Origin of the sequence: Saprospira grandis str. Lewin, from assembly GCF_000250635.1 — a bacterium.
In the GTDB taxonomy this organism is placed as follows: domain Bacteria; phylum Bacteroidota; class Bacteroidia; order Chitinophagales; family Saprospiraceae; genus Saprospira; species Saprospira grandis.
On record NC_016940.1, the window covers coordinates 2546715 to 2662057 of the forward strand.

93 protein-coding genes (2 of these 93 cut by a window edge) are annotated in these 115343 nt (G+C 47.7%); 35 read left to right on the forward strand and 58 right to left on the reverse strand.

Annotated elements, in window-relative coordinates:
* On the reverse strand, window positions 1–2450 hold the 5' portion of the coding sequence (locus tag SGRA_RS11370) for a T9SS type A sorting domain-containing protein (RefSeq protein ID WP_015692842.1). It extends 715 nt beyond the left edge of the window; 2450 of the gene's 3165 nt are visible here — the first part of the coding sequence; the start codon lies at window positions 2448–2450; the stop codon falls past the left edge of the window.
* Window positions 2451–2897: 447 nt separating this feature from the next.
* Between SGRA_RS11370 and SGRA_RS11380 the strand changes: the two genes are divergently transcribed.
* Together SGRA_RS11380 and SGRA_RS11385 are read left to right on the forward strand one after the other, a co-directional pair.
* On the forward strand, window positions 2898–3770 hold the full coding sequence (locus tag SGRA_RS11380; RefSeq protein WP_148268333.1) for a T9SS type A sorting domain-containing protein: 873 nt from the start codon (window positions 2898–2900) through the stop codon (window positions 3768–3770).
* 251 nt (window positions 3771–4021) lie between these two features.
* Window positions 4022–4507 (forward strand): hypothetical protein, encoded by a 486-nt coding sequence (locus SGRA_RS11385; protein ID WP_015692845.1) that lies wholly within the window; start codon window positions 4022–4024, stop codon window positions 4505–4507.
* 39 nt (window positions 4508–4546) lie between these two features.
* Here SGRA_RS11385 and SGRA_RS11390 read toward each other — a convergent pair whose 3' ends face one another.
* The 14 genes from SGRA_RS11390 to SGRA_RS11460 form a co-directional block, all read right to left on the reverse strand.
* Window positions 4547–4906 carry a hypothetical protein gene (locus SGRA_RS11390; protein ID WP_015692846.1) on the reverse strand — a complete coding sequence of 120 codons (360 nt, stop codon included), beginning with the start codon at window positions 4904–4906 and terminating at the stop codon, window positions 4547–4549.
* A gap of 65 nt (window positions 4907–4971) precedes the next feature.
* On the reverse strand, window positions 4972–6072 hold the full coding sequence (gene mtnA / locus SGRA_RS11395; RefSeq protein WP_015692847.1) for an S-methyl-5-thioribose-1-phosphate isomerase: 1101 nt from the start codon (window positions 6070–6072) through the stop codon (window positions 4972–4974).
* Between the two features lie 3 nt (window positions 6073–6075).
* Window positions 6076–6756 carry an acireductone synthase gene (gene mtnC, locus SGRA_RS11400; RefSeq protein WP_015692848.1) on the reverse strand — a complete coding sequence of 227 codons (681 nt, stop codon included), beginning with the start codon at window positions 6754–6756 and terminating at the stop codon, window positions 6076–6078.
* A gap of 280 nt (window positions 6757–7036) precedes the next feature.
* Window positions 7037–7795, reverse strand: coding sequence for a ribonuclease III (rnc, locus tag SGRA_RS11405; protein ID WP_015692849.1), 759 nt, complete (start codon window positions 7793–7795; stop codon window positions 7037–7039).
* Window positions 7796–7883: 88 nt separating this feature from the next.
* A complete protein-coding gene (gene fabF, locus SGRA_RS11410) occupies window positions 7884–9134 on the reverse strand; it encodes a beta-ketoacyl-ACP synthase II (protein WP_015692850.1) in 1251 nt (416 codons plus the stop codon).
* 149 nt (window positions 9135–9283) lie between these two features.
* Window positions 9284–9523, reverse strand: coding sequence for an acyl carrier protein (locus SGRA_RS11415; RefSeq protein WP_015692851.1), 240 nt, complete (start codon window positions 9521–9523; stop codon window positions 9284–9286).
* 154 nt (window positions 9524–9677) lie between these two features.
* On the reverse strand, window positions 9678–10283 hold the full coding sequence (locus SGRA_RS11420) for a rhomboid family intramembrane serine protease (RefSeq protein ID WP_015692852.1): 606 nt from the start codon (window positions 10281–10283) through the stop codon (window positions 9678–9680).
* Window positions 10284–10474: 191 nt separating this feature from the next.
* On the reverse strand, window positions 10475–11866 hold the full coding sequence (locus SGRA_RS11425; protein ID WP_015692853.1) for an AI-2E family transporter: 1392 nt from the start codon (window positions 11864–11866) through the stop codon (window positions 10475–10477).
* A gap of 13 nt (window positions 11867–11879) precedes the next feature.
* Complete coding sequence (locus SGRA_RS11430) at window positions 11880–12860, reverse strand: GSCFA domain-containing protein (RefSeq protein WP_015692854.1); 981 nt, start codon at window positions 12858–12860, stop codon at window positions 11880–11882.
* Between the two features lie 192 nt (window positions 12861–13052).
* Window positions 13053–14123 (reverse strand): DUF3078 domain-containing protein, encoded by a 1071-nt coding sequence (locus SGRA_RS11435; RefSeq protein WP_015692855.1) that lies wholly within the window; start codon window positions 14121–14123, stop codon window positions 13053–13055.
* Window positions 14124–14189: 66 nt separating this feature from the next.
* Window positions 14190–14732 carry a TlpA family protein disulfide reductase gene (locus SGRA_RS11440; protein ID WP_015692856.1) on the reverse strand — a complete coding sequence of 181 codons (543 nt, stop codon included), beginning with the start codon at window positions 14730–14732 and terminating at the stop codon, window positions 14190–14192.
* Between the two features lie 498 nt (window positions 14733–15230).
* Entirely contained in the window at window positions 15231–17330 is a 2100-nt protein-coding gene (locus SGRA_RS11445; RefSeq protein WP_015692857.1) for an ABC transporter permease subunit, read from the reverse strand.
* An 18-nt stretch (window positions 17331–17348) separates the two neighbouring features.
* Window positions 17349–19463 (reverse strand): 3-hydroxyacyl-CoA dehydrogenase NAD-binding domain-containing protein, encoded by a 2115-nt coding sequence (locus tag SGRA_RS11450; RefSeq protein WP_015692858.1) that lies wholly within the window; start codon window positions 19461–19463, stop codon window positions 17349–17351.
* A gap of 1120 nt (window positions 19464–20583) precedes the next feature.
* On the reverse strand, window positions 20584–20901 hold the full coding sequence (locus SGRA_RS11460; RefSeq protein WP_015692862.1) for a WYL domain-containing protein: 318 nt from the start codon (window positions 20899–20901) through the stop codon (window positions 20584–20586).
* Between the two features lie 485 nt (window positions 20902–21386).
* Between SGRA_RS11460 and trhO the strand changes: the two genes are divergently transcribed.
* From trhO to SGRA_RS11475, 3 genes are all read left to right on the forward strand, one after another.
* Complete coding sequence (trhO, locus tag SGRA_RS11465) at window positions 21387–22298, forward strand: oxygen-dependent tRNA uridine(34) hydroxylase TrhO (RefSeq protein WP_041329910.1); 912 nt, start codon at window positions 21387–21389, stop codon at window positions 22296–22298.
* Window positions 22299–22386: 88 nt separating this feature from the next.
* Window positions 22387–22887, forward strand: coding sequence for a hypothetical protein (locus SGRA_RS11470; protein WP_015692864.1), 501 nt, complete (start codon window positions 22387–22389; stop codon window positions 22885–22887).
* A 30-nt stretch (window positions 22888–22917) separates the two neighbouring features.
* Window positions 22918–23367: an FKBP-type peptidyl-prolyl cis-trans isomerase gene (locus SGRA_RS11475; RefSeq protein ID WP_015692865.1), complete on the forward strand. Its 450-nt coding sequence runs from the start codon at window positions 22918–22920 to the stop codon at window positions 23365–23367.
* 84 nt (window positions 23368–23451) lie between these two features.
* Here the strand turns inward: SGRA_RS11475 and pyk are convergent, their stop codons facing one another.
* Both pyk and upp read right to left on the reverse strand, forming a co-directional pair.
* Window positions 23452–24885 carry a pyruvate kinase gene (gene pyk / locus SGRA_RS11480; RefSeq protein ID WP_015692866.1) on the reverse strand — a complete coding sequence of 478 codons (1434 nt, stop codon included), beginning with the start codon at window positions 24883–24885 and terminating at the stop codon, window positions 23452–23454.
* Between the two features lie 191 nt (window positions 24886–25076).
* On the reverse strand, window positions 25077–25736 hold the full coding sequence (upp, locus tag SGRA_RS11485) for a uracil phosphoribosyltransferase (RefSeq protein WP_015692867.1): 660 nt from the start codon (window positions 25734–25736) through the stop codon (window positions 25077–25079).
* A 93-nt stretch (window positions 25737–25829) separates the two neighbouring features.
* Here upp and SGRA_RS11490 point away from each other — a divergent pair, with 93 nt between their 5' ends.
* Complete coding sequence (locus SGRA_RS11490; RefSeq protein ID WP_015692868.1) at window positions 25830–26621, forward strand: SMI1/KNR4 family protein; 792 nt, start codon at window positions 25830–25832, stop codon at window positions 26619–26621.
* 185 nt (window positions 26622–26806) lie between these two features.
* Here the strand turns inward: SGRA_RS11490 and SGRA_RS11495 are convergent, their stop codons facing one another.
* Both SGRA_RS11495 and SGRA_RS11500 read right to left on the reverse strand, forming a co-directional pair.
* Window positions 26807–27703 (reverse strand): OmpA family protein, encoded by an 897-nt coding sequence (locus SGRA_RS11495; RefSeq protein ID WP_245538547.1) that lies wholly within the window; start codon window positions 27701–27703, stop codon window positions 26807–26809.
* Between the two features lie 130 nt (window positions 27704–27833).
* A complete protein-coding gene (locus tag SGRA_RS11500; protein WP_015692870.1) occupies window positions 27834–29336 on the reverse strand; it encodes a hypothetical protein in 1503 nt (500 codons plus the stop codon).
* Window positions 29337–29546: 210 nt separating this feature from the next.
* On the opposite strand from SGRA_RS11500, the gene rpsO reads away from it, so the two are divergent.
* Both rpsO and pnp read left to right on the forward strand, forming a co-directional pair.
* Window positions 29547–29840 carry a 30S ribosomal protein S15 gene (gene rpsO / locus SGRA_RS11505; RefSeq protein ID WP_002658042.1) on the forward strand — a complete coding sequence of 98 codons (294 nt, stop codon included), beginning with the start codon at window positions 29547–29549 and terminating at the stop codon, window positions 29838–29840.
* A 327-nt stretch (window positions 29841–30167) separates the two neighbouring features.
* Entirely contained in the window at window positions 30168–32411 is a 2244-nt protein-coding gene (gene pnp, locus SGRA_RS11510; protein WP_015692871.1) for a polyribonucleotide nucleotidyltransferase, read from the forward strand.
* A gap of 217 nt (window positions 32412–32628) precedes the next feature.
* Here pnp and SGRA_RS11515 read toward each other — a convergent pair whose 3' ends face one another.
* The gene (locus SGRA_RS11515) at window positions 32629–34275 is read right to left on the reverse strand and encodes a M1 family metallopeptidase (RefSeq protein WP_015692873.1); all 1647 of its coding nucleotides are present in this window, start codon (window positions 34273–34275) and stop codon (window positions 32629–32631) included.
* Window positions 34276–34578: 303 nt separating this feature from the next.
* On the opposite strand from SGRA_RS11515, the gene SGRA_RS11520 reads away from it, so the two are divergent.
* Window positions 34579–36633 (forward strand): T9SS type A sorting domain-containing protein, encoded by a 2055-nt coding sequence (locus tag SGRA_RS11520; protein ID WP_015692874.1) that lies wholly within the window; start codon window positions 34579–34581, stop codon window positions 36631–36633.
* Between the two features lie 225 nt (window positions 36634–36858).
* Here SGRA_RS11520 and SGRA_RS11530 read toward each other — a convergent pair whose 3' ends face one another.
* Window positions 36859–37314, reverse strand: a complete 456-nt coding sequence (locus SGRA_RS11530; protein ID WP_081477716.1) for an Hsp20/alpha crystallin family protein — start codon at window positions 37312–37314, stop codon at window positions 36859–36861.
* A gap of 168 nt (window positions 37315–37482) precedes the next feature.
* Here SGRA_RS11530 and SGRA_RS11535 point away from each other — a divergent pair, with 168 nt between their 5' ends.
* The gene (locus tag SGRA_RS11535; RefSeq protein ID WP_015692877.1) at window positions 37483–41088 is read left to right on the forward strand and encodes a VPS10 domain-containing protein; all 3606 of its coding nucleotides are present in this window, start codon (window positions 37483–37485) and stop codon (window positions 41086–41088) included.
* Between the two features lie 12 nt (window positions 41089–41100).
* Here the strand turns inward: SGRA_RS11535 and SGRA_RS11540 are convergent, their stop codons facing one another.
* The gene (locus SGRA_RS11540) at window positions 41101–41649 is read right to left on the reverse strand and encodes a hypothetical protein (protein ID WP_015692878.1); all 549 of its coding nucleotides are present in this window, start codon (window positions 41647–41649) and stop codon (window positions 41101–41103) included.
* 592 nt (window positions 41650–42241) lie between these two features.
* Entirely contained in the window at window positions 42242–44182 is a 1941-nt protein-coding gene (locus SGRA_RS11545; RefSeq protein ID WP_015692879.1) for a hypothetical protein, read from the reverse strand.
* A 109-nt stretch (window positions 44183–44291) separates the two neighbouring features.
* Here SGRA_RS11545 and SGRA_RS11550 point away from each other — a divergent pair, with 109 nt between their 5' ends.
* The 3 genes from SGRA_RS11550 (at window position 44292) to SGRA_RS11565 (ending at window position 46706) form a co-directional block, all read left to right on the forward strand.
* On the forward strand, window positions 44292–44657 hold the full coding sequence (locus tag SGRA_RS11550) for a DUF3127 domain-containing protein (protein WP_015692880.1): 366 nt from the start codon (window positions 44292–44294) through the stop codon (window positions 44655–44657).
* Between the two features lie 559 nt (window positions 44658–45216).
* On the forward strand, window positions 45217–46203 hold the full coding sequence (locus SGRA_RS11560; protein WP_015692882.1) for a pyruvate dehydrogenase complex E1 component subunit beta: 987 nt from the start codon (window positions 45217–45219) through the stop codon (window positions 46201–46203).
* 113 nt (window positions 46204–46316) lie between these two features.
* On the forward strand, window positions 46317–46706 hold the full coding sequence (locus SGRA_RS11565; protein WP_015692883.1) for a hypothetical protein: 390 nt from the start codon (window positions 46317–46319) through the stop codon (window positions 46704–46706).
* 52 nt (window positions 46707–46758) lie between these two features.
* Here SGRA_RS11565 and porD read toward each other — a convergent pair whose 3' ends face one another.
* From porD to SGRA_RS11590, 5 genes are all read right to left on the reverse strand, one after another.
* Window positions 46759–47664 (reverse strand): type IX secretion system protein PorD, encoded by a 906-nt coding sequence (porD, locus tag SGRA_RS11570; RefSeq protein WP_015692884.1) that lies wholly within the window; start codon window positions 47662–47664, stop codon window positions 46759–46761.
* 6 nt (window positions 47665–47670) lie between these two features.
* Complete coding sequence (coaBC, locus tag SGRA_RS11575; RefSeq protein WP_015692885.1) at window positions 47671–48912, reverse strand: bifunctional phosphopantothenoylcysteine decarboxylase/phosphopantothenate--cysteine ligase CoaBC; 1242 nt, start codon at window positions 48910–48912, stop codon at window positions 47671–47673.
* A 375-nt stretch (window positions 48913–49287) separates the two neighbouring features.
* Window positions 49288–49629 carry a DNA-directed RNA polymerase subunit omega gene (locus tag SGRA_RS11580; protein WP_015692886.1) on the reverse strand — a complete coding sequence of 114 codons (342 nt, stop codon included), beginning with the start codon at window positions 49627–49629 and terminating at the stop codon, window positions 49288–49290.
* Window positions 49622–50434, reverse strand: a complete 813-nt coding sequence (locus SGRA_RS11585; RefSeq protein WP_015692887.1) for an outer membrane protein assembly factor BamD — start codon at window positions 50432–50434, stop codon at window positions 49622–49624. The genes SGRA_RS11580 and SGRA_RS11585 overlap by 8 nt, the downstream gene beginning before the upstream one ends.
* 102 nt (window positions 50435–50536) lie before the next feature.
* The gene (locus SGRA_RS11590) at window positions 50537–50857 is read right to left on the reverse strand and encodes a hypothetical protein (protein ID WP_015692888.1); all 321 of its coding nucleotides are present in this window, start codon (window positions 50855–50857) and stop codon (window positions 50537–50539) included.
* Between the two features lie 337 nt (window positions 50858–51194).
* On the opposite strand from SGRA_RS11590, the gene SGRA_RS11600 reads away from it, so the two are divergent.
* Window positions 51195–52562, forward strand: coding sequence for a pyridoxal-phosphate dependent enzyme (locus tag SGRA_RS11600; protein WP_015692890.1), 1368 nt, complete (start codon window positions 51195–51197; stop codon window positions 52560–52562).
* Between the two features lie 61 nt (window positions 52563–52623).
* Here SGRA_RS11600 and SGRA_RS11605 read toward each other — a convergent pair whose 3' ends face one another.
* From SGRA_RS11605 to SGRA_RS11640, 7 genes are all read right to left on the reverse strand, one after another.
* A complete protein-coding gene (locus SGRA_RS11605) occupies window positions 52624–54042 on the reverse strand; it encodes a sugar transferase (protein ID WP_015692891.1) in 1419 nt (472 codons plus the stop codon).
* Between the two features lie 30 nt (window positions 54043–54072).
* Entirely contained in the window at window positions 54073–54954 is an 882-nt protein-coding gene (locus SGRA_RS11610; protein WP_041329637.1) for a hypothetical protein, read from the reverse strand.
* Between the two features lie 4 nt (window positions 54955–54958).
* The gene (locus SGRA_RS11615; RefSeq protein ID WP_015692893.1) at window positions 54959–55963 is read right to left on the reverse strand and encodes a Gfo/Idh/MocA family protein; all 1005 of its coding nucleotides are present in this window, start codon (window positions 55961–55963) and stop codon (window positions 54959–54961) included.
* 578 nt (window positions 55964–56541) lie between these two features.
* Entirely contained in the window at window positions 56542–57528 is a 987-nt protein-coding gene (locus SGRA_RS11620; protein ID WP_015692894.1) for a PorP/SprF family type IX secretion system membrane protein, read from the reverse strand.
* A gap of 50 nt (window positions 57529–57578) precedes the next feature.
* Complete coding sequence (locus tag SGRA_RS11625; protein ID WP_015692895.1) at window positions 57579–62261, reverse strand: T9SS type B sorting domain-containing protein; 4683 nt, start codon at window positions 62259–62261, stop codon at window positions 57579–57581.
* A gap of 939 nt (window positions 62262–63200) precedes the next feature.
* On the reverse strand, window positions 63201–63605 hold the full coding sequence (locus SGRA_RS11635; protein WP_015692898.1) for a hypothetical protein: 405 nt from the start codon (window positions 63603–63605) through the stop codon (window positions 63201–63203).
* Complete coding sequence (locus SGRA_RS11640) at window positions 63593–63922, reverse strand: hypothetical protein (RefSeq protein ID WP_015692899.1); 330 nt, start codon at window positions 63920–63922, stop codon at window positions 63593–63595. Before SGRA_RS11640 ends, SGRA_RS11635 begins: the two co-directional genes overlap by 13 nt.
* A 320-nt stretch (window positions 63923–64242) precedes the next feature.
* Here SGRA_RS11640 and SGRA_RS11650 point away from each other — a divergent pair, with 320 nt between their 5' ends.
* Genes SGRA_RS11650 through SGRA_RS11660 form a run of 3 tightly spaced genes read left to right on the forward strand, consistent with a single transcriptional unit; the run spans window position 64243 to window position 66779 of the window.
* The gene (locus tag SGRA_RS11650; protein ID WP_015692901.1) at window positions 64243–65130 is read left to right on the forward strand and encodes a porin family protein; all 888 of its coding nucleotides are present in this window, start codon (window positions 64243–64245) and stop codon (window positions 65128–65130) included.
* Between the two features lie 21 nt (window positions 65131–65151).
* The gene (locus SGRA_RS11655) at window positions 65152–65616 is read left to right on the forward strand and encodes a helix-hairpin-helix domain-containing protein (protein ID WP_015692902.1); all 465 of its coding nucleotides are present in this window, start codon (window positions 65152–65154) and stop codon (window positions 65614–65616) included.
* 2 nt (window positions 65617–65618) lie between these two features.
* A complete protein-coding gene (locus tag SGRA_RS11660) occupies window positions 65619–66779 on the forward strand; it encodes a glycosyltransferase (RefSeq protein WP_015692903.1) in 1161 nt (386 codons plus the stop codon).
* A gap of 209 nt (window positions 66780–66988) precedes the next feature.
* Here the strand turns inward: SGRA_RS11660 and SGRA_RS11665 are convergent, their stop codons facing one another.
* From SGRA_RS11665 to SGRA_RS11705, 9 genes are all read right to left on the reverse strand, one after another.
* The gene (locus SGRA_RS11665) at window positions 66989–68551 is read right to left on the reverse strand and encodes an Rne/Rng family ribonuclease (RefSeq protein WP_015692904.1); all 1563 of its coding nucleotides are present in this window, start codon (window positions 68549–68551) and stop codon (window positions 66989–66991) included.
* A 620-nt stretch (window positions 68552–69171) separates the two neighbouring features.
* Window positions 69172–70065: a tetratricopeptide repeat protein gene (locus SGRA_RS11670; protein ID WP_015692907.1), complete on the reverse strand. Its 894-nt coding sequence runs from the start codon at window positions 70063–70065 to the stop codon at window positions 69172–69174.
* A 121-nt stretch (window positions 70066–70186) separates the two neighbouring features.
* A complete protein-coding gene (locus tag SGRA_RS11675; protein ID WP_015692908.1) occupies window positions 70187–70507 on the reverse strand; it encodes an HU family DNA-binding protein in 321 nt (106 codons plus the stop codon).
* Window positions 70508–70706: 199 nt separating this feature from the next.
* Window positions 70707–71324, reverse strand: coding sequence for a ribonuclease HII (locus tag SGRA_RS11680; RefSeq protein WP_015692909.1), 618 nt, complete (start codon window positions 71322–71324; stop codon window positions 70707–70709).
* Window positions 71325–71500: 176 nt separating this feature from the next.
* Window positions 71501–72526, reverse strand: coding sequence for a Holliday junction branch migration DNA helicase RuvB (gene ruvB, locus SGRA_RS11685; protein ID WP_015692910.1), 1026 nt, complete (start codon window positions 72524–72526; stop codon window positions 71501–71503).
* Window positions 72527–72532: 6 nt separating this feature from the next.
* On the reverse strand, window positions 72533–73186 hold the full coding sequence (locus tag SGRA_RS11690) for a DUF4276 family protein (protein ID WP_015692911.1): 654 nt from the start codon (window positions 73184–73186) through the stop codon (window positions 72533–72535).
* A 2-nt stretch (window positions 73187–73188) separates the two neighbouring features.
* Window positions 73189–74553 (reverse strand): AAA family ATPase, encoded by a 1365-nt coding sequence (locus tag SGRA_RS11695; protein WP_015692912.1) that lies wholly within the window; start codon window positions 74551–74553, stop codon window positions 73189–73191.
* Between the two features lie 31 nt (window positions 74554–74584).
* Entirely contained in the window at window positions 74585–75358 is a 774-nt protein-coding gene (locus SGRA_RS11700) for an exodeoxyribonuclease III (RefSeq protein ID WP_015692913.1), read from the reverse strand.
* Between the two features lie 191 nt (window positions 75359–75549).
* The gene (locus SGRA_RS11705; RefSeq protein ID WP_015692914.1) at window positions 75550–76542 is read right to left on the reverse strand and encodes an aspartate-semialdehyde dehydrogenase; all 993 of its coding nucleotides are present in this window, start codon (window positions 76540–76542) and stop codon (window positions 75550–75552) included.
* 429 nt (window positions 76543–76971) lie between these two features.
* On the opposite strand from SGRA_RS11705, the gene SGRA_RS11715 reads away from it, so the two are divergent.
* Window positions 76972–78057 (forward strand): methylmalonyl-CoA mutase family protein, encoded by a 1086-nt coding sequence (locus tag SGRA_RS11715; RefSeq protein ID WP_015692916.1) that lies wholly within the window; start codon window positions 76972–76974, stop codon window positions 78055–78057.
* A 225-nt stretch (window positions 78058–78282) separates the two neighbouring features.
* Complete coding sequence (locus SGRA_RS11720) at window positions 78283–79935, forward strand: VWA domain-containing protein (RefSeq protein WP_015692918.1); 1653 nt, start codon at window positions 78283–78285, stop codon at window positions 79933–79935.
* A 352-nt stretch (window positions 79936–80287) separates the two neighbouring features.
* Here the strand turns inward: SGRA_RS11720 and SGRA_RS11725 are convergent, their stop codons facing one another.
* From SGRA_RS11725 to SGRA_RS11735, 3 genes are all read right to left on the reverse strand, one after another.
* Window positions 80288–81073 (reverse strand): CIS tube protein, encoded by a 786-nt coding sequence (locus SGRA_RS11725; protein WP_015692919.1) that lies wholly within the window; start codon window positions 81071–81073, stop codon window positions 80288–80290.
* Between the two features lie 121 nt (window positions 81074–81194).
* Complete coding sequence (locus tag SGRA_RS11730) at window positions 81195–82109, reverse strand: mechanosensitive ion channel family protein (protein WP_015692920.1); 915 nt, start codon at window positions 82107–82109, stop codon at window positions 81195–81197.
* 60 nt (window positions 82110–82169) lie between these two features.
* A complete protein-coding gene (locus SGRA_RS11735; protein ID WP_015692921.1) occupies window positions 82170–83000 on the reverse strand; it encodes a septal ring lytic transglycosylase RlpA family protein in 831 nt (276 codons plus the stop codon).
* A 767-nt stretch (window positions 83001–83767) separates the two neighbouring features.
* Here SGRA_RS11735 and SGRA_RS11745 point away from each other — a divergent pair.
* The 3 genes from SGRA_RS11745 to porN all read left to right on the forward strand — a co-directional run bounded on the left by SGRA_RS11745 (window position 83768) and on the right by porN (window position 86526).
* A complete protein-coding gene (locus SGRA_RS11745) occupies window positions 83768–84256 on the forward strand; it encodes a hypothetical protein (protein ID WP_002657974.1) in 489 nt (162 codons plus the stop codon).
* 409 nt (window positions 84257–84665) lie between these two features.
* Window positions 84666–85229: a hypothetical protein gene (locus SGRA_RS11750; protein ID WP_015692924.1), complete on the forward strand. Its 564-nt coding sequence runs from the start codon at window positions 84666–84668 to the stop codon at window positions 85227–85229.
* 478 nt (window positions 85230–85707) lie between these two features.
* A complete protein-coding gene (gene porN, locus SGRA_RS11760; protein WP_015692926.1) occupies window positions 85708–86526 on the forward strand; it encodes a type IX secretion system ring subunit PorN/GldN in 819 nt (272 codons plus the stop codon).
* Window positions 86527–86572: 46 nt separating this feature from the next.
* Here the strand turns inward: porN and SGRA_RS11765 are convergent, their stop codons facing one another.
* Complete coding sequence (locus tag SGRA_RS11765; RefSeq protein ID WP_015692927.1) at window positions 86573–88939, reverse strand: TonB-dependent receptor; 2367 nt, start codon at window positions 88937–88939, stop codon at window positions 86573–86575.
* Window positions 88940–89049: 110 nt separating this feature from the next.
* Between SGRA_RS11765 and SGRA_RS11770 the strand changes: the two genes are divergently transcribed.
* Together SGRA_RS11770 and SGRA_RS11775 are read left to right on the forward strand one after the other, a co-directional pair.
* On the forward strand, window positions 89050–89844 hold the full coding sequence (locus tag SGRA_RS11770) for a DUF4625 domain-containing protein (RefSeq protein ID WP_015692928.1): 795 nt from the start codon (window positions 89050–89052) through the stop codon (window positions 89842–89844).
* Window positions 89845–90085: 241 nt separating this feature from the next.
* Window positions 90086–90739, forward strand: coding sequence for an SMI1/KNR4 family protein (locus tag SGRA_RS11775; protein ID WP_015692930.1), 654 nt, complete (start codon window positions 90086–90088; stop codon window positions 90737–90739).
* A 354-nt stretch (window positions 90740–91093) separates the two neighbouring features.
* On the opposite strand, the gene SGRA_RS11780 is transcribed toward SGRA_RS11775, so the two are convergent.
* Both SGRA_RS11780 and SGRA_RS11785 read right to left on the reverse strand, forming a co-directional pair.
* On the reverse strand, window positions 91094–93496 hold the full coding sequence (locus SGRA_RS11780) for an endonuclease MutS2 (protein ID WP_015692931.1): 2403 nt from the start codon (window positions 93494–93496) through the stop codon (window positions 91094–91096).
* 115 nt (window positions 93497–93611) lie between these two features.
* Window positions 93612–94778: a hypothetical protein gene (locus tag SGRA_RS11785; RefSeq protein ID WP_015692932.1), complete on the reverse strand. Its 1167-nt coding sequence runs from the start codon at window positions 94776–94778 to the stop codon at window positions 93612–93614.
* A 38-nt stretch (window positions 94779–94816) separates the two neighbouring features.
* On the opposite strand from SGRA_RS11785, the gene SGRA_RS11790 reads away from it, so the two are divergent.
* Entirely contained in the window at window positions 94817–95326 is a 510-nt protein-coding gene (locus SGRA_RS11790) for a GAF domain-containing protein (protein ID WP_041329640.1), read from the forward strand.
* Window positions 95327–95585: 259 nt separating this feature from the next.
* Here SGRA_RS11790 and SGRA_RS24115 read toward each other — a convergent pair whose 3' ends face one another.
* Both SGRA_RS24115 and SGRA_RS11800 read right to left on the reverse strand, forming a co-directional pair.
* Window positions 95586–96212: a hypothetical protein gene (locus tag SGRA_RS24115; protein ID WP_015692935.1), complete on the reverse strand. Its 627-nt coding sequence runs from the start codon at window positions 96210–96212 to the stop codon at window positions 95586–95588.
* A 96-nt stretch (window positions 96213–96308) separates the two neighbouring features.
* Window positions 96309–97835: an OmpP1/FadL family transporter gene (locus SGRA_RS11800; RefSeq protein WP_015692936.1), complete on the reverse strand. Its 1527-nt coding sequence runs from the start codon at window positions 97833–97835 to the stop codon at window positions 96309–96311.
* 318 nt (window positions 97836–98153) lie between these two features.
* On the opposite strand from SGRA_RS11800, the gene folD reads away from it, so the two are divergent.
* From folD to SGRA_RS11840, 6 genes are all read left to right on the forward strand, one after another.
* Window positions 98154–99050, forward strand: coding sequence for a bifunctional methylenetetrahydrofolate dehydrogenase/methenyltetrahydrofolate cyclohydrolase FolD (folD, locus tag SGRA_RS11810; protein WP_015692938.1), 897 nt, complete (start codon window positions 98154–98156; stop codon window positions 99048–99050).
* Between the two features lie 3 nt (window positions 99051–99053).
* Entirely contained in the window at window positions 99054–101576 is a 2523-nt protein-coding gene (locus SGRA_RS11815; protein WP_015692939.1) for a penicillin acylase family protein, read from the forward strand.
* 15 nt (window positions 101577–101591) lie between these two features.
* Window positions 101592–102020, forward strand: coding sequence for a hypothetical protein (locus SGRA_RS11820; RefSeq protein ID WP_015692940.1), 429 nt, complete (start codon window positions 101592–101594; stop codon window positions 102018–102020).
* 233 nt (window positions 102021–102253) lie between these two features.
* Window positions 102254–103153 carry a GTPase Era gene (gene era / locus SGRA_RS11830; protein ID WP_015692942.1) on the forward strand — a complete coding sequence of 300 codons (900 nt, stop codon included), beginning with the start codon at window positions 102254–102256 and terminating at the stop codon, window positions 103151–103153.
* A 188-nt stretch (window positions 103154–103341) separates the two neighbouring features.
* On the forward strand, window positions 103342–103914 hold the full coding sequence (locus tag SGRA_RS11835; protein WP_015692943.1) for a hypothetical protein: 573 nt from the start codon (window positions 103342–103344) through the stop codon (window positions 103912–103914).
* 23 nt (window positions 103915–103937) lie between these two features.
* Window positions 103938–104378 carry a YbjN domain-containing protein gene (locus SGRA_RS11840; protein WP_015692944.1) on the forward strand — a complete coding sequence of 147 codons (441 nt, stop codon included), beginning with the start codon at window positions 103938–103940 and terminating at the stop codon, window positions 104376–104378.
* Between the two features lie 222 nt (window positions 104379–104600).
* Here the strand turns inward: SGRA_RS11840 and SGRA_RS11845 are convergent, their stop codons facing one another.
* Both SGRA_RS11845 and SGRA_RS11850 read right to left on the reverse strand, forming a co-directional pair.
* Window positions 104601–104876, reverse strand: a complete 276-nt coding sequence (locus tag SGRA_RS11845) for a DUF4834 family protein (protein ID WP_015692946.1) — start codon at window positions 104874–104876, stop codon at window positions 104601–104603.
* 42 nt (window positions 104877–104918) lie between these two features.
* Window positions 104919–106217 (reverse strand): PP2C family protein-serine/threonine phosphatase, encoded by a 1299-nt coding sequence (locus SGRA_RS11850; RefSeq protein ID WP_015692947.1) that lies wholly within the window; start codon window positions 106215–106217, stop codon window positions 104919–104921.
* Window positions 106218–106358: 141 nt separating this feature from the next.
* Between SGRA_RS11850 and SGRA_RS11855 the strand changes: the two genes are divergently transcribed.
* Together SGRA_RS11855 and SGRA_RS11860 are read left to right on the forward strand one after the other, a co-directional pair.
* Entirely contained in the window at window positions 106359–107555 is a 1197-nt protein-coding gene (locus SGRA_RS11855; RefSeq protein ID WP_015692948.1) for a metal-dependent hydrolase, read from the forward strand.
* A 257-nt stretch (window positions 107556–107812) separates the two neighbouring features.
* Window positions 107813–108928 carry an alkene reductase gene (locus SGRA_RS11860; RefSeq protein WP_041329641.1) on the forward strand — a complete coding sequence of 372 codons (1116 nt, stop codon included), beginning with the start codon at window positions 107813–107815 and terminating at the stop codon, window positions 108926–108928.
* 55 nt (window positions 108929–108983) lie between these two features.
* On the opposite strand, the gene SGRA_RS11865 is transcribed toward SGRA_RS11860, so the two are convergent.
* Window positions 108984–110600 (reverse strand): FMN-binding glutamate synthase family protein, encoded by a 1617-nt coding sequence (locus tag SGRA_RS11865; RefSeq protein WP_015692950.1) that lies wholly within the window; start codon window positions 110598–110600, stop codon window positions 108984–108986.
* Window positions 110601–110626: 26 nt separating this feature from the next.
* Window positions 110627–111151 carry a TlpA family protein disulfide reductase gene (locus SGRA_RS11870; RefSeq protein WP_015692951.1) on the reverse strand — a complete coding sequence of 175 codons (525 nt, stop codon included), beginning with the start codon at window positions 111149–111151 and terminating at the stop codon, window positions 110627–110629.
* A 429-nt stretch (window positions 111152–111580) separates the two neighbouring features.
* Here SGRA_RS11870 and SGRA_RS11875 point away from each other — a divergent pair, with 429 nt between their 5' ends.
* Complete coding sequence (locus SGRA_RS11875; protein ID WP_148268340.1) at window positions 111581–112294, forward strand: tetratricopeptide repeat protein; 714 nt, start codon at window positions 111581–111583, stop codon at window positions 112292–112294.
* A gap of 72 nt (window positions 112295–112366) precedes the next feature.
* Here the strand turns inward: SGRA_RS11875 and SGRA_RS11880 are convergent, their stop codons facing one another.
* Both SGRA_RS11880 and SGRA_RS11885 read right to left on the reverse strand, forming a co-directional pair.
* The gene (locus SGRA_RS11880; RefSeq protein ID WP_245538548.1) at window positions 112367–112903 is read right to left on the reverse strand and encodes a hypothetical protein; all 537 of its coding nucleotides are present in this window, start codon (window positions 112901–112903) and stop codon (window positions 112367–112369) included.
* A gap of 5 nt (window positions 112904–112908) precedes the next feature.
* Entirely contained in the window at window positions 112909–114822 is a 1914-nt protein-coding gene (locus SGRA_RS11885; protein WP_015692954.1) for a CBS domain-containing protein, read from the reverse strand.
* A 347-nt stretch (window positions 114823–115169) separates the two neighbouring features.
* On the opposite strand from SGRA_RS11885, the gene SGRA_RS11895 reads away from it, so the two are divergent.
* On the forward strand, window positions 115170–115343 hold the start of the coding sequence (locus tag SGRA_RS11895; RefSeq protein WP_015692956.1) for a hypothetical protein. 312 nt of this gene lie beyond the right edge of the window; 174 of the gene's 486 nt are visible here — the first part of the coding sequence; it begins with the start codon at window positions 115170–115172; its stop codon lies off the right edge, out of view.

Consider the following 115343-nt stretch of genomic DNA (forward strand, 5'->3'; position numbering starts at 1 on the left):
CAATGCTCGGCCCCAAAAACTGTAGCCGGCAAATTGGCCAGTTGCTGAATATAGCCTAAGTGCATCTGCCCCAAACTATCCAAACCACAGCCTTCTATGGCATCAGAAATGACCGGAGCGGACCAATTTCCGCTAGCCTGCTCCAGTAGCGCACGATAACTTAAGCCCGGCTGTACCGGAATACGGACCTCCGTTACTCCTGCTCCATAAATGGTGACCGGAAAAGGAGGCTGCATCAAATCATCTTCAATAACAATTAACTGCGTCCGCACAGGGACCAAACTGGCCAAGCCTATATTTTGCAGATAAAAAACAATGGAATCCCCCTCGCATTCAGCAGATACCGCCAAAACAGTCTCCTCATAAATAGGACGGCAAAGACTGTCGGGATAAACATGGGCCTCTAGGCAGAACGCCTGCCCCGCCAAGACCGAATCGCAAGTCAAGGAGCTCCAAAGATCTAGCTGCCCCGAAGCCTGAGGGGCCAAATCGCCCAAATCTATCCGATAGCTCTGGCTATCGATTTGGCTAAATGGCAAGCTGGCCGAATCTAAATGTAGCTGTCTGGGCCAAAATAGTTCTACATAAGCCTGATAGGCCGTATCGCTTCCTCTGTTTTCATAGTTTAACCATTGCTGCTGCTCACTACAAGCATCCAGATTGGCCCCATCCAATTGAATTTGCAGAAAGGGACAATGATCTAGGGCCTGCAAGGCTATATTCTGCTGCTGCCCCTGTGGATGCTGCAATTGGACCGTATATTGGCCCTGCAACTGACAGGCGTCCTGCCAATAGTGGCTAGGCCGTACCGCCCAAAGCTGGTATTCTCCAAAGGGTAGCGCATTGAACTGATAAAAACCAAGGCTATCTGTTGTGGCATAATAACGCTGCCCTTGCCTTTCGGCACAAATAAATTGCTGAACAAAAAGACGTTCATGGCTGTCCTTTTGGCAATTTGCATTTTGGTCCTCATACAAATAACCCGAAATCGAAGCGCTAAAGTCTTGCGGCTGATAACAAGCGCCACGCCCAATTCCCTGCGCCCAAGCTTGCTGCAAACTGGGGATATTCTGAGGCAATAACCGCAACATCTGATAGAGGCCCATCAAGCTATCGGCATAATGATAACTGAGCATTAAGTCGATCTCCAAACTTTCTCCAGCCAATAAATCCCCCTTAAAATGCGAGGCCATGACCCTAAAGTCTTGTCCCTGTGCCCAACTATAGCCATCTCCAGCCCACCAAGCCCCAGCCGAACTATCAAAGGGATAATGGGGAAAAACATAGGCAGATTGCCCCTGCCCCAGACTGTCATAACCACTGGCATAGGGCCGAATAGGCTGCCCATTGCTCCAACGTCCTGCTAATAAATGATAAAATTCTTGGTCCATATTGGGCCCCGAAGGATGCCCAAAAGGCGGCAAATTGCTATTCAGATTATAAATGCTGCGGTCCAAAGAGCAATTCAGAAAGCTAAGGGCCACCACTGGCGGCTGACTCCCGTAGTTGTCGCTCTGACAAAGCTGGGTCTGGTCCAGATAATCTGCATTATAGGTATAGACGGTCCGCAAACTACTGTCGGTCCCAATGTAGTCATCGGCCGGACAGCCCAAGTCAAAATCCGTATAAAAACCCGCCCAAAATTGCTGATAATCCTGGTTCGAGCGGTTGATGATTTTATAATTCAAAAAGAGGCTTTCTCGCAGACTTTGCTCCAAGGCCAAGCAACCAAAAGCATAGGCCGTTAGCTGCACTTCTAGGCCCATAGAATTCCCCTGCGTAAACTGATGCCCGCCAGAAAGATCATTCAATACGGTCCAAAATATCTGATCGGCCAAGGCGGTAGAATCGCCCATGCGGTAAGTCGGAAAATCCCCCTCATAGGGCTCATAACGCCCATCTCCATCCCGATCAAAGAAGGGCGCAAGCGATTGATCGGGCAGGGCAAAGCCCAAATTTTGCGGATAATAAGCATTTCCCCTAGCGGGCCAAATCAATAAACTACTGGGCAATGGCCCATCTATCTGCCCATTATCCCGATAATCTTCCAGGGCCGTCCAAATATCCAGCAGTTCTACGGTCCAAATATAATTAAAGCGCCTAGAGAGCAAGGAGTCGGCCTGCTGGCTGAGGCTATCGATTGGGCCTGGCCAAAAGTCAGGAGCGCCCTGCCCATAGGTTTGGGCCGCCAGATATAAATCGCCAGCCGCATTTTGGCCACCCAAACTTAGGCCCAAGAGCCCAATAGCGGCAAGCTGTTCACTGCTATCCGCCTTTTTGGGAGTTAAAAAAGCGGCATTTTGACCGTCGTTAAATAAATCGCCTCCGTTTTTTATAAGGGCAGAAAGGCGGTTGGCCTGCATCCAAACTTGGGCAGAAGGTGGATCTTGCGCCCACAAAAGAAGCGGAAAACTTAAAAAGGCAATAATTAAGGGCTGGATATATTTCATATTGGGGGTGGTTTTAGATCAAGGAAGGGCTTATTTTTATTTTGGGGCCCGCGGCCGGCTCGGCTTCGCCTCGCTCGGCCGCCGCTATGCTGCGCCGCTCGCAGGTCTGCTCGGCCCTGCAGCCGCCTGCGGCGGCTTTGGTCTGGCCCTGCGGGCCACGGCTGCGCAGCGCTGGGCCAAATAGCGCTTGGCCCAACTACAAATACGGAAAGGTTGACCCTGCGCTTTGCCTGATCAACTTTTCCGAACCGAACCTTGAAGATTTTCTTCACTTAACTTAAGAACTTTCTCTGTACTCGCTTTGAGCACATTACAAAGATGCAAATTGATGGCTAGTAGTTGAAATACAAAAATCTTTTTTCCTCTAGCTATAATTTGCTTTTAATACCTATAAATAGGGCCTTAGCGCCCAAATTCCTCATTATTTTAAATAAAAGCATGATGCAAATGAATCGATTTCCCCTCCTTTTTTTTGGCCTATTTCTCTCTTTTTCGGCCCTGCAGGCACAATATGCCTCTGTTTTTGGCCAAGATTCTACCCAATGGATTTTTGAATGGAGCAATTTGCCCGGTACGCAGCAAGACACGCTCTATAGCCGCTACGATAGTAGCTTTGCGGGCCGTCAATGGACCAAAATTGAGATCCCCAATAACTTGAATTACAATGGCGGCTGGCTATCCGAAGATAGCAGTACGGGCCAGCTTTGGTATCGCCCTATAGCCAGCCCCCAATACCCTAATGATACCGCCAGCCGCCTCATCATGGACCTCAGCCTGCAAGTTGGTGATACCTTTGATATTTCTCCTGCCTGGGGCGCCATTCCCGATAGCCTACAGGTTGTAGATAGCATTTATACTGAATTGGGCCGCAAGCATATCCGATTTAAGGCCAATGCTAGAGGCAGTGAAAAGATTACATTTATAGAAGGTGTTGGGCCAAATTTGGGCATCCTCTATAAGCAATCAGGGGTAATGATGTTTCAGTATTTGCTCTGTGCCTATCAGGATGCTCAGCAAAGCTACCTCAATAAAACTCATGGCTACTGTAATGTCTATAGTGGTGGACCGCATGGGCTGGCCAATTTGGTCCAACAGCAGTTTGCGCTTTATCCCAATCCCGTAAAAGAACAACTACAAATTGAGAAGGAGGCCAGCCTCTCTGTGGATCGGCTGCAGCTATATAATGCCTTGGGGCAGTTAGTTTGGGAAAAGGAGTTTAGTCCCCAACTATCGCTAGAAGGCTTGCCCACTGGCCACTATATTTTGCAGTTTTGGCAGGGGGGGAAACTCCTAGAAAGCCAAAAGTTGATAAAACAGTAAGGGCTATAAATTGGTCCAAAAAGGCCCGAAGGGCCGTCGGCTGAGGGATGGATAGCAGTGGCCCGAAGGGCCAGACCTAGTTTTTGAGCGTAGCGAAAAAACGCAGGGCCGAGCAGACCTGCGAGCTGCGACACAGCCCGACCCGCCCGCAAGGGCGGGGCAGCCCCAAAAAATAAAAAATATTTGTCCAGTTAGAGTAGACAGTTGCTAGCTTTCTTTGTTTTATTCAATAATATTAAAGCAAATTAGTTATGAAGATGCAGCTTATTCTACCTACCTTTTTGGCCATGTTCTTTTTTGTATTGCAAGGGCAGGCGCAGAGCTATAGTTATAGCGGTTATTTTGGAACGCATGAATATGATATTACTGAGGCTCAAGATATTGGCACTTTAAAGAGCCCTTTTGGAGATAAAACAATTGTAGCTCGTTTGGGAAAAAACAGCAGTCGGGGCTATTTTTTACTGACAATTCAAAATGCGGGTTCTGAAGAAGTAATTACGGGTGATATTATGATTATGACTCATGCTGGTCAGCGAATTAAATGCCGGGACAGGAAGATTAGAAATAACCAAAATAGGGATGGGGTACAAGTGACCTCAACACTTTATTTCTTAACTTTTTCGGAGCTCAAGTTATTGGAGAAGCATGGAATTAGCCGGATCATCTTTCAGACGAAGCTACATTATTATGAAGATGAGCAGCGCTATAGTTATGGAACATCTACTTATTTTTATTAGCAAAAAAAGCCTTCTCTATGCTTAGAGAAGGCTTTTTGTTTAGCGGTTGCACCAGGGGTTGGGGCAGCGGAAATCATGGCCCGCTGGGGGCTCTGGGTGCACTGCTCGTTTGTTGAGTTGGCTAACGGCCGTATGAAAGTTTTTACATTCTAGCTCATAGGCCTGTTTTAAGGTATAGGCATATTGGTAAGAAAAGTGAGTGTATTGTGGAAAGTGAGCCCAGCGCAATAACTCTGCTTGCAAATCTGTATCGGAGCGGCCAACTTTGAGCGGATGAAAGCGGTCTGCAGCATCCAGTTTTCCAAGGGCAAAGTTGCCCATTTGCCCAGCCTCTACCTCATTTTTTACCGTTTCCGGATTAAATTCAAAAGGGCCCTTATGGCTCAATTCAAAAATCATAATGTCAGTGCTTTGTAGGGCCAAGGCCCGGTGGTATAATTTTGCTACTTTGGGGGGAGGGTTGGCTATTTTTTTTCAGGGAAAAGGCCTTCTAGTCCTTCTCGACTAGCTGCACAAAATCCTCTTTCGGTAATTAGTCCAGTCACTAGGCGGGCGGGGGTTACATCAAAACCATAGTTGCGAGCGGGGGTGTTTTCTGGGCAGATGCGTACTTTTTCATACTGTCCATTTTCTGTTAGGCCGTCTACAAAGCGGACCTCTTCGCTATCTCTTTCTTCAATGGGAATTTCTTTCAGCCCATCATTGATGCTCCAGTCTATAGTGGTAGAGGGCAGGGCCACATAAAAGGGGATGTTATTATCCTTGGCGGCTAGGGCCTTGAGGTAGGTTCCGATCTTATTGGCCACATCTCCTTCTCTTGTGGTCCGGTCGGTGCCTACAAGGACCATATCGACCAGTTGGTGTTGCATGAGGTGGCCTCCAGCATTATCTACAATGAGGCTATGCGGAACCCCATGTTGTTCAAATTCCCAGGCAGTGAGTTTAGAGCCCTGGTTTCTGGGGCGGGTTTCATCTACCCAAACATGCAATTTGATGCCTTTGGCTAGGGCCTGATAAATGGGCGAACTAATGGTGCCCCAGCGGATGCAGCCCATCATGCCCGCATTGCAATGCGTTAGGATTTGGACCGGCTGGCCATTTTTGCGAGCAGCAATTTCTTCTATAATCTTGAGCCCATGCTGGCCAATCTGAAAGCAGATCTCAATATCTTCTTTTACAATGGCGTCGGCTTGGTAGCGGCAGGCTTGTATGGCTTCGGCTCGGCTATAGCATGCTTGCCAGGCTGCTCTCATACGATCTAGGCAAGTAGAGAGATTGACAGCTGTAGGTCTAGCATCTCTTAAGTAAGCATGGGCGAGTGCTAGGCTGTTTTTCCAATCATTTTCGGGGGCGGCTTTGGCGGCTAGCCAAATGCCATAGGCCGCGGTAGCCCCGATAAGGGGAGCCCCACGGACCAGCATATTTCTGATGGCCCAATAAACTTCTTGGGTAGTGCTTAGGGTTTCTACCTGCACTTTATGAGGCAGAACGATTTGGTTAATGACTTGCAGTTCCTCCTGAGCATTAAGCCAGAGCGTGCGCAAGGGCTGAGGTAAAACAGACATAGTTTAGTCGATTTGAATCTGGTTAAAATTAGCATAGCCCTTAAACTGGCTAGGAGCAGTTCCGGGCCGGAGCAAATGCCCTGTTTGCAAGCCTGCGGCCCTAGCGGCGGCTAGCTCTTCGGGCACATCAGAGAGGAAGAGAATTTCATAGGCGGGCAGGCCAATGGCTTGCTGGATATTCTGGTAAGACTGGCTTTCTCTTTTGTGGCCCACTTTGGTGTCAAAGTAGTGGCTGAAGAGAGGCGTTAAATCGCCTGCTTCCGAATAGCCAAAAAGGAGTTTTTGAGCGGCTACAGAGCCAGAAGAATAGATGCCGAGCTCCAGGCCTTTTTCTTTCCAGTTTTTTAGGCAATCGGCTACTTCTGGGTAGAGATGTCCTTTGATTTGGCCATTGAGGTAGGCGGCTTTCCAGACAATACCTTGTAGGGCCTTAAGGGGCCCTGCTTTACGGTCGGCCTTGCACCAAGCTTCTAAATAATCAAAGGCCTGTTCGGCATCAATTGTCTTTCCTTCTTCGGCTAAGACAAGGGCTTGAGTGGCTTCAATTTGCGCTTTGACCTCTGGAAGGTCCATTTTTTGGCGCCAAAGAGGAAGCTGCTCTAGAAAATAGGGAAAGAGCGTATCGACCACAAAGGAAATAGAGGTCGTGGTCCCTTCAATGTCAGAAAGAATGTATTTAATCAAAATGAGAGGTTTAGACGCTTAACTTAAGCGAGCAAAAATAAATAAAAAAGTCCATATATAAGCTATATGGACTTTTTTCCTTTTACGTTTTGCAGGGGGCGAAGCCCCCGCAGGCTGAGGGATGGATAGCAGTGGCCCGAAGGGCCAGACCAAAGCGCTTTAGCGCTGAAGGGCCGAGCAGCCCTGCGAGCTGCGACAACCAGCCCCGAAGGGGCGCCAGTTCGACGACCAACGGGAGTACCCAGCCCGACCCGCCTGCAGGGCGGGGCAGCCCCAAATCCTATTCTTTTTTATGGCCATTTTTATCGACCACCCCTAATTTGATCAGGGCTTGTTTGGAGGCATTTTGCTCGGCTGTTTTTTTATTGGGGCCCGTAGCTTCTGCCAGGGCTTTTTCATCAATCAGGACGGCTACTTTGAAGCGGTGTTGGCGGTGATGCTTGTTTTTGCCATCATTTTTTTGCTGTTCGATGAGTTCATAGCTGAGGCTTTTTTGGTCCTTTTGGCAGAACTCTAGCAAGATACTTTTGAAGTTATTATCGATGCGTTCGAGCAGGTGGACATCCACATGATTTTGCAGCATTTTGTAGATAATAAATTTTCGGGCGGCTTTATAGCCTTTATCTAGGTAGATGGCACCGACAAAAGCCTCGAAGCAATTGCCCATCACGGTGGGGCTAATGCGTTGGAGTCCTCGGGCCTTGAGAAAGTCATCTAGGCCCATTTCGGCACCGACTCTATTGAGTGTTTTTCGGCTAACGATTTTAGAGCGCATTTGGGTTAGAAAGCCTTCATCTTCTGTGGGGTATTTTCGGAAGAGGTACTCGGCAATGACGGCATCTAGGATGGCATCGCCCAGATATTCTAGGCGTTCGTTATCAAAGCTGTGTTTGCTTTCGTCTTTATTGGCCGTAGATTTATGTGTAAAGGCTCTATCATAGAAAGGGAGATGCTTGGGCAGAAAACCAAGGATTGTTTTCAGTTCGCGAGCAAATGCTTTTTGCTTAGAGAAATAGAGATTATAATAGGACTTCAGCACAGTAAAGAGGTATAAGGGCCTGAGGAAGATTAAAAATGAGCTAAAAAAAAAGGGCCAATGAAGGCCCTTTGCTGCTCAAATATACTAACTATTCTGTTATTTTCTTGAAAATCACGGCAGAATTATGTCCACCAAAGCCGTAGTTCATGTTCATGGCAATTTGCAGATCTGCAGACTGTTTGACATTGGGGGTAATTTGTAGGCGGCTATCAATTTGGGGATCAAACTCCTCAAAGTTGATGGTGGGGGCAATCTCTCCGGTTTGGAGGGTTTTGATACAGATGAGCGACTCCATAGCGCCGGCGGCAGAAATCATATGGCCGGTCATGGATTTTGTGGCGCTCATTTTCACCTTAAAGGCCGCATCGCCCAAAGCCTTAATAATGGCATTAGATTCTGCAATATCGCCTAGGTCGGTAGAGGTACTATGTGGGTTGAGGTAATCGAGATCTTCTGCTTTGATATTGGCATCTTCTAGGGCCAGCTGGATCACATCGATAACGCCATGTCCCTCGGGATCTGGTGCCGTAATATGGTAGGCATCGGCATTTTGGGCCACGCCAATAATTTCGGCATAGATTTTTGCGCCACGGGCTTTTGCATGCTCATAATCTTCTAGAATAAGGGAGGCGGCGCCTTCTCCAATTACAAAACCATCCCGATCCTTATCAAATGGGCGAGAGGCAACGCTAGGATCTTCATTGCGGGTAGAAAGGGCCTTGAGGGCATTAAATGCACCCACCCCAACGGCGTTAATGGCTGCTTCGGCGCCACCCACCACCATCACATCGGCTCGGCTGAGGCGAATTTGGTCGTAGGCTAGGCTAATACAGTGCGTAGAAGAAGCACAGGCCGTAACAAAGGCTCCAGTTGGGCCACGGAAGCCATGGCGGATAGAAATATTACCCGCAGAGGCGTCTACAATCATTTTGGGCACCAAAAAAGGATTAAAGCGAGGTGTCCCGCTGCCTCTCTCATAGTTTTGTACCTCCTGCTGTAGGGTGGTAATTCCCCCAATACCAGAGGCCCAAAATACACCAATTCGCTTTTTGTTTTCTACCTCTTCCAGTTTGGCATCGGCAATGGCCTCGTCGCTAGCCACTAGCGCATACTGCATAACGGGATCTAGGCGACGAACATCTTTGCGGCCAAATACATCTGCGCCATTAAAGTCTTTAACTTCGCAGGCAAATTGGGTTTTAAATAAGCTGGCATCAAACTGTTGGATAGTAGCGGCCCCACTTTTTCCGGCAAGGAGGTTGGCCCAGCTCTCTTCCGTGTTATGCCCTAAGGGGTTTAAGGTTCCAAGACCAGTAACAACAACACGTCTTTGACTCATAACTAATATTTATTTAGAGAAAGATGCCCAAGTTAGCCCAAGCCCCCCAAGCACTTTCCATGGTTCGTATTAAAAAGATGGCGCCGAAGCCCAATAAATTAGCTCGACGCCCTTTTGGCTGCTCCGAATATAGATCGAAACAAATAAGTCTAACCTAGGTTCTCACTCAAGAAAGAGATCGCATCACCTACGGTTTTGATTTCTTCTGCTTTCTCATCAGGAATAGAGAGGTCAAATTCACGCTCTAGTTCCATAATCAACTCTACAAGGTCAATTGAGTCAGCACCCAGATCTTTCTGGAAGTTGGCATCTTCAGTAACGTCATTTAGTTCAACAACTAGCTTGTCAGCGATGATGGCGACTACACGCTCTTTGATTTCAGTGGCCATAATGGTCAATTTTGCATTTGAATAAAAGGGTCCCTTATAGCACAAAGGGCTTTGATCGCTGCAAAGATGTTCATTTAATCCAGATTCACAAAGTTTTTAATTGGCTTTTTTGTTTGTACAACCACTGAATCAAAACAACCCTTAGGCCCCGTTTTTATAGAATTTGCTCCCGACTCGGGTCTTTGCTTCCATTCAGATTGAAGCCAAAAAAGGCCCCCATAATTCCCCCCGCAATATGAGCGTACTCCGAAATATTATTGTTATCTAAACTGTTGAGCACCTCTTTGCCCAAAAAGAAAATAAGGACCAAAATAAAGGTCAAGGGAATCCCCTTTCCCCCCGTATTGGCAAAGGATACTAGAATGATAAACATAAAGACAATCCCACTAGCCCCCAATAAACCTCCACCAATCAAAAAGACCTGAAAGATAGCGGTAATCAGGGCCGTGAGCAACATCATGATCAAAATGTTCCGACTGCCGTATTTCTCTTCCATAATAGGAGCAATCAATAAAAAGATCGACATATTCCCCACCAAATGACCCCGATTGGCATGCCCAATAGTATAGCTAAACAAACGAAAATAATCTAGAGGATTGGCAAAATCAAAGCCTCTAAGCACAAAGTAGTTGTTAATTATCCCCCCCGATCGACTCACAGCATCCCCTCCCGTAATGTAGTTGATCATATAAATAGCCGTGCACAAAATGGCAAAAGTAACCACCACCGGGGCATTGTACTGAATCCGAAGTCCTTTCATTTTATTTGTTGTTTATATATACTGATTGAATATTTTGGGGCCTCCCGCAGCAAGCTGCGGGCGCTACGTTTCAGGGCTCGCAAGGCTGCTCGGCCCTTCGGCGGCTTTGCCGCCTCGGTCTGGCCTGACGGCCCCCCTTCCACATCGCTAGGCCAGTCGCTTCGCTCCTTCTAGACCCATTGGCCCAAATCCTAATCCCAATTGGCATCCATGCTGTCATCATGCTTTTCCCGATCGTCCTGCTCCGGCCGGGCTACCTCTTGCTCACCACCCCAGGTATTGCGAATGCCCAGCTGCTGCGTAAGACCCTGCACCAAGCGAAACTCCGATAAGAAAATCGAGGCAATCACCCGAATCACGGTATAGGCCGGAATCGCGATGACCATGCCCAGTATTCCCCCCAGTTTAGAGCCCACAATAATGACCAAAAAGATCTCTAGCGGATGCGCTTTCACACTTTTAGAGAAAATAAGCGGCTGCAATAACATATTGTCTAGGGCCTGCATAGAGGCAAACACTAAGGCCACCTTGATGAGCAAAGGTACCGTCTCAGCATAAAAATCAGCATTCAGACTGGAGCAAATGCAAACCAATAGGCCAAAAATTAAACCCAGAAAAGGACCCAAATAAGGCACCACATTGATAATGGCCGCAAAAAAGGCAATCAGAAAGGCATTGGGCGCCCCCACTAGCCAAAGCAAAAGCCAAACATAGACCGAAACCGCAGTGACCTGCCCCAAAATTCCCTCGAAATAGCGAATTAGCATTTTCTTAGTGAGCTGTAAGGTCTTATCTAGCTGAGCATCATACTTTTCTGGAAATGGCCCCTTGATCAAATTGGCAAATAATCCCTCTTCCTGCAAAAAGAAAAAGGCAATAAAACTAACCGAGGTAATCAATACAAAGATGTTCCCTAGCCAAGCCAACATGGTCGAAAAGGTGGTTTTGAGCAAGGAGGCGGGATTGATGTACTGCAAGGCCTGCTGCTCCAATTGGAGCAAACGACTGCTAGGCGCCGCAGGAGCTACTGAATCTAAGAGGGGAAGAGGAGCCTTATTTATTCCCTCGCCCTGTATGGTAATATGCAGCTCAATATTGGGGCCGTTCAAACTATCACTAAGCTGCTGCACCATAGAATCTACAGAAACAATAGGGGGCAAAGGCCCCGGCTCTTGCTGTAATTGGGTGCTGTCTTCAACAAAAAAATCGTTTTCAGCCACTAAACCCCATTCTTCCAACTGCTCAAAACTATGGTTGATGGGCTCTTCTAAGCTCTCCAATAACTGCTTGTAATCCACACTAGCCAAATTGCGGCCCTGCTGCACAATCACCGGAACAAATAAGGCCACAAATAAACCCAAAACGGTCAGAAATAACGAAAGCGTAATCAAGGCCCTAGCCGAAGCCGGCAAACGAAACTTGCCTATCCGCAAACGACCCAAAAGGTCCATAACTGGCGAGCCCAGCAAGGAGACAATCCAAGCAATCACCAACCAACTAATGATGTCACTAAAGTAATAGAAGATGGCGGCTACAGCCAAAATGCCAAGACCAAAACCAATATAGGAGCGTATTTTTGCCATACTGTTGGAGGGGTTAACGGCCCAATAGCTGCTCCCATTGGGACCATGAAATTGCCGGATGAGCCTGTTTCAAAGCAGCGAGCTTTGCTTCTTGCCGCTGCAAAAAATCTTGATGTGCCTGACTGTCGGGCCAGTTGGGCCGATGCCGAAAAGCAGCATACAATTTAGTAATTTTTTCTCTTAGCCCCCGCTCTTCTTGGGCCAAAAGACTTTGCCCAAAGCCCTGATAGATGTAATCTACAGCCCCTTGATTAGGATGCGCCCCATCATTAGCATAAAAACGATAGTCCCGAAGTTCATCCAATAAAATTTCATAGGCCGGAAAATAATGCAGCTGCGCAAATTCTTCCTCCAAAGCTTCAGCCAATAGTAATAAACGAGCTTTGCTCCTTTGGTTGCCCTGGGCCCCATCTTTCAAATGCCGAATCGGACTGACCGTGAGGATGATTCTACAAGCCGGATTGATTTCCCATAAAACCCCCAAAACTCGCCTTAAAGCCGCCAAACCCTCCGCTATACTCATTTGCTGCCGCTCAAATTGCTTTTGAGGCAATTTATGACAGTTATTGACAATCTGCCCCTCATAGCTATAATAGTAGGCCGTCCCTAAGGTCAAAAACAGATAATCCGCTCCCAAAAGCTGCGCCCTAGCCGCCTCAAAACGCCGCCGCATCAAGCCCAAAGCTACCTCTTTCTGAGGATGCGCAAAGTCTGTATGATAGGCAAAATGACGATAGAGCCCCTGATGCAAAAATAGTTCTTCGGCCTTGGGCCAAGCCCCGCTTAGTAAACGCTCCAAATTATGAGCTAGGGACAATGGATTGTAAATCTGGCCAAAGGGCTGTAAGTCAATGTTGTAGGCTAGACGAGCCAAACGCAAACCCATTTCTTGGGCAAAACAAGAGCCCAAAGCCATTAAACGATGACTGTATTTTAAGGAAAAAGGCCATTGCGGTAGGGCTAGGGGAGCAGGCCAGGGACTGTAGGGCTTCATCTTTTAACTTAAGATAGTGTTTTTTAGTAAACTTTTGCTTTAGGCTAAGCTTCCGTCCTTTTTAATCTTTTAAATTAGCTGATTTAGAGCCGTTTAGATATGAAAAAAGGCCACATTGCCATAGCAATGCGACCTTAAAGTCACCCCAATTAAAGCCCAAATATATACAGCTTTTTAAGAAGATGCAAACATTTAGAATAAAAAGTTATACTTGATTAGTAAACTTTCTGTAACAGAAACACGGCGGCCCGTGCTTTCATAACCGTTTACTCCTGTATCGGGGTCATTGTCCCGATCTAGCTGTACTTGAACGTCATGGTCATAAAAGACAATTGTATTCAGGCTAATGGATAGTCCTTTGAAGATGTAGAGGTCGGTGGTGGTCAACCATTCTACATCTATATTTTGTGGATTGTGCAGATAGTCCGAGAATAAGGTCAAGGAGGTCTTCACGCCCAAACGAGGCTTTTTCTCGGCATTGAGGAAGAACTTATTTTTATACAAAATCTTCATGGTGGCCCCCAATTGCATGCTGTGGTTGGCATAAAGTACACTATCGGCAGTCATGCCTGTGGGCCGAACGCCCCAGCGGTCAATAAAGGCCGCCCGATCTGTTCCCCCATAAGGCGTACCATGCACCCCCGCACTAGCATCGGCATTGGCTATGGCCGCAATAGAGTCATCGGCAACGATGATGCTTTTTAGAGAGGCAGGAGAAATCAAAACCGACAGATGGTCGTCGGGCTTATAAGAGATACTCGGCGAGATGGTTACTGTGGCCGGAGAGAAAAACTTAGAACGAGGGCTACGGCTAGCCATGCCTTCTTGATAAGACAAGGTATTGCCCTCATAGTTGGGGGTGAGTTGGCTCAAAAAGGTAAGGTCTAGGGCATAGCCCCAGGGTTTGTCCTTCACAATTTTATAATCGGCAAAAGAGCTAAGCCGTAGCTCATCTATGGCTTTCTGAAAGGGGTTGGAGCTGGCCCCTAGCCGCTGTACCCCAAAGTTTAAACTAAAGTTGTTTTCCCATTTTAGGCGGCCCTTTTTATAGTCGGCGCCCATAGTGGTACTTCCACCAAAAGCTATTTTGTTTTCTCCAGCCCCCACTTTGGGGTTAATCAAGAGCAGTTGGGCAAAGTCCAAACCGATACCGGCATCATAGGTCCAACCTTCTTTTTTTTCTTCCGGTTTTTTGTCATCTTGCGCAAAAAGCTGAGGCCCAAAGGCGAATAGCCCAAGGAGGAGTAAAAATTTAGTTTTCATGCTTGTTTTTATTGGTCTACTAAAAGCGTTATTCTTCCTATAGAGTCCATTTTGTAATTTTGGTCACTACTGTGCCTCTTCTTTTAGCAAAAAACGAGAGAGCTGGGCATTCACATTGTCGTAGTCCATATTGATCCCCAAGATGTGGCCATCGGGATTGACCAAAATGGTGGTGGGCACTTCCTTGATACCATAAAGGGCGGCCACATGGTCATTAAATCGACTGAGGTCCGACACATGATGGGGCCAAATTAAACCATCTTTTTCTATGGCGGCCAACCAAGCTTCTTTGCTGGTTTCAATCCCCACGCTCAAAATCGTAAAGTCCTCGCCTTTGGTAAATTTGGCCCCATGGTATCTGTCATAAAGGCGGCGCAATTGCGGATTAGATTGGCGGCAAGGCGCACACCAGCTTCCCCAAAAGTCTAATAAGACCCATTGGCCCCGCAAATCCGATAAACGCAGGCTGTCGCCATTGGCCAATTGGCCCGCAAACTCTGGGGCGGGCGTTCCGGAGGTCACTCCCGGCTGACGATACCAACGAAAGCCCACCCAAACGAGGGCAATAACAATGGGAATGATAATGAGCTCTGATAATTTAATATTCATGGCAATCTATTTTGATGAGGGGCAAAATTAAGCTTTCCCAACTGAATAAAGCGTGATTTAGGTTGTTCTCTTTTCCTTTCTGATTGCTTTTTTGGGGCTGCCCCGGCCTTTGGCCGGGTCGGGCTATGCGGGGGCTCGCTGTTCGCTCGGCCCTGCGGCCTAAAGGCCTTGGTCTGGCCTTCGGCCACCCCCTACTATCCCTCAGCCAGCTCGCTGCGCTCGCTTCTTGGTCCAAAATAATAAAACAACGCTCGCGAAGCGAGACCGCTTTGCGCTGGGCGCAGCCCAGCGCATCGGCTGAGGGATGGATAGTGGTGCGGCGCAGCCGCAGACCCAGCAGGCGAAGCCTGCGCAGGGCCGAGCAGACCTGCGAGCCACGACACAGCCCGACCCGACCGATAATTCATGAGGGTTTCAACCCTCATTTTGTGTAGCTTCGCAAAGCGACACCGCTTTGCGCTGGGTTTCAACCTAGCGGAAGGGGCAGCCCCAAAAAAACTAATACTTCACCCGAGGATCTACCCAAGCATAAAGTAGGTCGGCCACCAAATTGCCCAAAATAGTGAGCAGGGCCGCCATTAAGGTCACCCCAAAAACCAAAGGCCAATCATAGGCCCGAATGGCCTCAATGACCAACAGTCCCATCCCATTGATGTCAAAAATCAATTCTATGGCAATGGCCCCCGCCAAAGCCCTGGGAAAGACCGCACTAAATAAGGTGATCAAGGGAAATAAAGCATTGCGGAAGGCATGCCCCCAGTATACCTCCTGCCGACGCAAGCCCTTGGCCCTAGCCGTCCGAATGTAATCCTGCGCCAATACCTGCAACATGGCCGAACGCATCTGCCGAGAAAGGTAGGCAAAGGAGCCGTAGGTGATGGCAAAAATGGGCAAGAATAAATGATAGAGGTAGTCGCCCACTAGCCCCCAAGAAAAGGCCTGACTATCGGGCAAGCCTTGGGTGGGAAACCAATCGTAATGCGCGCCATAGGTGGCGGTGGTCAGAAAGACCACCAGCAAGCTGGCCAGCCAAAAAGAAGGTAAAGAATACAGCAAAAAGAGAAAATTACTACTCAGCTTGTCTCTCTGGTCTCCAACCAGCTCTAGCCCTTTTTGTTTAGACAAACGCCATTGTCCCCGCCAAGGCCCCAAGAAAAAGAAGAGGGGCAAAACCAAAAAGCCAAGCTTGAGCCAAAGGGGCTGTAGACCCCAGCTTAAAAATAAAAGGACCCAAAACCAAAGGTAGACGATCTGCAGAAAGAGCAGACTATATTCGCTAATATCCAACATCCGCCCCCGAAGAAGGGCCTTGGCAAAACGCCGAATTTCTGGACCAAAAGAACGGCCCCATTGCTTTAAAAATGCCCGATAATTTAAGCCAATAAAGATGAGTTGCAAGGGAATGACCGCCCAAAGCGCCCCCGAAACCAGCTCCATCAATTGCAAAAAGAAGCAAAGGGCCAAAAGCGCCCCAAAAATGAGCTGCAAAGGCGATAAAAAGGAGTAATAAGCCCTGGGCCGATAGCGCCAACTGGCCATTTCTACCCCCAAAGGCACCGAAACCCCATAAGAGATCAAGATGGCCAATAAGTTCATGAGCAGGGTCCAGCGCAAGGCCGCCCAAATCTTCTGCAAAACGGGCTGCTGGTCCTGATAAGAAATGCCCAAATCTCCCCGAATCAAACCCCGACTCGCATAGACCTCCCGCAAAGGCAACAAACGGTCTCGCTCTGCCGCCAATTGTCTGTACCTTTCGTTAAACCCTTCTTGCTGCTGCTCCAATTGCCCAATTTGGGCCAATAAAGGGGCCTGATCTAGGCTATCGAGCTGCTCCAACTGAAAGGCTAGCCTTCGCCCTAAACGCGCCAAACTATCCTGGACCAAATTGAGCCGCCCCAACTGCGCATAACAGCTATCCAAACGATGGTGAATGCTGCTGTCAGGGGCCGAGAAGTAGGGATAATCCCCAAACATCCAGACATGATACTGATTGTTGAGCCCATAAAAATAAAGCTGGGGAATCAGGGTTTCATAGGGCCGAGCTTCTCTACGCAACTGATGCAAAGCATAGCGAATACTATCGAGGCCCAAGGCCAAGGGCGCTACTTTGGCTGTTTTGGCCGCTAGGCTGTCGAGCAAAATATCTAAAGGCCTTTCTTCATAACGCTGCCAGAGCTCCTCCTTGAGCTGATCCAATTGGCCCTTTTCCTCATAACTAAAGGCCGCCTTTTGTTCATAATATAAGCGCTCCCAATTTTTTAATTGTTGGTAGTAGGCCATACAATGCTCTGCCGCCCCATATTGGTCCATCAAGCGAGACAATAGGGTTCTATGCTGCTGCGGTTGCAACTGATACAAATCTTTAGGATAAGCCTGTGAGCTCAATCTAAAATAAAAGGCGGGCCGATCTAAGCCCAGCTCCCTGGCTTTCTGCCGATAGGCTTGGGCCGAGGCAAAGGGACTCTCTTCTCCGCCCTTATTGAGGACCATATCTACCGGGTCTCCCTCCACTAATCGACTTAGGCCAAAGACCAATAAAGAGACCAGGAAAAAGCTGGGAATAAACAGCAAGAGCCGCTTAATCGTGTATAAGAACATGCTGTAAAGAACTAGAGCTTAGAGAAAATTAGTATCCTGTTCGGCCATCTCTAATAAGCTGGCAGAAGGCTTGAAGCGGGGACCAAAACGCTGGGCCAACACCTCTGCCCGAGCCACAAATTCCCGCAAACCATAATCATTGATAAACTGAATCACGCCCCCCTTAAAAGGAGCAAAGCCCCAGCCGTAAATACTTCCTAAGTTGGCATCATAGCTATTCTGAATGACGCCCTCCTCTAGACAGCGAACCGCCTCTAGGCACTGAATAAAAAGCAGACGGTCTTGCAAATCTTTGGGCAACAATTGCTCTTGGGCCAAGGGAAAGTTCTCTTTGAGCTGCCCCCACAAACGGACGGGCTCTTCCTTGTAGTTATAAAAGCCCCCATTCCGAGCTTTGCCATAGCGCTCTTGGGCCAGCATTTCTTGCAATACAGCAATAGCGGGCGAGGCCTGATAGCGGCCATCTAGCTGCTGGGCAGCCTGCTCTTCTGCCGAAATAATGTACTTAAATCCCAAATTATCGGCAAAGGCTAGGGGCCCCATGGGCATACCCGCCTGCAAACCCGCATTTTCTATGGCCGCAGGCCCCTGCCCCTCTTTGAGCAGTAAAATGCCCTCCATAAAGTAGGTGCTGGCCACTCTAGAGACAAAAAAGGCGGGACGGTCCTGCACAATAATGGGCGTTTTACGCAATTGCAATACAAAGTCGAAGGCCCGAGCTACGGTTTCATCTGCGGTCTTCTTGCCCACAATAATTTCGACTAAGGGAATGCGGTTAATGGGCGTAAAAAAGTGCATTCCAATATAGTTTTCAGGCTGTATGCTGGCCTGGGCCAAATCAGATACCTGCAAAGAAGCCGTATTGGTGGCCAAAAAGCTATGTTGCTGCATCTCTAGCTCCACTTCTTTAATGATGCGCTGCTTTAAGGCCATATTTTCAAAGACGGCCTCAATGACCAAATCGCAATCTTCCATCTCCCGCAAATCACTGGTGGTTTGTATGCGGTTCAGAATCTCCTCGGCCTGCTCTGTGGTCATTTTCCCACTTTTCTCTAAGCGGCTAAGCTTCTCTCTGGCGTTGTTTTTTCCTTGCTCGGCTAGGCGTTTGCTCACATCTCGAAGCAATACTTCTATGCCTTGCATGGCCGCCACATAGGCAATGCCCGATCCCATTTGCCCAGCCCCAATAACGCCGATCTTTCGGGCCCTAAAGCGGCCAAAGCCCTTAGGGCGACTCATCCCTTGCTTGATTTTATTCAAATCATACCAAAAGGCTTTAGTCTGGTTACGGCAATTTTTACTCATAATCATGGCCGTAAAGTAGCGGGCATTGATTCGGGTGGCCGCATCAAAATCAACAGAGGCCCCTTCGGCCATGCAGTTGAGTAGAGAGAGCAGGGCGGGGTAGTTGTTTCGGGTTTTGGCAATTAGCTCTGTGCTTAGTTTGGCAATGCGCTGGGCCGTTTTTGGATGTTTAGGGTTACTTTCCTTGGCAATGCGATCTTCGGCATCCCAGGGTTTTTCGATACAAGGCGAAGAGAGGATCCAGCGCTTAGCGTTGCGGATAAGCTCCTCGGGACGCTCTACGGCCTCATCAATAATGCCTTTTTGCAAGGCCTCTTTAACGTGTATTTGGCGGCTGCTACTAATAAATTTATAGGCTTCTTCTAGGCCCAGCATCCACATCAGGCGAATAATGCCTCCGCCGCCGGGAATCATCCCCAGCGATAGTTCGGGCAAGCCCAATAAGGTCCTGGGGTGGTCTAGCGCAATGCGATAATGACAGGCCAGCACCAATTCAAAACCACTGCCCAAAGCCGCGCCGTTAATGGCCGCCACTACGGGCACTTTCAAGCGTTCAAAACGTCTGTAAATCTCCCCCAAGAGAGCCGTATGTTCAAAAATCTTAGCGGGTTCCTCGGCTCGGTGCAAAAAATCAAGGTCGCCACCCGCCAAAAAAGAGCGTTTGGCCGATAGGATAATGACGCCCTTCAAGCTTTTGTCCGCTTCCAGATGGTCCAATACAGGCAAAAAAGCCTTAGCAATCTGTGGGTTAATCGTATTGACTCGCTCGCCGCTTTTATCTAAGGTGAGGCTAACAATTCCCTCACTATCTTTCTTATAATATATCATAGCCTAGTTTCTGAATTGAATAGGCAAACTAGCAAAAAAAGCCTTGAATGCTCCTATCTACTGGATACTTTCTTTAAGGGCTTTTCTTTTTTGGGGCTGCCCCGCCCTGCGGGCGGGTCGGGCTGTGCCGCAGCTCGCAGGCCTGCTCGGCCCTGCGCTTTTTCGCTTCGCTCAAAAGCTGGGTCTGGCCTTCGGCCACTGCTATCCATCCCTCAGCCAAGAAAGGCGGCCAAAGGCCGCAAAAAAAGGCCAGGGCGCAAAAGCGCCCTGGCCAAGCTGCCGTCAAGGAGCTCTATTTTTAGAAGAATAGGGCTTTGTCATTAGCAGAGCGCAGTTCTGGAAGACGGATAGCTTCTTGTCGGTAGCAGGACCCAGTTCTTTAAAACAGATAGCTCCTTGTCGGTAGCAGGACCCAGTTTTTTAAAACAGATTGCTTCTTGTCGTGAGCAGGGGCCAGTTCTTTAAAACAGATTGCTTCTTGTCATGAGCAGGACCTACTTTTTTAAAACAGACAGCTGCTTATCTACTCTTAAGGACCTATAGCGCTAAAGAAATGCTTAAAAAAGGCTGCTTTAGTTCTTTTCTTTTGGGGCCCAATAGTAGCGAGCAGCAGTATTTGGCCCTTTCTTGCAGAGAGAAAGCCGCAAAAAAGGCCAGAAGGCAGAAACTCTGGCTGGCCAAGATTTAAAATTTGGGCCTTTAGCTTAGTGCTTAAAAGCAGTATTCAGCTAATCATCGCCTAGGGACAAGCCCCTAGGCTAATCAAATGGAGTCAGCCCTAAAGGGCTTCAAAGGCTGATATAAACGGCCTTACTAAGTAGTTATTGCAGAGAGGGGCCTTATCCAAAGGCCCTCTTTAGAGGGCTGTCTGAAAAAGCTAGCCTAGGGGCTTGTCCCTAGGCGCAGGAAAGGGCATACACAAAATTTTAAACAGTCTCTTATCTACTCTCAAGGACCTATAGCGCTAAAGAAATGCTTAAAAAAGGCTGCTTTAGTTCCTTTCTTTTGGGGCCCAATAGTAGGGAGCAGCAGTATTTGGCCCATTCTTGCCGCAGCAAGGCCGCAAAAAAGGCCAGGGCGCAAAAGCGCCCTGGCCAAGTTGGATAATCTATAAAAAATCTTAGTAAAGCTGTCGGAAAATGGTTTGCATATGCTTATCGCCAATGCGGTATTTTTTGCGCAAATCGGCAGTGAATTGCTGGCTAAGTACCCGAAGATCCTGGGCCTTATCCAAGTTGAAAAGTTTCCAGTCGGTTTTGGAGCCAGAGGGTCCCGAGCGCTGAAAAGCTCTTAGGCTCCAATTATTGGCCGAGCTAAGGCCCAAACAAAAAGGTTCGACCACCCGCCAATCATCCTGATCGTTGTAACGAAAAGCCACTAGAAGTTGCTGAGAAATAGCATGGTGTAGATTGAGATGCAATGCGCTGTTCGATTTCATAAGATTAGCCTGTTTTGTTGTGAACAATGTATAATTATTATACGTACAGAATTGCATTTTGTTACTTTTTTGCTTAAATTACTTGCATTTTATTCGCTTGTTTATCAGGGAGTTGTAAATTATTTTTAATTTTTTTTGCGGCCATTTTTTGGCCATTTTCAAGCCTGCTTTTGCTGCATTTATACGACTTTTTGGCGGTCCAGCCCCTTTCTCGAGAAGAGCAAAAGGCCCTAGTCTACAGCCAGGCCGCAGCCTCGGCTGAGGGATGGATAAGGGGGCGGCGAAGCCGCAGACCAAAGGCTTTTGCAGCAAAGCGAAAAAGCCTGCAGGGCCGAGCAGACCTGCGAGCCCTGACACAGCCCGACCCGACCAAAGGGAGGGGCAGCCCCAAAAACAGCAGAAGAAAAACAGCAGCAATAAAAAAAGACAAAAAAATCCTTTATCTTTGCAGCCTTATATTTTTGCATAATATAACACTGACTATCATGTATCAAACTTTGTTGTACTACAAGTACGCCCATCTAGAAGATGCGGAAGAAATGGCGCCTAAACATCTGGAATTTTGTAAGGATTTAGGCATTTTGGGCCGCATTATTATTGCCAATGAGGGATTGAATGGAACGATCTCGGGAACGCCCGAGCAATGCCAGGCTTATATGGATTATGTAGAATCTGATCCTCGCCTAAAGGGCATTCATTGGAAAATTGACGAGGTGGAGGAGCTCTCTTTTGTTAAGATGCACGTTCGCTATAAGGCAGAAATTGTAAACTCTGGCCTTTATGATAGCGTAGACCCGACAAAAGAGACCGGCAAGCACTTGCAGCCAGCAGAGTTTAAGGCCCTAAAGGACCAAGAAGATGTGGTCGTGATTGATATGCGATCTAATTATGAGCATAAGCTGGGCCGCTTTAAGGGGGCTATTACGATGGATATTGACAACTTTCGGGAGTTTCCAGAGAAGATCAAGGAAATGGACCATCTGAAAGATAAAAAAGTATTGACCTATTGCACGGGCGGCATCAAATGCGAAAAAGCCTCGGCTTATTTGATCCAACAGGGCTTTCAGGACGTTTACCAGCTACATGGGGGCATCATTAACTATGGCAAAGAGGTTGGCGGAGAAGACTTTGAGGGCGATTGCTATGTTTTTGATGGCCGAGTGCATGTGCCTGTTAATACGGTAAATCCTTCGGTCATTAGCCGCTGTTACAACTGTGGCAAAAAGACCACGAGAATGGTCAATTGCTGCAACTCCCATTGCAATGATCATATTGTACAGTGCGAGAGTTGTAGCCAAGAAATGGCGGGAGCCTGTTCGGTCCAATGTAAAGCATCTGACTTTGCCCGCCCCTACAACGAAAAGGGCTTTTATAGAAAGCAACTTTGTGAGGATTAGCAGAAAAGCGGTCCGTATAAAATAGTCGCAAGCGTTTTGTCGTTTTGCGACTATTGCTTTTTTTGGGAAACACCATCAAACTCTACTTATGTCAGTTGCTCGATTTTTATCTATCTGTTTTTGTTTATTCATGGGCTTCTCTAGCTTGTCGGCCCAGCATTATGATCAGGCTATTGGTTTGCGTGGAGGGACCTCTTTTCAGCTTTCGTATAAAGAATTCTTTTCCTATTATCCCTCCCCTCAAATGGCTTGGGAGGTTTTAGTGGGCGTGCATATCGATGAGCGTCGCCGCTCTTTTACCAATGGTTATGTGGTAGAAGGGATGTGGTATTATCATCGAGATATTGGTTTTAACACCAACTTCTCGGCTTATGGGGCCGCGGGCCTGCATATGGGGGTCTATACCCCAGTGGGCGAAAAAAGACGCTTTGGGGCGGGTTTGGCCATTGCCTTGGGGGCCGAGTATACCTTTAATTTTACGCCCGTTAATATTGGCTTGGATTGGAAACCCGTTTTGGGGAGTCCCCGCAGCTCTTTATTGCGTGGCGCCCTGACCATCCGCTATGTTTTGCCCACCACTTGGCAGTAATTTGCATCTTTTTAAAAAATAGAATGACTTATGAACTACAAATTTTTTATCCTCTGCCTTTTGGCCCTCCCTTTTTTGACCTCCTGCGAAAAGCAATCGGAAAAAGACCGGGAGAAGATCCTCAACTACATTGAAGATAATAATCTGAATGCCCAGGAAGGGGAGGATGGCCTCTTTTATGTCATTGAGGTAGAGGGGACTGGAGATACCGCCAGCATTGCCGACGAAGTTGAGGTGCATTATGAGGGCTTTTTGCTCAATGGAGACAAATTTGACTCTTCTATTGATCGGGGTACTCCCGCTACTTTTCCCCTAGCCAATGTAATCAAGGGCTGGCAGCTGGGGATTCCCAAATTTAAGGAAGGGGGCAGCGGCAAATTGCTGATTCCCTCGGCTTTGGGCTATGGAGCTACGGGCACAAGTAGCATTCCCGCCAATAGCGTCCTCATTTTTGATGTGGAAGTGATTGAGGTGTTGTAGGGAAGCTTAGAGCAGGAAAAGAAAACGGCCAGCACGCAAATTGCGTGCTGGCCGTTGGTGTTGCTTAGCGCTTGGGCGGGGAAATTACTGCACCAAAGTCACTTTCAACATATTGGTCTTTTTCCGCTCATGCAGCGGCATAGAGCCCGTATTGATAATCACATCTCCCGCCTCGAGCAGGCCTTTTTCCTTGAGGATATTCACCACATCTCGAATGGTGTCATCGGTGCTGGTAAACTTATCATAATAGTAGCAGCGGGTGCCCCAAACCAAATTCAGGGTCTTAATCAAATGCTCATCCGAAGAGAAGACCACCACATCGGCTTCTGGCCGATAGCTAGAGACCATAAAGCCCGTATAACCCGATTTGGTCATCCCAATAATCATTTTGGCCTTGACCTGCTTGGCAATTCTACAAGCATTATAGCAAATTGCATCGGATAAAAAAGACTCCGAATCATCGGAAGGGGTGAGTTCTCGGTTATAAACGGTGGGCATTTGTTCGGCCTCCGCAATAATGCTGTTCATGGCCTCTACTACCTTGGCGGGATGTAGGCCCATGGCGGTTTCATTACTCAACATCACGGTGTCGGCCCCATCCAAAACGGCATTGGCCACATCAATAATTTCGGCCCGAGTAGGAGTGGGGCTCTTGATCATGCTGTCCATCATCTGGGTGGCCACAATAACGGGACAAGCCTGCTCAATACATTTGCGAATGATCATTTTTTGCAGCATAGGCAGGCGCTCCATGGGCACTTCTACGCCTAGATCGCCTCGCGCCACCATGACCCCATCCGAGGCCGCAATGATTTCGTCAATATTGGTGATCGCCTCGGGCTTTTCAATTTTGGCAATGATCCGCGCAGGGTGATTGGCCTTTTTGAGCCGCTTGCGCAGGTCCTCAATATCTTTGGCCTTACGCACAAAGGAAAGGGCAATCCAGTTAAAAGGTAGGCCCAAAATAAAGTCCAAATCACGCAGGTCTTTTTCGGTCAAAGAGGGCTGCGAGATATTGGTATCGGGCAAATTTACCCCCTTACGAGAAGAGAGAAAGTCGCCATATAAAACCTCCAATTGGACCTCATCTTTGCCATTGCTGCTCTTCACCAACAGCTCCACTTTTCCATCATCTACCAGCACTTTTTCGCCCACTTTCACATCCTTGGCAAAGTCGGTATAGCTCATATACACCTTTTCGGCAGTGCCTAGGCATTCCTCGGCCGTAAAGGTCAAGATCTGCCCCTTGGTCAAGGGAATTTTACCGTTTTCCATCTGGCCCACACGCAGTTTTGGCCCCTGCAAATCGGCCAAAATGCTAATGTTGGTCCCGTATTTTTTGTTAATATATTGCACATAGTCAAAGACCTTTTTATGGTCCTCATGCTGCCCATGCGAAAAATTTAGCCGAATGGCATCCACACCCGCTTTCACCAAACCCAATAGGCTCTGATAATCATTGGATGCAGGGCCAATAGTGGCCAAAATCTTGGTCTTCTGAAACTTAGAAATTTCCATAAAATGGTTTTTTGTTGTTCTGCTGTTTGATTTTGGGGCCTCCGCCTCGCTTCGCTCGTCGGCGCTACGTTTTGGGGCTCGCTATTCGCTCGGCCCTGCGGCCTGACGGCCTTGGTCTGCGGCTGCGCCGCACCCCTGCACATCGCTAGGCCAGCTGACTTCGCCAGCTTCTAGACGCAAAAAATCTTCTCCTAATCCTGAATTTTAGAGCCGTAGGCTAGGTCTCCCGCATCGCCCAAACCAGGAACAATATAGGATTTGGCCGTTAGTTCATCATCAATGGCGCCGGTCCAAATATGAACTCTGGGGTGCATCCGCTGAATATGCTCAATGCCATCTGCGGCAGCAATAGCCACCACCACATGAATATCTCTAGCCTGCCCATAAACCGAAAGGGCTTCTATGGTCATGGCCATAGAGGCGCCGGTGGCCAACATGGGGTCGGCAATAATAAGGGTGCGGTCTTCTAGTTCTGGACAAGAAACGTACTCTAGGTTGATCTCAAAACTGCCATCCTTATGATGACGACGATAGGCCGAAACAAAGGCATTATCTGCCCGATCAAAGATATGTAACAAGCCTTGGTGCATGGGCAAACCCGCCCGCAGAATGGTGGCCAAAACGGGCTGCTCAATAGGCAGGGCCACTTCAGCTTCGCCCAAGGGCGTTTCTACGGTTTTCGCCTGATAGGCCATGGTCTTGCTAATCTCATAGGCCATCACCTCGCCCAAACGTTGTAGGTTTTGGCGAAAGCGCATGGGGTCTTGCTGAATATCAACGGAGCGCAATTCGGCTACATATTGATTGGCAATAGAGTTTTCTAAGGACAAATTATGAATAGGAGCAGGCATAAATTAAGGCTTTTTTAGATGGAAGAAGCATTGGCAAAATAGGAATTTTGTATCTTCAACCCAAGACTTTGACCACTTAAATCCCTTTATATTATGCTTTGGGCCTTTGGCGAAAACTATGCTTATGAACTTCAAGAAGCTTTTCGGCCGCAGCGCTTCGAATGGCGCATTTGGCCCATTCTCCTGCCCGAACAGCAGTTGCGGGTAGAACAGGCCAAGGGCAGCGATAAACTCGATCCCAAAGCCCTATCTGCTGCCTTGGAGTTGGCCCTCAAATCGGGCTGGCGACAGCTCTATCCGCAGTTTCGCCTGGCTTGGCAAGCAGGGGGCTGGCGCCCCCAAACCGAGCTCTGGAGCGATTGGCGCAAATTGGCCCAATTGCTTCCGCAACGGCCCAATTTTGGGGTTTGGGAGTTGCAGCAGCATTGGCAGGATATTCAAGCAGCAGAAGAGGCCTTGCCCTTTGCCTTGCCTCCTTTGCTCCAACAACTCTATTTATATAATGGCTTGGCTGGGGGCTGGGGGCCAGATAGTGGGCTCTTGGCCTTATTGCCCAATTTGGGCCGCCCCGCTTTGTTGGCTGCTCGCCAACAGCTGGAAACGGACCCCCAACAAGGGGGCTTTTGGCGGCATTACCCCCATCTTATTCCTTTTTTGCATTGGGGCACTGGGGTCTACTCTCTCTTTGATAGCCGAACCCCCGAGGCCCCCGTCTGGGCCTTTGATCCTGAATTATTAGGGCCAGATGAAGATTGGGAGGCGGCCTGCTGGTGGCATAGCCCCTCCTTGCTCAATTGGTTTCAGTATTGGCTAGAGACCGACCGCTATGGGATTAAGCTCTGGCAACAGATGTATGAGCGCAAAGGAATGGAGTTTAGAAAGTAATTGGTCCAAACTGGATGTAGGCGCAATTATTCTATTGCTCATCAGCGCAATCGCTGGCCTAGCGATGCGAAAGGGAGGCCGAAGGCCAGACCGAGCCGCTGAAAGCGGCGAAGGGCCGAGCGAGTAGCGAGCCCTGTAGCGTAGCGCCGACGAGCGCAGCGAGGCGGAGGCCCCAAAACATCCTCTTAAGGAACCTCTTCCACTAAAATTTCTACACGGCGGTTTTGGGCCGCCTTATACAAAGCACGGCTGCCATCGGCTAAGGTATCTATTTGCAAGAGCTCTTGATTGGAGCGGCTTTGGGTCTGGATCGGGCAGTTGATGCCCTTATGTTCTAGATAGGCCTTAGTTTGTAGGGCAAAGCTGAGGGCCTCCTCCTGGGCGGCTTGGCCTTGCAGCTTAGAATCTGTATGGCCAATAATGATGAGTTGGGCCTTGGGATTTTGGGCCAAATAATTTTGCAAGCTATCGAGATATTCGCCAAAAACGGGGGGCGCTAACTTAAAGCGTTGATCGGGCGATCGGAAAAAAGCCATCCGGCCATCATAAGTCAGGCGCTTAATATCTTGCAGATAAGCTTGTCGGAAGCGTTCGGCCTCCTTTTTTTCTTGTTCGGGGCCGCTAGGCAGATAGCCAATAATCTCTAAATCGATATAAAAAGCCTTTTTATTTAGGGGCATGGTATCGCCTAGAATATAGATTTGTTGGCTGGGCAACTGGTATTCGGCCATCAATTTATCGGCGATGCTCAGGGCGCGGGCTCGGCCCAAATTGCCGTAGCGTTTGGCTTGTTCGGGCAGGGTTTCCTCCTTCTTATAGCGGCCAATAATCTTCAGTTTGGCTTGGGGTTGGCTTTTGAGCAGCAGGGCCATCTCTTCCAGTAGGGCCAATTGTTTGGGCAGATAGAGCGGGGCGGTACTGCCATAATCAAACTCAAATTCTGGATAATTTTCCCAGAGCGGAAAACCTTCTGCCGAGACCGTAAGATCGTTGGGAATATGGGCCAATTGGCTACTATCGACAGGGGGCGGAGGGGGTTCACATTGCTCTAAGATGACACAATAGTAATACTTCTGGGCCATAGACAGCCAGACAGCAAAAAACAGCATTGCCAGAATGAGGATGAGTATATTTTTGCGGCTCATAGTGCAAGAAAAGAAAAAGGCTGTTAGTTCAATTGTCTAACAGCCTTTGGGTATAGGTACTATAAAATTAGTCTTTAAAAGGAGGCGGATCGAGGGGAATATCCTGATCGATCTCATTGAGGCCCTCGGGATCATCTAGGTCCTTAAATTCCTCATCTTGATCTAGATCTAGGGGAGGAAGTTCCTCGCCAAAGTTCTCGGGATATTCGGGAATCTCGGGTAGCTCTTCGGGATATTCGGGAATCTCGGGCAATTCTTCGGGCATGGGCGGAAACTCATCTCTGCTTTCCTCCATCTCCACAGGAACGGGAATATCGCCAGGCATCACATCTAAATCTGCGGGCATATCTTCTGGATTGAAGTTATACTCTTCATTGGTTGTGGGCATGTTTGCAAATTCATTTTCTGTAGGAGCCACAAAGCTATTGGGAATATTGGCGCCAGTAGCTGATTGTACATTGGCCAGCTCATCGTTAATCATGGCTTGCAGTTGGCTATTCACCTGTTGGGCATCTTCAGTTTTTTCCAGTTTGCGCTGTAGTTCTAGCAGCTTGAGGGCCGCCTCAAAGCGCTGGCTAGCCTGATTGACCGAATTTTCTCTTTTGACATTGGCTAGGCGCTCTTCCATTTGCAACTTGGCGGCTTCTTCGCGGGCGCGGACCATATCGCGGGCAGAGCCGCTAATAAAGGTCTCCAAACTTTCAATCAAAGAAGTAAGGATTTTGTGCACCACTCTAGCCGAGAAACCACCTAAAAAGGCCAAAATAGGCTTATAGGTAATAAAGCCGCCTAGGCTTTGGGCGGAATTGGCCACCTCAGAGGCATCGCCACCATAAACGGTAGGATCAATAAAGATAAACTGGGCCAAAATGACTCCAGAAACGATACCGAGAATAAAGCGAATCCAATACATAGATTCGTATTTGGCATCAAAAGAGGCATTAGAAATATACTTATAGGCCTCAAAGAGGGCATAAAAAGAGGCGCCAGCTGCTGCAATAGCCAAAATAAATAGCTGGTTGAGCAGAAACTTCATGGGGGTCTCATAATCCAGGATATTCCCATTGACAGAGCGAGCATCTACCTCCTCAAACATAAAGAGCCCCAAGAAAGTCAGTAAGGCAATAATGGCCACAAAGGTCATTCGTTGAATGAGGGGAATAGGCCCCAAAAAGCGAAAAGCACTCTTCTTTTGTTCTTCCAACAACACAATAGAGCTCGGCTGAGCGGGATAAACCGCAGCGGTTAAATCCTCATGCACCATGCTCAACTGGTTAATCATATCTTCCTGAGAGGGAACATGCAGCTCCTCGGCTTGGGCCGAGCGATGGGCCATGCCGCCCAAAGTTTGGCGGCGGCTATACTCCAGAAAAGGGTGGCTGCCATTGGCATTTCTGCTGCCATCCGAAACAGGCCCATTTTCTAGATAATCTTGATAGAGCTTAAATTTTTTGAGGCTGGCCAAGAGACCAGGGGGGAGCTTCTTACCTTCGGCCAAAGCGTGGTCAATCATCGCTTCGCACTCGAGCAAGGTCTTATCTACGGAGTTTTGATACTTTTTTTTGCCCATGACTGGCTTTAATTTTCGTTTTTTGGTGCAGGGATAGGGTCTTTAGCGGCCAATATTGGCCCAAAGACAAAGGAAGATAGTCGAAAATGCCTGAAAAATTGAAAAAGGCCTAAAAAAAAATTCCTTATCCCCCTATTTATCGTATTTTTGCCCCAGCTAAGATATGATTCTCAGCAATCTTGATTAGTAAACCATTTAAAATTTTAAACAATGGCAACTTACCTCTCTAAAGAGACCAAAAACGAAATTTTTGAAACTTACGCAGGCAGCGCCAGCAACACAGGTTCTGTAGAAGGCCAGGTAGCATTGCTATCTTTCCGCATCAAAAACTTGTCTGAGCACCTAAAAGCTAACCACAAAGATCACGCAACTCGTCGTTCTTTGCTCAAAATGGTTGGTCACCGTAAGTCTTTGCTCAAGTACTTGGCAAAGAAAGATATTCTCAAATATCGTGAGTTGATCGCTAAACTAGGTATCCGCGATACTTTGGGCCGCAATCAATAAGAAACCATTGGGGCTTCTGCTATTTTTAGTAGAGGCCCTTTTGTTTTTTAGGGGCCTCCCGCAGCAAGCTGCGGGCGCTACGCTTCAGGGCTCGCAGGTCTGCTCGGCCCTTCGGCGGCTTTGCCGCCTCGGTCTGGCCCTAAGGGCCACCCCTCCACATCGCTAGGCCAGGCGCTTCGCGCCTTCTACACGCAAATAAATAAAACAGAAAGCCCGCAAGCCTTTCTGTTTTTAGCCACACTTCTTGTCCGCAATACAACAAATTGCATTTTTAGCAGCAGGCTAAGGAGGTCTGCTGTCAGACGTTATCTTAAACAATTATTAGAAATGGGTAAACAAATCCCTTTGAGCACCTCTGCAGTTATTGCAGGCAAGGAGTTCACACTAGAAACTGGCAAACTTGCCGCCCTTACCGATGGTTCAGTTGTACTGCGCTACGGTGACACTATGCTTTTGGCTACTGCCGTAGCTGCTGAAGAAGCCCGACCTGATCAGAGCTTTTTTCCACTTTCAGTAGATTATCGCGAAAAATTTGCTTCTGCTGGTCGTATTCCTGGCAACTTCTTCCGTAGAGAGGCCCGCCCTTCAGAATATGAAATTCTTACTTCTCGTTTGGTAGACCGTGCTATCCGCCCGCTCTTCCCCGACCACTTCCTCAACGAGACGCAAATCTTTATCTTCCTCATCTCTGCCGATGGAGAAACCCTACCCGACGCTTTTGCGGCCTTTGCTGCTTCTGCTGCCCTTATGGTTTCTGATATTCCCTTTGCTGGACCTATCTCAGAGGTGCGCATTGCTCGTATCAATGGCGAGTTTATCGTGAACCCTTCTCGCACAGAGCTAGAAACTGCCGATATGGAGTTTATCATTGCGGGTAGCATGGATAATATTGTTATGGTAGAAGGGGAAGCCGATGAATGCCAAGAAGAGGACCTCATCGAGGCGATCAAAGTGGCCCATGAAGCCATCAAAGAGCAATGTAAAATGCAGCTCGAGCTTCGCCAGCTAAAAGGCGTAACTGAAAACCGCCCCGTAGCGGAAAAAGAAGAAAATGAAGAGCTTAAAGCTGCTGTAGATAGCGCTTGCCGTGAAAAACTCATGGATATTGCTGGCAATCCTTCTGATAAGAAGGCCCGCAAAAATGCGTTCAAAGCACTAAAAGAGGAAACCAAAGCCGCCCTAACAGAACAGTTTGGCGAAGAGGCTTGGGGCGAAATGTCTCATCTCTTCAGTGGCTACTTTGATGCCCTTAAGAAAGAATGCGCTCGTGAGGTGGTCTTGAGCAAGCAACAACGCTTGGATGGCCGTACTCCCACAGAGGTGCGTAACATCTGGTGTGAAGTAGATTATCTACCTGCTCCTCACGGTTCTGCCCTTTTCACTCGTGGAGAAACTCAATCATTGACCACTGTAACTTTGGGGTCTAAAATGGATGAGGCCTTGATTGATACTGCCCTTTCTTTGCATAATGACAACTTCTTGTTGCACTACAACTTTCCTCCTTTCTCTGTAAATGAGGTGGGACGTCCAAGAGGAACTAGCCGCCGCGAAGTAGGCCACGGTCACTTGGCTCGCCGCTCTTTGGCCCGTGTAATGCCCAAAGATTATCCTTATACTGTACGTATTGTATCAGACATTCTAGAGTCTAACGGTTCTTCTTCTATGGCCACCGTTTGCGCAGGTTCTTTGGGCCTTATGGATGCTGGTGTACCTATCCGCAAACCTGTTTCAGGTATTGCTATGGGCTTGATTACCGACGGTAAAGGCCGCTCTGTTGTTCTTACCGACATCCTTGGCGATGAGGACCACTTAGGGGATATGGACTTTAAAGTAACGGGTACTGAAGATGGTATCTGTGCCGTACAAATGGATATCAAAATTGACGGTTTGGATTATGAGTTGCTTCGCACGGCTTTGCTACAAGCTCGTGAGGGACGACTACACATCCTTGGCGTAATGAATGAGACTATGTCTGAAGCTCGTGAAGACCTCAAGCCTCAAACGCCTCGTATGGAGTTGATCATCATCGATGCCGATTATATTGGTGCCGTGATTGGTTCTGGTGGTAAGGTTATCCAAGGGCTACAGAAAGAGACCAACACTGTAGTGACCGTGAACGAAGAAGACGGTAAAGGCTATGTACACATTTCTGGCGATAAGCCCAATGTAGAGAAAGCTGCTGCCTTCATTAACGGAATTACGACCGAGCCCGAAGTAGGAGAAATCTATGATGCAAAAATCGTTAAATTGATGCCTTATGGTGCCTTTATCGAGTTTTTGCCTGGTCGTGAGGGACTCCTTCACGTTTCTGAATTGGCTTGGGAGCGCATTGAAAATGTAGAAGAAGTATTGACAGAAGGAGAGGAGATCCAAGTGAAACTACTCGAGATCGATCCTCGTACTGGAAAATTCCGCTTGTCTCGCAAGGTATTGCTCGAAAAGCCCGAAGGCTATGTAGAGCGTCCTCCTCGCGAAAAGCGTGATCGCAATGATGATCGTCGTGGCGGAGGCCGTGGAGGTGATCGTGGTGGTCGCGGTGGAGACCGCGGTGGCCGAAATAATCGCCGCTAGTGATTAGTTAGCCAATAAAGTGAGCGCCCTGTTTCTATGGAAACAGGGCGCTTTTTTATGGGGCAGCGCTATAAGCGCAAGACTTGCATTTGGCCTAGCGATGTGCAGCAGTGCGGCGCAGCCGCAGACCAAGGCCGTCAGGCCGCAGGGCCGAGCGAATAGCGAGCTGCGAAACGTAGCGCCGACGACCGAAGGGAGGCGGAGGCCCCAAAATACCTTAGTTATCTTGATCACTAAGTTCTTGAACTAAGAAAAGGGCATAGGCAAACTGGATATTTTTAGCCATCTTTTTGCTGATGACTTGGCTCTGCCATTCTTGGGTATTGGGATAAAGCGCTAGGCGTTCATGCTGTTCATTGATCAGGAAAACGGGCATTTTAAAATCTGGGCGGCAGTTGGTCCAGCGGTAGCGGATAAAGCGTTTTCGGCCTTTTTTATAGATCTCATATTCGAGTTGAGGGATTTGGGTCTCCTCCAAATACTGCTTAAAAAAATAGCCATAATCTTGGCCCGTAAACTCCTGCACAAACTGAATATAATCTTGGGTATTGACCGAATTGATTTTGTATTTCTGGTAAAACCCTTTGAGGCTGGCCCACCAAAGGCTATCATTTTGGAAACATTGGCGGAGGCTGTGGAGCATTTGGGCGCCCTTATAATAAATATCGGAATCATTGCCGAGGAAATTGACATTTAGGGGGCCGAGCAGAGGTTGTTTGTTCTCAATATAATTGTATTGGAATTTTAGGTAGCGTTCGGCGGCTTGGGGACCATATTTTTCCTCCATAAAAACGGCTTCCATATAAGTACAAAAGCTTTCGTGCAGCCACATCTCTCCATGGTCTCGGCAGCTGACGCTATTGCCCCACCATTCGTGCCCTGTTTCATGAAGAATAATAAAATCCTCGGGCATGCCCTCGGGGTGGCGGCCAAGATAGCCCGCTTTAAACTGGTTGCCATAGGCAATAGCCGACTGATGTTCCATACCCAAATAGGGGGTTTCGACCAAAGCGTAGCCATCATTCCAGAACGGATATTTGCCGAGGTACTTCTCAAAAGTACGGAGGACCTCATGGGCCTGTTTAAATTGGGTTTTGGCCTGCTCCAGATGTTCGGGCAGCACATAATAATCCATGGCGAGCTGGCTGCTGTCGGTAGGGGAGGTATAGCGGTCCTCGAAATGGGTATAATTGCCCACATTGAGTGTCACATTATAATTATTGATAGGGTAAGTGACCACCCAAGTATAATTGGCCACATATTGATTTTTGAAGACCGAGCGGAGTTGGCCATTAGAGACCGACATCAGGTTGGGAGGCACAATCGTCCGAATTCGCATACTATCGGGCTCATCGGATAAATGGTCCTTATTGGGCCACCAAAGGCTAGCTCCGATGCCCTCGCAAGAAACGGCTAGCCAAGGATTGCCCGCCTCGTCTTTTCTCCAAATAAAGCCCCCATCCCAAGGTGGATTTTGGGCCTCAATAGGGTGACCATGATAATAGACCGTGATGACATCGGTGATGCCTGCGGGTTGCATGCGGCCAAAATCAACAAAAAAGGCATTGCCCTTCCGGTGAAAATCAAGTTTTTGACTCCCATGCAGAATGCTATCAATCTTCATGTTCTCAAAAAGGTCTAGCTGAATCATATTGAAGCCTTGCAAAACCTTATAACGAATGCTATTGAGGCCCCGAATCGACTTTTGATTAAAATCTATCTGCAAATAGAGATCATAAAACTCTACATCATAACAAGAACGTAGCGGACTGAGCCCACCGCGCAGACTATCTGCTGCAGAAAATTGACCTTTTGCAAAAAAGATAGTCACAAATAAAAATAATATTGAGAGAACGTTTTTCATGGATCGGGAGAATTAGCTGCTTTTGCAAAATTATTGTAAAGAAGAAGGCTGTCTAGGGCTGTTGGAATTTGTTTGTTTTTGTGCTAGAATGCTGGATATCAGTTGTATATAGGGCTTTCTATGTCTAAGTTTTTGTTAAAAAATAGACGAACTATTCAAGAAAAGACTAAATTTGTTCTACTAGTTTAAATGATTTGAATTTTTTTTTAGCTAAAATGAGCTATCAAGATCAACCATAATTTACCAAAGTTAGGCTTTCCTCCTCTATATAATGTATCGCCTAACTTAAAAATAAACAAGCTTATGAATTGGACAAATACATTATCTTTATTAGGGGCCTTTTGCCTCTTTTTTTCGCCGCTAATGGCCCAGAAAACGGTGCAGTTTCGCATCTCGCAGGTCTACTCTAATGTAGATGATATGGATGGCTGGGGTTCTGGCGACTCTGACCCGCAATGGGATTTTGAAATTACTGACGCTTTTGGAACTAGCGATGATGATGACCGAGAGTTTAGCGGAACCAACTGCCCAGGCTGGAGAACCATCAACAATACGTTCTTTTCAGAAACCTATGATTGCGAAATTCCCTCTTTTACTTTCGTTTGGCGAGGCTTTGAAAATGATGGCTTTGGCTCTGATGCCAATACCGGCTATAGAACGATTAGTATCCCCGTTGCTAGCCTGAACCTCAACCAAACTAGTTTCACCACAATCAATACCTATACGGCAACCGCTAGTGGCGACCCCTGTGGTAGCGGAAGTACGGTCACTTGGCGCATTACTCTCCAATACCGAATTACGGGCGGCGATTTATGTAAGGACGAATGTAGCGATCCTTATGTCTTGCCCACCGCCCCCGAATATGAATGCAATGGTACACAATCTACCATGTCTCTAAATGTGCCTATCCGTGCCCGCGAACCCGCCGACGCTTCTCAAAATAGCTATAGCACCGCTGGAATTTCTTGCGATATTGATGGTAGCTCTCCCGAAGATGTTTGGGTTCGTACAACTATCCCCGATTCTTCTGGAGGAGTGATTATCCAGTTTGAAAATAATGGGGGCTGCTCTGGCTTTGCCTGTTATACCAATATTGCCTACGCTTGGTATACCAGCTCTAACGGAAGCTGCTCGGGCCTACAGTATAGAGGTTGCGATGCCGTTTCTTGCTTTATTGGCTGTAGCGATGGCGAAATCCGTGTGGATGGCCGCGCCAATGAAGATGTTTGGGTCCGTATCTGGGAAGAAGATGACCAAGGTTTTGATATTACCATTAACCAAATTCAACCGATCGCTCCCGCAGATCGCTGCTATACCGCTATGCCACTCTCTACTCTAGGCTGCAATTATCAGGCAACCTCAGATGCTTCTGGCCCCTATGCCGAACCGGATATCAGCTCTTGGACCGCAGGCGCCCACCCCGGCGGCATTTGCCAAGATGGCGATAGCGATCCCGGAACCAATACGGTCTGGTCTTCTAACGAAAATATGGTTTGGTATACTTTTGACCATACGGGCGGCCCCTTCAATATTGCTGTAGATAATATGCTCTGTACCGGTGGTGCCGCCGCTGCTCAAATTGCTGTGTTCTCTAATTCTGGTACCGCAGCTTCTCCTAGCTGCGACCTCGCCAGCGAAACAGGCTATGGCTGCTCGGTAGGTGTTGGTGCCGTCCAATTGAATATCGCTTCCTTGCCCCCAGGCAACTTTGTCTTGGTGGTAGATGGCAATGCCGGAGCCCAATGCGATTGGGTCTTTCGTGAAGCCATCAATGGCCCTCTACTCCCTATCCAACTCAAGGAGTTTGATCTGGAGTATAAAGAGGCAAGCAATAGCGCAAAACTGAACTGGGAACTAGAGTATGAGGAAGATCAAGAAGGCTTCCTTGTCCAACGCTCTTTTGATGCTATCGACTTTGAAGATATCGATTTTATCCCCGCCTATGGCACTGCCGAATTAGATAGCCAATATGAGTATATCGACCAAGACCTCCCCCAAGCTCAGGTGCTTTATTATCGCTTCCGCCAAGAAATGACCGATGGAAGCTACCGACATACCAACATTAAGTCTATTACACCCGTCCAAGAGTCTGGCGTCTCTATGGTCCAAGAACTCTACCCCAACCCCGCCCAAGATGCTATCAATATCCCTTTCCATACCGTCTCTTCCGACAAAATTACAATCCAACTCTATGATATGAATGGCCGCCTAGTTAAGGATGTTTTGCAAAGCCAACAGTTCGAGGCCGGCTACCACCTCAAACAAGTCGATATTAACGATTTGCCCAATGGCGTTTATGTGCTGCGCTTCTCCGCTGGCCAAAATACGGTCATGAAACGCTTTGTGGTCCAAAAATAGAATATAAAACTAGCCATCATAATGAAGCCCTAACTGCTATCGAGCAATTAGGGCTTTTCTTTTTGATAAGCTGCTTTGGGGCCTCCGCTTCGGCCTGCGGCCTTGCGGCGCTACGTTTCGCAGCTCGCAGGTCTGCTCGGCCCTTCGGCGGCTTTGCCGCCTCGGTCTGCGGCTTCGCCGCACTGCTGCACATCGCTAGGCCAGTTTGGCCTTCGGCCATTTGGCCTACTCTTTCCAGTCTACCGATTGAGGCAGTTCTGGGGGACTCGGCTTTTGCTTGGGCAAATAGATACGCAGTACCCCCGCCTCATAACTAGCCGATAGCTGGCTCGCTACAATGTCTTGCATGGGCAAGGCAAATACCCGCTCAAATTGATCATAAGCAAATTCCCGATGCAAAAATTGCGCTTCCCGAGAACGTAGGGCCTGCTGGGCGGATTGCCGGGCCGCTACCCGCAAGGCCCCCGATTTCCACTCTATCACAAAGTCTTCCTGAGCAAAACCCGGCGCCGCCAATTCTAAAATATACTGATCCGATTGGACCAAAAAATTGACCGCAGGCACCGACTGCGCCTGCTTGGCCTGAAATACAGACCACTCAAATAGTTTTCGAGTATAAGGATCGTCAAAGTACATGGGAAAAGCAGGAAGCTTCCTCCCTGATGATGATGGTAGTTGCATAAGTATTTTGCTGTTTGTTTTTTATCTACAGACGAAAAAAATACCAAGCCTAAAAAGCTGACGCTCTGTCAGTTTAAGCTTATGTATATACGTCTTTTTGGCAGTTATCTAGCGCTTATTGCTCCTTTTCAGTTATTTTAGAGCATTCTTTCCGCCAAAACAAAGCTTATGAATCAAGCCGTCAAAACAACCCTACTGCTGCTCTGCCTAACGAGCTGGGGCAGCTCCCTCTTTGCCCAAACTTGGGTCGAATTATTAGAGGACCCCGAAGTGAATTTTAATCAGGTCCAACAAGCCTTTGAAAGCCAATGGGGAAACCGCCCCTACGAAAGAGGAAAAGGCTGGAAACAGTACAAACGCTGGGAGTTCTTTATGGAGGACCGCTCTTTCCCGCATGGCAAACGCCCCCGACCCAATAAGGCTTGGGAGGAACATCTCGCCTTTAAAAATAAATACCGCCAAGGCCAAAATTGGGGCAGCCGCTCCGCCAATTGGCAGCCCCTTGGCCCAAATAATTGGAGCAATCAAACGGGCTGGAACCCCGGCAATGGCCGTATCAATTGTACCGCTACCGACCCCAATAATTCAAATGTCCTTTATGCAGGCGCCCCCTCTGGTGGCCTCTGGAAAAGCACAAATGGCGGCCAGTCTTGGAGCTGCCTAACGGACCATCTGCCCGTACTGGGCGTTTCGGCTATCCTTATCGATCCCAATAATTCTAATCATCTCTATATCGGCACTGGCGATGGCGATGGCTCCGATACCTATAGTATTGGCGTCCTAGAGTCAGTAGACGGCGGAGCCAATTGGTCCACAACAGGCCTGAGCTTTACAGGCCGCAACCGCCTTATCCGTAGAATGATTATGCACCCCACAAATAATCAAATTATTTTTGCCGCGACCAATAATGGAATCTATCGCACAACAGATGGGGGGACCAACTGGAGCCGAACCCAAACGGGCAGCATGCGAGATGTGGAGTTTAAACCCGGAGACCCCAATACCGTTTATGCCTGTACCGACGAGTTTTATAAGTCTACCGATGGTGGCCAAACTTTTACTAAGATTACGGTGGGCCTACCCGCCGCCGCCGATGTCAATAGAGCCTCTATTGCCGTTTCTCCCGCCAACCCCAATTATCTCTATATCCTTTTTGGCGCAAGTAGCGATGCCGGTTATTATGGTATTTATCGCTCTACCAATAGCGGCCAAAGTTTTAGCCTGCAATCTAATTCGCCCAATATTTTTACCTATGAAACCGACGGTAGCGGAACAGGTGGCCAAAGCTGGTACGATATGGCCCTAGCAGTATCGCCCACTGATGCCAATGAGGTCTATGCTGGCGGGATCAATGTCTGGAAATCTAATGATGGGGGAGCCAACTGGCGCTGCCAAACGCATTGGGTCCACCCCAATAACCTCGGCTATGTACATGCCGATATCCATACCCTAGATTTCTTTGGTTCTGTTTTGCACTGCGGGAGCGATGGCGGCTTCTCTACTTCTGCCGATACGGGGGCTACCTGGACCTTCCGCTCGGCAGGGATGGAAATTACACAGTTTTACCGCATTGGTGTTTCGGCCCAAAGTGCCTACCGCATGATTGGCGGGGCCCAAGATAATGGCACCAATTATCTAGAAAACGGAACTTGGCTGCACGCCCTTGGTGGCGATGGCATGGAGGCCGCTATTGATCCCTCCAATAGCCAGATTATGTACGGTTGTATCCAAAATGGAGCCCTCAGAAGAAGCACCAATGGCGGCCAAAACTGGTCCAATATCAAACCCGCTAATGCCAATGGCGGCGCCTGGATTACCCCCTACCAAATTAACGCCCTCGCCCCCAACGAACTCTTTGCCGGCTATGAGGAGGTCTGGAAAACTACAGACCGTGGCGATAACTGGACCCAAATATCAAATTTTGGAACGGGCTCCAATCTTCGCTATCTACATATTGCCCCCTCTAATGCAAATTATATTTATACCGGGACCTATAGCAGGCTCTACCGCACAAGCGATGGGGGCCAAAACTGGTCTACGATTACCCCCAACTTGCCCAATAATTCAGCAATTAAGTATGTGGCGATCCACCCCAATAACCCCGACCAAATTTGGCTGGCCCTCTCTGGCTATAATGCTGGCGAAAAAGTAGTGAGCACTAGCGATGGGGGACAAACTTGGTCCAATGTGTCTGGGAATTTACCCAATCTGCCCATCAATTGTATTGTCTACCAAAATAACTCGCATAATGGTATTTATGTGGGGACCGACGTAGGGGTTTATTATACCGATTCTACCCTCAGCAGTTGGCAGTCTTATATGACGGGCCTTCCCAATGTTCCTGTCTATGAACTGGAAATCCATGATGGGATTGATAAAATTAGAGCCGCAACTTATGGCCGTGGCGTTTGGGAGTCCGATTTATTTGGGAGTGTCCCCATACCTCCCACAGCAAGCTTTATGTATAATAGTCAGTTGCTTTGTGCTTCAGATTCGCTACAGTTTACCGACCTCTCTAGTAATGCTAGCCCTGGCTGGCAATGGAGCTTCCCCGGCGGTAGTCCCGCTAGCTCTACTTTGGCCAACCCCAAGGTGCATTATCCCGCCTCGGGCAGCTATACCGCTAGCCTGATTGTCCAAAACCAACATGGAGCCGATACCATACAGCAACAGCTTCAGCTTAATTATGCGCTAAATGAACTAAACCTCGTCCTCGATTTTGATAATTATGCTTCAGAAACCTCTTGGGAGGTCTTGGACCAAAATGGCCAAGTCTTGGCCAGCGGCGGAGGCTATGCCAATGGAGCCAATAGCCAAATTGAAAATGTCTGCTTAGGAGACGGTTGCTTTACCCTAAATGTCTATGATAGCTATGGCGATGGGATCTGCTGTAACTACGGCAGCGGAAGCTACCAACTTCTAGATGCCCAAGGCAATATTTTGGTCAATAGCACAGGACAGTTTACTAGCCAAGAAAGTAATGCTTTTTGCCTCAACCAAAGCGCTCCTTTGGTAGCCGGAACCCCACAGGCTACGGTGGCGGGCTGCGGCCAAACTAATGCTAGCCTGACCGCTTCGGCTTCTGGTGGAGACGGAAACTATAGCTATAGCTTAGATGGCAACTCTTTTCAAGCTAATGCGGTCTTTAATAATTTGGCGGCAGGCAATTATACGGTCTATGTACAAGATGGGCAAGGCCAACAAAGTAGCACGACCATCCAAATTACAGAGCAGCAAGCTCCTAGGGCCCAAATTAGTAGCAGTAGTACACAGTTGTATTTGGACCAAGGGGCTACCATCAATTTACAGTCGGTGCTTTCTACAAATGCCGCTAACTACCAATGGAACCTAGGCGATGGTACTACTAGTGGCTTGGCTAGCCTCAGCCATAGCTATAGCCAAGCGGGGCAGTTTTGGGTGGTCCTTAGCGCTCTTCGCGATAATTGTAGTGATCAAGATAGCCTTTTGGTCACCGTAGACCTCACTAATGCCGTTAGCCAATCGGCTAAGCCCGAACTAGCTCTAGCGTTGTTCCCGCATCCCGTTCAAACTAGCTTGCAGTTTACACTCGAGCTACCCCAACCACAAGATAAGATGGAAATCTTTATCCATAATGCTTTGGGGCAGTTGATGTATTGGGAGGAAGTGGAACAACCCCAAGCTGAGCTCCAACGCCAAATTCATCTGGGCAATCAAGCTAATGGGGCCTATATTCTAAGTATCAAAACAGATGACTTTAGTTATTCTAAGCCCTTTATTAAGGCCGCCCCTTAATCTAGTCAATAACTAAATTTTATGGGCCAAGTACTGGCCCTGCCTAGCGGCAGTCGATTTAAATCGACTGCCGCTTTTTGTTTCTGCAGAATAGCTTCCTCCAACTGGAATATGCCGTTTTGCAACTGCAGAATAGGGCATAAAGGTTTTGATGAGCTGTTTGATCTCTGTCAAATAGGGCGTAAAGGTTTTGATGAGGTATTTTGCAACTGCAGAATAGGGCATAAAGGTTTTGATGTGGTGTTCTGCAACTGCAGAATAGGACATAAAGGTTTTGATGAGGTGTTCTGCAACTGCAGAATAGGGCAAAAAGGTTTTGATGGGGTGTTTTGCAACTGCAGAATAGGGCGTAAAGGTTTTGATGGGGTATTTGATCTCTGTCAAATAGGGCAAAAAGGTTTTGATGTGGTGTTCTGCAACTGCAGAATAGGACATAAAGGTTTTGATGAGGTGTTCTGCAACTGCAGAATAGGGCAAAAAGGTTTTGATGGGGTGTTTTGCAACTGCAGAATAGGGCATAAAGGTTTTGATGAGGTGTTTTGCAACTGCAGAATAGGGCATAAAGGTTTTGATGGGCTGTTTGTCCTTCGGCCATGGCGGCTTTGCCGCTATCTGCAGCCCTAAAGGCCGTAGATCCTAGAGCTGTAGGTTGAAACCTACAGCCAATTAACGAATGCATTTTAATATAAAATGGAGGGTTGAAACCCTCCATGAATAAACATCTTCTGGGCAGTTTAAATCATAAAAACGGCTGTTATGAGGGCCGTTAAAAGCTGTGGAGATTATAGATTAGGCGGGGAAAGAGTTAATTGTATGAGGGGTTCAACCCTCATACGCATATCATTGCGGAGCAATACCAACTGTTGCCTGGCTGTAGGTTTCAACCTACAGGCCCATATAGCAGGCCCGAAGGGCCGCAGGCCTAGCGATGCGGTGGGGTGGCCGTCAGGCCAGACCAAGGCGGCGCAGCCGCCGCAGGGCCGAGCAGACCTGCGAGCCCCAAAGCGTAGCGCCGCAAGGCGAAGCCGCAGCGGAGGCCCCAAAACAGCAGCGAGCTGCGGAACGACAACAAGGACTTTAGTCCGCAGTTCGACGACCAAAGGGAGTAACCGCCGCAAGGCGAAGCCGCAGCGGAGGCCCCAAAACAGCAGTATTATCGCCAATTTTTCTTAATAAACTGCCTTAATCGTTTGGCTTGGGCGGCAGCGCCAAATTCTCCAGCTTTCTTTTGTTGTTTGCGCCATTTATTCATATTTCGGAGCAATTTGCGTTTGATTTTCCGTTGATAGGGTTGTTGAACAATAGTAGAAATGGCGGCTTCTAGGTGTTCGCTATGGTCTTCTTTGTAGTATTGCCATTCTAGGGCATAGCTTTGGCTGGCGGCCTTCCAGATGGCCAAAACATCTTGGCTAGCGCGGCTTTGGCCCAGCCAATAATAGCATTGTTGGATCACTGCAGCCGTATCGCCTAGGGCGGCTAATTCATTTACATTTTGTTCGTAATAGGCGAGCCCCTGGGCAAAATTTCCTGCTCGGCAGGCGAGGCCAGCACGGCTCAGGCGGCACCAATTGCGGAGCTTTTGAAAGCCGTATTGGTCGGCCAATTGGACCCATCGACTGGCCCAGCGATCATAGTCTTGATCTTGAGCAAGGGCATAGTAGTAGGGCGCTTGATGGTACCAAGGAATATAGCTGTCGTAGAGCAGTTCATCGGCTGGATTTTGGAGGTAGGGGGGGAGGTAGCGGCAATAATAATCCTCAAAATACTGATCGGCTTTTTCCCATTGGCCCATATTGCGGTACTTGCCCGAGAGGCTGAGGCCCATGTTTTGGATGGTGGCCGTATCTTTTGTGCGTAGAGCCTGCTCGGTCCAGCGGTCCAAAACGAGCAGGGAATCCGCTTGGCTGGGGGCATATTTGAGCTGATAGGCATAGGGCAGATAGTGCTCCCACTTAAAGTAAAACTCATCTTGGCCCCAGCTCTCTAGATGCGTAAAGACCAGCTCTTCAAAGCAAGTTTGCATAAAGTCGCGGGCATCGGCCTCGCCTTGGTAGAGGCGGCAAGTACGGAGCAAATAGCTACTGGCTTCTCTCCAGCGGGGTTTGGGGCAATATTTTTTGAGATTTTTGTACCAGCGAACCGCATAGGGCTTGGCCTGGGCCCAAGAATGTGACTCCATCATGGCCCAGCGGTAGGGCGAGCGGCTAGCATCCTCCCAAAGTTGGGGTAAATCGGCATTGGGCAGATAAATTTCCTCATAAAAAGCCAGGGCGGGTTCGGGCTCCTCCAATTGGATCAGGGTTTCCATGGCCCGCCAAAGCTGCACAGGCTGCAGGCGGTCCAAATCGCTTCGGCCAACCTCCAAAATGCGTTTATAAAACTGCGCCAGCTGAAAATCCTCCTCTAGGCTGTCGTAAACATCGGCTAGTCGCCACTCTACATAATACAGTGGGTCCTTGCGCTGCATCCTGATCTCAAAACAACGCTCAAAATGATGCACGGCCTCCTCCAGATAATCGGCATCGTAGAGGGCAAGGCCCCAATGCGCTCGAATACTCGCCTCATAATCTAGGGCATCGAGTTCAGGGACCTCCTTGGCCCAAATAAGCAGGCTGTCGCCATAATGGTTAAAGTTTTGGATGCTCGGAAAGCGTTGTAGATAGGCCTCCCAATGCCACAAAAGCGTTTTTTTATCCCATTGCAACATCCGCAAAAGCTCCGCATCCAAATCGTCTTGTTCTTCTTTGCTCAACCATTGTTTGAGGTATTTTGCATAGGTTTTGGGCCGATGATAACAGACCGAAGACTCAAAATCAGAAAGCAGGCGAATCGATAAAGCCGCCGAGCTCAACAGCTTTTTATCGCTCAGCTCAATGCGCTCTAGCTCGAGCATAGAAGCGGCAGCATGAATCAGGGCCTCCCAAACAATTTCGCTGCAATAAACGGGGCTTTGCCCCATCCGAACAGATTGCAAAGGGCTGGCCTCGGCTGTTAATAGGAGCCGTTTGGGGTCCTCTCTGGGAAACTGATCTATTTTTTGGGCCATCAAGGGCAAAAAAAGAAGAAAAAAAAGAGACAAAAATAAGTAACGCATAGATTAATTGTTTTTATGGGCGTATCTTTGGGGCAGCGGCTTGCCCAAATTACGGAAAATGCCGTTATTGAGCACTTACTTTTTAGCGTAACAATTGAATTGAAATACTATGGATGCCAATCTGATCTATGAAGGGAAGATTATCAAAATTGAAGATACTCAACAGGTCACTGACCGCTTTAAGAAGCGTGCCTTTGTTGTAGAAACCGACGAGAACTACTCGCAGCTCATTCAGGCCGAACTCACTCAAGATAAATGTAGCCTGATCGATGACTACAAAGTAGGCGATAAGGTGCGTGTACACTTTAATATCCGTGGCCGCGAGTGGAATGGCCGCTATTTTACCAACCTCAATGCCTGGCGCCTAGAGCGTGTCGGCGCTCCCGCTGCCAATAACGCCCCCGTTGGCGACCTTCCCCCTCCCCCCGAAGAGGATGCCGTAGGCAATGATTATGAAGATGATTTGCCCTTTTAATATAAGAAGAGACCTAGCTGATTGGCTGGGTCTTTTTTTTGGGGCTGCCCCGCCCTGCGGGCGGGTCGGGCTGGGTACTCCCGTTGGTCGTCGAACTGGCGCCCCTTCGGGGCTGGTTGTCGCAGCTCGCTGTTAGTTGCTTCGCTGCGTCGGCTCCCGTTGGTGGGGTCGCTCGGCCCTGCAGCGCTTTCAGCGCTTTGGTCTGGCCCTGCGGGCCACTGCTATCCATCCCTCAGCCAGATTTAATTGCGCTGCTTTGGCTATAGTTTGCTATGAATTTTTGGCTAGACTAGCTATTTTTTAAGGGCATAGCCTTCGCTATGGCCGAGAAAAATAGGGCCGACTAGCGGAAAATTGCTGCAAACTATAAAAGTGAGTGCATTTAAATTTGGCTATGGCCTGCGGCGGCTTTGCCGCCTGCTAGACGCAGAAGGGCCAAAAACTACAAAAAGATGAATAGTAGCGATAAAAAAATTGTACAATCAAATAGAGCTTTGTATTTTGAGCCCAGTTTTTAACGCAGCCCAACAGAGTTAGGCTATAAACAGAAACAGCAACTATGGCAACAAGACAGATTCGTTTGCGCGAAGCCTTGCGAGAAGCAATGGTAGAAGAAATGCGCCGAGATGAAAATGTATTCTTGATGGGCGAGGAAGTCGCTCAATATAATGGAGCCTATAAGGTCAGCCAAGGCATGCTCGATGAATTTGGGGCAAAGCGAGTTATTGATACCCCCATTGCCGAACTCGGCTTTGCGGCTATTGGTACTGGTGCAGCTATGGCGGGCTTGCGTCCAATTGTAGAATTTATGACTTGGAACTTTGCGGTTTTGGCTTTTGACCAAATCGTCAACCATGCCGCCAAGATTTTGCATATGTCTGGCGGACAAATTAAGTGTCCTATTGTTTTCCGTGGCCCTTCTGGTGCAGCTGGACAATTGGCGCAGCAGCACTCTCAAACCTTTGAGAGCTGGATGGGCCAAGTTCCTGGCCTCAAGGTGATCTCTACGGTAGATCCCTATGATGCCAAAGGCCTTCTAAAAGCCGCTATCCGCGATGAGGACCCCGTTTGTTTTATGGAGTCGGAATTGGCTTATTCTAATATGGGCGAAGTACCCGAGGAGGAGTATATTCTCCCCATCGGTAAGGCGGCCGTCAAGCGAGAAGGAACCGATGTAACTATTGTCTCTTATAACAAAATGATGTTGGTGGCTCAAACCGCTGCCGATGAATTGGCCAAAGAGGGCATTTCTGCGGAGGTGATTGACCTGAGAACCATTCGTCCTTTGGATATTGATACCATTGTCGCTTCGGTTAAAAAGACTAACCGCCTGCTGGTGGTCGATGAGTCTTGGCCCTATGCTTCTGTATCTTCAGAAATTGCTTATGTCATCCAGCGCCATGCTTTTGACTACCTAGATGCGCCCGTTATGCGCGTCAATTCTGCCGATACTTCTTTGGGCTATTCTTCTGTATATGTAGATGAGTATATGCCCAATCCCGCCAGAGTAGTAAAAGCGGCCAAAGCCGTTATGTACAAGCTCTAAAAGGCGTAGATCAGTGGACAAAAGATAGAAAGGCTCCTTCGTGGAGCCTTTTTTTTGCTGAAGTTTTCGCTTTCATCAAAAGCTTCCCTAACTTTCTAGAAAATACACTAGCTATGAACTACCTCAAATCAAGTCTATTGCTCTTGGCCCTTGCTCTTTTTGTGGCCTGTAGTGGCGATAGCATCAATTATGCAGAAAAACTAGAAGGAAAATGGGAATTGAGCAATGTGAGTGCTATTCTCAAAGCAGGCTATGGCGGCAACTACGATTTTGAGGCCCTCAATGCGGGCTACCTCAAGTTTAATGCAAATGGCAGCTATGAGAGCAAAATTGATCAGTTGGAGAATAAGGGCCAATGGGAGGTTGCCCAAGATGGCAGCTTTATCCAGCTCAAAGCCGATAGCCTCCCCTTTGATGATAAATTAAAGCTTCGTTTTGAAAACGAACGGAGTATTTTTATCTACAATAACGGTAAAGAGTATCAGTTTAAGAAGCTGAACTAATTTGGACCAAAAAAAAGGGCTGCCGAATCTTCGGCAGCCCTTTTTGCATGCTTTAGGGTTGGGTCAGCACTTGATAATCGGAGGCATGCGTACCATCTAATTTGACCATACAGTCGTAGATTTTTCGCTTGGTCCGAAAATCGGCCACCTCAAAGACATTGAGAATCTCTTCTCTTTTGCTATTCGTAAAAATTTGCATCAGCAGCATACTGGGATAAGCAGCATTGACGGCTTTGATGCTTACTAGGGCTTCTTCCATGGCTTTAATGCCTTCTGCTCGGCTATCTTCTTGGCTTAGGCGATCTAGGCCCAAAAGATAATATTTGTACATCGCTCGGCGCATCGGTTTTACCCGCACATTGAGCAAGTTTTCAATCAGCCAATAGCGGCTTTGGTTCCCATCGTTTACGGTCCAGCCCTTGGCGGTACCTCTAGGCACGGCATTCAGGATATCTTGGGCCTTATTGAGGTACTTCTCTCCGCCCAACTCCTCAAAAGAGTCATGGTCCATACCCAAAACAATATAGGCATAAAAAGCAATGGTAGAGGTCAGGTTGGAGGTGAAGCTCCCCTCGGTAAAATCAAGCACCTCAAACTCTCCATAATTAAAGTAGAAGTCCTTATCGAGGTATTGAAAAAGCACCGAATTATAGCCACTCTTATAAACTGGGCGGCTGGCCTGCACCGTTAGTTGGGCCTTAAAACTAGTTTGCGAGATTTCCTCATCTACGGTTAAGATGATATTCATCTCAATTCGTTCTTCGGGCTCGTATTCTTGGTCGGTCCACTTTCGGTTATTGACAAATTCCTCCAAGGCGGTTTTCAAACTCTTAAAGACCTTGGGGTCGGCAGTTTGTAGCTTGGGGGTGTTAATGGTCACCGAGCTTCGGATTTCTTGGCTCCAGGCTTGTGTCAGCCCAAAAACCAAGGCCAAAGAAAGCAATAATTTTCGCATCATATCAGACTAAAGTTGGGCAGTTAGCTCCTGGGCATTTTCAGCTTTTTTTTGGAGCATCTTGCAGATTTTTGCCGCAATATCCTCAGCGACTTCCAGCTTAGATTTTAGTTCATGCTCTTCAATCTCTAGCTGTCGGTCAATAAAGGTGACCTTATTGGTGTCATGGCCAAAACCAGCACCTTTGTCACGGAGGCTATTGAGGACGATAAAGTCAAAGTTCTTTTTCTCCAGTTTTTTGCTGGCATTTTTTCTAAAGTTCTGGGTTTCTAGGGCAAAACCAACCATACATTGCTGCTCGGTCTTGATTTTTCCTAGTTCTTGGGCAATGTCTTTGGTTCGACAAAGATCAATGCGCATGGGGTCCCCATCTTTTTTCTTGATCTTTTCACAGGCTACATTTTCTGGGGTGTAGTCGGCTACGGCTGCTGCCAAAACGGCAATATGGGCCTGCGGAAAAGCCGAAATGGCTGCCTCATACATCTCTTGGGCCGATTTTACATCAATGATTTTAACGGCGGGATGCTTGGGCTTTACCTTAACTGGACCAGAAATCAGGGTCACTTCTGCACCCAATTTGGCCAAGGTATCGGCAATGGCGGTGCCCATTTTCCCGGTAGAATGGTTCGTAATATAACGAACGGGATCAATGGCTTCAACGGTGGGGCCAGAGGTCAAAATTGCTTTTAATCCCTTGAGTGGCTGTGGTCCTTGCTGCATAAAATGCAGCTCCAAGGCCTCTACAATATGCTCGGGCTCGGCCATGCGGCCTTTGCCTACCAAACCACTGGCTAGTTCGCCTTCTTCGGCATCAATCAAAATGTTGCCATAGCTCTTGAGCTTATCAATATTGGCTAGGGTAGCCGGATGGGTAAACATATCGAGGTCCATGGCGGGAGCAAAGAAAACGGGGCAGCGGCTAGAGAGGTAGGTGGCTAGCACCATATTATTACAAAAACCGTTGGCCATGGCCGCTAGGGTATTGGCGGTAGCGGGAGCCACCAGCATGGCATCGGCCCAAAGCCCTAGTTCCACATGGTTGTTCCAACCTTCTTCAGAGGTCACCGAACTATAGACAGAACGTTTCGATAGGGTCGAAAGTGTAAGAGGAGTAATAAATTTGGTGGCGGCATCGGTCATGACAATCTGTACCTCGGCACCAGCCTTAATGAGTAATCTTGTTAGGCTTGCCGTTTTGTAGGCGGCAATGCTACCGGTTACGGCCAAAAGTATTTTTTTCCCTTTTAACATAAAAAAGCATTTTGTAGCGCAGGGGGCTGTCTGTATGCGCTCAGTCGAAAATTAAGGAATAAATAGGGGCAAAGGGGAGCTTTTTTTGGGGCTGCCCCTACGGCCCTTTGGGCCTTCGGGTCGGGCTGTGTCAGGGCTCGCAGGTCTGCTCGGCCCTTCGCTTTTTCGCTATGCTCAAAAGCTCGGTCTGCGGCTTCGCCGCCCCCTTAACCATCCCTCAGCCTGCGGCGGCTTCGCCGCCTGCTAGGTCCAAAAAGGCTTGCCCTAGGGGCATAAAAAAACAGTTGAAAAAGTCTAAGCCATAGGCTAATCAAAATAATAGACTTTTCCAACTGCTGTTGCCCCTATCTTAGGGCCAAGAAATCAGGCATATAATTATGCTTCTTCTTCATCTTCACGCATGCGATACTCCAATTCGTCATTCATAAACTCATTAAGAGCAATGATAGCGGGATTGGGCAGACGCTCATAAAACTTAGAGATTTCAATCTGCTCCTTGTTTTCGTGCACCTCTTCCAAGGTATCTGTAGCAGAAGCAAACTCCTCTAGTTTAGAGTGGAGCTCTCTTTTGAGTTCTACAGAAATTTGGCGCGAACGGCTACCAATTACATTTAGAGACTCATAAATGTTGCCGCCACCTTTTGCGGACATCGCAAAAACGTTACGGGCTTCGATGTAAGGGTTGATTCCTTGTGCGCGCTCTTTAATTTCACTCATTTTGCAATCTTTTTATTCGCTGCTTACTAATGTTAATCATGTTTTTCACCTCTGAGGCATAGCGGCTATCGCTATGTTTGCGCTCAAAGATTTTTGCTTTTTCGATCACCTCTTCAAAGCGTTCTACTTGTTTAGATAAGATACTTTTTTCGGCATAGCCAAAAGAAGACTTAATAATCATGTAGCGGATATAAGGGGCCTCCTGGGTATCTGGAAAATCCAGCAAGAGGTTGTCAAAACTATGCACGGCCGCTTGGTAGTGGCTGCGCTTGTAGTAGCCTTTGGCGGCTTCTAGGGCTTTGGTTTCTAATTTGGCCCGAAGCAAATCAATTTGTTCGTTACACAAACTGACTCTATCGCTAAGGGGGTACATATTGACAAAGAACTGATAGCCTTCTATGGCTTCTTCGGTATCCTCCTGAGTAAGTCGAAAATTAGGCGATAACTTTCGGCTAGATTCTGCGGCCAAAAAGAGGGCTTCTTCTGCAAATTCAGAATTGGGGAAGGTATTGTAAAATTGGCGGAAATAGTAAGAAGAGAAGCTGTAATTTCTCATTCGGTGGTGTGTACTAGCATAGTAGTAATACACTTTTTCCGATTTCTCACTTCCGCGCACCAGCCCCATCAGGTCCTCTAAGAGGTATTGCGCTTTTTGGTAATCTCCGGCTTCGTAAAAGGCTAGGGCTTTCTCATAGCGATAGTCGAGGTCGGGGTTCATCCGAATCTTATCAATGTTTTCCCTTTGGCAGGCAAAACTGAGGAGGATGAAGAGGAGGCTATAAAGGCCTACTTTTAGTTTTAACATAACTGCAAATATAAGCTTTTTCTAAGATTATCAAGGCCCTAGGATTATTTATTTTGGGCAACTACAGCCTAAAGAACGAGTCTAAAGGCCAAAAGGCAGGGTTTAGAGGCCCATTTCTAGGTTGGTCTTGGCATTTTTGAGTTCGGAGAGGCTGTGGGCGTCTCCAGTTTTTTGGGCCAGAGCGATTCCTTCTTCATAGATGCGCATGGCCATTTCTTCCTCTTCATTTTCTATCAGCAGGGCGGCATAATGGTAATAGAGGCCCATATATTGGGGGCTATCTTTATATAGGGCCGCATATTGTTGCAGGGCCAATTCTATTTCTTCTTGTTTTTCATATTCTTTGGCAAGGGCAAATCGGAGGAAGGCATCCTGGGGTTTTTGGCCCAGCAGCTGTTGAAGTTGTTCTAGTCGTTTTGACATGGCAAATCCTAATTTTTGCGCAAAGATAGTTTTTTATCAGGCTAGGCCCAAAGCTTTTGCCTTTGGAGCTAGACTTTCTTCTTTGTCGAGCGCAAGGCCCAAGGGGCCTTTTTTTTGGCCTAGCGATGTGGAGGGGGGCGGCGCAGCCGCAGACCAAGGCCGTCAGGCCGCAGGGCCGAGCGAACAGCGAGCCCCGCAACGTAGCGCCGAGGAGCGCAGCGAGGCGGAGGCCCCAAAGGAAAGAGAAAAGAATTCTAAGGCCTTAAAAGTCTGCATTCTGCATATAAAAGCCTAATTTTGCGCCCTTAAAGCGTTCATTTTAATCAAAAAAAAGAAAATGGCAGGCTACTATAACAACATTCTAGAAACCATTGGCAATACGCCATTGGTCAAGCTCAACAAAATTGTCAAAGAGGTTCCCGCCACAGTTCTGGCGAAGGTAGAAACCACCAATCCCGGTAACTCGGTAAAGGACCGCATGGCCCTAAAAATGGTGGAAGATGCGGAAAAAGCGGGTTTGCTCAAGCCAGGAGGGACCATTATTGAATGTACCTCTGGAAATACCGGGATGGGCATTGCCATTGCGGCAGTTGTAAAAGGGTACAAATGTATTTTTACCACAACAGATAAGCAATCTAAGGAGAAGGTAGATATTTTGCGGGCCGTAGGGGCCGAGGTGATTGTTTGCCCGACCAATGTGGGTCCAGAAGACCCCCGCTCTTACTACTCTGTAGCCGAGCGATTGAGTAAGGAAATTCCCAACTCTTTTTGGTGCAACCAATATGACAACCTCTCTAACCGTCTAGCGCATTATGAGAGTACGGGTCCTGAAATTTGGGAACAAACGGAAGGAAAAATTACGCACTTTGTAGTAGGTGTAGGGACCGGCGGAACGATTTCTGGCGTTGGTCGCTACCTCAAGGAGCAAAATCCCAATATCAAAATCTGGGGAATCGATCCCTATGGTTCTGTCTTTAAGAAGTACCATGAAACAGGCGAATTTGATGAAAAAGAGATTTACCCTTATGTAACGGAAGGGATTGGCGAGGATATTTTGCCTAAAAATGTAGACTTTGAGATCATTGACCACTTTGAGAAAGTGACCGATAAAGATGCTGCGATTGGGACCAGAGAATTGGCTCGCCAAGAAGGTATTATGGTAGGCAACTCTGCCGGTTCGGCCATTATGGGCGTTAAGCAATTGGCTAGCGAGCTCAAAGAAGATGATCTGGTGGTGGTGCTTTTCCATGACCACGGTAGCCGTTATGTGGGCAAAATGTTTAACGATGAGTGGATGCGCGAGCGCGGCTTTTTGGAAGATGAGCTCAAGGTGAAAGACCTCATTGCTAAAAAAGACAACTCTGATTTCTTTACCCTCAAGAGCAGCCAAACCGTTAAGGAAGCTTTGCAATTTATGAAAGAGCACGATCTTTCTCAATTGCCTTTGGTCGATGAGGCGGGCAAAATTGTAGGCGCCATTACCGAAACTTTGGTCCTTAGCTGCTTGCTTGAAAACCCAATGAGCAACAGTGAGCGCCCCTTGAGCGAAATCATGTGTGCGCCTTTCCCCCTTGTTGATTTGGAACTATCGGTAAAGAAGGTAGGTGGTTATTTTAACCATAAAACGCCTGCAGTTATCGCTATTGATAAGGCGGGGATTCCGCATATCATTACCAAATATGATATGATCCAGACGATTGGCTAATTGCGGCTTGTCCAAAAATGAAAAGAGGATGATCATTTGATCATCCTCTTTTTTTATGCCCTTATTTGCCTTCTCCTTTGACGATAACCAATACGGTATGAAAAAGAATCTTAATATCGAGGGCCAAAGAAATATTTTCGATATAGAGAATATCATACTTTAGGCGCTGAATCATTTCCTCTACATTAGAGGCATAGCCATATTTTACCTGGCCCCAGGAGGTAATGCCTGGCCGCACCCTTTGGAGGTGGCGGACATGCGGGGCTTTTTGGGCAATTTGGTCAATATAAAATTGCCGTTCGGGCCGGGGGCCCACCAAGGACATATCGCCTCTGAGGACGTTCCAAAACTGCGGCAATTCATCTAGGCGGTATTTGCGCATAATGCGGCCCCAGGGCGTACAGCGGTCGTCGGCATCCTTAGATAGCTGTGGCCCATTTTGCTCGGCATCGGTATACATAGAGCGAAACTTATAGATGAAAAAGGGCTGTCCGCCTCGGCCCACACGCTCTTGCAAATAGAAAATTGGACCAGCAGAAGAAAGCCGTACCCGCAGCGCAATATAGGCATAGAGGGGGGCAAAAATGAGTAGAAAAAGGCTAGAACTGATAAGATCAATTGCTCTTTTGAGTACGCTAAACCAAAGCGGCATAAACTTGGGCGAAATCTCAATGAGGGCCGCATCATAGACATTACTCATTTTGACCTTACCCAAGAGAATTTCATACATTTCTGGACTCACCTTGATGAGTAGTGGTCGCCCCGCCAAGGCATTGAGCAGAAAGCTCAGTTGTTGTTGCTCATCGGTCTCTAAGGCCAGAATTACCTCCTGAATTTCCTGCTCTTGCAATACGTTCTCTAGCTCTTCTATTTGGCCCAAATAGGGCAGGCCATAGTTTAAGGGCTGTTCATTAAGGGCCAGAGCGCCTACAAACTCATAGTAGCCAGCCGTTTGCCCTTCCTCAATTTCTGCATAGAGCTGGGCGGCTCGCTCTCGGCTCCCAATGAGCAGCGTCTTGAAGCGAATTTCGCCTTTTTGCACCCGAGCATGGGCTCGGCCCAATAAAAACATACGGGCCAAAAAGGTCAGGACAAACTGCAGCCCAAACAAGGCCCCAAAAGAGGCATAATAGGCCCGATAGCCCTCGCTATAATTGGGCAAATCATTGAGCAAAATACTAAAAAAGAGAACCAGGCTCCCCAAGAAAATACTGGCCAGACTACGGAGAAATTCCGTGGTTCTAGACATCCGATAAATATTGCGATAGCTATCGGTTAGGGCATAGAGAAGCAGCCAGGCGGGCGGAATGGCCAAGAACCCGAAAATAAAGTTGGGGTCTTTCCACAACCAATCCCAATGAAAAGGAGCAATTCGCTCTAGGGCTATTTTTCTAAAGATAAAAAATAGACACCAAGCAAAGGTAGCCGTTAAGTAGTCTAGTAAAATATAGAGCCAGAGCCCTAGGGCTTGCTTTTTCATGTGGCAAACTTATAAAAAGGAAAACCTTCCTTAAAAATGTAGAATCTTAATATTGTCTAGGTATACCTTAGGACTGACATTTTCCTCAAAATCACTGACCGCAGCACGCAAAATGAGGGTGTAGCGGGCCGCATTTAAGGTGAAAATATCTTCGGTGAGGTCAAAGTAGATTTTCTTCCAGCCATCGCTAGGGTTAACCCCTCCTTTGATGAAGACCTCATCGGGCAAGCCATTATCGTAATGAGCAATCAGGCCCACCGAAATCACTTCCTCGGTTTTGTAGTGCATTTCTAGAAATACAGGGCTGGCCGTATTGGGCCGCTGCAAATCAGAAAGGCGAAAAGAGGTCCCTACATAACACTCCCAATGGGCGGTATCCAAGAGCATTTGCCCCGAGTAATCTCCCTCAAAAACATCATCTGTTTGTTTTTCTAGATAGCTGTCGGCAAAGTCGTCGCGGTCTTCGCCAAAGGCTACACCCGCATTTTCAAAATCTTCTACAATGAAAAACTCGACCTCATCATTGTATTGGAAGTTGGGGTAGACGGTATCTATCCGCCCTGCTTCTAGTTCCATATTTACTTCATAGGGATCAAAGAAGGGGTAGATGATGCGGTGGGTCGAAATCCCATCGCTAGGAATGCCGGCATAAATGCTTAGATTATAGTTGGGCCCTTCGCCCAAAATGGCCGCTAGGGTGGTGGGGAGGTTGTTGGCCCCTATAATTTGACCATCGACGGCAATCCAGGCATCCTCAAAGTTGTGTTGGCTGCTGCCCTCTACAAAAGGGTCGCCTGGGCTGTGTTGTATGCTGGGCACACAAACATAGGCGGGTACGGCTACCTGGCGGTCTTTGCTGCAGGCACTAAAAAGAAGAAGGCTAAAAAGGAATAGACTCAGTTGTTTCATCATTTTTCTAAAATTGTTCTTGTATGGCTTGGCGATGTGCCGAGATAGCCGCCAAGATTTGGTAGGCTAGCTCTAATGCTTTAACGCCATCTTCTAAACTAACCGTTGGCTCTGTATCCTCGATAATGCTTTTGGCAAAGAGCTCCAATTCGGTTTTGATGGCATTAACGGCCTGCGTCTCGGGCTGGTCCACCAACAAGTAGCGCTCTCCCTGAGGAGTCTCTAGGGCCATGAGGCGGTCGGCCTCTTCTACCCCCTGAGGGCTATCGTATAGGCGGATGAGCTCGCTCTTCTTCTCCAAAAAGTCCATACTGATGTAGGCATCTGACTGGAAAAGGCGAAACTTACGCATGCTTTTCATAGAGATGCGACTAGCGGTAATATTGGCTACTGCTCGGTTCTCAAATTCTATCCGAGCGTTGGCAATGTCTTCAGCGGGGCTGACAATGGCTACGCCACTAGCTTGTACCGAACGCACAGGTGAGTTGACCAATTTGAGCAAAATGTCCAGATCATGAATCATGAGGTCCAAAACAACAGAAACATCATTGCCTCTGGGGTTGAAGGGGGCCAATCGGTGGGCCTCAATAAACATGGGCGAAATATCTTGCTCGGCCATGGCCAAAAAGGCGGGATTAAAACGCTCTACAAATCCTACTTGTCCCTTGATGCCGGCTTCTTGGGCTAGGGCCAAAAGGGCTTTGCCCTCTTCTAATGTTTGGGTAATGGGCTTTTCTACAAAGATGTGTTTGCCTGCTGCAATGGCTTTTTTGGCCATCTCAAAGTGGCTGCTGGTAGGCGTTACAATATCCACTACGTCCACGGCTGCAATTAGTTCATCTAGATGGTCGTAGGCCTTTAGGCCCAGTTCTTCGGCAATGCTGGCAGCCCGCTCGGCCTGTGGCTCATAAAAACCAACAAGCTCATAAACATCGGGCAGTAGTTGCAAACATTTGAGGTGTATTTTTCCGAGATGGCCTGCACCCAAGAGGCCAATTTTTAGCTTCTGCATCCTTTTAGTATTTATAGTTTGGCGCAAAGATACTAAAACGCAGCGCTCTTCTCCTTAAACTTAAGGAGCTCCTTTTTTAGAATTTCTTGGGGCTGCCCCTCGCTTCGCTCGGGTCGGGCTGTGTCGTGGCTCGCTGCTCGCTCGGCCCTGCAGTTTTTTCGCTACGCTCAAAAACTTGGGTCTGCGGCTTCGCCGCCCCACTATCCATCCCTCAGCCTGCGGCCTTTCGGGCCTGTAGAACCGGATAAGTGGTATTCGTCGCTGCGCTCCTCATTCGCTAATATGTCCCCGCCCACCCACCCCTCTGCGGGATTCCCTAAGGAATCCCTTGGGGAGGCTGGGCCATTTGCAGCAGACAGGCGGCGAAGCCGCCGCAGGCCTAGCGATGCGGCGGGGTGGCCGTTAGGCCAGACCGAGGCGCTGCAAGCGCCGAAGGGCCGAGCAGACCTGCGAGCCCCAAAGCGACAACAAGGCCTTTAGGCCGCAGTTCGACGACCAAAGGGAGTAACCGCCGACGACCGAAGGGAGGCGGAGGCCCCAAAAAAAAGGCCCCTGCAAAGCAGCGACCTTTTAAACAATTAAAGCGTTCCTTTTCGATCTTCAGAAGAAGAGGGAAGGCTGGGAATATCTGGACCAGCCTGGCCTGCGGGCCCATAAAATGGTTGGCCGCCAAAGTCGTAGCCAAAATTGACCTCCGTGGCGCCTACACTATAATTCTGGAAATTATTGGTGGCCACATCAAAAGAGAGCAAAAGCGGCATCTGCTTGTCAAAAACAAAGCGAGCTTGGAAAGACAAAAAGCCCGGCGAGCGATAAAAAACGCCAAAGCCCAATTGGTCGCCCAAGAAAGTGGCCTTAATTCCGCCATCAATTTGTGGGCGGGGGCCTTGGGTATAGCGGACCATAATAGAGGGCTCTAGGCTCATCTCTTGGTCATCAAAGAAAAACTTATAGCCTGCAGTCACAAAATAATGGCGATAGTTATAGCCAATAGGGTCGCGGCCCGTGGCATTGCTGCCTGCAAAATCCAATTTAGACTGGACCAAATTGGGCGCCGAGGCCCCAACAAAAAAGTTGCGGGCATAAAAGTAAATGCCAAATTCGGCATCGCCAGTGGTTACGGCCTCGCTACCGTTATTGATAGCATTGTCATTATCATCGACAAAAGTGATTTCGCTGGTATTAACGCGCTGGCGGACAATGCGGCCCGCTAGGCCCATCGATAGGCGCATATCATCGCCCACGGGCAAATGAAAAGCATAAGAACCCTTCATGCCAAAACGGCGAGAAGGTCCCGTAATATCAGAGAAAATAAGCCCACCCACGCCATGCGATTGGCCAATGAGTCCCTGATAATTGATGCCAAAAGTTTGGGGCGCCCCCGGAAAAGCTACCCACTGCCAGCGATGAAAGACCTGTATAGAGTGAATCCCTCTAGAGCCCGCCACAGCAGGATTGATGAGGTAGCTATTATTATTGTATTGCGCAAAAAGAGGCTCTTGTTGGGCCTCTGCCTGCCAGCCCAAAAGCAGCAGTAGCGATAGCGTAAAGAAAAAACGTTTCATAAGCTATGAATTTAGTAGTGGGCGCCCCTAAGGGCGCCACACTTAAACTATTAACGGATAATGGTCACCGTACCTTTAAAGAGGACCGGATTGGCTTGAGAGGGATATTTTACCTGTAGTACATAATAGTAAGTAGCATCAGGTAAATTGGAACCAGTACGGAAGTCGGTACCGTCCCAGCTGTTATCATAAGCCTCCTTGCGGTAAACCAATTGCCCCCAGCGGTTATAAACCTCTAGGTCGCCTTCTAGCAAACCTAAGCAAGGAATCTCCCAAAGGTCGTTGACGCCATCATTATTAGGTGTAAAGCCAGAATGCTGGGCCACACAAGCGCCCACATTAACGGTCACGCTATCGTAGTCTACACAGTCATTATCATCTCTTACCTCCAAGCTATAAGTGGTGGTCTCAATTGGGAAGCCAATGGTTGTGGCTTGAGTTGGATCATTGAGGCCCGTCATGGGGGTCCAGAGATAAGAAGTAATGTTTCCTTGGCTGCCTGTACCATCTAGGGTAACGGCTTCTCCTACCAAGATTTCAAAACCAGCATCGCTAGTGGCTACAGCTGTAACGGCTTGGAAGGTCGCCTCAATACTATCGGCAGAACAACCCAAAGCATCTGTAATGACGATTTTCCAGTCGTCGCCAGAAGTTAAGTTGAGCCCCAGGCTAGCAAAGCCGCCGCTATAGAGCGCCTGCTGGCTAGTCGTTTGGCCATTGATCGTAACTGTTGCTGTATAGAGGTTGTTGGGACCTCCTGCTGCAGGCAGACCACCCGTAAGTTCTAAGAACAAGACCGCATTGCCTTGGCCATCACAATCATAGCTGACCGAATCCGATCCGCCATTGATTAAGACAGGCGTATAGCCTGCGGCTGTACAGATGTTGCCGCAGTTCGTGGCATTCCAGGCAAAGGTATCGATGAGCGTCTCCTGACAATCTTCGATGTCTTCCACAAAGACCTGCCAGATGTCGCCATCAGCTACGGTAAAGCTATAAGTGGCCGAAGCACCAATGTTGCCCGCTACAGGCGCATTCAAGACATTGTCTCCAGTGCTTAGTCCTGTAATAGTCAAGCTATAGTCAGAACCATCAAAGAAAGGCGTACCGCCTGTAATATCAATAGTGACCTCTGCGGTACCGTCTAGGTTACAGTTGTAGCTAGAAGGCGTAATGGCCAAAGGCACCGAATCACAGCTAATCGGACAGTTGGTACTATTAAAGATATAGGTACTGCTGAGGGTATCAGTACAGCCATTATCATCAATGACCGTAACGGTCCAGTTGTCGCCATCATTCACCAAGAAAGAGAGGAAGCTAGTACTACCAATAGTCCCAGCAATCTGAGCATTGTTGTAGCTTTGTCCAAATACTGTCGAGCCAGAAACACTAACGGTATAGTTAGAGCCAAAGATAGAAGGCGCTCCACCCCCTAGGGTAACTTCTACTAAAGCACTGCCTGTAGGGAAGCAGTTGTAGCCAGAACTAGCTACTACTGGGTTTGCCACACAGAAATCAGGACAGTTGGTTTGGTCATAGGTAAATAGATGACTTATGGTATCGCTACATGCACTACTATCACTAACGGCCAAGCTCCAAAGATCGCCATCGGCTACATCAAAGCTGAATGAAATGGCCGTGGAGTTTCCAGAACCCGCTACGGTATAGCTACCGTTTTGGCCCGCTACAGAAGATCCACTTACTACAATAGTATAGTTCGATCCATTCTGGGCAGGATATCCACCATTGATGAGTACCGTGGCCGTGGCTACATTGCCTCCAGTCTGACATTGATAGACCGTACTATCAATTGGGCTAGGCAAGAAGCGGATAGGGTCGCTCAAACAAGGATCATTACAAGGACTGGCATTGACGCTAGATTGAGCCGTACAGTTGACGCCATCATTGATATAGATATCATAAATATCGGCTCCCAAAATAGGGAGGCTAACGGTTTGGTTGGCCAAGGCCTGGCCCTGAATGGTATCGCCAAAGCTATTTACCAATAGATAGTCGTAGCTGCTGCCATCATAGGCGGGCAAACCACCAGAAAGCGTTAGGCTAATTGTACAGTTGTTGGGATCGTAGCCTGTAACAATATTCAAGGGCTGTAGGAAGACCAGAGGGGCTCCATTTTCCATACTTGCACTTGGGCAAGTTAAGTCTCCCCAACTCACATCTTCATCAGCTACTGCAGATACATAATAGACTTGGTTGAAAAGCGGGTTGCCCATGCTGCCCGAGTTGTTGGTGTTATTGACAAAATAAGCCGAGCTGTCTCGGGTAGAGTCAATATACATAAAGCCAATGTTGGCAATCGTATCGGGAATAGGGAAGGTATTATGCAGCATAAAGCCCACATCCAAACAGCCAGGCACTACAGAAGTAGTTTGGCCCAAAGGATCTAGCATAACAGAAGGGAAGATGCTATCGCCATAGCAGATATAAGCAGTGTCCATGCTATTAAAGGCAATAGTATCGCCTTGCTCGGTCTCATACTGAGAGTCACCAGCATAAACCTCAATCTCCTCGATATATTCGATGATGTATTGGCCTTGGTCACCAGGCGAACCACCATCCAACTGAAGGGCATAAGTGGTACCTGGTTCTAGGCAGCAAAGACTAATCGTAGAGCCGTTGAAGTCGGTATGGCCAGAAGCAATTGGCGTTAGGGCGCCACCGTTGGCTGCCCCTGTGCTGGTATAAGTGGCTGGCTGCAAACCGCCATAACAATCCGTGCCATTGAGCAAAGGATAGATGGCATAGTTCAAGCGGTTGAGGTTGGTATAAGCTCTCAAGCGAATTTCTACTACCCCAGAAGGCGGAACCGTAAAGTAGTGCCATACCGTCTGATCTGCGCGATTAGCAGGGTTGGGGTCAGAAACGGGCTCTCCCGCCAAACGCTCAATACAGGCGCGTTCGTTGCTTCCTGCTACTGCCTGAAAGGGGAGAGGAGGTTGCCCGATTAACTGAACGGGAATCTTATAGAAGGGATCAGGTAATGTAAGGCAAAGAATATCATTGGGTGGAGGGTTTTCTAAGGGTTCATCCACAGAGGGATCATAGGCCCAAACCGCAATAAATTGGTCATTGAAGGGGTTAAGCCCACTAACGGGGTCGGCCATGGCATAGTACTCATAACCGGGCTCCATACATTCTCTATAGACAATAGCACTTTCTTGGGCATTGCCCAAAACCCCATTGCGGCCTCCATCGGCAGCATCGAGGTTGGTGAGGTTGGCACAAGAGTAATCGCCAGGAACGCCAGGCGCAAAGCGAGGATCTGGTCCAAAAAAGGCGATGTTCTCGCTAAAGACGGATCCCGTATAGTCGGTTTCTACATAAGCGCGACCACTATTGGGGGCCGTGAAATGCGTCCAAACTGATTCATTAACGGTGTTGTTATTGCTGGCGGGATGATCATAATCATAGGCATGATAGTTCTCAGGATTGGAGTTGGTATGCGCCGCTCCGGTTTCGCCATAATCGTTTCCACCATCAAAGGCACAGTCAAAGTCTAGGGTAATGCTAGGCGTAGAACTGGCCCCCGAAGAGATAGGGCTAGTGCCCAAGGCAATCTGCGGAGCCGTACAGGGAATATCCTCTACATTGGGCGGCGAAGAACCCCCCAAATCATTGATTCGGACCTGTACCCAGCCTCTTTCTCCAGCATCATCAGAGGTGAGCTGAACGTAATATACTTCGCCCGGATGTAGCTTCTGGTAGCTCACGCCTCCTACCGGATCACAAGCATCAAACTCAATTTCTGCCTCAGGATCTAAACCCAAACCATCGGTCCCATCCGAGAACTCTAAATGCGAGAGGTACTCAAATTTATCTTTTACTTGAGCGCCTGTATTCAGGTTATTTCCCACCGTACAGCCATGCCCATCTGCCGCATGATAAAACTGCATATAGGTCCCAATTTCGGTACCGCTTAGGTCGGTAGTAATCTGCACTTCTCCAGAAGCAGGAGCCGTAAAGGCAAACCAAACCGAGCCGTTGTTGCTCACATCACTAGCATTGGGCTCATTGGGCTCCAAAGTAACTGCTGGACACCAACCATAAGTATAGGTTTGGTTCAAATTGAGCATGGGTGCCGCACAAATAGCGTCAGGCAAATAGGTAACGGGCAAAGCAAAATGCTCTACCTCCAAAACTAAAGTATAGCTCTGGTTCCCACAACCATCAGTAGCTGTGGCGGTAAAGCTTTGGGTATTTACGCCCCCCACTGCAGGCACGGCAATTCCCGCCGTCTGATTCCCCGTCTGTAGGTCCTCATCAACAGTGGTTCCCGTCAGGCTATAGTTAAAGCCCAAGATGTCATTTTCATAGCCCCGCCAATCAATATTGATCAAGCTGGGCACATCTGCAGGACAGATATACTCTTGGTTAAAAAATATCCCATCATTGGGCCGCAAATCTCCACTAGGGGCATTAACGGTCCAAGGCCCATTGTCCCCATTCCGAAACCCATAGTTAAAATCACCCAACACACCAATGGCTGCAGGGTTGTTATTGACCAAACCAATGGTGTTATCTGTGGCCAAAAATTCAAAGACAAAATCACTGTCTCCATTCAAAAAGCCGTCGCAGTCTACGTTGTTAGCTACAGACATACTCACTACTCTGACCTCAATGCGGCCTTGCGACCAAGCCAAAAAAGGCAGGCAAAGAAAGAGTAGTAAAGCTAGCCAACTTTTCCGTTTTGGCATAGTGTAAAATAATCTCATAAAAAGATATTATTTGTTAATAAATGACTTTAAGCCAACAAAAAGCAAGCAGTAGGTGGCTCTGCTTGCTTTTTGTTGCTCTTGGGCTGTTGTCTAGGCCCTATTTTACTGAGCTAAGTTAAGAAAAAATTAAACTTCTAACAGAAAATAGTTCGTCTTTCCCTTTGGGCCTAGGCTTATTCCCTTCTATTTATACTCTTATTTCTGCCCTAGCGGATGTCTTGCTTTTTAATAGTTTGATTGTTAGGGGCTTAGTTTTTTGTTTTGGGGCCCGCGGCCAGCAAGCTGGCCGCCGCTATGCTGCGGGGCTCACAGGTCTGTTCGGCCCTGCGCCGCCTTCGGCGGCTGGGTCTGGCCTTCGGCCCCCCCTGCACATCGCTGGGCCTGCGGCGGCTTTGCCGCCTGCTAAACCGCCTAAAGGACTTGATCGGGACGCTCTAAAATTTGAGACTGTTTAAGTTTTTGTGTCTGGCCTTTTTGCTGCCTAGGGGCTTGTCCCTAGGCGATGATTGACATTTTATAGTACCTGTGGGTTGAAACCCACAGCAACAAAAGAGGCTATACTAGGCGCAATAAAAATGAGCCGATGGTTAAAACCATCGGCCCATAACAAGTACTGTTCAAGTTTTTGTGGCTACCCTTTCCTGCGCCTAGGGACAAGCTCCTAGCTGATGATTGACTGCTCTTTTCCTGCCTTTAGAAACAGGAAGCTGTTTAGGGCCATGGGCTGAAGCCCATGGTTGCGAGTCTATGCAAACTAGCGGGCTGAAGCCCTTGTTTGCTATTGAGACTTGGGGGCATTTTCTTACTATAGTAAAAGGCCTTATATATCAACAGTTGAGGCCCTCGCAGAGGGCTGACTCCATTGGGTTAGCCTAGGGGCTTGTCCCTAGGTGATGATTGGCTGAGTCCTAAGCAGATAAAGGCCCAAATTTTATTCTAATACACAAAATCCTGAACAGTCCCCAAAATCCTGAACAGTCCCTTAGCCCGCTTTACAATTGCCGTTTCACAAATTGCAAATGGCATCCCCGACTTTACAATTGCCATTTCACAAATTGCGAATAGCATCCCCTGCTTTACAATTGCCGTTTCACAAATTGCAAATGGCATCCCCGACTTTACAATTGCCATTTCACAAATTGCGAATAGCATCCCCTGCTTTACAATTGCCGTTTCACAAATTGCAAATGGCATCCCCTGCTTTACAATTGCCGTTTCACAAATTGCAAATGGCACCCCCTGCTTTACAATTGCCATTTCACAAATTGCGAATAGCATCCCCTGCTTTACAATTGCCGTTTCACAAATTGCGAATAGCATCCCCTGCTTTACAATTGCCATTTCACAAATTGCGAATAGGGCATAAAAGTTTTGATGGGGTGTTCTGCATCTGCAGAATAGGGCAAAAAGGTTTTGATGAGCTGTTCTGCATCTGCAGAATAGGGCAAAAAGGTTTTGATGAGCTGTTCTGCATCTGCAGAATAGGGCAAAAAGGTTTTGATGGGGTGTTCTGCATCTGCAGAATAGGGCAAAAATGTTTTGATGGGGTGTTCTGCATCTGCAGAATAGGGCGTAAAGGTTTTGATGAGCTGTTCTGCATCTGCAGAATAGAGCAAAAATGTTTTGATGGGGTGTTCTGCATCTGCAGAATAGGGCATAAAAGTTTTGATGAGGTATTTGATCGCTGTCAATGGGTATAGCCCAGGGCTTCAGCCCATGGGCCCAAAACTACCCAGCCGCCGAAGAAGAACGCCAAAAGAAAAAAAACAGATGAGCGGCCTAGCGATGCGGCGGGGTGGCCGTCAGGCCAGACCGAGCCAGCTTGCTGGCGAAGGGCCGAGCAGAGAGCGAGCCCCAAAGCGTAGCGCCGCAAGGCCGCAGGCCGCAGCGGAGGCCCCAAATCCAAGGCCTTGTATAAAAAAATTCTATTTTAAATCTCTTCGCAGTACCTTTAGGCTCCTAAACTAAAATCATGATCATGAAAAACTTCTTAGTACTCTGCTGTTTTTTGCTTAGCAGCTTATCGACCGCTTTATTTGCGCAAATTGATGCTCGTTTTGGATTTAAGGCGGGGGCCAACCTTGGGACCATCATAGGGCCTGCAGAAGAGAATGACCAGGGCGAAAGCCTAGATGGCTATAGTTGGGCCACCAAGGTGCATATTTCGGCCACCGTAGAGGTTCCGATCAATGAACGTATAGGTTTGGCGGCAGAATTGGGCTTTTCTCAGCGAGGGAGCCGCTACCGCTTTGAGGCCGATAATGCCTACCTGAGCATCCCTGAGCTTAGTGAAACCTTTGAGGGACAAAGCCGGGTGAAATCCGTAAATATTACCAATGGATATGTAGAGATTCCGATCTTGTTTTATGTCCGCCCAATTAAGGACAAATTGCAATTAGATTTTGGACCGAGCTTTTCTTTTTTGGTCTCTTCTAGAGGATTAGGTATATTAAAGTATGGAGACCTTAGCGAGGATGCGGTTTTGGGCGATGACTTTGTAGAAATCAATTTGGACCATAGTTATTTGACCGATGCAGCTGGCGAGCTCAATAGTGATTTTACAAGAACGGGGCAATTGGATCAGCGCAGCATTACTTATCCGGCAGATTTGGGCGGCTACTATTTCTTTGATGAAAAAGATGGCCCCGCCTACCGCTACTTTGATATGGGCCTCAACTTTGGCGCCTCTTACTACTTTACCAAAGGGTTGAGAATGGGGGCTCGGGCCTATTATGGTCTCCTAGATATTACGAATAATAATTATGACATAGAACAACAGCGTCTAGACGACAACCGCAACTTTATCCTAAGAGATGACTTTGACCGCAACTTTAGCTTGCAGTTTTTTGTCGGTTTGCAGTTTTAGGCCCTACAAAACCAAGATCCCATGTTTAAAAAGGCCAAGAAAATGATTAAAAAGGACCTGCAGAAGCGCTATGAGAAGATGGAGGACCTTTTCCAAAAGTTTGAGCATCGTGTTTATGGACATCTGGAAGATCGTCTGGAAACCCTTGAAAGCCGCATTGATGAGCTTTCGGATCTATTGAATCGACGATTGGACCAGTTGGCGGAGCAGCAAGGGGCTGCCCCCAAAGAAGAGGCTGCCCAAGAAGAAACAAACCCCAGCCCTGAAGAAGAAGCCCCCGCCCAAGATGACCTTTGCCAAATTAAGGGCATCGGAAAAGTGATGGCGGAGCAATTGGCGGCTGCAGGTATTCATCGTTTTGAGCAGTTGGCCGAGCTAGGGCCAGAGGAAATAAAGGCTTTAGATCTTGAAATTTCGGGTTTTCAAAATCGCCTAGAACGCTATAATTGGCAGGAACAGGCACAACAATTCATCGCCGAATCTTAAACATGATTAAGCAAGCAGAAAAAATCGCTATTCTTGGGCCAGCCCACCCCCTGCGGGGCGGGCTGGCTGCTTTTAATGAGCGGCTCGCCAAGGCCTTTATAGAGGAGGGGCGAGAGGTGAAAATTTATAGCTTTAGTTTACAGTATCCCAGTTTTTTGTTTCCAGGCAAAAGCCAGTTTTCTACGGCCAAGGCGCCAGATTTAGACATTGAGGTCTGCCTCAATTCGGTCAATCCCTTCAATTGGTGGACCGTAGGCCGCAAGATCGCCAAAAGCCAGCCCGATGTTCTGATTGTCTCTTATTGGCTGCCTTTTATGGGGCCTAGTTTCGGGACCGTCCTGCGGATCGTCAAGAAGTACTCGCCCAATACCAAACTACTGGGGCTGGTGCATAACCTGATCCCTCATGAAAGCCGCCCTGGCGATGCGCTTTTCAACCGCTATTTTGTGGGCCCATTAGATGGATTTATGGCCCTATCGAAGAAGGTGGTTCAAGATATTCAGGAGTTTTTGCCCGCCCCTCGGCCAGCGCATTTTCATCCGCATCCGGTCTATGACAGCTATGGGCCTTTATTGCCCAAGGCGGAGGCCAGAGCGCAGTTGAAGCTAGATCTTGAGGGCAAATATTTGCTCTTTTTTGGCTTCATTCGGCAATATAAGGGCCTAGATATTTTGCTAGAGGCCCTGGGCGATCCTCGTTTGGCCCAATATAATATCAAGGCCTTGGTGGCGGGAGAGTTTTATGAGGACGAGGCCCCTTTTCGGCAGCAAATAGAGCGCTTGCAACTGGGCGATCGCCTACAGCTCTACAATGATTTTATTCCAGAAGAGGAGGTGGGCCAATTTTTTAGTGCGGCCGATTTGGTGGTGCAGCCCTATCGTCGGGCCACCCAAAGCGGCATTTCTCAATTGGCCTATCATTTTGAGCGGCCCATGTTGGTGACGGAGGTGGGCGGTTTGCCCGAAATCGTGCCTCATGGCAAGGCGGGCTATGTGGTTCCGCCCGAAAACCCCAAGGCCGTGGCGGATGCCATCTTGCAATTCTTTGAGTACGACCAAAACGATGGCTTCAAGAGCTATTTGCAGGCGGCCAAAAAACGCTATGCTTGGCCCGCCATGGTAGCCGCTTTTGATGAGCTATTGGTAGAGATTCCCGAAAAATAGGGGAGGATTTGGGGCCTCCCGCAGCAAGCTGCGGGCGTTATGTTGCGGGGCTCGCAGGTCTGCTCGGCCCTACGCCAGCAAGCTGGCTGGGTCTGGCCTTCGGCCACCCCTTCACAGCACTAGGCCGCTCATCTTGCGGCTTTGCTACTAGCTGCTCGGCTTCGGCCCTAGAGCAAAAAAGGCCTCAGCAATAGCTGAGGCCTTTTTGATTAGCTTAGACGAATTTCGTCATTGGTTTCATTATACAACTTATAGGAAGTAATGGGCAAGTCGTTATCGGCTCGTACATTAATCCATTTTTTGTATTCTCTCCACCATTTGATTTGCAGATTATGCAACCAGCCTTTTTTGATATAGGCTTGAACAAAGGGGTGGACCAGTAGGGTCACCTTATTGGGTTTTTGCGACTTCATCACAAAGTCCAGATCTCTTTTGATATCATCGGTGATGAGCAGAGTGGGTTGGACCTTGCCGGTACCTTGGCAGCTGGGGCAAGTTTCGGTCGTTTGGATATTAACCTGCGGGCGGACTCTTTCTCGGGTAATTTGCATCAGGCCAAACTTACTGAGGGGCAAAATGGTATGTTTTGCCTTATCATTGCTCATGGCATTTCGCATATGCTGAAAGAGCTCATTGCGGTGCGGGGCCTGCCGCATATCAATAAAGTCGATAATAATAATTCCACCAATATCGCGGAGGCGGAGTTGGCGGGCCACCTCTTCGGCCGCTTCAAGATTAACGCGAAGGGCGTTCTTTTCTTGGTCGTTGCTACTCATTTTGTGGCCACTATTCACATCGACCACATGCATGGCTTCTGTATGTTCTAGGACGATATAGGCGCCACTCGACATAGTAGAGGTTTTGCCAAAAGAGGCCTTAATTTGGCGAGTGATTCCGTACTGATCAAAGAGAGGTCGTTGGCCATTATAGAGTTTGGCCAAATCTTTCTTGCCATCGGTCACCTTATTGAGTTCTTCAACAACATCCTCATAAATGGCTTCATCGTCTACGATCACTCGGCTATAGTCATCATTCCAGAAGTCGCGAATAAGAGTTTGCGTTTTATTGAGTTCGCTCAGGCATTTAACGGGGCCTTTTGCATTGTGCATTTGTTTATAGATCTCCTCCCATTTGGCCATCAATTGTTGGATATCCTCATGCAGGTCGGCCACTTTGCGGCCTTCGGCGGCGGTGCGCACAATAAAGCCAAAGTTTTTGGGGCGCAGGCTTTCGATCAGGAGTTTCAGGCGGTTGCGTTCATCATCCGATTGGATCTTCTTAGAAACGGCAATTGTTTCGCTAAAGGGGTTGAGGACCAGGTAACGGCTAGCGATGGTTACTTCACAGCAGAGGCGAGGTCCTTTTGTAGAGATCGGTTCTTTGAGCACTTGGACCATAATGAGTTGGCCCTTCTTCAGTACGTTTGTAATTTTTCCCTTAGGCATTTTAGGGATATCGGCCTCCATCTTAAAATTATCGAGAAGATGGCTTTCTTGGCCTCCGCTAATAGCGCCATTGGTATACTTAACGAGCGAGCGGAGTTTTGGGCCGAGGTCGGTATAATGTAAAAAGGCGTCTTTGCCTTTTTGGCCAATATTGACAAAGGCCGCATTGAGGCCGGGTAGCAACTTGCTCACACGGCCAAGGTAGATGTCTCCAACAGCCAAGCTATTGACTGTTTTTTGATAGTGGAGCTCCACCAGTTTTTTATCCTCAAGCAGGGCAATTCTTGTGTCTTTGCCGCCTGAGCTGATGATTAACTCTTTTTCCAAAATGATATATATTTATTGACTTCCTTTTCTTTTTTGCCAAGGAATTGGCTAGGAAGCTTATAGCCCATAAGGAGCTCATTGGTAATGAGCTCGAGGCATTCTGTTTGATAAAAAGCGAGACGCCAAGGGCTTGGCGCAAAATTCGGTAGTGGCCAGTCACTCTTTTGTGGCTAGCCAGATATATGAACGACTCATAAAAAAGCAATATTTTTATGAGTTAGGCTTAAATAAACAAACAGCTAATTAAGGCGGGCAGTAGGACCACTCAGGTAGGGGCGGCCATTTTGTAGTTCCTTAGGCAGTTGGAGCTACAAAAAAAGGGTAAGTTGAACAAAGCCAGCTTACCCTAAATATTGGAGAGGCAGAACCTAAATTAGATCCGCCAACAATTCTATATAGATAGGAAGCATGCCCATCCATCTACAAAAAGAAATTACTTCTTCTTCTTCTTGTGACGGTTTTTACGAAGGCGCTTCTTTCTTTTGTGCGTAGCAATCTTATGTCTCTTACGCTTTTTTCCACATGGCATAGGCGTTAGTTTTTTATAAAATTAGATAAAAGTTAAAATTCATAAATAGTATTGGGAAGCATCCCAACATATTGGGCTGCAAATCTACTACTTATTTTCTATTATTTTCATAATTCTGCTTACCCTTTTTCAGTTCAATGGCTAAATCGGGGCGATTTTTTGCTAATTCGATGCAAGCGTCGTAGTGTTCGAGGACTTTTCCGGGCTTTTCTTCTTTTTTATAGCATTCGACTAGAGAGAAATGGGCTTCGAGCAGAAGGGTTTCGCTGACATCTTCGTTTTTGGCTAGGGCCACTACATTTTCGAATCTGGGAATTGCTTTTTTGATATCGCCTGTACGGTTTAGGGAGAGGCGGCCCATTTGCATTTGCAATTTGAGGTTATTGGGGAATTTTTTGTCTAGGGCCAATAACTTTTGGGCGCCCGTCATGGGCATAACAGAGGCGTCTACCATAGCGAGGTCAATATACATGAGTGCTTCATTGATAGCATAATTGACAGAATCTGGGGCCAGCTCTATGGCTTTTTCAAAGGCAGAGATAGCTTTGCGGGCCAAAAACTGTTTTAGCTTTACATCAGCTTTTTCTTTATTGAAAGCGATGCCGTAGGTACTTCCGGCAATATTCCAGGCCTCGGCATCTGGAGAGAGCTGGGCTACTTTTTCGGCATAGAAGCCTCCTGCGCCAAAATTTTTATACTCATTCCAGGTTCTAGAGAGGAGTTTGAGCGTAAGGATTTCTTGTTCGGGGTCTTGTGCTTTTTTGAGCTCTTGCTCTAGGCTATTCATATAGGCCAATTGGCTACTATCGAGGGCGGCTCGAGCACCGGCCATCAAAACATCATCGGTATAGGCAAGGCTATCGGTTTCTGGGTCTTGGCCATCTACCTTCTTTTTGTTGGGGGTGGTTCTCCCCAAGGCAATCAATCCGATAAAACTCAAGATGGCGATAGTAACGGCAGCCCACTGCCAAGTTTTTGCATTCATAACTTTTTATTTTTGGTCCATGAAGGTCCCCTAAAAAAAATGGACAAAACCCTTTTAGCCAACAAACGGGCTAGTTAGAGGTTTTGTCCATCTTTGAAAAATTCTTGCTTAAAAAATCAGCTTATTTAGAAACTGCTTCTTTTTGCTCCTTTTCTTCTACTTTCAAGTTTGTTTTCACTTTTTCTACAAATACTTTTGCAGGCTTGAAAGCGGGGATATAGTGTGCGGGGATTTCAATGGCACGGTTTGCTTTAATGTTGCGGCCCACTTTGCGGGCGCGTTTTTTAGCAATAAAACTACCGAAACCGCGAACGTAGACGTTTTCGCCTTCTGCGATGCTATCCTTCACTTGCTTGAAGAATTCTTCAAGTGTTACCAAAACATCAACCTTGGGGATTTCTGTTTTCTCGGCGATACGAGCTACCAAATCAGCTTTTCTCATGCTCTCCTATCTATTTAAAGCGGTTCTTGAAATTTGTAATATTCTGAAAGTGTGGGCAAATGTCGCATTTTTTTTATAAAAAGCGAATAAAAGTCCATCCTTTTTAGTTTAGTGCGCCTTAAATATTTGCTAAATAAGCCCTTATAAATCAATAGCTTAAAAAGCTGTTCAATCTATTTTATTCGACAGACTCTATTTTTTAATCTTCAAATGACAGTTTTTTCTGTTCTGCTTCTGGCAAGAGGCGAAAGCTTTTTCGGTGTAGGGGCGTAGCGCCAAATTGGGCAATAGCGGCTCGGTGGGCTTTGGTGGGGTAGCCTTTATTGCTGCTCCAGCCATATTCTGGATATTTTTCGGCTTGTTGGAGCATATATTCGTCGCGATGGGTTTTGGCCAAGATGCTAGCGGCGGCAATACTGAGGAAGCGGCCATCGCCTTTAATCATGCAATGGTGTGGAATTTCTTTGTAGGGCCGAAAGCGATTGCCGTCAATCAAGAGCAGCTCTGGAGTTATTGTTAATTGGTCCAAAGCCCGATGCATGGCCAAAAAAGAGGCCTGCAATATATTATGCTTATCAATTTCTGCTGGGCTCAACTGGGCCACGGCCCAAGCTACTGCGCCCTCTTCAATAATTTCTCGGAGCTCCTCTCGTTTTTTGGCGCTCAGCTTTTTGGAGTCATTGAGCTCGCTGAGGTCCATTTTGGGATCTAAAATCACGGCGGCGGCAAAAACAGGCCCCGCCAAGCAGCCGCGGCCCGCTTCATCGCAGCCCGCTTCTATTAAAGTATCTTGATAAGAAAATGCTAAGTTTGACATCTATATTATAGTCTAATTGAATTTGGTCCAGAAGGCGCGCAGCGCCTGGCCTAGCGATGGGGAGCAGTGGCCGTCAGGCCAGACCGAGCCAGCTTGCTGGCGAAGGGCCGAGCGAACAGCGAGCTGCGGACCGTAGCGCCGCAGCTTTGCTGCGGAGGCCCCAAAACAGTATCACATTAAAAGAGCTCCCCTTCTTCTCCGGGGGCGGCCAAATTGAGGTGTTGATAGGCCTTATAGGTGACCGATCGGCCTCTGGGCGTGCGTTTGAGGTAGCCTTGTTGGATGAGATAAGGCTCGTGAACATCCTCGATAGTGCCGGCATCTTCGCCCACGGCGGTAGCGATAGTGGTTAGGCCGACTGGCCCGCCTTTAAAGTGTTCAATCATCACGCGCAGGATCTTATTATCCATTTCGTCGAGGCCTTGGCTATCGACCTGTAGGGCATCGAGGCCATAGGCGGCGATCGTGGCATCGATGGTCCCATTTCCTTTGATTTCGGCAAAGTCGCGGACTCTTCGGAGCAGGGCATTGGCGATACGGGGCGTACCTCTAGAGCGGCGGCCGATTTCGTTGGCGCCATCCTCGGTAATGGGCACCTGTAGAATCTGGGCCGAGCGCTTGATAATCTTGATCAGGGTGGCCAAATCGTAATAATCGAGTAGGCAATCGATGCCAAAACGGGCGCGCATAGGGGCCGTGAGCAGGCCTTTTCGGGTAGTTGCGCCCACCAAAGTGAAGGGATTGAGTTGAATTTGGATCGTGCGGGCATTGGGTCCCGTATCCAGCATAATATCGATGCGATAATCCTCCATGGCCGAATAGAGGTACTCCTCCACCACCGTATTGAGGCGATGAATTTCGTCAATAAAAAGGACATCGCCTTCTTCCAAGTTGGTCAATAGGCCCGCAAGATCGCCAGGTTTTTCGAGCACGGGCCCCGAAGTAATCTTAATTTCGGTTTCCAGCTCATTGGCGATAATCAGTGAGAGGGTGGTTTTTCCGAGGCCGGGAGGGCCGTGCAAGAGCACATGGTCTAGGGCTTCGCCCCTTCTTTTGGCGGCTTGAATAAAGATTTGGAGATTTTCGACCAATTTGGGTTGGCCGGTAAAATCTTGCAAGAGTTGGGGCCGTAGCGCCTTCTCTATATTATTCTCTTGTTCTGAGAAATTATCGTTGGTGGGATCGAGGTGTTCGTTACGCATAGTTTGTTAATTCATTAGCTGCTGATCTGTAAGTAGCGCTTTCATTTGCTGATCAAAAGCTCGAAAAGAAGGGAGTTTTTTTAGCGCATCAAAAGATAATTGATTGCCCAGTAAATTATATAGGTTGCTAAGGGTTTCATTGACGTCTTTGGGGCCTAATAGTTCTCCTATTAAAGCGCTCAAAAAGGCTTTAGGATCTGCAATAGATTCTGGAGAATGGCTGAGTCCTAAGCCAGCTAAAAACTGTTTTATATCTCTTGTTCTTTTGGGGAGAGGTTCTCCCAATCCCTTTTCTAAGAGTAGAATGGGGTCGGCAAGCAGCCAGGCTTCAATCATTTTAACAGGGATAGCCGCAACTAGTGAGTAAGTAGAACTTTGCTCCGCCCAACGATCTTTTATTTGTTGATTTTTATCGCTCAACTTATTGGCATCTGCATCCTGATGAAGAACAATAAAATTAGCGGCATACTCCTCTGCTTTTGTATCAATTTCAGCTAAATAGTCTGAAAAATTACCGCCTGTATTTTTGGTAACTTCTTCTATTTGAAGCACAATTGGGCGACGAAGATCGAGTTGGGATAAATAGCGTTCTAACAAGGGTTTTAAAAAGCGATAATCGGTAGGACCTTCTGCTGCGAGTATAATAATTAGATATTCCATATTTAGTGCTTCTTCGGCTCATTTGTAATTATGCGAGTATCTAGATAATCGTTCAGTTCTCTTAGACTAATCGCTTTTACGCCCTTAAGAAGTGGCCTAATTGGAGAGTTTATAGGAAGAATTTGGCTATGGTTAAAATTTACATTTTTATTTTGGTAAATATCTAGTCGACTGCTAATTCGAGCCAAGCCAATCAGGCTGCCTAGACTTTTCTTTTCGTACACTTCTTGTACAAAAAGAGGCGAATGGGTATTGACAATGAGTTGTTGAAGCTTTTCCTCTTTATCCTTAAAATCAGTCGTCAGTTTCTCCAGCAAATCTGCCATATCTTTGATACGAGCAGGATGCAGACCATTTTCTGGCTCCTCAAAACAAAGCAGGCCCTGTCTCATGGGGTCGGCCAACATAATGCAGAGAGCCAAAATGCGCAAGGTTCCTTCAGAGAGTAACTTGGCTGAATACCACTGTTTATTCTGGTCCTGCAAGCGAATGACATAAGCCTTGTTCAGCTGATCTTCGACTACTTCTAAGTCTATAAAATGGGGCAAAAAACGATTGAAATTCCGTCTGATTTTAGCTAACAACTTAGGCGATTTCTTGATGAGTCGCTGTAGGTTTCCAGCCATATTTTGGCCTTGCTGGCCCAGAACATTTTGAGCAGCAGCTTTGGCTGTTGCTTTTCGCAATTCTTCTGGCTGAAGCTGAAGAAATTGCCAATAGCTAAACGCTTCTTTTAAGGCTAGTGCATGTGGGTAATCAATAGTATCTACTGTAGAAAGAATGGTCCGTTGGGCCTGTTTTAAAGGAAACCTTTTGTCGCGGCTGCCTTTAGCATCTTCCTCCAATTGTAAATAATCGCCCTTAGTTTGAATAAAGGGGAGCTGACGGCCTATACTTTTAGGCCGCCAATGCTCTTTTTTTCCAGGAACAAAATGTTTTATCCAAGCATCTTCCTTGACCAAAATGCGTTCTAGCTTTTCTTCTAAAACACGCAAGGAGCTGATAGAATTTTCATCAGTTGAGCGCTTGATTTTTAAGCTATAACGCAAACGAGTATAATCTAAATCTACCGTTTGCCCCCAAGAATCCGTAATCTGACGATCTAGTAAAACCTCTACCATAAAAGACATTTCTTTTGCATAAATGTCTGGCGCATACTGCGTAAATAGCTCGATTAGCTCCCCTCTTTGCGTCGCAAAAGCAGTCTTCAAATTTGAAGAGTTAGCTAAAGCCGATATGAGTGCTAAAGCATCAAATAGATTGCTTTTTCCCGAGCTATTTGCTCCTGCGATTAGCGTAAAAGGAGCCAAATCCATTTCAAAGTTATGAAAGGACTTAAAACCGCTAATGGCTATTTTACTAATCATAGTAGTGGCTTTTAAAGTAGATTAAAAAGGGTTAGACATCCAGCTCAATTAAGCAGGGACAATGGTCAGAATGTACGGCATCATTCAACAGCTCAGCGCCTTTGATAGCGGGCACTAAATCTTCTGAAACGCACTGATAATCGATGCGCCAGCCTTTGTTGTTGGCCCTTGCGGTTTTAGAGCGCATGCTCCACCAGCTAAATTTTTGTTCTTCTGGATGCAACTGCCGAAAGCTATCTACAAAGCCGCCTTCTTCTAGCCATTTGCTCATCCAAGCCCGCTCTTCGGGCAAAAAACCAGAGGTTTTATGGTTGCGTTTGGGGTTGTGAATATCAATTTCTTCATGGGCAATATTATAATCGCCCTGCAGCAAAATTTTGGGCCGCTCTTTTTTCAATTCTTGCACCCAATCATAAATACTATCCAAAAAATCATATTTGACCTCTTGACGAACCGAGCCCGATGTCCCCGAAGGAAAATAGCAGTTCAATAGGGTCCAATCGCCAAAATCTAGGCGCAAAACTCGGCCCTCCTTATCAAAGCGCTCGATGCCCATGCCCTGCACTTCCAAATCGGCTTTTACCTTAGACAAAACGACCACTCCACTATAGCCTTTTTTCTCGGCCGCATGCCAATAAATATGCTCATAACCAGCCGCTTGCAGCTCTTCCAAATCTACTTGTTCGCGCAAAGCCTTAGCTTCTTGCAGGCCAATAATATCAATGTCATTTTCCTTCACCCAATCCACAAAACCTTTCCGAATTGCAGCTCTTAGTCCATTTACATTATAGGATAGTACTTTCATTTCTTGCTTTTAATTTTACTGATGTTTTGTTTTTTTTGGGGCCCGCGGCCGGCTAGCCTTCGGCTAGGTCGGCCGCCGCTATGCTGCGCGGCTCGCAGGTCTGCTCGGCCCTGCGCAAAACTTCGCTAACGCTCGTTTTGCTGGGTCTGGCCTGCGGCCACCGCTGCGCAGCGCTGGGCCTTTTGGACCATTTACAGCCAGCCCTTTTCAATGAGGGCTTCTGCAATTTGTAGGGCATTGGTGGCCGCGCCCTTATGCAAGTTATCGGCAACGATCCAAAGATGCAAGCCATTTTCTTGAGAAAAATCGCGGCGGATGCGGCCCACAAAAACCTCATCTTTCCCCTTGGCCGAAAGCGGCATGGGGTAGAGGTTTTCGCTGGGATTATCTTGGACCACTACACCTGGAGATTGGGCCAACAATTCGCGAATATCGGCGAGCTCGAAGGGCGTTTTGAGGGCAATATTTACGGCTTCGGAGTGGCCGCCCATAACGGGCACACGGACCGCCGTGGCGCTGAGCCGAAGCTCGGGCAAATTCATAATTTTGCGACTTTCGTTCAGCAGCTTGATTTCCTCTTTAGTATAACCATCTTCTACAAAAACATCGCAATGGGGCAGGCAGTTTTCAAAAATGGGCTGGGGGTAGGCGGGATTTTGGGGCGTTTTGCCCTGCAACTCTTCTTGATATTGTTGGAGGGCCTTCATGCCTGTTCCCGTCATAGATTGATAGGTAGAGACTAAAACTCTTTCTAGGCCATATTTTTTTTCTAGGGGCCAAAGGGCCAACAATAGCTGAATTGTTGAGCAGTTGGGATTGGCAATAATAAAGTCATCGGCTTTGAGTTGGTCCAGATTGACCTCGGGCACAATGAGGGGTTTATCTTGGTCCATGCGAAAGGCCGAAGAATTATCAATGACCTTACAGCCAATGGCGGCAAATTTTGGGGCTAGTGCTAGCGAAACGCTACCGCCGGCAGAAAAAAGGGCCAAATTGGGTTTTTGGGCCAGGGCCTCTTCGGCCAAAAGGAGCGGAATATCTTGGCCTTTAAAGCGAACTGTTTTGCCTTTGGAGCGGGCAGAGGCCACGGGCAAGAGTTGGCTAAGAGGAAAATTGCGTTCTTCTAAGAGTTTCAACATCACTTGGCCAACCATTCCGCTGGCACCGACAAGGGCTAATTTCATGCGTATATATTTTGCAAATGATAAGAAGTCAAAAGTACAAAAGAAGTTTTGGCTTTGGAGGCAAACGGCTTGAAAACTGTTGCCAATTTGCGGTTTTGCAGGGCCGAAGGCCCGCAGGCTGAGGGATGGACAGCAGTGGCCGCAGGCCAGACCGAGCTGGCGCAGCCAGCGAAGGGCCGAGCGAATAGCGAGCTGCGACACAGCCCGACCCGCCCGCAGGGCGGGGCAGCCCCCAAAAAATAAATAAAAAGAAAAAATGAGCGATCAAAAAGAGACAAGCTAAGGACAGCTTAAAAAGTTAGAACTAAGAATTTAGAACTTTAAGCGACTAATTCTTAAATTAGAGGCTTAACCCTCCCCTTAAAAATGTTGTAAGCGCATAAAGATTGTTTTACCCCCAATATTCCCCCACCGAAAGCACTATCAACTATGTCTGTAGAGAATAAAATCAATTGGTCTGAATTTGAGGGCCTTAGCACAGAAGAATGGAAGGCCAGCATTGAAAAATACCTAAAGGGAAAGCCTTTAGAGGAGCTAGAGCAAAGCATTGAAGAGGGCTATAGTATAGCTCCTTTTTACCGAAAAGAAGAGGTGGAGCCCCTGCTTTTGCCTAGCTTAAATGCGCCTAAAACTTGGGCCATTGCTGAAAAAATTGAGGTAGCTGGCGATTTGGCGGCCAGTAAAAAAGCCGTGGCCGAGGCCTTGAATGGCGGGGCCAATATGCTTGTTTTGGACTTTCAGAAAGGCAAAGGGAAAGATATTAAAGAGGTTTTGCAGGGCGTTCATTTGAATATGATTAGCCTAAAGATGCAGGGAGAGGCCTTAGGGATTTTTGCAGAGGATTATCTGCGGGAGTTGGGGCGTTTTAGCTACTCCTCTGATTTGGACCTCTTGCTGAGCGGCAATAGTTTTCAGGCCTTATCTTGGCAGCAATTGTATGGAGGCACCTATCCTAAATTGCGGGCGTTTCAGATTAACATCTGCTTGAAAGATGGGGCTATTACGGCTTTATCGGATGCCTTGATGGAGATTAAATTTGCCTTTGAGGAATTGCGGGCTGCAGGAGCTCCACCTTGGGATGCCCAGCATTATTTTCAGATCAACTTTGAATTGGAGGAGAATTACTTCCGTTCTATTTCGGCCATTCGGGCCTTTAAGCGGCTTTGGTTGGGGGTATTAGAAGCTCAGGGCTTAGAGAAAGTGAGCTGGCCTTGGATCCATGCGCAGGCGGTAGTGGCCGAGCGCAAAGAAGATTTATATTGGCAAATGATCGCCAATAGTACGCAGGCTTTGGCGGCTGCCGTTGGGCAGGTCAATAGTTTGGAATTGCCTATTTTGGGTACGGCCGAGCAGCGTCCTTTTGCTCGTCGGATTGCTCGTAATGCCCAGCATTTGTTACAGTTAGAGAGTCACCTTAATGAGGTAGAAGACCCTGCTGCGGGGGCCTATTATATTGAAAAATACAGTCAAATGCTGGTTAAGGCGAGTTGGGAACAGTTTTTAGAGAAAGCCTAGCGTATTATTTCGTTAGTTTTTTCTTTATTTCAAGTTCAGCTTAAATTCCTTAGGTTGGCTTGCTGTTGATATTGCATTCATTGAAAGCTTCCTGCAGCTGAGCAATGAATTCATTAAAGTCATAGACTTTAAGCTGTCCCCCCATCGCCTATGAGAACATCTGTTTTTTATATTTTCCTTCTTTTATGCCTGTCCTCTCTAGTTGGGAGGGCTCAAGGCGATCTTATGTCTGCCCAGACCCATGAGGCATACAACAACTACGTTATATATAGTAATGAGTTGGTGCATGCCTTGCACATTATGGAAAATGACTTTGCTTATTTGAATCATGCTTTTAATGACTATATAGAGCAGGGCGAAAAAGATATTGCCTTTGATCAAAGGATCATTTTGCGGAACTACGACTATTTTCCAGTTTTGCCCCGCGACCTTTACGTCAAATTGTATGATGACAATTTTTATATTCCCTCTAAGGAGCGAGGGAAGCCCTTAGAATTGATTGGGCAATATCATAAGGTGGTAGAAGAATTGGAAGAGCTCTATGAGGCCTTGGCCCAGTACATGGAATCGGGCCGTTACCGTTCTGATGAAAAGTTATTGCAGGGCTATAAGTATTTGGAGCGCATAGAGCTTTTATACTATGATGCCTATGCCTTAGAGGAAAAGTTATATTGGCGCTTGGACGCTAGTTTTCATCATTATGAGCTGCCCGTTAGAAATCAGTTGTACGCCAATATTCTGTTAGAGCTCGATGAGCTATGGCAGGAGGGGCGTCGAATTAGCCGAGGGGTGCGGGCCAAAGATCGCAGCGCAGGCTTTAAGGCCAACTGCATGTATTTTGAGAACCTAATCTTCAAGCTTAAAAAGGAAAAAGCGCAATATTTGGGGGCTATTCCAAAAGATGAGGAAATTATCCGCGATTATTATGAGCAGATGATCAATCGGGCCGATCTGCTGCTGGCCGATGCCCGCTCTTATTTGGCCCAAACAAAATATAAGAATAAGCCCTTGGGGGCCGATTACCACTATTATAGAGATATGCTGGGCCATTATAACCGCTATGGCAATGGCTTGACGGCCCTCTATAATAAGATGTTGGATTATACCACAGAGCCCAGACTGCTGGCCGATGAGTTGCCGCCTATTTTTGAGTTGAAATATCCGAACCATCCCGCTTTTGATTCTTTGCGCAAGGATAGCCTAGCGGATCCCGCCTGGGCCTTGGCTCAGATGGAGAAAAACCGCATGGATAGTCTGGCTAGAGCCGATAGTTTGGCCAAAATTAAGGAGCAACCCACAAAACTAGGCGACCCTAGCCTAGAGGGCTTTGCCACCAATAACCTCATTTTCCTCATTGATATTTCTTCTTCTATGGAGGATGAAGAAAAGCTGCCTTTACTTAAAAGTTCTTTGGCGCAGCTCCTTTCTTTGATGCGCAAAGAAGATAATATTTCTATTATTGCCTATTCGGATAAGGCCGAGCTGCTGCTGCCGCCCATCTCTGGCCAAGAGCAAGAAAAAATTATGGGCATCTTAGAGGAATTAAAGGTCCGTACGAGCAGTAATGCCGATTTAGGCCTGCAAAAAGCCTATTTGCTCGCTAGAGAAAGCTTTATTGAGGGCGGAAATAATCGCATCATTATGGCCACCGATGGCAATTTTAGCCTCGATAAAAAAACAGAGCGCCTGATCCGAAAAAGCGCCCGCAAAGATATTCAACTCAGCATTTTCTATTTTTCTGAAAAAGAGTACGATTATGTAAAAAATAATCTGCAAGAGATTGTGCTCTGGGGAGAAGGTAGCTATAATTATATTACGGCCCAAAATGCCAAACAAGCGCTGCTCATCGAGGCCCAATCGGTCCGAAATACACCCTAAAACAAAGAAAAAAACAGTCTGTTTAAAATTTTGTGTGCTGCCATTTTTGCTGCCTAGGGACAAGCCCCTAGGCTAGCTTTTTTAGACAGCCCTCTAAAGAGGGCCTTTGGATGAGGTCCTTCTTTGAAATAACTACTTAGCAAGGCCGTGTATATAAGCCTTTGAGGCCCTTTAGGGCTGACTCCATTTGATTAGCCTAGGGGCTTGTCCCTAGGCGACTATTGGCTAAGTCCTAAGCAGCTAAAGGCCCAAATTTTATTCTAATACACAAAATCCCGAACAGTCCCCAAAAAAAGGCTGCTGGATCTTCAAGATCCAGCAGCCTTTTTCATGATACCCTCCTCGAATAAAACTAGCGAGAAGCCTTATCTAGAGGGGGAAAGAGTAGGCGCATGCCTGGCTCAATCGCATAAACAGAAGGTAAGTCGTTGATTCTGGCCACCGCCATAAAGAACTCTGGACTACCATAAATATCTTCACAAAGCTTTGGCAGGTTATCGCCATGCTTAATTTCAATAAAGTGACTCAAGTCAGGAGAGTTACCCTTGGCTCTAGCCTCTGGATCTTCCACTCCCTTAAACTTTAAGGTTAGCTCTGCCCGAACAGGATGCCCCTGCGCACTAAACAAAACATATTTTACAGACAAACTCTGCAACTGGCACTTATATACCCCCTTAGAAGAAGCAATATTGGTGGACTGAGAAGGTAGTACAGAACCCCAGGTTACGGTAAGGTAGGGAGGACCGTGGGTCTCCTCTACATAATAATAACAAGTGTCTTTCAACTTCTTGATATAATCTTCTACCGTGGGCTTTCCAGAGATAAACTTAATGGCCGCCATAATCGCTCCTCCCCCACTACCTGGCAATCCACCTGGATCAGGCAATACCCCCGTGGCATCTACTACGGTCTCAATCGTTAAATCAGGCGTTTCATAGTTAGCTGCCCCAGGAAGAGGCGCCGACTCTCCACCAGCATGCTCGGTGGTTTTGGTGTCTCCACCACTACCGCCCTTATCGCCATAAGAGATGTTATAGTCGAGCTGTAGTTCTTGTGGGTTTACTTGCAAGGCAATGGCGTTGCCCGTTGCGTCTTGGCAAGCAACATCTTTATAGCCAGTGATTACTACTTTCTGCATGAGTAGAATGCGTTTTATGGTTAGTCGAGGAAGTATTTTGTCGTTGAGTGCTTTAAAGATATTGTTTTTCCGCTGAATTTTCGACTTTTAGTCAATTTTTTTCCACTGAAAAGTTAAGCCTTTAAGCCTTGTTTTCATTTTCTGGCCAGCCTATAATTCGCTGCGTCGGATAGGCCCATTCTATATCCTCCGCTTTGGCAAAGGCCAGTAGGATGCTTTCCCAAATTTGTTCTGCCGATCCTCTTCTTTGCTTGGGTGGACAAAGATAGCGCAAGGAAAAACGTATCCCTTCTCGCTCTACAGAGGTATAGACAATGGGCGTGAGTTTGTTGTAGTAGATCAGGTATTCTCCGCTCATGTTGCGCAGGTTCTCTCTAGCTTGCTCGTAGTAGGTGGGTGCTTTTTGGTTAAGGATCTCTGTTAATATAGATTTGGCCTTGGCCCAGTTGCTATCAAAGGTGATCTCTAGCTCTAGTTCGTTCCAAATAAAGTCTAAGGTCGCATTGTAGTTGGCTATGTCAGTATTAAAAACACGCATATTCGGAATAGACAACAGCCGGCCGGTGCTTTGGTCGCTATGTACCCAGTTGCCCAATTCTAACATAACAAAGTCAAAGAGCTTGATGTCAATGACGTCTCCCGTTTTATCCCCTACTTGTATGCGGTCGCCTACCTTAAAAGGTTTGCGCAAGACAATGTAGTACCAACCCGCCATGTTCACTATGGGGTCCCTAAAGGCAATGGCCAATCCCGCCGATAATAGGCCCAAAAAGGTGGCAAAGGACTCAAATTGGTTGGACCACAAAAAGGCTAAAGAAAGCAAGGAAACTCCATTGAGTATATAAGATATGCCTTTGTTCCAGTTGTATCGAGCCACAGGGTTTCCCTTCAGCCGCCTAGCCACCGAGTTCTTGAGCAGCCGCTTGAGCAAACTAAAAAAGATCCATAAAACAACAGATAAGGCTAGCTTGATCTGCCAGTCGTTCCAGTCTTGCCCCAAGTACTGCTTCCAGTATATTAGTATCTGCTCAAACATAGTTCTAAAATCAAAAAAAGGCAGCCAAAGCCGCCTTTTATTATCTGATATAAGGTATTCCTATTTGTCCAATTTATCCAACTCAACAACAAAGGCCCCTTTCAATTTGTACTTTTTCTGCAAGTTTTTCCGATAGCTTTCGGCCTCGGCCTTAGTGAAAAACGGCCCCATGATAATTTTGTAGTAGGGCTTGCCATTCAACTCATCAGCATAGACCAATGCGCCCTTAAACCAGTTTTTTTGCAAAACAGCTACTTGCTGTACTACCGATTCATAGTCGCTATATCCCGCTACCTGTACGCCAAAACCCTTGGGCTCCAACTTGAGGACCTGCATTTTGTATAGCCCCCCTTTGTCTAGGGCAGAGGCCTCTTTAATGATGTTCAACCCATCGGCCTTTGTGCTTTTTACCGCTGGCTTAGAGGCTGGCGCTACTTGCCTTGGAGCCGTCTTTGGGGCCGCTTTAGCCACCGCTTTGGGCGCCTCCGCTTCCTTTTTAGCCACTCTGGGACTAGGCTGCTGCGCACTCACTACTTCCACTTTTACCTTGGCCTGACCATCGGCCAATAAACCAATTTCTGCCGCCGCTGCTCTCGATAAAGAAACAATCTGCCCAGCAATATAAGGCCCACGGTCAATAATCCGAACCGTTACCGATTTCTTGTTGCCCGCATGCGTCACCCGAATCATGCTCCCACAAGGCAAGGTCTTATGCGCCGCCGTCAACTGGGTCTTGTCATAGGTCTCCCCACTACAAGCCGTCCTGCGCCCATGAAAACTGTCGTCGTAAAAGGTCGCAATCCCTACTTCTGCAGGCGGTAAATCATTATTGTTGGCCGAGGCCCATTGTAAGCTGAATGTCAGCAAAAAGATAAAGAGGATTTGTTTCATAACGATTTCTATTTGTTAGAAAAACAATATACAAGTTCAACCCTAATTGACCCAATATTTTAGCAAAGGATTTTTTTCGCCTATGTTTTGGGGCCTCCTGCCTTCGGCAGGCGCTACGCTTCAGGGCTCGCAGGTCTGCTCGGCCCTGCAGCCGCCTCTGGCGGCCTTGGTCTGCGGCTTCGCCGCCCCCTTTCGCATCGCTAGGCCGCTCAACTGTTGTGCTGCTCTTGGCTTTCCGCTTCGGCCACTAAATGTAGCTCTTTCTATAGTTTAGGGGCAGAGGCTTAGGTGATTTGTTAGACTTTTGTTAAAGTACAGACTAACTGAACTTAACAAAAAAACTCCATGAGCTAACTTTTTGCTAGCTCGAGCTAGGTTTTTATTAGCTCGACCTAACTTTCGGCTAGCTCGACCTAGGTTTTCATTAGCTCGACCTAGGTTTTTGTTAGCTCGACCTAACTTTCGACTAGCTCGACCTAGGTTTTCATTAGCTCGACCTAACTTTCGACTAGCTCGACCTAGGTTTTCATTAGCTCGACCTAACTTTCGGCTAGCTCGACCTAGGTTTTCATTAGCTCGACCTAACTTCCCACTTGCTCGAGCTAGGTTTTTGTTAGCTCGACCTAACTTTCGGCTAGCTCCATTTAGCGGAAGAGTTACTTTTTTTAGAAAAAGTCCGACTAAAGAGGTAACAATAATGCAGTTTTCGCCATAAACAGCATATAGACAAAGTTCTAACTAAAAAAACTACAAAAAAATAGATCGATATGGCGAATTTAAATCTCAATCGGATCTCCAGAGTACTAACAGATCAGGAGATGCAAGACCTAAAACAACAGCTCGACAACTGTCAACAAATCCTTTCTTTTTTAACAGAGCTAGACAGCAAAGAGCGGAAAACGCTCAAGCGGATCAATTTGGACCATCATCATTTTGTACAAGAGACGCTAGCCGTCATGAATTATGTAGATTTGCCTTTGCCGCCTCATATTGGCGCCGATGAAATTGCGAAAGATTTGGCTCTATATGAGCAGTTGCAGCAGCTCATTATTCAGGTAGAGCAGTTATTGAAGCGCTTAAAGGACAGTGCCGCCTTAGTGGGCAGTGAGGCCTATGGCCAAAGTAGTTTGGTCTATCACTTACTCGCTGCCTTGGCTAGTAGCAGTTTGCCCGGTTATGCTACTGCCTATGAGCGGCTACAAGTTTGTTTTAAAAAATATGGCCGCAAAAGTGATCAGCAACAAACAGAAGAATAGAAGAGCATTTCTTTTCAGCAAGCTTGTCCTGACTACCTACTACTTGATCAACCTATTCCCTTAGAATAACCTTTTAACTCTATTTTTTTTGCCTATGTTTTGGGGCCTCCTGCCTTCGGCAGGCGCTACGCTTCAGGGCTCGCAGGTCTGCTCGGCCCTGCAGCCGCCTCTGGCGGCCTTGGTCTGCGGCTTCGCCGCCCCCTTTCGCATCGCTAGGCCGCTCAACTGTTGTGCTGCTCTTGGCTTTCCGCTTCGGCAGCAAAATATAGGCTGGGCAAAGAGAAGAAAAACGATATCTATAAGCATGGAGGTTCTATTTCACGCTTTACCTTAAAACTTAAGCTGTCTGAGGAGCTGCCCTGGCCTTTTCGTCCAGAAAAGGAGTGATTGTAGCATAATATCAAACAATATGTCCTCAACTAAAAAACCATTCAAAATCATTAACCAGCTCCTTGATTGGGTGTATAACATCTATTCCTTCCTTACAATAGCCGTTATAGTAATCGCTATTGTAGCGGCTCTGCTTTTCTTTTTATTGGGCCGTTGGGATTATCTAATCAGTAGGGAGGATTGTGAACAGTTGGTGATTAACAAAATTCATTTTAAGGGGATGCTCTTAGCTAAAAAGAAGGGACGACTAGGGCAGTTTAGTAGCTCTATTCATTTTATTGTGATCGACTCCTTTGGGACGCCTAAACAACTGATCTTACCTCCTGCTGGGGATACCCTAAAATTTTGGAGGAAGGCCCAAAAGGGAGACCTAATCGTTAAGGAGGCTTGGAGCGATGAAATTATATTAGTTCAGGAGGACCAAAGGGAGGCTTTTCCTTATCCCAATACCCCCAACGCCTTTAAGTATAATCTCTATGAATATGGCTTTTTTGATTTGGCAGATACGGCTTATTATTTCTGCTTAGTTAATGATAAAGCCAAAAGTAGTCGGGATATGAAGTTGTATGATATTGATTATTAGAAGCTGAGGCCCGTAGGGCCGAAGGCCATGCAGGCTTTGTTGGCCCCCAAGGCCAACAAGGCCTGCCCCCAGGCGGAGGCGGCTTTGCGGTACCCCTTTGCCTGAAATGCAATATATTGAGGGCTAATTTTGGCTAAAGCGCAAAGAAAAAAGTGGCCAGCCGCCTACCGCCGGCCGGGTCCAATCAGCCCAAAGGGCTGTCTAAACAAAATGCCATTTTTAAGGCGGCGAAGCCGCCGCAGGCTGAGGGATGGACAGCAGGGCCGCCGAAGGCGGCAGACCCAGCGGGCGAAGCCCGCGCAGGGCCGAGCGAATAGCGAGCTGCGAAACAGCCCGACCCGAGCAAAGCGAGGGGCAGCCCCAAATAAAAAATAAAAAATAAAAATATTTTGCCCCAAAGGCTAACCTTTGAAAAGAGAAGGCATAAAGAGACAAAAGCAGCCAAACGGCGCTTCTACCACTTTAAAAAAATAGCCTTATGAATACGATCCGCCTTTATCTTAGCCTTGCCCTTATCTTTGTTTTTGCCCAAAATAATTTTGCTCAAGAAGCCAGCCTGCCCCAAGATGGCATTTACCAGAAAACATGGGGAGAACGGCCAGTGATCCACCGGCCAGAGCTGCAAGAAAGAGATGTACTTTGGGAAAAACGCATCTGGAGAGAAATTGAATTGGGCGAACTGCAAAACCAGCATTTTGCCAATGAAAGCCGCCCCCTGATTGAACTACTCACTTGGGCCCTAGAAGACAAAAAACTCAGCGTTTATAATGAGGATTTTTCTAGCCGAATGGATTATGAAGAGGCCATGGGCTATGTCTACCAAACCGATACCTTTTTTGTCATGGACCTAGACGGCGGCTGTATGGGCGATAATTGGGAGGTGGTTAAAAATCGGATCAACCCCAAAGATGTAACCCGCTTCCGCATTAAAGAGGTGGCCTATGTAGACAAAAAAGATGGCCAACTCAAAACCCAAATTCTAGGCATTGCCCCCATCCGCAATATCTATGACGATAATGGCAACTTTTTGATGGCTATCCCCATGTTTTGGTTCCATTTTGACGAACTGCGCCCCATTTTGGGCCAAGAACAAGCCCCCAACCGCTTTCAGGATGCAGGACAGTTGTCTTGGGCAGATGTTTTTGAAGCCCGGCAGTTTTCTAGCTATATCACTAAGGAAAGCAATATGCGAGACCTCCGCCTACAAGATCTTTATAGCGGGACCGACCGCCTGCTACAAGCCGAGAAAATTAAAAACGATATGGCCAACTTTGAGCATGATTTCTATGGAAATTAGGCCCAAAACAAAGGCCCCAAATGCACTAGCATTTGGGGCCTTCCCTTTAATCCCGAATAATAATCGGTAGACGAAGCTGTAGCTGTATGTTGCGGCCCTGCTCGGGCAACTCTAGCTGTCGGTAGCGACTCAAATGGGCCAAATAAGGCGTATTGAATAGGTTTTGGGCCAAGAATCGAACAGACAAAGGCTGCTTGCCCCAAACAAAATCCAAATCTAAACGCAAATCCCAAAGAGAAGCCGCAGGGGTGCTCTTCTCATTTCTAGCTACTTGGTTTTGAGCGGCCCAATAACGATGCCCTAAGGCTATTTCTACCGTTTTTAAACCCTTTTTAGGCACCCAGTCTTTGCTCCAAGCCAACTGAGAGCGAACAGAAAGAGGAGGCGAAAAGGGGAGGGGCAAGGCCGTTTCTAGACCATAGCTATATAGGTATTCTAAGGATTGCTTCCACTTAAAGCCTTTGTAGCGATAATCATAGCGCAACTCTAGACCCGAAAACAAAGCATCCTGCTGCTCATATTCATACAGCTGGCCCGCATCAGGTAAGGGCGAAAAACGAGGCGCAGGCGATAAGTACAAATAACCATCAAAATAATGCGCATAGGCCTCGGCCAAAAGCCCAAAATTACCCTTGCGCCAGCTCCAGCTGGCATCAAACTGATAGCCAGATTCTGGGCCCAGACTACTATCCCCCTTTTCATGTCGAAAACTGCCATGATGTACCCCATCACTCAATAGCTCTACAGGATGTGGCGGCCGAAAACTCTTGCTGAGCTGTGCTTGTATGTTGGACCAAGCATTCAGTTTTTTCCAAAGTCCAACACTAGCCGAGCTGCCCCAAAATTGTCGTTCCAATGCCCAAGCCCCCAAGCTGATGTTTTGCCCATCTACATCAAAAGATTGAGCAAAGGCGGTAGACTGCAACTGCTGATAATCTAGACGCAAACCGAAATCAAGGCCCAAACGCTCTTCTTTATTTACCCAATGACTTAAAGCAAAGGCCCCTAACTTCTGTTGCTCAAAAGCGGGAATCAAAAAGTCAAAGCCCCCTCTTTTGTTACTTTGGCTTTGGCCCGAAATCCCATAGGCTAGGGCCCAAGCTTTGTAGTTTTGTCGCAGCTCTAGACGGCCCGAAAAAGTGCTCAAATTCAACGCTAAGGCCAAGCGGTCATTGGCATCGGCCGGGCGGTTGTGCAAATGTGGAAAAGCAAACTCTTCTCGCAAGTTTTGCTGCCAACCTAGATCTATATATAGGGCCTTTTGTTTGCTCAACTGATAATTGAAGTTGAGAAAAGACTTGAAATGTCGAATCGCTTGAGAGGGGAAATCTATGTCTCTCCAATTGCCATCGGGCTGCAACTCATAGGCTCTGGGCACCCCCATGGCCCCAGAAAATAAACCGCCTTTCATCTGGTACAAACTGTTGGTCCAACGCAAGCCCCCTTTTTTCCAGAGTTTGCCCAATACGATCTTTCCAGATCGCTCTTGTCCAGCCGTATTCTTCAAACGTTCTTCATACAAAGGCAAAACAAAGCCCTGATAGACAAATTCATCGGCAGGTACTCGATAATCCCCATAGCGCTGCTCACTATATTGAAACTGCCAAAAGTAGTTGTGCCAGTTGCGACCCAATTGTAGGTTTAGCCCCAAATGTTCATTGTTGCTTTTGCCCAAAAGCAAGACCTGCCCCTGCCAACTATTGTGTGGCGCCACCTTAGTCGGTAAGAGGCGAATGCTACCGCCCAAGGCATCTGAGCCATAACGCAAACTACCCGCTCCCTTGCTCAGCTCCATACGGCCTACACTCAAGGCATCTATGGCCAGACCATGGTCATTGCCCCATTGTTGCCCCTCTTGGGCCAAATTCCCCTCTAGCAATTGTACCCGATTGCCCATTTGCCCCCGAATAATCGGCTTGGCAATGCCTACCCCCACCGATAAGGCCGAGACCCCCGGAATTTCGGCTAGGCTCTGGGCCAAATTTCCCGCTAAGTTTTTCTGAATATCTTCCGCATTCAATAACTCCTGAGAGGGCTGCGGCTTGGACCCCAAATCTTGCTCCTGCACCAAAACCACATCTACCTCTTGGCAACGCAAACAATTGGCATCCGCAGCCAAATATAAATGAAGGTGGATGTCTTTTTCAAGGCCCAAAACAAAGCGTTTGGATACAAAACCACCTTGAGGACCAAAGGCTTGTAACTCAATACTGTCACCCAATTCTCCCGAAAGCTCAAAGTGAAAATGACCCTCAAAATCAGTGAGCTGGCCCAAACTGTCGGGCAATAGAAGAACGGGCTGCCCCAAGACCAATTCATGACGCTCATAATCGTAAACCTCCCCATGAATCTGATAATCTTGGCCCCAAAGGAAAATAGGCCAAAAACAAAGTAAAATGTATAAATTGCGCATAATTAGGGCTTCATCTTGTTAAGCTCCTACAAAAGTACGGCTTTTCTGCAACACCGTTGCAACTAATATCTTAACTTTGCCTCCTTATCTCGCTTAAAATTTGTTAAAATATGAAACGCTTCGCCCTTTTCTTCTTCGGCCTTTTCTTTTTGCAGGCCTGCCAACCTGCCGAAACCGATCTGCGTGCCCCCATTCTAAATATATATAGTTTTAGCCCCAATAGGGTTTCGGATACGATTTGCGGCCAACTAGAGCCCGATAATGTGATTCATCTCCGAACTGGCGACACGCTCAAAATGAATTTGGGCCTGATTGATAATGAGGAACTTTCTCAGCTCAAAGTAGATATTCACGCCAATTTTGATTGCCATGGCCACCGTAGCCCAACCCTAGAGAGCTGGTCGGTGCTCGATCTGATTGACCTCAGCGGCAGCGAGCAGGATCTCGAGCTCTCTTATGTTCCCCCCACAGATGCCTGGGCGGGCAATTACCATTTTCAGCTCCGCTTGCTCGATGCTTCGGGCAATGAAACGGGCGGCAGCACGGCCTATAGCATCAAGCTGATTTCTAGCCAAGATAGTATCGCCCCCGAAATTCGCCTCAATAGCCCCCAAGGCAGCCTAATCGCCAACCGAGGGAGCCAAATTTTCTTTGAAGGGGAGGCCCTCGATAATATGGACCTCACTGGCGGAAAACTCGAACTTCGCTATGAATCTCCCTCCGGAAACCTGCAGTTGGCCCAAGAACTGGCCCTCACAACTGGCAGCGGAACCAACTACAATTTTAACTGGCCCTATACCATCCCCAATAGCCTCTCTACAGGAAATTATCGCTACTTTTTGCGCATCATCGATGCCGTGGGCAATACCACAGAAAGCAGCTCGGTGGATATTCAGCTCAATTAGTGGGATTCCCTGAATAAATCTTTAACTTTGTGCTCTATTTTTAGGGGCCTGCCGCCTTCGGCGGCCGTTACGTTCCAGGGCTCGCAGGTCTGCTCGGCCCTGCAGCCGCCTGCGGCGGCTTTGGTCTGCGGCTTCGCCGCCCCCTTGCACATCACTAGGCCGCTCATCGGTCCAGAAAATGCTCGGCCAAATGCTCCGGCCCCTTTAGCCTACTGCTTAAATATTTACTGCAACTTTAGTTATGAAAGAAATTTGGGAACGCTTCGAAGCTTGGATAGACCGCTATGCCAACCTATTGCTAGACGATTTGAATGGAGGCGCAGAAGAAGAACATTTTGAGCCGATCGAAAAAGCTATTCGCTCAGAACTCCCCCAAGCCTTTAAGGAATTTTACCGCATCCATGATGGCCAATACTCAGAGTCTGAAGAGGGCCTGATTGATACGCATATTTTACTGCCTCTAGAGCAAATGCTCAGCATTTGGGCCCAACTCCGCCATCAGTTTGATGAGGGCGCATTTGATGATCTAGAATCTGAGCCTCAAGATGGCATTCGGATGGAGTGGTGGAACCCCTACTGGCTCCCCCTCACTACAGATAAAGCAGGCAGCTTCATTTTTATGGATTTTGCCCCTAGCCGCCAAGGCAATTTGGGCCAAATTATCTATATGCCCCGCGACTCTGCCGAACGTATTCTACTGGCCCCCTCTTTTGAGGCCTGGATCAACCGATATGTGCGCCACCTAGAAGAAGGCCACTACCGCTATTCAGAAAGAATGGGCGGCATTATCCAAAAACAACGCCTCAATGGCGTAAGCGACGATAGCCAGCATAGCTTCTGGCACGATAGCGAAAATGATGACCTAGAAGGCTTTGAAGTCGTCAAAGAAGAATAGGACCAAAACGCTTCCTCTGCAGGGCGGCTAGCAGAGCTAGCCGCCCTTTTTCTTTGGCCCAAATGGCCTAGCGATGTGCAGCAGTGGCCGAAGGCCAGACCCAGGCGGCTTTGCCGCCGCAGGGCCGAGCGACCCGACCAACGGGAGCCGACGCAGCGAAGCAAGTAACAGCGAGCTGCGAAACGTAGCGCCGCAAGGCGAAGCCGCAGCGGAGGCCCCAAAAAATCAGCGAGCTGCGACAACAAGGACTTTAGTCTGCAGTTCGACGACCAAGGGGAGTAAACGTAGCGCCCGCCGCAGGCGGGAGGCCCCCAAAAAAAACAGCCTACAACTGCATGTAGACTGTTTCTGTTTTTACTCGAACTGAACAATGGTTTTGCCATCTCCTCCTTGTTGGGGGGCAGCAAAAAAGCTGTCCTTTACATTGGGATACTCCCGCAGTTTTTTCTGCACGGCCCGCCGCAAAACACCAGAGCCCTTTCCGTGAATAATTTCCACTTCATAGGCATTCGACATCAGGGCCTTGTCTAAGAAAATCTGTAGGCGTTCTACGGCATCCTCATAGCGCATTCCCCGAATATCAATTTTGGCATCAAAAACCTGAGATTGGCTCTGTAAATTGGTTTTTACGGTATTGGCCTGTTTCTTTTCAAAGGCGCCTTCCACCAAAATGAGGTCGCGCAGTTTTACGCTCAAACTAATGTGCTCTAGCTCGACTAGGGCTTCCTTTTTCTTGATTTCTCGGACCACGCCCAGCATGCCGCCAGCTCGCAATCGGACCTGAGAGCCCACCACAATTTCGCCCTTCACTTGCTGATGATAAGCCTGATAAATATTTTCCTTAATATCATCGACCTTTTCAGTTAGTTCGGCTTGTTGTTCTCGGTTTTTGGCCAAAAGGGCCTCGGCTTTGGCGCGGGCATTGGCTTTGTTCTCGGCCTCACGGAGCTCCTTGAGGGCATCCTTTAGGTCTTGGCGGTCTTGTTGTAGGGCCAGCATTTCTTGCTCACGGACCTGCAATTTGAGCTTTTTGCGCCCAAACTCTAAATCTTTTTGCGCATAATTATAATTCTTAATGAGCTGGTCCAACTGCCGCTGTTGTTCGGCCACCTCGGCTTCTTTTTCCTTAAGTTCTTGCCGTTCTCTTTGCAAATCGGAGAGCATCTGCTCAAAGTTATGCACCTTTTTACCCACCTTTCGTTTGGCGTATTCTACGACCTTAAAGGGCAGTCCTGTTTTTTCGGCAATTTCAAAAGCGTAAGAGCTACCGGGTTGGCCGATGCGCATTTGGTAGGTGGGGGCCAGGCTATTCATATCAAACACCATATGGCCATTAACAAGGCCTTTTTGGTTAAAGGCGAAGCTCTTGAGGTTGGCATAGTGGGTGGTAATCAATCCATAGACCTTGGCCTTATTGAGCTCTCGCAAAATGGCCTCGGCAATAGCGCCCCCCATTTGAGGGTCGGTCCCCGAGCCAAACTCATCAATGAGGACCAGCGTATTGGCATTGGCCTGCTTCATAAAATAGCGGGCATTTTCTAATCTAGAGCTATAGGTACTCAGTTCATCTTCCAAAGACTGCTGGTCGCCAATATCGGCAAAGATTTGCTCGAAGACCCCCATTTCGCTCCCTTCCTCCATAGGAAGAAGGAGGCCCGCCTGCAGCATCATCTGCAAAAGGCCCAGGGCCTTGAGGGTAATAGATTTACCCCCAGCATTGGGACCACTCAGCAATAAAATGCGCTGTTCTTTCTCAAAACTGAGGCTAAAAGGGACCACCGGCTCGCCCTCTTCCTTATTCTTCAGCAACAAAAGCGGATGATAGGCCTTCTCAATTTTATAGAAGGGCTTGGGGCGCAGCAAAGGCTTGGTCGCATTGAGTTTGTAGGCCAATTGTGTTTTGGCTTGGATCACATCAAAGCGCAGCATAAGGTCCTGAAAAGCCCGAAGGTCTTCTACATAAGGACGGAGCAAAGCACTCAGATCTCTGAGGATCCGATAAATCTCTCTTTTGTATTCCTGTTCCAGATCAAAGAGGTCATTATTCAAATCAATCACCTCATCGGGTTCAATATATACGGTGCGGCCAGAAGCCGACTCATCATGCAAAATTCCTCTTAACTGCCGCTTGTACTCGGCCTGTACGGCTAGTACTCGGCGGCCATTACGGACCGTCTCCACCGAATCGGCCAACCAGTTTTTACTTTGATAAAAGCCTGCCGTTTGTCGAAACTTCTTATCCATTTCCTGCCGCTTAGAGCCTTGCATTCTGGCAATGCGCTGCAGCTCGGGCGAGGCATCTGGGCGAATATTTCCCTCCGCATCAACCACCTGGTTAATGGCTTTGAGTAGTTCGGGCTCAAAATGTAGGGGCCGCAAAATATCAAAGAGATGGGGATAGAGCTCTCGGCGCTCTGTTTTGGGATCGAAGAAACGGAAAAGGGCCTCTGTACAGAGCAAAATGCTGGCAATATTCCGAAGGCTATCTACAGAAAGCACATAGCCCTCAATTTTGAGCATCTTTAGGTCGGCCTCTATACTATGATAGACCCGCAGCGGGATACTATGATTTTGCTCATAGGTTTGTAGAAACTCAAAAGACTCCTGCAAGGAGCGTTCAATCTCCTGAGGGTTTTGGCTCAGGCGCAATTCGGCAAAATGAGCCCGCCCCAATTCTCCGAGGCAGTACTCCTGTAATCGTTCTAGGACCTTATCAAATTCTAATTTCTGATAAAGATCTTTCGGTGCTAAGTTCATGACAGTAAAATAATGTCTGTTCTAAAACAAGAACTGCCCAATTGGGCAGTTCTTGGGGTCTAATTTTTTAATTCAGCTGCTAACCAAAGAGCAGAAAAGCGGAAATAGTTCAAGCCTATTTCTTCTTTTTTGCTTCCTTCGCTTTGCGCTTGGCTTCTTTGGCTGCGGCCTTTTCGGCTTTGCGTTTGGCCTTGGCAGCTGCTTTCTCGGCTTTGCGTTTTTCTTTGGCGGCTTTCTTCTCGGCCTTTTTGCGGGCTTTCTCGGCTTTTTTGGCCGCTTTGAGTTCGGCTTTGAGCTCGGCAGCCGTTTTGGGTTTTTCTTCTATTTCAACTTCTACCTCTACCTCTTTTTTAACTTCCTCCACCACTTCTTTTTCTGTTTGGGCAATATCTGTTTCGCTAGGCAGGCTGGCGGCCTCAAACTTACAGTGGGGCGGATAAGCACAGCGCAACTGGGCTTGCTGAGGCAATTTGGCCGCTTCCTCCTTAGACAGCATGCCAAGCAAACGGCTGCTTTGGTTGGGCGTTAGGCAAGCGCCTTGAAATAGACGGACCGCCTGCTCATAGCTGTTCTCTGCATCAAAACAAATAGAAAAGAGGCTATCGTAAAGAACGGGCTGCATGGGCAAGCTCGTAAAAGCTGTCACTTTTTCGCGCTTCTCTTTACGGCGGCGCAGCATTTTCTGTCCGCCTCGCTCTACTACAGTTTGGGTCTCAATCTCTTTGAGCTCTACCACTTCTTGTCCCCCCTCATCTTTGTCCTCTAATTGGTAGCGGATGGTCGTAATGGTTTTGGGATATTGCGATTCGTCAATGGTATTTGTATTATTATTGGCTTGATAGCCCCCAAATCGCTTGCTCTCGCCTTTATTGCCCTGAGGGGCTTTGCTGGCCACGGCTGGGCCTACCCCTTCTTTGCTATAGGCAAGGTCTAGATCTGGCGCAGGAGTTTCGGCATTAAGGGCAATTCGACTTTCTGACTTCAAGACCATTCGGTCATTGATTTTGACGATCTTATAGACCGAACAAAAGCCTTTGTCCAAAACTACATTCTGTTTCAAGAGGCCCAACTTTTTATCTGTAAATTCGATGCGTAAAAAGTAGTTGCCTTCTACAAATTTGCGCAAACGAAGATGCGCTGTTGCTTTTTCCGATTGTTTTCGACCATCAATCCCTACATAAAACTCATAGTTATCAGGGCTCTGAATGAGCAGATCGGCTTGGGCCCAACTTTGGCCCCCCAACAAAAGAAAAAGGAGGAGGAGGTAATGTTGTACGTTCATAAGTTGTTTTTTTTATTAGTTCTAAATCATAAGGATAAATGCAGCCTACAAATTTAATGAATAAAACAGAAAAAGAGCAGGCCTATACCGCCGCCCTAGCCGAAATCAAGGCCGTTTTGCAGGGCGAAAGCCAGATGGTCCTTAAAATGAGTACGATAAACTGTATTCTCAAGTCGCATCTGCCTTACTATTTTTGGGTAGGCTTTTATTGTATGCATGAGGGCGCGCTGATTGTGGGCCCTTATCAAGGTACTTTAGGCTGCTTGCATATTGGCCTAGATCGTGGCATCTGTGGCCGAGCCGCCCGCCTGGCCCAAACACAACTAATTCAGGATGTACATGCCGATCCCGAACACCTGGCCTGCGATAGCCGAACTAATTCAGAGATTGTTCTGCCCGTTTTTGACCCGCAGGGCCAGCTCATTGCCGTCTTTGATGTAGATAGTACCGAAAAGGCCGCCTTCGATGAGCTAGACCAAGAGTTTCTCGAACAATTATTGGCCGAGCAGTTTGCTCAAAGCGCCCTAGAAAAACAGTTTTTAAGCTAGTGGGCTATGCTGCTGCTGTTTTGGGGCTGCCCCGCCCTGCGGTCGGGTCGGGCCATTGCGCAGCTCGCAGGTCTGCTCGGCCCTGCGCGGGCTGCGCCCGCTAGGTCTGCCGCCTTCGGCGGCCCTGCTACAGCCCCTCAGCCTGCGGGCCTTCGGCCCTGTAGGATGGATATCTAGGGCAAAAAGAGACTGTTTGAAATTTTGTTTCTGCCCTTTCCTGCGCCTAGGGGCTTGTCCCTAGGCGATTATTGGCCAAATCCTAACAAGCTAAAGCCCCAAATTTTATTCTAATACACAAAATCCCGAACAGTCCCGGAATATGCTGTTCTGCATCTTCAGAGTAGCTTCCTCGAAATGGAATATGCTGTTCTGCATCTTCAGAGTAGCTTCCTCCCAATGGAATATGCCGTTCTGCACCTTCAGAATAGCTTGCCGCAACTGTAATATGCCATTTTGCACCTTCAGAATAGCTTGCCGCAACTGTAATATGCCGTTTTGCAGTTGCAGAATAGCTTGCCGCAACTGTAATATGCCATTTTGCACCTGCAGAATAGCTTGCCGCAACTGTAATATGCCGTTTTGCATCTTCAGAATAGGGCAAAAAGGTTTTGATGGGGTATTTTGCATCTGCAGAATAGGGCAAAAAGGTTTTGATGGGGTGTTTTGCATCTGCAGAATAGGGCAAAAAGGTTTTGATGGGGTATTTTGCATCTGCAGAATAGGACAAAAAGGTTTTGATGGGGTATTTTGCATCTGCAGAATAGGACAAAAAGGTTTTGATGGGGTGTTTTGCATCTGCAGAATAGGGCAAAAAGGTTTTGATGGGGTATTTTGCATCTGCAGAATAGGACAAAAAGGTTTTGATGGGGTGTTTGATCTCTGTCAAATAGGGCCAGTCATAGTATAGTATTTTAGCTAAAAAAAGAGGACCAACTGCATTTTGCAGTTGGTCCTCTTCCTCTAATTGGGCAGGGGCTTATACTTAAAATCTAAAGCCTAGGGTCATCATAAAGAGCCCAATGGTTTCGCTATTGCTCGTTCTAGGATTATTATAGCTAGAAGTAGCATAATAGGGCGAGTATTCAAAATCTCTGATGCTCCGCATATAGCTAAGATCAAAAAAGACATGCTCTTGGCGAAAGCCAAAGCCCGCAGTAATATCATGGCGCAAATCGTTAACTCCCTTCACTTGGTCCAAATAAGGAGAGCTTTGTAGGCGGTAGCCGGCTCTTAAGCGTAGCGAATTGATGGCAATTTCTCCACCCACTCTAAGGCGGTAAGCGCCTTGGTAAGTATCAGTAATTGCGTTATTCACCGCATCAATAAAGGCTTGGTCTCCTGCGGTGGCATTTTCATCCGAGGCTTGGAGCGCATAGCTACTGCCCGCATAATTGATATACTCTCCATCTATGCCCAAATAGCCCTTGATGGGGTCGGTTTTTCCGCCAAAGGTATGGCCCATACTGAGGGCAAAAACCCAGGGAGAGAAAAAGTCTTGTTTATATTCTGCGGTAGGAGAGACCCAAGGTTCTGTGGCAGAAGTTTCTCTAAGGGTATCGTTCCAGACCACCGCCCCGCTAAGCTCGGTATCTAAGTTTTCGGTTAGGTTCATGGCCGTGGGCGTGTGCATACTGAGGCCCACTCTAAGGCGTTTGTTTACTCTATAAATAAGGCCTAGTTTAAGGTTGATGCCTGTTCCTTTTACCGTCCGAATCTCATCGAAGTTGAGCCGCTTGAAGTCCATGTTGCCTGTGGGCTCTTCTTCACTATAGCTTCTAAAATCACGGAAGTTGAGAAAGGTAATCCCCAAGCTTCCGCCAATATAAAGCCTGTTTTTGTAATTACCCGCCAGGGCAATATTGAGCTCATTGATGCCTCCAGATTGGCGGACCAGTTGGCTTTTTTGAATATAAGCGCGATTAGAATCGACTACCGAGCCTACATAATCGGTGCCGCCGCCTGGGTTATCAATAAAGTAGGCATCCCAAGCGAGGCGTTCTTCAAAGGGGTCTAAATCATCGGGGACGGCATTGGCGGCATTGGCCTCTTGGGTGAAGTTAATAATGCGAGAGCCGGTAGAGGTTCCAGAAAAAGAATAGGTTCTGTTAAAAGAGGCGATTTTGCCGAAACTAACCCCAAAATTGACAAAGCGCCAATCTGTTGTTTGTTCTTGGGCCAAGACAAGGCCGACTGAGCCGAGGTTAAAACTTAGGCGGTTGTTGCTAGAGCGGGGTAGGGTACTATCGGCTAAAAATTGGCTTTGGATATTGGCAAACTGTAGGCCGGGGCTAATACTAAACTCCGAGCCTCGGTAAACGGCTAGTCCTGCGGGATTTCCATTGAGGCTGCTCATATCGGCCCCAAGGGCGCCCAAGGCGCCACCAACCGCCATGCCGCGGGCAGTATTGGGCTGCAAACGTTCTGAAAAGAGCAGGGCATCGCTGCTTATTTGGGCCATAAGGGCCGAACTAAAGATGGAGAAAAAGACAAAAAGACTAAACTTGTTCATAAGATTTATTTTAAGTCATTTAATTTAAGACAAGTCTTTTAGAAGACTCAATTTTAGCGCCATCCTCTCTTTGCGGTTTGGGGGGCGGCGCAGCCGCCCCGGCTGAGGGATGGACAAGGGTGGCCGTTAGGCCAGACCCAGCGGGCAAAGCCCGCGCAGGGCCGAGCAGACCTGCGAGCCCTGAAACAGCCCGACCCGACCAAAGGGAGGGGCAGCCCCAAAATAATAGGAAGAGAAAAAAAAAGGAAAATAATCCAGTAGGCTGCCTAAAATAGGCTATTTTTGGGAGCATTAAACCACCCTCAAAGAAATAGGTCCATGCAACTTTTAGATGGTAAAGCCCTCTCTCAAAGTATTCAATTAGAGCTCAAAGCGGAAGTAGAGCAAATTGTCGCCCAAGGCGGTCGCCCCCCTCATTTGGTGGCGGTTTTAGTGGGAGAACATCCTGCTTCGGCCAGTTATGTGCGCAACAAAATGCGAGCTTGCGAAAGAGCCAATTTTCGGTCTAGCTTGAAAAAACTGCCCGTAGATATTGCTCAGGAGGACTTATTGGCGGAAATTGCCTCACTCAATCAAGACCCCGAAGTAGATGGCTATATTTTGCAGTTGCCCTTGCCGGCACATATAGATGAACAGCTAGTGACGCAGGCGGTTGCGCCCGAAAAAGATGTGGATGGCTTTCATCCCTATAATTTGGGCCAGATGCTTCTGGGCGAAGACTCTTATTTGCCCGCTACACCTATGGGCATGATTACCCTTTTGGAGCGTTATGGGATGGAAACATCGGGCAAAGAAGCGGTAGTGATTGGTCGCTCGAATATTGTGGGGCGTCCGATGAGTGTTTTGCTTTCTCGCAAACATCCGCAGGGCAATTGTACGGTTACGGTATTGCACAGCCGCAGCCAAAACATGGCCGAACATTGTCGGCGGGCCGATATTATTGTAGCCGCTATTGGTCAGGCCAACTTCCTGACCGCCGATATGGTGAAAGAAGGCGCCATTATCTTAGATGTGGGCATCAACGCCATAGACGACCCCAAGGCCAAAAGAGGCTATCGTCTGGTTGGAGATGTAGATTTTGAGGGAGTAAAAGAAAAGGTGTCGGCCATCACGCCCGTACCCGGTGGAGTTGGTCCCATGACCGTAGTATCCTTATTGATGAACTGCCTAAAAGCCTATAAAACAGGCGCAGGCAAAGCCCTAGAAAAGCAATAAACTATGCGAATATTGAGTTTTGTGGCCGTTTTGGCCATTACTATATTTCTCTTTCTTTTTCTGAACTCCTCCGATTTTGCTTCGGCTACTGTGGGGCGGATAACGAAAAAAGAGACCTTTATTCCCCCAATGGGGAAATTATTGAGTCCGAGCTCGGGCTTTTGGCGAAATGCCGAAAGCAAAACGGGCCCTTCGCTCTCCTCTTCTCTGAGCGATGGCTCGCTGTCGGCTCCCGTAGAACTGCTCTATGACGACCGCATGGTGCCACATATCTTTGCCAACAATATGCAAGATGCCTTTTTTGCCCAGGGTTATGCTACGGCTAGCCTTCGACTTTGGCAGATGGAGTTTCAGACGCATGCTGTTTCTGGCCGTTTGGCCGAGGTGTTGGCTACCTCTGAAAAGATGCGGGAAGTTTTGTTGAAAATGGACCGTAAAAAGCGGAAGGCGGGCTTGCCCTTGGCGGCTAAACAGACTGTAGAACTTTGGAAGAAAGACCCCAAAACCTACGAACTCTTGCAGCGCTATGCCGATGGGGTCAATGCTTATATTGACGATTTGTCTTATGCCGAATTGCCCTTGGAGTATAAGTTACTGAATTATCGTCCCGAAAAATGGACGGTCCTTAAATCGGCCCTTTTGCTCAAAGCTATGGCCGAGGACCTGACTGCCAAGGATCATGATTTTGAGATGACCAATGCCTATAAATACTTTGGTCGAGATACCTTCAATCTTTTTTATCCAGAATATTTTCCCGAGCAATCGCCTATTATTAACGACACGGCCTTCTATAACTTTGAGCCCGTAGCGGTAGGAGATAGCTTGGCCAAACCCTTTTTGGGTTTTGATCAGGGCTTGCCGAAAAACCCCAACCCCCAGCCTAAGGGCATTGGGAGTAATAACTGGGCCCTGGGCGGCAAGAAAACGGCTTCGGGTTATCCTATTTTGTGTAATGACCCCCACCTCAAGCTCAATCTGCCCTCTATTTGGTTTGAGGCGCAAATTGTAACGCCCGACTTTAATGTCTATGGGGCAACATTGCCCGGAGCGCCAGGTATTATCTCTGGTTTTAATCAGCATGTTGCTTGGGGCGTGACCAATGTGGCCCATGATGTTCGCGATTGGTACGCCATTCAATGGACCGATGAGACGAAGTCGAGCTATATCTTTGATGGCGAAGAAAAAGCCAGCGAGAAAATCCTCGATACCGTTTATGTGCGAGGAGCGGGCTTTGTTGTCGATACGCTTATTTATACGCATTTTGGCCCTGTCGTTCGTACCGTAAATGGCCAAGATTATGTCTTGCATTGGCAGGCCAACGAGCCTAGCTCCGAGGCCAAAACCTTTATCCTATTGGCCCAAGCCAAAAACTATCAAGATTATCAGGCGGCCATTAAGCATTTTTCTTGCCCCGCCCAAAACTTGGTTTTTGCTTGTAATAATGGAGACATTGCGCTTTGGACCCAAGGAAAACTGCCTTTGCGCCGACCCGAACAAGGAAAATTTGTAGCCGATGGCCGCTATTCCTTCAATCAATGGTCGGGCTTTATGCCTCAAAAGCATATTCCACATGAGTATAATCCCCAAAAGGGCTATGTGGCCTCGGCCAATCAGCATTCGGTCAGCCCCGCCTATCCTTATTATACCTATGGTTATTTTGAGGAGTATCGTGGGCGTTATCTCAACGGGCAGCTAGACGCCCTTTCTGCAGCCACCGATAGCGAAATGAAGGCCTTGCAATTGAGCAATTTTAGCCAAAAGGCCCAAGATTTTCTGCCGCTGCTGATGAAGTACTTGCAAAGAGGGGAGCTGAGCAAGGATGAGCTAGAGCTCTTGGCCCTTTTCCGAGATTGGGATTATGAATATACGGCAGAGGCCGTGGCCCCAACCATCTTTGAAGATTGGTTCTATAATTTGCAGGCCCTTACCTATGACGAACTCGAAGAGGCCGCCGCCCAAGGTATGGAACTGAATTATCCCGATGCCTGGCATTTGTTGGGCCTCCTCAAGCGAGATACCAGTTCTTTTATCTGGGATCAGGTAAGCACCGAGAAGCAAGAACGCATTGAAGATATTGTGACGCTTTCGTTTAAGGAAACCCTAAATACGGTGCCCAAAAATAAGTCGGGCCAACCCATCCGCTGGGGAGAAATGAAGGCCACAGCCCTCTATCACCTGGCCCGCATCGAGGAGTTTAGTATCCTAGATTTATCGGTGGGTGGTACCGCCGATGCCCTCAATGCCGTGAGCAACCGCTACGATTTTGCGGCCAGCCGAAAGGCCGATAGTCTGGTGCATAAGGGCGGCTCTGCGGCTGGACCCTCTTGGCGCATGATTGTCGAATTGGGCGAGAAGAAACCCAAGGCACAAGCCATTTATCCCGGTGGCCAATCGGGTAACCCCGGTAGCCATTACTATGATAATATGGTCCAAGCTTGGGCCGAGGGTCGCTACAACAAATTACTTTATCTAGAATCTGCCGAAGAAGGAAAAGAGAAGATCCGAATTCGCCAGCGTTTGCACTAAAAAAGACAATTTATTATGACTAGAGTACTATTAGGCGCCGCCGCGCTCTTTTTGCTCATCAGCCTTTCTTTTTGGCTTTTTGCAAGCTGGTGGTGGGCCAATTTATTCTTTGCTGTTCTCATCGGTTTTGCCATGCAGTTGGGCGCCGGCCCTAGCTTTTTGGCTGGAGCGGGCAGCAGTTTTCTCAGTTGGTTCATTAGCATGTACTGGATCAATGCGGGCAATGGCGGCTTGCTGCTCCAAAAAATGCGTGCGGTTTTGGGCCTCCCTTTTGGCTCAGATACGGGCGTCATGCTTTTCATTGCCTTGCTGGGCGCTCTGCTGGGCGGACTGGGCTTTCTCTTGGGCCAATTGGGCCGAGATATTGCCACTGGCCCCGTGGATGGCCGCTCTAAACGCCGAAGAAGAGGACGTAAACGCTCTGCAGCTACCTTTAAGCTTTAATTTTTTTTGGGGCTGCCCCGCCTTTCAGGCGGGTCGGGCTGTGCCGCAGCTCGCAGGTCTGCTCGGCCCTGCAGGCCTTTGCAGCAAAGCTGCAAAGGCCTTGGGTCTGCCGCCTGCGGCGGCCCTGCTATCCATCCCTCAGCCGCGTCGCTGCGCTCCTTTGCGGCGGCTTCGCCGCCTGTCCACCGCAAAATGGACCAATAAATAGCTAGTTTTTTTAACGAATATATATTATGAGTACAGAAAAAAAAGCCCACAGATCGGGCTTTGTCAATATTGTAGGCCACCCCAATGTGGGCAAATCTACTTTGATGAACGCCCTGGTTGGCGAACGGATGTCTATTATTACGAATAAACCCCAAACCACCCGCCACCGCATCCTGGGCATCGTCTCCGAAGAAGATTTTCAGATCGTTTTTAGCGATACCCCCGGCCTGATTCAAGACCCTAGCTATAAAATGCAGGAGCGCATGAATGAATATGTCAAATCTACCCTAGAGGATAGTGATTTGATGCTTTTGGTGGCCGATGCTACCGAAAAGATTGCTGATGAATCTGCCATTTTTGAGCTTTTGGCCAAACTAAAGGCTCCTGTTTTTCTTTTGCTCAATAAAATTGATCTGCTCCCCCCCAAAGAGCAACTAGAACAATTGGCCGCCTGGAGCAAAAAACTCGATTTTGCCGAGCTCATTCCCATCTCCGCCCTCAATCGCATCAATACCGATTTGGTCCTCGAAAAAGTGATCGAACGCATGCCCGAAGGCCCAACCTATTACCCTAAAGAGCAGTTTACCGACCGCCCAGAGCGCTTCTTTATGTCGGAAATCATCCGAGAGAAGATCTTACTCAATTATCATCAGGAAATTCCCTATTCGGTAGAAGTAGTGGTAGAGGCTTTTCAAGAAGAAGAAGATATTACCCGCATTTTGGCCAATATTTATGTGGCCCGAAAAACCCAAAAAGCAATTCTTATCGGTAAAGGAGGCCAAGCCATCAAACGCCTAGGCCGAGATGCCCGCCTGGCTATCCAAGAGTTTTTAGAGACAAAAGTCTATCTAGAATTGCACGTAAAAATTAAAGATAATTGGCGCGACGATGAGCGCAGCCTCAATTATTTTGGTTATACGTCTTAATCCTTTTATCTCTCTTGAAAGGGTTTGTTTATGGGCTTTTGCCTAAAAAGTAGGTAAAGTCCCTAATCTTATATTTTTTGTCCATAAAACTAGGATAATGCTTGAGAGTTTGCTTAAATTTGCGTACTATTATAGTCGAATAGTAGAATATACGGTACGACCATCTCCAAGATAAATCCTGCAGCTTTATGGAACAACTGACGCTGAGTTTCAAAAATATCATTCGCCAAAGATGCGAGGCCCAAGGCCAGCTTAATTTAGCAGAACTGCTAGAAACAGCCGCTAAGCAAGAGTTTGTCCAACTGGACACCGCCCTGCCCGAAGAGCATCTGCAGCTTCATTGGCAAGAGTTTAAGCAAGCCCGCTTGCAACAGACGGCCTTTAGAGAGTTGCGCTCTGCTCAATTACAATCTTACCCTTTCCAATATCTTGGCTACTTCCAATTAGGAGAAGAAGCCGAAGCCTTGCCTTTTGGAGAAGAACAGTTTTCGGCGAGTTTGCAGGCCCGCCCTCTTTTTGTTCAATCTGATGAGCAAGCCAAAGCTTGTAATATGAGTTGGTTGTTAGAGCTACTTACGCAGGCCGAAAAAGTAGCCGCCGACCCGCTTCGCCAAGATGAGCTATTTTGGGAGAAAGGAGCAGAAGGGCAGCCGCAGCTTCGGATGGAAAGAAAAAATGGAACGCAGAAGGAAGTACAGATTATTCGCTTTAATAATAATTATTCGACGGTGAGCTGGCAGCACCAAATTGAGCTAGGCTAGCCCACCGCTTTAGCTAAATGCTTATGAGTTTAAAAGCCTATTACGAGACCGTAGAAGCCGCTATCGCTAAATTGGGTATTGATCCCGTTTCTAGCCGAGGAAAAGAAAAAGAGGGCCTCTGGACCCTGACGAAGAAAGATATTATGGTCTGGATTGACCTCTGGGAAATTGAGAGAGAGGGCCGCCCTTATTTTCAGGTGATGTCGCCCCTTTTTCATGTTCCAGAAGATGAAAAATTAAGGGCCGAGCTTTTTGCCGAATTGCTGCAAATCAATGACCGCCTTTATGGAGGAGTCGCTTTTACTACTTTTAAGAAATGGATTTATCTTAAAACGATTCGTGAAGCAGAAGGACTCTCTGCCGATGAAGCCCATAATAGTATCATGAGAGTAGGCACTTATGCCGAACGACATGGAGAGGCCCTGGCCCATAAGTTTAATATCGAAATTGCTCGATTTAAGTAGATTGGAGCAAATGGCCCAAAAAAAAGGGAAGCTGCGAATTTTCGCAGCTTCCCTTTTTGCGTTTTGGGCGGCGCAGCCGCCACGGCCGAAGGCCGAACGGCCTAGCGATGTGGAAGGGGGGCCGCAGGCCAGACCGAAGCGCTTTAGCGCTGAAGGGCCGAGCGAATAGCGAGCCCTGCAACGTAGCGCCGCAAGGCGAAGCCGAAGCGGAGGCCCCAAACCTTAATCTAGTTCTTCAAAATCAATATATTCGCCATCATTTCGAGGCTGTTGTTTTTGTTTTTGTTGACTGTTGCTTTGCTTTTGTGTGCCAAACTCTTGTTCGCTAACATATTGGCCCTGGCCCTGTTGTTGGGCCTGCATTTGTTGCTGGAACATCCGCATAAATTGTTCTTGTGGACTAAGCGGGCGCTCTCGTTTGGGCGGGGCCAAAAATATGGGTCTAATGAGAAAACGGTAGACCAAATAAGCAAAGAAAATAAGAAATAAAATACGCATGATATAAGTCTTGTTGTAAGCTAAGAAAGGCAAAAAGAGCGCCTAGGAAGCTTTTACTGTCATTTTGGCAGCTTTGCTTTGTTTTTTCTGCTCTTTTGTCGCAAAGATATGCCCAGTAAGGATAGAAATGTCATCGGGAAACTCCATGCTGCCCTTAAATTCTTGCATTTCCTGCATTAGGGCCGCATTAAAATCATCGGCGGATAATTGATGATGTCTGCCAATGAAATCAGCAATAGCTTCTTCTTCGACGGTTTGCCCAGCCTCATTGCGCAAATCGGTCAAGCCATCGGTATAGAGGAAGAAAAATGCATCTTCTTTTAGATAGATTTCGCCCCATTCTAGCTTAGGAATTTTAGGAACAATGCCCAAAATTGTACAGCCTTTATCGAGCCGTTCTACCTGCCCATTTCGGTAAAGAAAAGGGGGATTATGCCCTGCATTGAGATAGAGCAAACGGCCCGTGCTGCGGTTGTAGCGGGCCACAAAAAAGGTAATGAATCGGTCGCCTCGGGTGGCTTTTAGGACCTTCTCATTGAGCCGGTCCACAAATTCGGGAATCTTTAGGTCCTTGCGATGAATGAGGGTTTGTAGGTTGGCCTGAAAGTTTGACATCAGGATGGCGGCAGAAATTCCCTTGCCCGAAATATCGGCAATACAAAAGGCAATTTCGTCTTCATTGAGCTCCATAAAGTCATAGTAATCGCCCCCCACGCCCTCATGAGGTTGGTAAATCCCCGCAAAATTAAAGCGTTGATTATTGGGCAGCTTGCTCGGAATGAGCATATTTTGCACCTGATTGGCCAGCCGAAGCTCATGCCGCATTTTCTCTTGGGCCAACTGTCTTTTAAATAGACGCTTGTTTTCTATGGCCACCGCCACCACATTGGTTAGGGTCCCAATAAAGCGAATGGCCTCAAAGAGATTTTCCCCTTTTCGGGCCTCCTTATAGACAAAGGCAAAGGCAATGGCCTCCTCCTTATGATAGACGGGAATCACATAGTTAAACTCGCAGAGCAAAGGATGGTCCTCCCCAATTTTGGCAATCCGCTGATAGGCCGAAAAATAATCGCTAATGTCTAGAACTAAGAGCTTTTCGTCTACTCCCTTATGCGTAGCAAGCTGCCAATGCCCATCTTTGCAACTATATAGGGCAAAGCGCTGGGCGCCCATCTCCCAACTTAAGGTATCGGTATAGATTTTAAACAGGTCCTGAATCTTAATGTTGTTGTTGATGGCCTGCGTAATCTCTGATAAGCGGTTAATCTGCAATTGCTGCAAGTAGAGCTTGTGTTCTAGCTCTTCTATCCGCGGCAAGCTTGTTTTATCTTGGCTGTCCATAGGCGCCGGTTTTGTCTCTATAAAAGAAGTAGTAATTTAAAGATAAGAAAAATCGCTGGTCTAAGGCCTTAAACTCTTGTTATTTGGGCGCATCTTCTAACTTAGGCTTTGTATTTTGCGCCTCAATCATTTTTATACCTTATGGATTCACTTACTCAGGCTGTGCTTGGTGCCGCTTGCGGACAAGCTGTTCTCGGCCGAAAAATTGGCCCTAAAGCCTTGGCTTGGGGCGCTATTGCGGGCACTTTACCCGATCTAGATGTGATTAGTCGCGTCTTTAGTGAGCATGAAGTTTATGGCTTGCTTTATCATAGAGGATTAACGCACTCTATTTTTATTACGCTGCTAGCTCCGCCTTTATTGGGCTATCTGGCCCATAAGCAAAGGGGGGGGGTGGCGGTCCTTTTTGGCCTTTTGCTGGTCCTTTTTATGGGCGGGACGGGCCTCAAAGAAGAGAGCGCTGTTTTACAGGGCATTGGCCTTTTTATTCTGGCCGTTACGGCCTGGGTCGGCTGGCGATATTGGGGCAGCAAAAACCCGCCAAAACTTCAAGAAGAACCCGGCTGGAAAAGCTGGAGCTGGATGTTCTTTTGGGCCATTCTGACTCATTGGCTCATTGATGCCGGCACTAGCTACGGCACCCAAATTTTTGAGCCCTTTTCTTCTTATCGATTCTCTTTTAATAATATCGCTATTGCCGACCCACTCTATACTTTGCCGCTTTTACTGGCCGTGATGATTATCCCCTTTTTTAAGAATAAAAGTTGGCAACAGCGCATCAATACCACCGCTTTGGTCCTTTCTACGGCCTATATGGCCCTTACTTTTGGCATTAAGGCAAAGGTCAATGCGGTCGTTAGCGAAAATATTAAGGCCCAAAATATAGAAGAACTCAGCTATGTGACTTATCCCACGATTCTCAATTGTATGCTCTGGCAAACGACTATCGAAACCGCCGATGCCTATTATTATGGGGTCTATTCTATCTGGGATGAAGAGCCTACAATAAAGTTCCAAAAGTTACCTAAACAACATCAGTTGCTGGACCGCTGGAAAGGCCATGAGTTTGTCGATATTCTCCTCTGGTTTTCGCAAGGCTATTATAATGTTACCGAAAATCCAGACGGTAGCCTGCAGTTTAATAATCTTCGCTTTGGCCTGATGGGCTTTGGCCTCTTAGAGGATAGCGATGGCTATATTTTTAAGTTTAAATTGGCCGAAAAAGATGGCGAGCTAAGCGTAGAACAGGTCCGTGATATGGATAAATTACAACCTAAGTTGCTCTTCTCTTTGCTCTGGAATCGCATCTGGGATAAACATCCTGCCGTCAATAAGTAATTGTTTTTTTGGGGCCTCCGCTGCGGCTTCGCCTTGCGGCGCTACGTTTCGGGGCTCGCAGGTCTGCTCGGCCCTGCGGCCTGACGGCCTTGGTCTGCGGCTTCGCCGCCCCCCTACACATCGCTAGGCCGGCCAGGGCTACACATCGGTTACTCCCTTCGGTCGTCGAACTGCTCCCTAAAGGGCTTGTTGTGGCCATTTGGCCTGCGGCCAGGGCGGTCAAGCCGCCCCATTATTCGCTCTAAAATTAGTTGATTATGTCTCTTCTTCATTCGCTCCAATTGGGCCCATTAACACTGAAAAATGCGGTTTTTATGGCGCCGCTCACCCGCTGCCGAGCCGATAATCCAGAAAGGCTGCCCACGGCCTTGCATCAGGAATATTATGCGCAGCGAGCTACAGCTGGTCTCCTTATTTCAGAGGGCTTGCCCATTTCTGATCGAGCTGGGGGCTATTTGTTTGTGCCGGGCATTTATACTCCCGCTCAGGTAGAGGCCTGGAAAGCCGTAACGGCTGCCGTAAAAGCTAAAGGCGGCCATTTCTTTGCCCAAATTTGGCATGTGGGCCGAGTTTCTCATCCCGATCTGACGAATGGACAAGCACTTTTGGCCCCTTCAGCTATTGCTACGGGCAGTAAGAGCCGAACCTATGAAGGGCTCAAGCTTTCTCCTGTTCCCAAGGCTATGGACCAAGAAGATATTCAAACCGTAATTAGCCAGTTTAAGCAGGCGGCCGCCAATGCCTTGGCCGCTGGCTTTGATGGGGTAGAGCTGCATACGAGTAATGGCTATCTTTTTCATCAGTTTTTTGCCAATTCGGCCAACCAACGCCAAGATGAATATGGCGGCAGTATTCCCAATAGAGCCCGCTTCCTCTTTGAGGTCCTCGAGGCGGTCCAAGAAGTTTGTCCCCTAGAAAGAGTAGGCCTGCGCTTTAACCCTATGCTCGATGGGCATATCGGTATTGAGGTAGATGAAGAAACGATCCCTTTCTTTGATTATCTCTTAGATAAGCTCAATGATTATCCTTTGGCTTATGTGCATCTAAGTCGGCCGGGCCAAGCTTTTGCCCACCGCCAATTGGCCGAAAAAGAGAAGGACCCCAATTTGTTTATTCAAGATGTGATTGGCCATTATCGCCAAATTTATAAGGGCGTTTTAGTGGCCAATGGCGGCTATACGGCCCAAACTGCCCAAGAGGAATTGGCCCAAAATAGAGCAGATGCTATCGCTTTTGGCAAAGCCTTTATCTCTAATCCCGATTTGGTCCAAAGAATAGAACAAAATGCAGCCTGGGCGCCCTGGAATCCCGATACTTTTTATACTCAAGGTCCAGAAGGCTATACCGATTACCCCTTTTTATCTGAGGGCTAGCATAAAAAAGGAGCAAGCGTAATTTACGCTTGCTCCTTGCTTTTAGGGCCTTGCTCTATTCATAATTAGAGCCTTCTTCTAAGTATTGTAGCATCTCTTTGCGATAGAGGTCAGGCAGACAGCCTTCTTGGCCTTGTAGTAGGCAACCTACAGGAATCTCTGGATAAAGTTGGTCATATCTTCGGACCTCACTCATCGAAATCCGTCGAAGAATATGTTTTCTAGATAGTTCTGAGGGCTCTTTCATGCCCGCCGCTGCGAGTAGTTCAACTAAAGCATGCACGGTCTTTTTATGAAAGGAGTAAATCCGCTCGGCCTTATCTGGAACATTTAGGCCTTTCATCAGTTGTTTGTTTTGGGTGGCTACCCCTGTAGGGCATTTATTGGTATGGCATTCTAGGGCCTGAATACAACCCACGGCCATCATCATGGCGCGGGCACTATAACAAGCATCGGCGCCTAGGGCCAAGGTTTTGGCCAAATCAAAGCCACAGCTAATTTTACCCGCGGCCAAGACCTTAATATCCTTTTTGAGGTCAAAGCCCCGAAGGGTGTCTACGGCAAAGCTCAGCCCATCGCGTAGGGGCATTCCTAGGGAGTCGGAAAATTCTACAGGAGCGGCACCAGTTCCCCCTTCTCCACCATCAATAGTAATAAAGTCGGGCTTGATGCCTGTTTTGACCATGGCTTTGCAAAGATCGTAAAACTCAATTTCAGAGCCAATACAGAGCTTAAAGCCAATAGGGCGGCCCTTAGACAACTGCCGAAGTTGGGCCACAAACTGCAGCAACCCCTCTGGTCCCTGAAAAGCTTTGTGGTAGGGTGGCGAAAGCACATCGGTTCCTGCTTGCACTCCCCGAATTTTAGCAATTTCGGCGGTGTTTTTCTTGGCGGGCAAAATACCGCCATGTCCGGGTTTTGCCCCTTGCGAGAGTTTAATTTCCACCATTTTGATGTCGGGATGGTCCACTGTTTTCGCAAACTTATCGGGGTCAAAGTTGCCATCATCGGCTCGGCAGCCAAAGTAGCCCGTTCCAATTTGCCAGATGAGGTGACCGCCTTGAGAGAGGTGGTAGGGACTAACTCCGCCCTCGCCAGTATTTTGGGCAAAGCCGCCTTTGGCGGCCCCTTTGTTCATGGCCATCACGGCATTGGCAGAAAGGGAGCCGAAGCTCATGGCCGAAATATTAAAAATGCTAAGATCGTAGGGCTGACTACAGTCTGGTCCACCTACAGAAACCTTGGGATCTTGTTCAATACTATCAAAGGCAAAGGGGTAAGTAGAATGCGTCATCCATTCATAGCCTTCATCATAGATATCGAGTTGGGTACCAAAAGGAACTGTTTCCTTGGCTTTTTTGGCCCTTTGATAAATGAGGGAGCGCTTGCGGCGGCTAAAAGGCGTATGGTCCAAATCCGACTCAATAAAATACTGGCGGATAGCGGGACGCAGGCCCTCTAAAAAGTAGCGCATTCGGCCAATGAGGGGGTGTGTTTTTCGAATGGCATGATCGGTCTGAATCATATCCTGAAGGCCCATAAAGAAGAGCGGGAGTAAAATAACTAGGGCCCAAAGGAAGTGAATAGACAGAAAATAGGCCGCAATCGCGGTGGCGGCAAAGAGCAGCAGCGATACGGCCAAAAATTTCTGGGGAAAGTTGTTAATCGTCATAATTTATTGCGTCAGTGAATACCTGACTACTTCGCTTTTTTAACCCACTTTTGGAGTTTTTTTGCGGCTTTGGGGTCAGAGGGCTGCAGGGCATCTCTATCGACAAAGTTTCCTTCAGCATCAACAATCAGGTAGTGAGGAATGCTATAAATATAAAAAAAACGAAGTAATTCTTTACTGTCTCGACCAGCTCTTTGCCAATGCTCGCCAGTTTGGCGGAGTTCGAGCTTATCTAGGGCCTTTTGCCAAGACTGGGGCTTATCGTCTAATGAGAGGTAGAGAAAAACGACTTCTTCGCCTAGTTTTTCATGTAATTTCTTGGAGTGGGGCATTGCTTTTTTGCAAGGGCCGCACCAGCTGGCCCAAAAATCAATATAAATCACTTTGCCTTTGTGCTGGGCCAAGATATCGGCTAGGCTTTTTTCTTGCTCGCCATCTGCAGAGTTGAAGCTATGGCTGCTGAGCAATTCGGGCAGTGTTTTATTGGATTGTGCGAAGAGGTTGCCTCCTAGAAAGAAGAGAAAACTGAGGGACAAGAGTAGCTTGTTCATAGAATTGATATTGAATGTGAAAGGATGCAGGAGGGACGTTATTTAGGCTCAATATTAGGGCCAGCTTTTTTTCTGTTTAGCTGTTGTTTTGGATCTAGGGCGGCGGCGAAGCCGCCGCAAAGGAGCGCAGCGACGCGGCTGAGGGATGGATAGCAGTGGCCGAAGGCCAGACCGAGCCAGCGAAGCTGGCGAAGGGCCGAGCAGACTTGCGAGCTGCGGCACAGCCCGACCCGCCCGCAGGGCGGGGCAGCCCCAAATCCTGATGGAAATTAGAAAATAGCAAGGAAAATAAGTCTGCTTAGGGCGAATATTTGGCCTGCTTCTAAAAAAGATTTAGTGAAATCTAGGTTTTTTAAGAAGTTGTTTATCTTTGCAAGCAAATTTTTTTTTACAAGATCAAATCAGCTGGCTGAAAAAGAAAGAGATATAATGGCAGATCAACCCATAAAAACGGAGCTTCAGGATTTTGACGTAGATCAGTTTCGCGATCAAACTACAGAAACTTTTGAGAAGTATAAGAACGTGATTTTTGGCGCTTTGCTCGCCGTTGTCCTCATTGGTGGGGGCTACTATTTCTATAGTGACTTTTACATGAAGCCTAGAAATGAGAATGCCAACAAGGCTATTTTTCAGGCTGAGGCTATGTTTCAGAAAGATTCTTTTTTGCTAGCCCTCAATGGTACAGGCGCGGCTTTGGCCGGGCAGATGGGCGGCAGCTATGAAGGTTTTCTAGATATTATTGCTAACTATAGTGGAACAGATGCGGCCAACCGTGCGCATTATGGCGCTGGGGCTTCTTTGCTTCGCTTGGGCAAGGCTGAAGAAGCGATTAAGTACTTGGAAGCTTATAACGGCAAAGATGGTTATTCTCAGGCTGCAGCTTATGCGCTTTTGGGTGATGCTTACTCGGAAACGAATGACAATGAGCAGGCTTTGAGCTATTATGAGCAGGCGGCTAAAGAGAGCCCTAATGCCATGATGACGCCTATTTATATGCGTAAGGCGGCCCTCTTTAATGAGGTCGTGATGAACAATGCAAGCCGTGCATTGGAGCTATACAAAGAGATTGAACAGAAGTATCCTGAAGCAGCTGAGCGCTTGAACATCTCAAAAGATGTGGTTCGCTTGGAGCAAGGAAAATAAGATATGATTCAGCAAAGAGAAAGGGCGCCGACCAATTGGTCGGCGCCCTTCTTTTTTGGCCCTAAGGCTCATTTAGATGGCAATGATTTCAAAACCATTGGCGGTAGGACGAAGGATAAACATGGCCATATCAGAGGCCGAGAAAAGCGCCTGCTTTTTGGGCAGCAAGTTGGCGCCATTAAAGAAGATATCGCCTGCTTGTAGGTTGTACATTTGCTGGCGCTGCGGATATTTGGCCGCAAACTCTTCTTTGTCCATGACTTCCGATTTATAGCTATCTAGGTACATCTGATAACTAACTTGAATGTCGCTGCGAATGGGGTTCTCATCGCAAAAATCAGATTTTAGCTGGGGCGTAATGCTAAAACGCTGCCCCGACTCCATCGCAATGACCTCCGAGGCTAGACTGTTGGCCACCAATTGGCAGTTGCCATCAAAATAGGCCTTGATGAGTTCTTGCCCAAAGGCGAGGGCCTTGGCTTTCTCCTTAGAGATAGGAGCCTTAATGGTACTGCTGCTAATAGTACTGCCCTTTTTTTGGGCCAATAGGTTGGGGCCTGCCAATAGGAAGCAGGCGGCAAAGAAAATACTGAATACTGTTTTCATCATAGTTTTTATTCTTTTGAAAGACGATCAATCAATCGCCGAGACATATCTACAAAGTTTTCTTCAGAGATTAGGCCAATTAGCTCCTTATTCTTTAGAACGGGCAAAATTTTTACGCCTTCTTTCCTCATAATCTTCATGACTTCGGTAATGGTGTTTTGAGGCGCAACGGTTCGGGGATGAAGCTGCATGATTGCGCCTACCGTTTTTCCCTCTTCCTTTTGAGGACTAGATAAATAGCGCATGATCGATTTGGCCGTGACCACCCCCTGCAAATGCCCTTCTTCATCTTCTACCGGCAGGTAGTTCAGGTCGTTCCAATCCATCAGGCTGTAGGCGTATTCTACAATATCATCTTGATGGACCGTAACCAGGTCCGTACTCATAAACTCCTCAACCAATAGCTTGGAGGGGTCGTATTGATGAAACTGCCCTAGCTCCGGAATTTCCCACTCATGTACAGGCCGGCTCTGCGTCTGATGCTCATAAATGGCCGCCGTGATGGTGGTCAAGCTTTCATCTACGCTGGTCTCTTTCTTGAATTTAGAGAAGGTACGCAGAATCCAACGGGCCCCATTACTATGCCGGCGAACCCTTTCTTCCATAATGCCCAAATAGCGATCAATATGCTCCGGCTCAATGTTCCGATGGGCTAAACCCGCTCTGGCCATAGGCAAAAGTTCTTCTAGCATTAGGGTGCGAGCATTCACTTTTTTGTCGCCGGTCCAGGTAAATTCAGAATCAATCCCCATCTTGGCGGCCTTGATAAAGTTGTCTCGAGCATCATCAAAACTCATGAGTTTGGTGATGTCGTTATGGGCCAAGGACATGCCCTCCATCAAACCCAACCAAAAGGCCGAATTAGCCATTTCATCAATCACGGTAGGTCCAGCACCAAAGACGCGGTTTTCTATCCGAAGATGAGGTTTGCCATTGCCCGAAATACCATAACATGGACGGTTCCAGCGGTAGACGGTACCATTGTGCACCTGCAAGGCTTTTAGCTTGGGGGCTACTTTCTGGGCCAAACGCTCTAAGGAGTCTTCCTCGATGTCGGTGCCCAATATAATACGGAAACGGGTGATGTCTTCTTTGTAAATCTCTAGGGCCGACTTATGCAACCAGTCGTGCCCAAAGGTGACTCTCGGACTCTGGTCTCTGAGGTGGTCCCGGCTCTTTCGGTTGTCTATCGATTGCTGAAAAAGGGCAATTCGCGACTCATGCCAAAGCCGCTTGCCAAAAAGAAGAGGGGAGTTGGCGGCCATGGCCAATACCGGCCCCGTAACGGCTTGGGCAATGTTGTACATTTTGACAAAATCTTGCGGACGAACCTGCAAATGTACCTGAAAACTGGTGTTGCTCGCCTCTAATAAGGGCGAATCATGCCGCACAATCAATTCGTCAATCCCCACTATATGCAGCTCGTAATCACTGCCCCGCATTTTGCGCAAAGCGTGCATCAATGCGGCATAACGCTCCTTGGGCGTGAGCTTGCTCATGTGCAAATCAAACTTGCGCAAAGAAGGCAATATCCCCGTGAGTAGCAATCGGCTGTCGTGCCGAGCCGCAACCTTGGCCAACTCTCCCAATCGTTGCCGTAGCTCGCTTTCCATATTAAATAAAGCATCTCCCTCAAAACGTTGAGGAGATAGATTGATCTCTAAGTTGAATTGGGCGAGCTCGGTGGTCAACCATTCTGGATGAAATTCTTCCAAAATTTGCATGGCTGTGCAAGCCGGCTTATAATGTTTGTCAATTAAACACATTTCTTGCTCCGCCCCAATGCGCAAAACATCATCCTCAAACCAGTTGCCCTCTAGCATGGTCTCAAAGGCTTGAACATCTTGTAGTAACTGCCGCACAAAGTGCTGCATATCGCTCTTACTACTGGAGCTAGCTAGTCGTACACGTTCTTCTCCCATATGATTTCGTAGTTAAATAAAATGTTAAGGACCTTACGAACATAAAAAGAAGTCTATTAAAAAAGGGACTTTTGCCCAATTTTATTAAGCTGGCTTGCTTTATTTGCAAACTTTATAAAAGTTTTTTGTTTTGGGGCTGCCCCGCCCTGCGGGCGGGTCGGGCTGTGTCGCAGCTCGCAGGTCTGCTCGGCCCTGCGCAAAAAAGCTGCGCTTTTTTGCTGGCTCTGCGGCTGCGCCGCCCTGCTTTCCATCCCTCAGCCAGGGGCGGCTGGAACAGCCGCCGCTAAACCCTTGCCGCCTGGCTTTCGTTTAGACGAATACTAGCCTTCACTCTAAATTTTAACCTTATGCGTTTTCTCTTTGCTCTTTTTCTGCTTAGCTCTAGCCTGTTGTTGTCTTGCGATAAAAATGGAGACCGTCTCGAATTGCCTTTTACTACTTGGGTAGAGGTTCCCGCAGGCCTCAATGGGGTACTAACCTATCACTTTCCCACTGATGTCTATACCAATGGAACAGTGCCC

Coding starts and splice junctions, on each gene's coding strand:
- SGRA_RS11380 (WP_148268333.1), top strand. CDS start 2,898: ATGAATCGATTTCCCCTCCTTTTTTTTGGCCTATTTCTCTCTTTTTCG.
- SGRA_RS11385 (WP_015692845.1), top strand. CDS start 4,022: ATGAAGATGCAGCTTATTCTACCTACCTTTTTGGCCATGTTCTTTTTT.
- SGRA_RS11390 (WP_015692846.1), bottom strand. CDS start 4,906: ATGATTTTTGAATTGAGCCATAAGGGCCCTTTTGAATTTAATCCGGAA.
- mtnA (WP_015692847.1), bottom strand. CDS start 6,072: ATGTCTGTTTTACCTCAGCCCTTGCGCACGCTCTGGCTTAATGCTCAG.
- fabF (WP_015692850.1), bottom strand. CDS start 9,134: ATGAGTCAAAGACGTGTTGTTGTTACTGGTCTTGGAACCTTAAACCCC.
- SGRA_RS11415 (WP_015692851.1), bottom strand. CDS start 9,523: ATGGCCACTGAAATCAAAGAGCGTGTAGTCGCCATCATCGCTGACAAG.
- SGRA_RS11420 (WP_015692852.1), bottom strand. CDS start 10,283: ATGAAAGGACTTCGGATTCAGTACAATGCCCCGGTGGTGGTTACTTTT.
- SGRA_RS11425 (WP_015692853.1), bottom strand. CDS start 11,866: ATGGCAAAAATACGCTCCTATATTGGTTTTGGTCTTGGCATTTTGGCT.
- SGRA_RS11430 (WP_015692854.1), bottom strand. CDS start 12,860: ATGAAGCCCTACAGTCCCTGGCCTGCTCCCCTAGCCCTACCGCAATGG.
- SGRA_RS11435 (WP_015692855.1), bottom strand. CDS start 14,123: ATGAAAACTAAATTTTTACTCCTCCTTGGGCTATTCGCCTTTGGGCCT.
- SGRA_RS11440 (WP_015692856.1), bottom strand. CDS start 14,732: ATGAATATTAAATTATCAGAGCTCATTATCATTCCCATTGTTATTGCC.
- SGRA_RS11445 (WP_015692857.1), bottom strand. CDS start 17,330: ATGTTCTTATACACGATTAAGCGGCTCTTGCTGTTTATTCCCAGCTTT.
- SGRA_RS11450 (WP_015692858.1), bottom strand. CDS start 19,463: ATGATATATTATAAGAAAGATAGTGAGGGAATTGTTAGCCTCACCTTA.
- SGRA_RS11460 (WP_015692862.1), bottom strand. CDS start 20,901: ATGAAATCGAACAGCGCATTGCATCTCAATCTACACCATGCTATTTCT.
- trhO (WP_041329910.1), top strand. CDS start 21,387: ATGTATCAAACTTTGTTGTACTACAAGTACGCCCATCTAGAAGATGCG.
- SGRA_RS11470 (WP_015692864.1), top strand. CDS start 22,387: ATGTCAGTTGCTCGATTTTTATCTATCTGTTTTTGTTTATTCATGGGC.
- SGRA_RS11475 (WP_015692865.1), top strand. CDS start 22,918: ATGAACTACAAATTTTTTATCCTCTGCCTTTTGGCCCTCCCTTTTTTG.
- pyk (WP_015692866.1), bottom strand. CDS start 24,885: ATGGAAATTTCTAAGTTTCAGAAGACCAAGATTTTGGCCACTATTGGC.
- upp (WP_015692867.1), bottom strand. CDS start 25,736: ATGCCTGCTCCTATTCATAATTTGTCCTTAGAAAACTCTATTGCCAAT.
- SGRA_RS11490 (WP_015692868.1), top strand. CDS start 25,830: ATGCTTTGGGCCTTTGGCGAAAACTATGCTTATGAACTTCAAGAAGCT.
- SGRA_RS11495 (WP_245538547.1), bottom strand. CDS start 27,703: ATGGCCCAGAAGTATTACTATTGTGTCATCTTAGAGCAATGTGAACCC.
- SGRA_RS11500 (WP_015692870.1), bottom strand. CDS start 29,336: ATGGGCAAAAAAAAGTATCAAAACTCCGTAGATAAGACCTTGCTCGAG.
- rpsO (WP_002658042.1), top strand. CDS start 29,547: ATGGCAACTTACCTCTCTAAAGAGACCAAAAACGAAATTTTTGAAACT.
- pnp (WP_015692871.1), top strand. CDS start 30,168: ATGGGTAAACAAATCCCTTTGAGCACCTCTGCAGTTATTGCAGGCAAG.
- SGRA_RS11515 (WP_015692873.1), bottom strand. CDS start 34,275: ATGAAAAACGTTCTCTCAATATTATTTTTATTTGTGACTATCTTTTTT.
- SGRA_RS11520 (WP_015692874.1), top strand. CDS start 34,579: ATGAATTGGACAAATACATTATCTTTATTAGGGGCCTTTTGCCTCTTT.
- SGRA_RS11530 (WP_081477716.1), bottom strand. CDS start 37,314: ATGCAACTACCATCATCATCAGGGAGGAAGCTTCCTGCTTTTCCCATG.
- SGRA_RS11535 (WP_015692877.1), top strand. CDS start 37,483: ATGAATCAAGCCGTCAAAACAACCCTACTGCTGCTCTGCCTAACGAGC.
- SGRA_RS11540 (WP_015692878.1), bottom strand. CDS start 41,649: ATGCCCTATTCTGCAGTTGCAAAACACCTCATCAAAACCTTTATGCCC.
- SGRA_RS11545 (WP_015692879.1), bottom strand. CDS start 44,182: ATGCGTTACTTATTTTTGTCTCTTTTTTTTCTTCTTTTTTTGCCCTTG.
- SGRA_RS11550 (WP_015692880.1), top strand. CDS start 44,292: ATGGATGCCAATCTGATCTATGAAGGGAAGATTATCAAAATTGAAGAT.
- SGRA_RS11560 (WP_015692882.1), top strand. CDS start 45,217: ATGGCAACAAGACAGATTCGTTTGCGCGAAGCCTTGCGAGAAGCAATG.
- SGRA_RS11565 (WP_015692883.1), top strand. CDS start 46,317: ATGAACTACCTCAAATCAAGTCTATTGCTCTTGGCCCTTGCTCTTTTT.
- porD (WP_015692884.1), bottom strand. CDS start 47,664: ATGATGCGAAAATTATTGCTTTCTTTGGCCTTGGTTTTTGGGCTGACA.
- coaBC (WP_015692885.1), bottom strand. CDS start 48,912: ATGTTAAAAGGGAAAAAAATACTTTTGGCCGTAACCGGTAGCATTGCC.
- SGRA_RS11580 (WP_015692886.1), bottom strand. CDS start 49,629: ATGAGTGAAATTAAAGAGCGCGCACAAGGAATCAACCCTTACATCGAA.
- SGRA_RS11585 (WP_015692887.1), bottom strand. CDS start 50,434: ATGTTAAAACTAAAAGTAGGCCTTTATAGCCTCCTCTTCATCCTCCTC.
- SGRA_RS11590 (WP_015692888.1), bottom strand. CDS start 50,857: ATGTCAAAACGACTAGAACAACTTCAACAGCTGCTGGGCCAAAAACCC.
- SGRA_RS11600 (WP_015692890.1), top strand. CDS start 51,195: ATGGCAGGCTACTATAACAACATTCTAGAAACCATTGGCAATACGCCA.
- SGRA_RS11605 (WP_015692891.1), bottom strand. CDS start 54,042: ATGAAAAAGCAAGCCCTAGGGCTCTGGCTCTATATTTTACTAGACTAC.
- SGRA_RS11610 (WP_041329637.1), bottom strand. CDS start 54,954: ATGATGAAACAACTGAGTCTATTCCTTTTTAGCCTTCTTCTTTTTAGT.
- SGRA_RS11615 (WP_015692893.1), bottom strand. CDS start 55,963: ATGCAGAAGCTAAAAATTGGCCTCTTGGGTGCAGGCCATCTCGGAAAA.
- SGRA_RS11620 (WP_015692894.1), bottom strand. CDS start 57,528: ATGAAACGTTTTTTCTTTACGCTATCGCTACTGCTGCTTTTGGGCTGG.
- SGRA_RS11625 (WP_015692895.1), bottom strand. CDS start 62,261: ATGAGATTATTTTACACTATGCCAAAACGGAAAAGTTGGCTAGCTTTA.
- SGRA_RS11635 (WP_015692898.1), bottom strand. CDS start 63,605: ATGGCAATTGTAAAGCAGGGGATGCTATTCGCAATTTGTGAAACGGCA.
- SGRA_RS11640 (WP_015692899.1), bottom strand. CDS start 63,922: ATGCCCTATTCTGCAGATGCAGAACACCCCATCAAAACATTTTTGCTC.
- SGRA_RS11650 (WP_015692901.1), top strand. CDS start 64,243: ATGAAAAACTTCTTAGTACTCTGCTGTTTTTTGCTTAGCAGCTTATCG.
- SGRA_RS11655 (WP_015692902.1), top strand. CDS start 65,152: ATGTTTAAAAAGGCCAAGAAAATGATTAAAAAGGACCTGCAGAAGCGC.
- SGRA_RS11660 (WP_015692903.1), top strand. CDS start 65,619: ATGATTAAGCAAGCAGAAAAAATCGCTATTCTTGGGCCAGCCCACCCC.
- SGRA_RS11670 (WP_015692907.1), bottom strand. CDS start 70,065: ATGAATGCAAAAACTTGGCAGTGGGCTGCCGTTACTATCGCCATCTTG.
- SGRA_RS11675 (WP_015692908.1), bottom strand. CDS start 70,507: ATGAGAAAAGCTGATTTGGTAGCTCGTATCGCCGAGAAAACAGAAATC.
- SGRA_RS11680 (WP_015692909.1), bottom strand. CDS start 71,324: ATGTCAAACTTAGCATTTTCTTATCAAGATACTTTAATAGAAGCGGGC.
- ruvB (WP_015692910.1), bottom strand. CDS start 72,526: ATGCGTAACGAACACCTCGATCCCACCAACGATAATTTCTCAGAACAA.
- SGRA_RS11690 (WP_015692911.1), bottom strand. CDS start 73,186: ATGGAATATCTAATTATTATACTCGCAGCAGAAGGTCCTACCGATTAT.
- SGRA_RS11695 (WP_015692912.1), bottom strand. CDS start 74,553: ATGATTAGTAAAATAGCCATTAGCGGTTTTAAGTCCTTTCATAACTTT.
- SGRA_RS11700 (WP_015692913.1), bottom strand. CDS start 75,358: ATGAAAGTACTATCCTATAATGTAAATGGACTAAGAGCTGCAATTCGG.
- SGRA_RS11705 (WP_015692914.1), bottom strand. CDS start 76,542: ATGAAATTAGCCCTTGTCGGTGCCAGCGGAATGGTTGGCCAAGTGATG.
- SGRA_RS11715 (WP_015692916.1), top strand. CDS start 76,972: ATGTCTGTAGAGAATAAAATCAATTGGTCTGAATTTGAGGGCCTTAGC.
- SGRA_RS11720 (WP_015692918.1), top strand. CDS start 78,283: ATGTCTGCCCAGACCCATGAGGCATACAACAACTACGTTATATATAGT.
- SGRA_RS11725 (WP_015692919.1), bottom strand. CDS start 81,073: ATGCAGAAAGTAGTAATCACTGGCTATAAAGATGTTGCTTGCCAAGAC.
- SGRA_RS11730 (WP_015692920.1), bottom strand. CDS start 82,109: ATGTTTGAGCAGATACTAATATACTGGAAGCAGTACTTGGGGCAAGAC.
- SGRA_RS11735 (WP_015692921.1), bottom strand. CDS start 83,000: ATGAAACAAATCCTCTTTATCTTTTTGCTGACATTCAGCTTACAATGG.
- SGRA_RS11745 (WP_002657974.1), top strand. CDS start 83,768: ATGGCGAATTTAAATCTCAATCGGATCTCCAGAGTACTAACAGATCAG.
- SGRA_RS11750 (WP_015692924.1), top strand. CDS start 84,666: ATGTCCTCAACTAAAAAACCATTCAAAATCATTAACCAGCTCCTTGAT.
- porN (WP_015692926.1), top strand. CDS start 85,708: ATGAATACGATCCGCCTTTATCTTAGCCTTGCCCTTATCTTTGTTTTT.
- SGRA_RS11765 (WP_015692927.1), bottom strand. CDS start 88,939: ATGCGCAATTTATACATTTTACTTTGTTTTTGGCCTATTTTCCTTTGG.
- SGRA_RS11770 (WP_015692928.1), top strand. CDS start 89,050: ATGAAACGCTTCGCCCTTTTCTTCTTCGGCCTTTTCTTTTTGCAGGCC.
- SGRA_RS11775 (WP_015692930.1), top strand. CDS start 90,086: ATGAAAGAAATTTGGGAACGCTTCGAAGCTTGGATAGACCGCTATGCC.
- SGRA_RS11780 (WP_015692931.1), bottom strand. CDS start 93,496: ATGAACTTAGCACCGAAAGATCTTTATCAGAAATTAGAATTTGATAAG.
- SGRA_RS11785 (WP_015692932.1), bottom strand. CDS start 94,778: ATGAACGTACAACATTACCTCCTCCTCCTTTTTCTTTTGTTGGGGGGC.
- SGRA_RS11790 (WP_041329640.1), top strand. CDS start 94,817: ATGCAGCCTACAAATTTAATGAATAAAACAGAAAAAGAGCAGGCCTAT.
- SGRA_RS11800 (WP_015692936.1), bottom strand. CDS start 97,835: ATGAACAAGTTTAGTCTTTTTGTCTTTTTCTCCATCTTTAGTTCGGCC.
- folD (WP_015692938.1), top strand. CDS start 98,154: ATGCAACTTTTAGATGGTAAAGCCCTCTCTCAAAGTATTCAATTAGAG.
- SGRA_RS11815 (WP_015692939.1), top strand. CDS start 99,054: ATGCGAATATTGAGTTTTGTGGCCGTTTTGGCCATTACTATATTTCTC.
- SGRA_RS11820 (WP_015692940.1), top strand. CDS start 101,592: ATGACTAGAGTACTATTAGGCGCCGCCGCGCTCTTTTTGCTCATCAGC.
- era (WP_015692942.1), top strand. CDS start 102,254: ATGAGTACAGAAAAAAAAGCCCACAGATCGGGCTTTGTCAATATTGTA.
- SGRA_RS11835 (WP_015692943.1), top strand. CDS start 103,342: ATGGAACAACTGACGCTGAGTTTCAAAAATATCATTCGCCAAAGATGC.
- SGRA_RS11840 (WP_015692944.1), top strand. CDS start 103,938: ATGAGTTTAAAAGCCTATTACGAGACCGTAGAAGCCGCTATCGCTAAA.
- SGRA_RS11845 (WP_015692946.1), bottom strand. CDS start 104,876: ATGCGTATTTTATTTCTTATTTTCTTTGCTTATTTGGTCTACCGTTTT.
- SGRA_RS11850 (WP_015692947.1), bottom strand. CDS start 106,217: ATGGACAGCCAAGATAAAACAAGCTTGCCGCGGATAGAAGAGCTAGAA.
- SGRA_RS11855 (WP_015692948.1), top strand. CDS start 106,359: ATGGATTCACTTACTCAGGCTGTGCTTGGTGCCGCTTGCGGACAAGCT.
- SGRA_RS11860 (WP_041329641.1), top strand. CDS start 107,813: ATGTCTCTTCTTCATTCGCTCCAATTGGGCCCATTAACACTGAAAAAT.
- SGRA_RS11865 (WP_015692950.1), bottom strand. CDS start 110,600: ATGACGATTAACAACTTTCCCCAGAAATTTTTGGCCGTATCGCTGCTG.
- SGRA_RS11870 (WP_015692951.1), bottom strand. CDS start 111,151: ATGAACAAGCTACTCTTGTCCCTCAGTTTTCTCTTCTTTCTAGGAGGC.
- SGRA_RS11875 (WP_148268340.1), top strand. CDS start 111,581: ATGGCAGATCAACCCATAAAAACGGAGCTTCAGGATTTTGACGTAGAT.
- SGRA_RS11880 (WP_245538548.1), bottom strand. CDS start 112,903: ATGATGAAAACAGTATTCAGTATTTTCTTTGCCGCCTGCTTCCTATTG.
- SGRA_RS11885 (WP_015692954.1), bottom strand. CDS start 114,822: ATGGGAGAAGAACGTGTACGACTAGCTAGCTCCAGTAGTAAGAGCGAT.